105 protein-coding genes, 3 tRNA genes and 2 riboswitches (1 of these 110 only partly in view) are annotated in these 111,651 nt (G+C 73.9%); of the genes, 50 read left to right on the forward strand and 58 right to left on the reverse strand.

Going from position 1 to position 111,651, the window contains the following annotated elements:
• Positions 1 to 66 precede the first annotated feature (66 nt).
• Entirely contained in the window at positions 67 to 1,899 is a 1,833-nt protein-coding gene (gene ilvD, locus AVL61_RS16490) for a dihydroxy-acid dehydratase (protein ID WP_058875419.1), read from the reverse strand.
• A gap of 227 nt (positions 1,900 to 2,126) precedes the next feature.
• On the opposite strand from ilvD, the gene AVL61_RS16495 reads away from it, so the two are divergent.
• Both AVL61_RS16495 and AVL61_RS16500 read left to right on the forward strand, forming a co-directional pair.
• Positions 2,127 to 3,653, forward strand: a complete 1,527-nt coding sequence (locus AVL61_RS16495; protein WP_058875420.1) for a gluconokinase — start codon at positions 2,127 to 2,129, stop codon at positions 3,651 to 3,653.
• A 278-nt stretch (positions 3,654 to 3,931) separates the two neighbouring features.
• Positions 3,932 to 4,225, forward strand: coding sequence for a hypothetical protein (locus AVL61_RS16500; RefSeq protein WP_058875421.1), 294 nt, complete (start codon positions 3,932 to 3,934; stop codon positions 4,223 to 4,225).
• Between the two features lie 28 nt (positions 4,226 to 4,253).
• Here AVL61_RS16500 and AVL61_RS16505 read toward each other — a convergent pair whose 3' ends face one another.
• Genes AVL61_RS16505 through AVL61_RS16515 form a run of 3 tightly spaced genes read right to left on the reverse strand, consistent with a single transcriptional unit; the run spans position 4,254 to position 6,876 of the window.
• Complete coding sequence (locus tag AVL61_RS16505; RefSeq protein ID WP_058875422.1) at positions 4,254 to 5,444, reverse strand: acetyl-CoA C-acetyltransferase; 1,191 nt, start codon at positions 5,442 to 5,444, stop codon at positions 4,254 to 4,256.
• Entirely contained in the window at positions 5,441 to 6,142 is a 702-nt protein-coding gene (locus AVL61_RS16510; RefSeq protein ID WP_058875423.1) for a 3-oxoacid CoA-transferase subunit B, read from the reverse strand. The genes AVL61_RS16505 and AVL61_RS16510 overlap by 4 nt, the downstream gene beginning before the upstream one ends.
• Positions 6,139 to 6,876, reverse strand: a complete 738-nt coding sequence (locus tag AVL61_RS16515) for a CoA transferase subunit A (RefSeq protein WP_058875424.1) — start codon at positions 6,874 to 6,876, stop codon at positions 6,139 to 6,141. The genes AVL61_RS16510 and AVL61_RS16515 overlap by 4 nt, the downstream gene beginning before the upstream one ends.
• A gap of 142 nt (positions 6,877 to 7,018) precedes the next feature.
• Here AVL61_RS16515 and AVL61_RS16520 point away from each other — a divergent pair, with 142 nt between their 5' ends.
• Positions 7,019 to 7,798, forward strand: a complete 780-nt coding sequence (locus AVL61_RS16520) for an IclR family transcriptional regulator (RefSeq protein WP_058875425.1) — start codon at positions 7,019 to 7,021, stop codon at positions 7,796 to 7,798.
• Between the two features lie 123 nt (positions 7,799 to 7,921).
• On the opposite strand, the gene AVL61_RS16525 is transcribed toward AVL61_RS16520, so the two are convergent.
• A complete protein-coding gene (locus AVL61_RS16525; RefSeq protein WP_058875426.1) occupies positions 7,922 to 8,686 on the reverse strand; it encodes a 3-hydroxybutyrate dehydrogenase in 765 nt (254 codons plus the stop codon).
• Between the two features lie 192 nt (positions 8,687 to 8,878).
• Positions 8,879 to 8,981: riboswitch (SAM riboswitch) on the forward strand.
• A 13-nt stretch (positions 8,982 to 8,994) separates the two neighbouring features.
• Between AVL61_RS16525 and AVL61_RS18650 the strand changes: the two genes are divergently transcribed.
• The 5 genes from AVL61_RS18650 to AVL61_RS16545 all read left to right on the forward strand — a co-directional run bounded on the left by AVL61_RS18650 (position 8,995) and on the right by AVL61_RS16545 (position 14,312).
• Positions 8,995 to 9,120 (forward strand): hypothetical protein, encoded by a 126-nt coding sequence (locus AVL61_RS18650; RefSeq protein WP_269433326.1) that lies wholly within the window; start codon positions 8,995 to 8,997, stop codon positions 9,118 to 9,120.
• 61 nt (positions 9,121 to 9,181) lie between these two features.
• Positions 9,182 to 10,399: a cobalamin-independent methionine synthase II family protein gene (locus tag AVL61_RS16530; protein ID WP_058875427.1), complete on the forward strand. Its 1,218-nt coding sequence runs from the start codon at positions 9,182 to 9,184 to the stop codon at positions 10,397 to 10,399.
• 301 nt (positions 10,400 to 10,700) lie between these two features.
• Positions 10,701 to 12,110 (forward strand): MFS transporter, encoded by a 1,410-nt coding sequence (locus tag AVL61_RS16535; RefSeq protein WP_058875428.1) that lies wholly within the window; start codon positions 10,701 to 10,703, stop codon positions 12,108 to 12,110.
• Positions 12,111 to 12,255: 145 nt separating this feature from the next.
• On the forward strand, positions 12,256 to 13,944 hold the full coding sequence (locus tag AVL61_RS18655; RefSeq protein WP_058875429.1) for a thiamine pyrophosphate-binding protein: 1,689 nt from the start codon (positions 12,256 to 12,258) through the stop codon (positions 13,942 to 13,944).
• Between the two features lie 95 nt (positions 13,945 to 14,039).
• Positions 14,040 to 14,312 (forward strand): hypothetical protein, encoded by a 273-nt coding sequence (locus AVL61_RS16545; RefSeq protein WP_058875430.1) that lies wholly within the window; start codon positions 14,040 to 14,042, stop codon positions 14,310 to 14,312.
• A 14-nt stretch (positions 14,313 to 14,326) separates the two neighbouring features.
• Here AVL61_RS16545 and AVL61_RS16550 read toward each other — a convergent pair whose 3' ends face one another.
• Positions 14,327 to 14,707, reverse strand: coding sequence for a DUF1622 domain-containing protein (locus tag AVL61_RS16550; RefSeq protein ID WP_058875431.1), 381 nt, complete (start codon positions 14,705 to 14,707; stop codon positions 14,327 to 14,329).
• 280 nt (positions 14,708 to 14,987) lie between these two features.
• Here AVL61_RS16550 and AVL61_RS16555 point away from each other — a divergent pair, with 280 nt between their 5' ends.
• The 4 genes from AVL61_RS16555 to AVL61_RS16570 all read left to right on the forward strand — a co-directional run bounded on the left by AVL61_RS16555 (position 14,988) and on the right by AVL61_RS16570 (position 18,720).
• Positions 14,988 to 16,196, forward strand: a complete 1,209-nt coding sequence (locus AVL61_RS16555; protein ID WP_058875432.1) for a thiolase family protein — start codon at positions 14,988 to 14,990, stop codon at positions 16,194 to 16,196.
• The gene (locus AVL61_RS16560) at positions 16,196 to 16,981 is read left to right on the forward strand and encodes an enoyl-CoA hydratase/isomerase family protein (RefSeq protein ID WP_058875433.1); all 786 of its coding nucleotides are present in this window, start codon (positions 16,196 to 16,198) and stop codon (positions 16,979 to 16,981) included. Before AVL61_RS16555 ends, AVL61_RS16560 begins: the two co-directional genes overlap by 1 nt.
• A gap of 13 nt (positions 16,982 to 16,994) precedes the next feature.
• Positions 16,995 to 17,864, forward strand: a complete 870-nt coding sequence (locus AVL61_RS16565) for a 3-hydroxyacyl-CoA dehydrogenase family protein (RefSeq protein WP_058875434.1) — start codon at positions 16,995 to 16,997, stop codon at positions 17,862 to 17,864.
• Positions 17,865 to 18,009: 145 nt separating this feature from the next.
• On the forward strand, positions 18,010 to 18,720 hold the full coding sequence (locus tag AVL61_RS16570; protein ID WP_058875435.1) for a tyrosine-protein phosphatase: 711 nt from the start codon (positions 18,010 to 18,012) through the stop codon (positions 18,718 to 18,720).
• A 170-nt stretch (positions 18,721 to 18,890) separates the two neighbouring features.
• Here AVL61_RS16570 and AVL61_RS16575 read toward each other — a convergent pair whose 3' ends face one another.
• Positions 18,891 to 19,340 (reverse strand): hotdog fold thioesterase, encoded by a 450-nt coding sequence (locus AVL61_RS16575; RefSeq protein WP_058875436.1) that lies wholly within the window; start codon positions 19,338 to 19,340, stop codon positions 18,891 to 18,893.
• 157 nt (positions 19,341 to 19,497) lie between these two features.
• On the opposite strand from AVL61_RS16575, the gene paaZ reads away from it, so the two are divergent.
• Together paaZ and AVL61_RS16585 are read left to right on the forward strand one after the other, a co-directional pair.
• Entirely contained in the window at positions 19,498 to 21,594 is a 2,097-nt protein-coding gene (gene paaZ / locus AVL61_RS16580) for a phenylacetic acid degradation bifunctional protein PaaZ (RefSeq protein ID WP_058875437.1), read from the forward strand.
• Positions 21,595 to 21,862: 268 nt separating this feature from the next.
• A complete protein-coding gene (locus AVL61_RS16585) occupies positions 21,863 to 23,692 on the forward strand; it encodes a gamma-glutamyltransferase family protein (RefSeq protein ID WP_082697258.1) in 1,830 nt (609 codons plus the stop codon).
• A gap of 39 nt (positions 23,693 to 23,731) precedes the next feature.
• Here the strand turns inward: AVL61_RS16585 and AVL61_RS16590 are convergent, their stop codons facing one another.
• From AVL61_RS16590 to AVL61_RS16600, 3 genes are all read right to left on the reverse strand, one after another.
• Positions 23,732 to 24,355 carry a TetR/AcrR family transcriptional regulator gene (locus AVL61_RS16590; protein ID WP_058875438.1) on the reverse strand — a complete coding sequence of 208 codons (624 nt, stop codon included), beginning with the start codon at positions 24,353 to 24,355 and terminating at the stop codon, positions 23,732 to 23,734.
• Between the two features lie 106 nt (positions 24,356 to 24,461).
• Entirely contained in the window at positions 24,462 to 25,805 is a 1,344-nt protein-coding gene (locus tag AVL61_RS16595) for a phenylacetate--CoA ligase family protein (RefSeq protein WP_058875439.1), read from the reverse strand.
• A gap of 1 nt (position 25,806) precedes the next feature.
• Complete coding sequence (locus tag AVL61_RS16600) at positions 25,807 to 26,298, reverse strand: hotdog fold thioesterase (RefSeq protein ID WP_058875440.1); 492 nt, start codon at positions 26,296 to 26,298, stop codon at positions 25,807 to 25,809.
• Positions 26,299 to 26,508: 210 nt separating this feature from the next.
• On the opposite strand from AVL61_RS16600, the gene paaA reads away from it, so the two are divergent.
• The 7 genes from paaA to AVL61_RS16635 all read left to right on the forward strand — a co-directional run bounded on the left by paaA (position 26,509) and on the right by AVL61_RS16635 (position 33,419).
• On the forward strand, positions 26,509 to 27,525 hold the full coding sequence (gene paaA, locus AVL61_RS16605) for a 1,2-phenylacetyl-CoA epoxidase subunit PaaA (protein WP_082697259.1): 1,017 nt from the start codon (positions 26,509 to 26,511) through the stop codon (positions 27,523 to 27,525).
• Positions 27,526 to 27,527: 2 nt separating this feature from the next.
• A complete protein-coding gene (gene paaB / locus AVL61_RS16610; RefSeq protein ID WP_017833090.1) occupies positions 27,528 to 27,845 on the forward strand; it encodes a 1,2-phenylacetyl-CoA epoxidase subunit PaaB in 318 nt (105 codons plus the stop codon).
• Complete coding sequence (gene paaC / locus AVL61_RS16615) at positions 27,842 to 28,669, forward strand: 1,2-phenylacetyl-CoA epoxidase subunit PaaC (protein ID WP_058875442.1); 828 nt, start codon at positions 27,842 to 27,844, stop codon at positions 28,667 to 28,669. The genes paaB and paaC overlap by 4 nt, the downstream gene beginning before the upstream one ends.
• 7 nt (positions 28,670 to 28,676) lie before the next feature.
• Positions 28,677 to 29,222 (forward strand): 1,2-phenylacetyl-CoA epoxidase subunit PaaD, encoded by a 546-nt coding sequence (gene paaD / locus AVL61_RS16620; RefSeq protein WP_058875443.1) that lies wholly within the window; start codon positions 28,677 to 28,679, stop codon positions 29,220 to 29,222.
• Positions 29,222 to 30,382: a 1,2-phenylacetyl-CoA epoxidase subunit PaaE gene (gene paaE, locus AVL61_RS16625; RefSeq protein ID WP_058875444.1), complete on the forward strand. Its 1,161-nt coding sequence runs from the start codon at positions 29,222 to 29,224 to the stop codon at positions 30,380 to 30,382. The genes paaD and paaE overlap by 1 nt, the downstream gene beginning before the upstream one ends.
• A 123-nt stretch (positions 30,383 to 30,505) precedes the next feature.
• Positions 30,506 to 31,282, forward strand: coding sequence for an enoyl-CoA hydratase/isomerase family protein (locus AVL61_RS16630; protein ID WP_058875445.1), 777 nt, complete (start codon positions 30,506 to 30,508; stop codon positions 31,280 to 31,282).
• 154 nt (positions 31,283 to 31,436) lie between these two features.
• A complete protein-coding gene (locus AVL61_RS16635; protein WP_157571482.1) occupies positions 31,437 to 33,419 on the forward strand; it encodes a M13 family metallopeptidase in 1,983 nt (660 codons plus the stop codon).
• Between the two features lie 24 nt (positions 33,420 to 33,443).
• Here AVL61_RS16635 and AVL61_RS16640 read toward each other — a convergent pair whose 3' ends face one another.
• Genes AVL61_RS16640 through AVL61_RS16650 form a run of 3 tightly spaced genes read right to left on the reverse strand, consistent with a single transcriptional unit; the run spans position 33,444 to position 36,218 of the window.
• On the reverse strand, positions 33,444 to 33,821 hold the full coding sequence (locus AVL61_RS16640; RefSeq protein ID WP_058875447.1) for a hypothetical protein: 378 nt from the start codon (positions 33,819 to 33,821) through the stop codon (positions 33,444 to 33,446).
• A 50-nt stretch (positions 33,822 to 33,871) separates the two neighbouring features.
• Positions 33,872 to 35,407, reverse strand: coding sequence for a DUF2142 domain-containing protein (locus AVL61_RS16645; protein ID WP_058875448.1), 1,536 nt, complete (start codon positions 35,405 to 35,407; stop codon positions 33,872 to 33,874).
• A gap of 4 nt (positions 35,408 to 35,411) precedes the next feature.
• Positions 35,412 to 36,218, reverse strand: coding sequence for a carbon-nitrogen hydrolase family protein (locus AVL61_RS16650; protein WP_058875449.1), 807 nt, complete (start codon positions 36,216 to 36,218; stop codon positions 35,412 to 35,414).
• Between the two features lie 114 nt (positions 36,219 to 36,332).
• Between AVL61_RS16650 and AVL61_RS16655 the strand changes: the two genes are divergently transcribed.
• Together AVL61_RS16655 and AVL61_RS16660 are read left to right on the forward strand one after the other, a co-directional pair.
• The gene (locus AVL61_RS16655; protein WP_058875450.1) at positions 36,333 to 36,719 is read left to right on the forward strand and encodes a YidH family protein; all 387 of its coding nucleotides are present in this window, start codon (positions 36,333 to 36,335) and stop codon (positions 36,717 to 36,719) included.
• A 1-nt stretch (position 36,720) separates the two neighbouring features.
• A complete protein-coding gene (locus AVL61_RS16660) occupies positions 36,721 to 37,098 on the forward strand; it encodes a DUF202 domain-containing protein (RefSeq protein ID WP_058875451.1) in 378 nt (125 codons plus the stop codon).
• A 115-nt stretch (positions 37,099 to 37,213) separates the two neighbouring features.
• Here the strand turns inward: AVL61_RS16660 and AVL61_RS16665 are convergent, their stop codons facing one another.
• Positions 37,214 to 38,500, reverse strand: coding sequence for an adenylosuccinate synthase (locus tag AVL61_RS16665; RefSeq protein ID WP_058875452.1), 1,287 nt, complete (start codon positions 38,498 to 38,500; stop codon positions 37,214 to 37,216).
• A 207-nt stretch (positions 38,501 to 38,707) separates the two neighbouring features.
• Entirely contained in the window at positions 38,708 to 40,417 is a 1,710-nt protein-coding gene (locus AVL61_RS16670) for an FMN-binding glutamate synthase family protein (protein WP_082697260.1), read from the reverse strand.
• A gap of 322 nt (positions 40,418 to 40,739) precedes the next feature.
• On the opposite strand from AVL61_RS16670, the gene ehuB reads away from it, so the two are divergent.
• From ehuB to ehuA, 4 genes are read left to right on the forward strand one after another with little or no spacing between them, the layout of a single operon-like run.
• Entirely contained in the window at positions 40,740 to 41,759 is a 1,020-nt protein-coding gene (gene ehuB / locus AVL61_RS16675) for an ectoine/hydroxyectoine ABC transporter substrate-binding protein EhuB (protein ID WP_331457135.1), read from the forward strand.
• Between the two features lie 2 nt (positions 41,760 to 41,761).
• Positions 41,762 to 42,493 (forward strand): ectoine/hydroxyectoine ABC transporter permease subunit EhuC, encoded by a 732-nt coding sequence (gene ehuC / locus AVL61_RS16680; RefSeq protein ID WP_058875453.1) that lies wholly within the window; start codon positions 41,762 to 41,764, stop codon positions 42,491 to 42,493.
• Positions 42,490 to 43,131, forward strand: a complete 642-nt coding sequence (gene ehuD, locus AVL61_RS16685; RefSeq protein ID WP_058875454.1) for an ectoine/hydroxyectoine ABC transporter permease subunit EhuD — start codon at positions 42,490 to 42,492, stop codon at positions 43,129 to 43,131. The genes ehuC and ehuD overlap by 4 nt, the downstream gene beginning before the upstream one ends.
• Positions 43,118 to 43,963: an ectoine/hydroxyectoine ABC transporter ATP-binding protein EhuA gene (ehuA, locus tag AVL61_RS16690; RefSeq protein ID WP_408669431.1), complete on the forward strand. Its 846-nt coding sequence runs from the start codon at positions 43,118 to 43,120 to the stop codon at positions 43,961 to 43,963. Before ehuD ends, ehuA begins: the two co-directional genes overlap by 14 nt.
• Before the next feature lie 66 nt (positions 43,964 to 44,029).
• Here ehuA and AVL61_RS16695 read toward each other — a convergent pair whose 3' ends face one another.
• Genes AVL61_RS16695 through AVL61_RS16715 form a run of 5 tightly spaced genes read right to left on the reverse strand, consistent with a single transcriptional unit; the run spans position 44,030 to position 47,772 of the window.
• Positions 44,030 to 44,458 (reverse strand): VOC family protein, encoded by a 429-nt coding sequence (locus tag AVL61_RS16695; protein ID WP_058875456.1) that lies wholly within the window; start codon positions 44,456 to 44,458, stop codon positions 44,030 to 44,032.
• A gap of 2 nt (positions 44,459 to 44,460) precedes the next feature.
• Positions 44,461 to 44,958 carry an SRPBCC family protein gene (locus tag AVL61_RS16700; RefSeq protein WP_058875457.1) on the reverse strand — a complete coding sequence of 166 codons (498 nt, stop codon included), beginning with the start codon at positions 44,956 to 44,958 and terminating at the stop codon, positions 44,461 to 44,463.
• Between the two features lie 3 nt (positions 44,959 to 44,961).
• Positions 44,962 to 45,318 (reverse strand): ArsR/SmtB family transcription factor, encoded by a 357-nt coding sequence (locus AVL61_RS16705; protein ID WP_058875458.1) that lies wholly within the window; start codon positions 45,316 to 45,318, stop codon positions 44,962 to 44,964.
• Positions 45,319 to 45,364: 46 nt separating this feature from the next.
• Positions 45,365 to 46,780, reverse strand: coding sequence for a hypothetical protein (locus tag AVL61_RS16710; RefSeq protein ID WP_058875459.1), 1,416 nt, complete (start codon positions 46,778 to 46,780; stop codon positions 45,365 to 45,367).
• Positions 46,777 to 47,772: a glycosyltransferase gene (locus AVL61_RS16715; RefSeq protein ID WP_058875460.1), complete on the reverse strand. Its 996-nt coding sequence runs from the start codon at positions 47,770 to 47,772 to the stop codon at positions 46,777 to 46,779. Before AVL61_RS16715 ends, AVL61_RS16710 begins: the two co-directional genes overlap by 4 nt.
• A 214-nt stretch (positions 47,773 to 47,986) precedes the next feature.
• Positions 47,987 to 48,093, forward strand: a riboswitch (SAM riboswitch).
• A gap of 71 nt (positions 48,094 to 48,164) precedes the next feature.
• Here AVL61_RS16715 and AVL61_RS16720 point away from each other — a divergent pair.
• Positions 48,165 to 49,091, forward strand: coding sequence for a methylenetetrahydrofolate reductase (locus AVL61_RS16720; protein WP_058875461.1), 927 nt, complete (start codon positions 48,165 to 48,167; stop codon positions 49,089 to 49,091).
• A gap of 65 nt (positions 49,092 to 49,156) precedes the next feature.
• Entirely contained in the window at positions 49,157 to 51,562 is a 2,406-nt protein-coding gene (gene metE / locus AVL61_RS16725; RefSeq protein ID WP_058875462.1) for a 5-methyltetrahydropteroyltriglutamate--homocysteine S-methyltransferase, read from the forward strand.
• Between the two features lie 104 nt (positions 51,563 to 51,666).
• Here the strand turns inward: metE and AVL61_RS16730 are convergent, their stop codons facing one another.
• On the reverse strand, positions 51,667 to 52,422 hold the full coding sequence (locus AVL61_RS16730) for an ABC transporter ATP-binding protein (protein ID WP_231738465.1): 756 nt from the start codon (positions 52,420 to 52,422) through the stop codon (positions 51,667 to 51,669).
• A gap of 128 nt (positions 52,423 to 52,550) precedes the next feature.
• Positions 52,551 to 53,657, reverse strand: coding sequence for an ABC transporter permease (locus tag AVL61_RS16735; RefSeq protein WP_058875464.1), 1,107 nt, complete (start codon positions 53,655 to 53,657; stop codon positions 52,551 to 52,553).
• A gap of 256 nt (positions 53,658 to 53,913) precedes the next feature.
• On the opposite strand from AVL61_RS16735, the gene AVL61_RS16740 reads away from it, so the two are divergent.
• On the forward strand, positions 53,914 to 55,227 hold the full coding sequence (locus tag AVL61_RS16740; RefSeq protein ID WP_058875465.1) for a sensor histidine kinase: 1,314 nt from the start codon (positions 53,914 to 53,916) through the stop codon (positions 55,225 to 55,227).
• Positions 55,224 to 55,856, forward strand: coding sequence for a response regulator transcription factor (locus AVL61_RS16745; protein ID WP_058875466.1), 633 nt, complete (start codon positions 55,224 to 55,226; stop codon positions 55,854 to 55,856). Before AVL61_RS16740 ends, AVL61_RS16745 begins: the two co-directional genes overlap by 4 nt.
• Positions 55,857 to 55,942: 86 nt before the next feature.
• Here AVL61_RS16745 and AVL61_RS16750 read toward each other — a convergent pair whose 3' ends face one another.
• Positions 55,943 to 57,895 carry an ABC transporter ATP-binding protein gene (locus tag AVL61_RS16750; RefSeq protein ID WP_082697264.1) on the reverse strand — a complete coding sequence of 651 codons (1,953 nt, stop codon included), beginning with the start codon at positions 57,893 to 57,895 and terminating at the stop codon, positions 55,943 to 55,945.
• 73 nt (positions 57,896 to 57,968) lie between these two features.
• On the opposite strand from AVL61_RS16750, the gene AVL61_RS16755 reads away from it, so the two are divergent.
• A complete protein-coding gene (locus AVL61_RS16755) occupies positions 57,969 to 58,463 on the forward strand; it encodes a MarR family winged helix-turn-helix transcriptional regulator (RefSeq protein ID WP_058875467.1) in 495 nt (164 codons plus the stop codon).
• A gap of 57 nt (positions 58,464 to 58,520) precedes the next feature.
• Here the strand turns inward: AVL61_RS16755 and ald are convergent, their stop codons facing one another.
• Positions 58,521 to 59,615 carry an alanine dehydrogenase gene (gene ald, locus AVL61_RS16760; protein ID WP_058875468.1) on the reverse strand — a complete coding sequence of 365 codons (1,095 nt, stop codon included), beginning with the start codon at positions 59,613 to 59,615 and terminating at the stop codon, positions 58,521 to 58,523.
• A gap of 73 nt (positions 59,616 to 59,688) precedes the next feature.
• A complete protein-coding gene (locus tag AVL61_RS16765) occupies positions 59,689 to 60,690 on the reverse strand; it encodes a D-2-hydroxyacid dehydrogenase (protein ID WP_058875469.1) in 1,002 nt (333 codons plus the stop codon).
• A gap of 63 nt (positions 60,691 to 60,753) precedes the next feature.
• Here AVL61_RS16765 and AVL61_RS16770 point away from each other — a divergent pair, with 63 nt between their 5' ends.
• From AVL61_RS16770 to AVL61_RS16790, 5 genes are all read left to right on the forward strand, one after another.
• Positions 60,754 to 62,025 carry an aspartate aminotransferase family protein gene (locus AVL61_RS16770; RefSeq protein WP_058875470.1) on the forward strand — a complete coding sequence of 424 codons (1,272 nt, stop codon included), beginning with the start codon at positions 60,754 to 60,756 and terminating at the stop codon, positions 62,023 to 62,025.
• Complete coding sequence (locus AVL61_RS16775; protein ID WP_082697265.1) at positions 62,022 to 65,060, forward strand: FAD-binding and (Fe-S)-binding domain-containing protein; 3,039 nt, start codon at positions 62,022 to 62,024, stop codon at positions 65,058 to 65,060. Before AVL61_RS16770 ends, AVL61_RS16775 begins: the two co-directional genes overlap by 4 nt.
• Positions 65,057 to 66,562 carry an NAD-dependent succinate-semialdehyde dehydrogenase gene (locus AVL61_RS16780; protein ID WP_082697266.1) on the forward strand — a complete coding sequence of 502 codons (1,506 nt, stop codon included), beginning with the start codon at positions 65,057 to 65,059 and terminating at the stop codon, positions 66,560 to 66,562. Before AVL61_RS16775 ends, AVL61_RS16780 begins: the two co-directional genes overlap by 4 nt.
• Before the next feature lie 79 nt (positions 66,563 to 66,641).
• Positions 66,642 to 67,871, forward strand: coding sequence for a M24 family metallopeptidase (locus AVL61_RS16785; protein WP_157571490.1), 1,230 nt, complete (start codon positions 66,642 to 66,644; stop codon positions 67,869 to 67,871).
• A gap of 4 nt (positions 67,872 to 67,875) precedes the next feature.
• Complete coding sequence (locus AVL61_RS16790; protein WP_231738467.1) at positions 67,876 to 69,168, forward strand: aminotransferase-like domain-containing protein; 1,293 nt, start codon at positions 67,876 to 67,878, stop codon at positions 69,166 to 69,168.
• Between the two features lie 43 nt (positions 69,169 to 69,211).
• On the opposite strand, the gene AVL61_RS16795 is transcribed toward AVL61_RS16790, so the two are convergent.
• Positions 69,212 to 70,159, reverse strand: coding sequence for a helix-turn-helix transcriptional regulator (locus AVL61_RS16795; RefSeq protein ID WP_157571483.1), 948 nt, complete (start codon positions 70,157 to 70,159; stop codon positions 69,212 to 69,214).
• A 213-nt stretch (positions 70,160 to 70,372) separates the two neighbouring features.
• Between AVL61_RS16795 and AVL61_RS18550 the strand changes: the two genes are divergently transcribed.
• Positions 70,373 to 71,299, forward strand: a complete 927-nt coding sequence (locus tag AVL61_RS18550) for a trimeric intracellular cation channel family protein (protein WP_231738468.1) — start codon at positions 70,373 to 70,375, stop codon at positions 71,297 to 71,299.
• Positions 71,300 to 71,337: 38 nt separating this feature from the next.
• Here the strand turns inward: AVL61_RS18550 and AVL61_RS16805 are convergent, their stop codons facing one another.
• The 3 genes from AVL61_RS16805 to AVL61_RS16815 form a co-directional block, all read right to left on the reverse strand.
• Positions 71,338 to 72,000 (reverse strand): GntR family transcriptional regulator, encoded by a 663-nt coding sequence (locus AVL61_RS16805; protein WP_058875472.1) that lies wholly within the window; start codon positions 71,998 to 72,000, stop codon positions 71,338 to 71,340.
• Positions 72,001 to 72,078: 78 nt separating this feature from the next.
• Positions 72,079 to 72,582 (reverse strand): DUF3830 family protein, encoded by a 504-nt coding sequence (locus AVL61_RS16810; protein ID WP_058875473.1) that lies wholly within the window; start codon positions 72,580 to 72,582, stop codon positions 72,079 to 72,081.
• Positions 72,579 to 74,024, reverse strand: a complete 1,446-nt coding sequence (locus tag AVL61_RS16815; RefSeq protein ID WP_058875474.1) for an amidase — start codon at positions 74,022 to 74,024, stop codon at positions 72,579 to 72,581. The genes AVL61_RS16810 and AVL61_RS16815 overlap by 4 nt, the downstream gene beginning before the upstream one ends.
• A 92-nt stretch (positions 74,025 to 74,116) precedes the next feature.
• Here AVL61_RS16815 and AVL61_RS16820 point away from each other — a divergent pair, with 92 nt between their 5' ends.
• Positions 74,117 to 74,827, forward strand: a complete 711-nt coding sequence (locus AVL61_RS16820) for a maleate cis-trans isomerase family protein (protein WP_058875475.1) — start codon at positions 74,117 to 74,119, stop codon at positions 74,825 to 74,827.
• A gap of 26 nt (positions 74,828 to 74,853) precedes the next feature.
• On the opposite strand, the gene AVL61_RS16825 is transcribed toward AVL61_RS16820, so the two are convergent.
• From AVL61_RS16825 to AVL61_RS16900, 16 genes are all read right to left on the reverse strand, one after another.
• A complete protein-coding gene (locus AVL61_RS16825; RefSeq protein WP_157571484.1) occupies positions 74,854 to 75,618 on the reverse strand; it encodes a maleate cis-trans isomerase family protein in 765 nt (254 codons plus the stop codon).
• 103 nt (positions 75,619 to 75,721) lie between these two features.
• On the reverse strand, positions 75,722 to 76,141 hold the full coding sequence (locus tag AVL61_RS16830; RefSeq protein ID WP_058875476.1) for a DUF3151 domain-containing protein: 420 nt from the start codon (positions 76,139 to 76,141) through the stop codon (positions 75,722 to 75,724).
• Positions 76,142 to 76,318: 177 nt separating this feature from the next.
• Complete coding sequence (locus tag AVL61_RS16835; RefSeq protein WP_082697267.1) at positions 76,319 to 76,921, reverse strand: PIN domain-containing protein; 603 nt, start codon at positions 76,919 to 76,921, stop codon at positions 76,319 to 76,321.
• A gap of 47 nt (positions 76,922 to 76,968) precedes the next feature.
• Positions 76,969 to 77,409 (reverse strand): helix-turn-helix domain-containing protein, encoded by a 441-nt coding sequence (locus tag AVL61_RS16840; protein ID WP_058875478.1) that lies wholly within the window; start codon positions 77,407 to 77,409, stop codon positions 76,969 to 76,971.
• Between the two features lie 184 nt (positions 77,410 to 77,593).
• The gene (gene fbaA / locus AVL61_RS16845) at positions 77,594 to 78,616 is read right to left on the reverse strand and encodes a class II fructose-bisphosphate aldolase (protein WP_058875479.1); all 1,023 of its coding nucleotides are present in this window, start codon (positions 78,614 to 78,616) and stop codon (positions 77,594 to 77,596) included.
• 88 nt (positions 78,617 to 78,704) lie between these two features.
• On the reverse strand, positions 78,705 to 79,355 hold the full coding sequence (locus AVL61_RS16850; protein WP_058875480.1) for a TrmH family RNA methyltransferase: 651 nt from the start codon (positions 79,353 to 79,355) through the stop codon (positions 78,705 to 78,707).
• The gene (gene pyrE / locus AVL61_RS16855) at positions 79,348 to 79,929 is read right to left on the reverse strand and encodes an orotate phosphoribosyltransferase (protein WP_058875481.1); all 582 of its coding nucleotides are present in this window, start codon (positions 79,927 to 79,929) and stop codon (positions 79,348 to 79,350) included. The genes AVL61_RS16850 and pyrE overlap by 8 nt, the downstream gene beginning before the upstream one ends.
• A 25-nt stretch (positions 79,930 to 79,954) precedes the next feature.
• A complete protein-coding gene (locus AVL61_RS16860) occupies positions 79,955 to 80,713 on the reverse strand; it encodes an SDR family NAD(P)-dependent oxidoreductase (protein WP_058875482.1) in 759 nt (252 codons plus the stop codon).
• Positions 80,714 to 80,781: 68 nt separating this feature from the next.
• A complete protein-coding gene (locus tag AVL61_RS16865) occupies positions 80,782 to 81,990 on the reverse strand; it encodes an acyl-CoA dehydrogenase family protein (protein ID WP_058875483.1) in 1,209 nt (402 codons plus the stop codon).
• Between the two features lie 114 nt (positions 81,991 to 82,104).
• Positions 82,105 to 82,764 (reverse strand): sulfate/molybdate ABC transporter ATP-binding protein, encoded by a 660-nt coding sequence (locus tag AVL61_RS16870; protein WP_058875484.1) that lies wholly within the window; start codon positions 82,762 to 82,764, stop codon positions 82,105 to 82,107.
• On the reverse strand, positions 82,761 to 83,567 hold the full coding sequence (locus AVL61_RS16875) for an ABC transporter permease (RefSeq protein ID WP_058875485.1): 807 nt from the start codon (positions 83,565 to 83,567) through the stop codon (positions 82,761 to 82,763). The genes AVL61_RS16870 and AVL61_RS16875 overlap by 4 nt, the downstream gene beginning before the upstream one ends.
• Positions 83,564 to 84,334 (reverse strand): molybdate ABC transporter substrate-binding protein, encoded by a 771-nt coding sequence (gene modA, locus AVL61_RS16880; RefSeq protein ID WP_058875486.1) that lies wholly within the window; start codon positions 84,332 to 84,334, stop codon positions 83,564 to 83,566. Before modA ends, AVL61_RS16875 begins: the two co-directional genes overlap by 4 nt.
• 7 nt (positions 84,335 to 84,341) lie before the next feature.
• A complete protein-coding gene (locus tag AVL61_RS16885) occupies positions 84,342 to 84,740 on the reverse strand; it encodes a TOBE domain-containing protein (RefSeq protein ID WP_058875487.1) in 399 nt (132 codons plus the stop codon).
• Between the two features lie 60 nt (positions 84,741 to 84,800).
• On the reverse strand, positions 84,801 to 86,663 hold the full coding sequence (gene recQ / locus AVL61_RS16890; protein ID WP_408669432.1) for a DNA helicase RecQ: 1,863 nt from the start codon (positions 86,661 to 86,663) through the stop codon (positions 84,801 to 84,803).
• A 120-nt stretch (positions 86,664 to 86,783) separates the two neighbouring features.
• Complete coding sequence (locus AVL61_RS16895; protein ID WP_058875488.1) at positions 86,784 to 89,138, reverse strand: glycoside hydrolase family 65 protein; 2,355 nt, start codon at positions 89,136 to 89,138, stop codon at positions 86,784 to 86,786.
• Positions 89,139 to 89,187: 49 nt separating this feature from the next.
• Positions 89,188 to 90,003 carry an enoyl-CoA hydratase gene (locus AVL61_RS16900; RefSeq protein ID WP_058875489.1) on the reverse strand — a complete coding sequence of 272 codons (816 nt, stop codon included), beginning with the start codon at positions 90,001 to 90,003 and terminating at the stop codon, positions 89,188 to 89,190.
• Positions 90,004 to 90,162: 159 nt separating this feature from the next.
• On the opposite strand from AVL61_RS16900, the gene nadE reads away from it, so the two are divergent.
• Positions 90,163 to 90,987: an ammonia-dependent NAD(+) synthetase gene (gene nadE, locus AVL61_RS16905; protein WP_058875490.1), complete on the forward strand. Its 825-nt coding sequence runs from the start codon at positions 90,163 to 90,165 to the stop codon at positions 90,985 to 90,987.
• Between the two features lie 75 nt (positions 90,988 to 91,062).
• Here the strand turns inward: nadE and AVL61_RS16910 are convergent, their stop codons facing one another.
• A complete protein-coding gene (locus tag AVL61_RS16910) occupies positions 91,063 to 92,307 on the reverse strand; it encodes a CAP domain-containing protein (protein ID WP_058875491.1) in 1,245 nt (414 codons plus the stop codon).
• Between the two features lie 164 nt (positions 92,308 to 92,471).
• Between AVL61_RS16910 and AVL61_RS16915 the strand changes: the two genes are divergently transcribed.
• A complete protein-coding gene (locus tag AVL61_RS16915; protein WP_058875492.1) occupies positions 92,472 to 93,278 on the forward strand; it encodes an exodeoxyribonuclease III in 807 nt (268 codons plus the stop codon).
• A 6-nt stretch (positions 93,279 to 93,284) separates the two neighbouring features.
• Positions 93,285 to 94,157 carry a DUF8083 family protein gene (locus tag AVL61_RS16920; protein ID WP_231738469.1) on the forward strand — a complete coding sequence of 291 codons (873 nt, stop codon included), beginning with the start codon at positions 93,285 to 93,287 and terminating at the stop codon, positions 94,155 to 94,157.
• 30 nt (positions 94,158 to 94,187) lie between these two features.
• Here AVL61_RS16920 and AVL61_RS16925 read toward each other — a convergent pair whose 3' ends face one another.
• Both AVL61_RS16925 and AVL61_RS16930 read right to left on the reverse strand, forming a co-directional pair.
• Positions 94,188 to 95,501 carry an AI-2E family transporter gene (locus tag AVL61_RS16925; protein WP_058875493.1) on the reverse strand — a complete coding sequence of 438 codons (1,314 nt, stop codon included), beginning with the start codon at positions 95,499 to 95,501 and terminating at the stop codon, positions 94,188 to 94,190.
• A gap of 142 nt (positions 95,502 to 95,643) precedes the next feature.
• Positions 95,644 to 96,147 carry a hypothetical protein gene (locus AVL61_RS16930; RefSeq protein WP_058875494.1) on the reverse strand — a complete coding sequence of 168 codons (504 nt, stop codon included), beginning with the start codon at positions 96,145 to 96,147 and terminating at the stop codon, positions 95,644 to 95,646.
• Between the two features lie 413 nt (positions 96,148 to 96,560).
• Between AVL61_RS16930 and AVL61_RS16935 the strand changes: the two genes are divergently transcribed.
• Positions 96,561 to 97,088 carry a hypothetical protein gene (locus AVL61_RS16935; RefSeq protein WP_058875495.1) on the forward strand — a complete coding sequence of 176 codons (528 nt, stop codon included), beginning with the start codon at positions 96,561 to 96,563 and terminating at the stop codon, positions 97,086 to 97,088.
• Positions 97,089 to 97,115: 27 nt separating this feature from the next.
• Here the strand turns inward: AVL61_RS16935 and AVL61_RS16940 are convergent, their stop codons facing one another.
• From AVL61_RS16940 to cls, 3 genes are all read right to left on the reverse strand, one after another.
• A complete protein-coding gene (locus tag AVL61_RS16940; RefSeq protein WP_157571485.1) occupies positions 97,116 to 98,060 on the reverse strand; it encodes a metallophosphoesterase in 945 nt (314 codons plus the stop codon).
• Positions 98,061 to 98,279: 219 nt separating this feature from the next.
• Positions 98,280 to 98,705 (reverse strand): hypothetical protein, encoded by a 426-nt coding sequence (locus AVL61_RS16945; RefSeq protein WP_058875497.1) that lies wholly within the window; start codon positions 98,703 to 98,705, stop codon positions 98,280 to 98,282.
• A 167-nt stretch (positions 98,706 to 98,872) separates the two neighbouring features.
• Positions 98,873 to 100,387 carry a cardiolipin synthase gene (cls, locus tag AVL61_RS16950; protein ID WP_058875498.1) on the reverse strand — a complete coding sequence of 505 codons (1,515 nt, stop codon included), beginning with the start codon at positions 100,385 to 100,387 and terminating at the stop codon, positions 98,873 to 98,875.
• 275 nt (positions 100,388 to 100,662) lie between these two features.
• Between cls and AVL61_RS16955 the strand changes: the two genes are divergently transcribed.
• The 5 genes from AVL61_RS16955 to AVL61_RS16975 all read left to right on the forward strand — a co-directional run bounded on the left by AVL61_RS16955 (position 100,663) and on the right by AVL61_RS16975 (position 106,828).
• On the forward strand, positions 100,663 to 101,409 hold the full coding sequence (locus tag AVL61_RS16955) for a formate/nitrite transporter family protein (RefSeq protein WP_058875499.1): 747 nt from the start codon (positions 100,663 to 100,665) through the stop codon (positions 101,407 to 101,409).
• Between the two features lie 124 nt (positions 101,410 to 101,533).
• Positions 101,534 to 102,781, forward strand: coding sequence for an MFS transporter (locus AVL61_RS16960; protein ID WP_058875500.1), 1,248 nt, complete (start codon positions 101,534 to 101,536; stop codon positions 102,779 to 102,781).
• A gap of 107 nt (positions 102,782 to 102,888) precedes the next feature.
• A complete protein-coding gene (locus tag AVL61_RS16965; protein WP_058875501.1) occupies positions 102,889 to 103,914 on the forward strand; it encodes a Gfo/Idh/MocA family protein in 1,026 nt (341 codons plus the stop codon).
• The gene (locus AVL61_RS16970; protein ID WP_082697269.1) at positions 103,911 to 104,996 is read left to right on the forward strand and encodes a DMT family transporter; all 1,086 of its coding nucleotides are present in this window, start codon (positions 103,911 to 103,913) and stop codon (positions 104,994 to 104,996) included. The genes AVL61_RS16965 and AVL61_RS16970 overlap by 4 nt, the downstream gene beginning before the upstream one ends.
• 128 nt (positions 104,997 to 105,124) lie before the next feature.
• On the forward strand, positions 105,125 to 106,828 hold the full coding sequence (locus AVL61_RS16975; protein ID WP_058875502.1) for a glycoside hydrolase family 13 protein: 1,704 nt from the start codon (positions 105,125 to 105,127) through the stop codon (positions 106,826 to 106,828).
• 27 nt (positions 106,829 to 106,855) lie between these two features.
• On the opposite strand, the gene AVL61_RS18090 is transcribed toward AVL61_RS16975, so the two are convergent.
• The 5 genes from AVL61_RS18090 to AVL61_RS16995 all read right to left on the reverse strand — a co-directional run bounded on the left by AVL61_RS18090 (position 106,856) and on the right by AVL61_RS16995 (position 108,006).
• Positions 106,856 to 107,014, reverse strand: a complete 159-nt coding sequence (locus tag AVL61_RS18090) for a hypothetical protein (RefSeq protein WP_157571486.1) — start codon at positions 107,012 to 107,014, stop codon at positions 106,856 to 106,858.
• Positions 107,015 to 107,080: 66 nt separating this feature from the next.
• A complete protein-coding gene (locus AVL61_RS16980) occupies positions 107,081 to 107,542 on the reverse strand; it encodes a hypothetical protein (RefSeq protein ID WP_058875503.1) in 462 nt (153 codons plus the stop codon).
• A gap of 103 nt (positions 107,543 to 107,645) precedes the next feature.
• Positions 107,646 to 107,718, reverse strand: a tRNA-Phe gene (locus AVL61_RS16985).
• Between the two features lie 62 nt (positions 107,719 to 107,780).
• Positions 107,781 to 107,854, reverse strand: a tRNA-Asp gene (locus AVL61_RS16990).
• Between the two features lie 79 nt (positions 107,855 to 107,933).
• Positions 107,934 to 108,006: transfer RNA gene (locus tag AVL61_RS16995), tRNA-Glu, on the reverse strand.
• A 163-nt stretch (positions 108,007 to 108,169) separates the two neighbouring features.
• On the opposite strand from AVL61_RS16995, the gene AVL61_RS17000 reads away from it, so the two are divergent.
• Positions 108,170 to 108,514 carry a metallopeptidase family protein gene (locus tag AVL61_RS17000; RefSeq protein ID WP_408669435.1) on the forward strand — a complete coding sequence of 115 codons (345 nt, stop codon included), beginning with the start codon at positions 108,170 to 108,172 and terminating at the stop codon, positions 108,512 to 108,514.
• Between the two features lie 10 nt (positions 108,515 to 108,524).
• Here the strand turns inward: AVL61_RS17000 and AVL61_RS17005 are convergent, their stop codons facing one another.
• Positions 108,525 to 109,604 carry a universal stress protein gene (locus AVL61_RS17005; RefSeq protein WP_082697270.1) on the reverse strand — a complete coding sequence of 360 codons (1,080 nt, stop codon included), beginning with the start codon at positions 109,602 to 109,604 and terminating at the stop codon, positions 108,525 to 108,527.
• A 177-nt stretch (positions 109,605 to 109,781) separates the two neighbouring features.
• Between AVL61_RS17005 and AVL61_RS17010 the strand changes: the two genes are divergently transcribed.
• Entirely contained in the window at positions 109,782 to 111,143 is a 1,362-nt protein-coding gene (locus AVL61_RS17010; RefSeq protein WP_058875505.1) for a D-arabinono-1,4-lactone oxidase, read from the forward strand.
• Between the two features lie 116 nt (positions 111,144 to 111,259).
• Here AVL61_RS17010 and AVL61_RS17015 read toward each other — a convergent pair whose 3' ends face one another.
• Positions 111,260 to 111,651: the 3' end of an FAD-dependent oxidoreductase gene (locus tag AVL61_RS17015; protein WP_058875506.1), read on the reverse strand. Its footprint extends 1,036 nt past the window's final position; only the last 392 of its 1,428 coding nucleotides appear in the window; the start codon falls outside the window, past its right edge; it ends in the stop codon at positions 111,260 to 111,262.

The following is a 111,651-nucleotide window of genomic DNA, read 5'->3' on the forward strand; positions in this document are numbered from 1 at the left end:
GGCCGACGGCGACCGGACGGTGCCCGGTCGCCGTCGGCCGCGACCTCGCGGGACGGGCGGCGCGGATCAGATCACGCGCACGGCTCCCTTGTCCGCGGAGGTGACCATCGAGGCGTAGGCCCGCAGCGCCTTGGAGACCTGGCGCTCGCGCGGCTTCGTGGGGTACCAGGGCGCGGGGCCCCGGGCCTGCCGGCGGACGGCGAGCGTGGCGTCGTCCACGTTCACGCGCAGCACGCGCCGGGCGACGTCGATCTCGATCTCGTCGCCGGTCTCGACGAGCCCCACGGCGCCGCCGGCGGCGGCCTCCGGGGAGATGTGCCCGATGGAGAGGCCGGAGGTGCCGCCGGAGAAGCGGCCGTCGGTGACGAGCGCGCACTCCCGGCCCAGACCGAGGCCCTTGAGGTAGGAGGTCGGGTAGAGCATCTCCTGCATGCCCGGGCCACCCTTGGGGCCCTCGTGGGTGATGACCACGATGTCGCCGGGCTGCACGTTCTTGGACAGGATCTCGAACACGGCCTCGTCCTGGGACTCGACCACGAAGGCCTTGCCGACGAAGTGGAACAGCTCCTCGTCGATGCCGGCGGTCTTGATGACCGCTCCGTCCTCGGCGATGTTGCCGTAGAGGATCGCCAGCCCGCCGTCCTGGGTGTAGGCGTGCGCCACGGAGCGGATGCAGCCGTCCTCGCCGTCGAGGTCGAGGGACTCGAACGTGTTGGCCGTGGAGAACGCCTGCGTGGTGCGCACGCCGCCGGGCGCGGCGTGGAACAGCCGCCGGGCGCGCTCCGAGGACCGGCCGCCGCGGACGTCCCACTCGTCCAGCCAGGTGGCCAGGTCCGGGGCATGCACCGTGTGCACGTCCTCGTTGAGCAGCCCGGCCCGGCGCAGCTCGCCGAGGATCGCGGGGATCCCGCCCGCACGGTGCACGTGCTCGATGTGGAACCGCGTGGAGTTGGGCGCGACCTTGCACAGGCAGGGCACCCGGCGGGACAGGTCGTCGATGTCCGGGAGGGTGAAGTCCACCTCGCCCTCCTGGGCGGCGGCGAGGATGTGCAGGATCGTGTTGGTGGACCCGCCCATGGCGATGTCGAGGGCCATGGCGTTCTCGAACGCCGCCTTCGTGGCGATGTTGCGCGGGAGCACGGACTCGTCGTCCTGCTCGTAGTACCGGCAGCACAGGTCCACCACCCGGCGGCCGGCCTCGAGGAAGAGCTCCTTGCGGGCCACCTGGGTGGCCAGCGTGGTGCCGTTGCCGGGCAGGGACAGGCCGAGGGCCTCGGTGAGACAGTTCATGGAGTTGGCGGTGAACATGCCGGAGCAGGACCCGCAGGTGGGGCAGGCGTTGCGCTCGATCTGGCCCAGCTGCTCGTCGGTGACGGACTCGTCGACGGCCATGGACATCGCGTCCACGAGGTCCAGGCGGTGCTCCACGACGCCCTCGACGGCCTCGCCGGACTCCATGGGCCCGCCGGAGACGAAGACCACCGGGATGTTGAGCCGCAGCGCGGCCAGCAGCATGCCCGGGGTGATCTTGTCGCAGTTGGAGATGCAGACCAGGGCGTCGGCCCGGTGGGCGTTGACCATGTACTCCACGGAGTCCGCGATGATGTCCCGGGAGGGCAGCGAGTAGAGCATCCCGTCGTGGCCCATCGCGATGCCGTCGTCGACCGCGATGGTGTTGAACTCCTTCGCCACCCCACCGGCCTCCCGGATCGCCGAGGCCACGAGGTCGCCCATGTCCTTGAGGTGCACGTGGCCGGGCACGAACTGCGTGTAGGAGTTCGCGATCGCGACGATCGGCTTCCCGAAGTCGTCGTCGCCCATGCCGGTGGCGCGCCACAGGGCGCGGGCACCGGCCATGTTGCGGCCGTGGGTCGAGGTGCGGGAGCGGAGGTGGGGCATGGCGGAGCTGCGTCTCCTTGGTCGAGGATGTCCGGTGGATGTCCGGCGGCCGGGCGGGCGGCCCGTGGGGGCGGAGCACCGGGGGCGACCGCCGGCGGTCCGCCGTCCAGAATACGCTTCTGGGCCGCAACGTCTGTCTTCCGGACGGTCGTCTCAGCATGTGGCCATCGCACCGGGCGCCGCTCCTACACTGGGGCCACGACACGACCCGCAGGAGGATGGGCCCCATGAGCAAGCACTCGCAGCCCCCGCGGCCCGACGACGGCGCCGACTTCAGCGTGGACCTGCAGGACGCCGCCGACCCGCTGGTGATGGCCCTCGACGTCGGCTCGACGGGCAGCCGCGGCGGGCTGCACGACGCCACGGGGACCCCGGTGCTCGGCTACCGGCACAAGATCGAGCACGAGTTCCGCACGGCGGCCGACGGCACCTCCGTGATCGACCCCGACCAGGTCACCGAGGAGCTGGCCGGGATCCTCGACCTGGTCCTGGCCGACCCCGCGCTGGCCGGCCGGGTGGCGGGCGTCGCCCTGGACACCTTCGCGTCCTCGCTCGTGGGCGTCGGGGCCGACGAGGAGGCCGTGACCCCCTGCTTCACCTACGCGGACTCCCGGTGCGCCGAGCAGCTGGCCGGGCTGCGCGCCGAGCTCGACGAGCCCGCCGCCCTCCAGCGCACCGGAGCCCGCCTGCACACCTCGTACCTGGCCCCGCGGCTGCGCTGGATCCGGGAGACGGACCCGCAGACGTGGGAGCGGGCGCGGCGGTGGATGTCCCTGGGCGAGTACGTGCACCTGCGCCTGCTCGGCACCGCGTGCGCCGGGACCGCCACGGCCGCCTGGACCGGCATGCTGGACCGGCGCACGGGCCGGTGGGACGAGCCGCTGCTGCTGGCCTGCGGCCTGGACGCCGAGCAGCTCAGCCCGGTCCTCGATCCGCACGAGCCCGTCCCGGACGTCGCGGTCTCCGTGGCCGAGCGGTGGCCTGCCCTCGAGGGGGCGCACTGGTTCGCGCCCGTGGCCGACGGGCTGAGCGCCAACCTGGGCTCCGGCGGCGCCGACGCCTCGACCCTGGTGGTCTCGGCCGCGACCTCCGGGGCCGCGCGCGTGCTGCTGCACGAGATCCCGGAGCGGGTGCCGAGCGGGCTGTGGTGCTACCGCGTCGACGCGCGGCGGTGCCTGCTGGGCGGGGCCCTCAACGACGTGGGACGGGCGATCCGCTGGCTCGAGGACACGGTCGCCCTGCCGGAGGGCACCACGCTGCAGGACGTCGCCGAGGCCGAGGCCGCGGAGGGCACCCCGGTGGTGCTGCCCTTCTTCACCGGGGAGCGCTCGACCGGGTGGGCGGGCGGGGCCCGCGCGGTGCTGGCCGATGTGACCGCCTCCTCCACCGGGGCGGACCTGGCGCGGGGCGTCCTGGAGGGCGTGGCGGCCTCCTACGCGCGCGTGGCCGACCAGCTCGAGGACGTCGCCGGCGGCGTGGAGCGCGTGGTGGCCTCGGGCAGCGCGTCCCAGGACGTGCCCGGGCTGATGCAGATCCTGGCCGACACCCTGGGCAAGCCCGTGGCGCGGGCCGAGTTCAAGCGCGCGACGCTGCGCGGCACGGCCCTGCTCGCCCTCGAGACGCTGGCCCCGGACGTCGAACGGGCCCGCCCGCCCTACGGGCCCGAGCACGAGCCGGAGCCCGGGCGCGCCGAGCACTACCGCGCCGTCCGCGCCCGCTTCGAGGAGCTCTACGGGGCGCTCCTCGCCTCCTGACCCGCCGCCCCTGCCCTGCGTCGGACGGTCCGTCCGCGGTCCCACCGGGCGTGCCCGGTGGGACCGCGGGGGCGGGGTGCGGGACAGCGGGCCGGACCGCGGACCCGCCTTGGCGTGACCTGGGCGCGAGCCGGACGTTTCCTCACACAGGGACACAATGCTGTGCCTCCGCGAATACCGTGGCTCCGGAGCGGCCGCTTTCCTACCGTGGAACCCGTGAGCGCGGGGGCACGAGCCCTTGGCCCCACATCCCCCCGCACCGCACGGAAGGAACCACGATGGACGACTCCCTGGGCCGGGAACAGGCCGTCAGACTGCACCAGGCGCTCGAGCGGGCGTCGATCAAGCACCGCCGGCTCTGGGTCCGCTACCTCAGCCTCGGCGGGAGCGCCGACGAGCTCGAGGTCGGCGCGTACCTGCACCAGTGCCTGGAGCTGCCGACGCGGGAACGGGACCTGCTGTCCTGGGCGGCCAACACCCTGCTCGACCGCCGCTACCACCCGCGCGTGCCCTCGAGCGCCGACCTGCTGCGCCCGGGCAGCGACCGCGGCGTCCCGGAGCGCACCGCGTGAGCGGCCGGCCCGCCGGGCGCGGCGGGCGTCAGTCGCGGTAGAGCAGCAGGGCCTCGCCCTGGCCACCGCCCCCGCACAGCGACACGGCGGCCCTGCCGGACCCGCGGCGGGAGAGCTCGAACGCCGCGTGCAGCGCCAGGCGCGCCCCGGAGGCGCCGATGGGGTGGCCGACGGCCACCGCGCCGCCGTGGATGTTGGCCTTCTCCTCCGGGTAGTCGAGGTCCTTCAGGGACTGGATCAGCACGGACGCGAACGCCTCGTTGATCTCGATGAAGTCCAGGTCCTGCACGGACCAGCCGGCCTTCGCCACGGCCGCCTCGATCGCCCGGGACGGCTGGGAGTGCAGCGAGGTGTCGGGCCCGGCCACCTGGCCGGGGGCGCCGACCACGGCGAGGTGCTCGAGGCCGTGGCGCTCGGCGTACTCGCGGCTGGCCAGGACCAGGGCGGCCGCGCCGTCCGAGAGCGGCGAGGAGTTGCCGGCCGTGATGGTGCCGTCCTTCGCGAAGGCCGGGCGCAGCCTCGCCATCGACTCCGCCGTGGACTCCGGCCGGACGCCCTGGTCGGTGTCGACCACCAGCGGCTCGCCCTTGCGCTGCGGGACGGTCACGGGAGCGATCTCGTCGCGGAGGACACCGTCCTCCGCGGCGCGCGCCGCGCGCCGGTGGCTCTGGGCGGCGACCCGGTCCTGCTCCTCGCGGGAGATCGAGCGCTCGCCGTTGCCGGACTCCGTGAGGGAGCCCATGGACACGCACGCGGCGACGTCGACGAGCCCGTCCTTGGCCACGGCGTCCTCGAGCTTGAGGTCGCCGTAGCTCTTGCCCTGCCGCACGCCCATCGCGAGGTGCGGGGTGTTGGTCATGGACTCCTGGCCGCCGGCCACGACGACCTCGGCCTCGCCCGCCCGGATCATCCGGGCGGCGTTGGTGACGGCCACGAGCCCGGAGAGACAGACCTTGTTGACGGTCTCGGCGGGCACGTCCAGCGGGATGCCCGCCGAGACCGCGGCCTGCCGGGCCGGGTTCTGCCCGGCCCCGGCCTGCAGGACGTGGCCCATGACCACGTAGTCCACCTGCTCGGGGGCGATCCCGGCGCGCTCGAGCGCGGCCCGGATGGCGTGGGCGCCCAGTTCGGCCGCGGTGAAGGACGCCAGGTGGCCCAGGATCTTGCCCTGGGGCGTGCGGGCGCCGGACAGGACGACGACGTCGGTGGGGGTGCTCATCGGTTCTCCTCAGCGCCGCCGGGGGCGGCGGTCTCGGTGGGGACGGTGTCAGGGGTGACGTCCCGCAGGTCCGTGCGGAAGGACGCCTCGGTCTTCGCCCGGACCTCCTCCTCGGTGACCCCGGGGGCGAGGCTGCGCAGCACGAGGCCGCCGTCCTCGACGTCGAACACGCACAGGTCCGTGACGACGCGGTCGACCACGCGCACGCCGGTGAGCGGGAGGTCGCACTCGGTCTTGATCTTCGCGGAGCCGTCCTTGGTCACGTGCTCGGTCAGCACGACGACACGCGGGGTGCCGGCCACCAGGTCCATGGCGCCGCCCATCCCCTTGACCATCTTGCCGGGGATCATCCAGTTGGCGAGGTCGCCGGTGCCGGAGACCTGCATGGCGCCGAGGATCGCGATCTTCACGTGGCCGCCGCGGATCATCCCGAAGGAGGTGGCGGAGTCGAAGATCGAGGCCCCGGGCTGCAGCGTGATCGTCTGCTTGCCGGCGTTGATGAGGTCCGGGTCCTCGTCCCCCTCGTAGGGGAACGGGCCCATGCCGAGCACGCCGTTCTCGGACTGGAGCACCACGTTGACGCCCTCGGGCAGGTTGTTGGCCACGAGGGTGGGGATGCCGATGCCGAGGTTGACGTAGTCGCCGTCGGAGAGCTCCACGGCGGCGATCGCCGCCATCTCGTCGCGGGTCCAGCTCATGCCTGGTCTCCGTTCTGCTGGTCGGCCCGCCCGGCCGGGCGGGGGCGGACGGTGCGCTGCTCGATGTCCTTGGGCGCGCCGCTGTACTGCGCGACGTGCTGGACGTAGACGCCCGGGGTCACGACGTGGTCCGGGTGGATCTGCCCGACCTCCACGAGGTGCTCGACCTCCGCGAAGGTGACCTTCCCGGCGGTCGCGACGATCGGATTGAAGTTGCGCGCGGTGTAGCGGTACACGAGGTTGCCGTCGGAGTCGCCGGTGTGGGCGTGGACCAGGGCGATGTCGGCGACGATGCCGCGCTCCTGCACGTAGGTCTCGCCGTCGAACTCGGCGTGCGGCTTGCCCTCGGCCACGAGGGTGCCGACCCCGGTCCTCGTGTAGAAGGCGGGGATGCCCGCGCCGCCGGCCCGGAGCCGCTCGGCCAGGGTGCCCTGCGGGTTGAACTCGACCTCGAGGTCACCGTCCAGGTACTGCTGGGCGAACAGCTTGTTCTCGCCCACGTAGGAGGCGAGGACCTTCCTGACCTGCCGGTTCTCGAGCAGGACCCCGAGGCCCTTGCCGTCCACGCCCATGTTGTTGGAGACCACCGTGAGGTCCGTGACCCCGGAGTCCCGCACCGCCTCGATGAGATCCCGCGGGATCCCGCTGAGCCCGAACCCGCCCACGGCGAGCGTCATGCCGTCCCGCAGGCTCTCCGCCAGCAGCTCGGCGGCGTTGTCCCTGACCTTGGACACCCTGGCCCCTCCCTCTCGTGCGACTGTGACTCAGACCTCAATCTAGGGAGCCTCCACATGTCGGTCAACAGGACCGGCGGAAGCGCAGGACTTCACCTCAGCATCCGGCCATTCGTGGGCCGAGTGTCCATATAGTGGAGTCATGGGACAGGAGCGGACGACGGGTGCGGGCACCCAGGTGGTCCACCGGGTGGCGCGGCTGCTGCGCGCCGTGGCCGGCCGGGAGCAGGGCAGCACCGTGGCGGAGCTCGCGGCCGGGACCGGGCTGACCCGCCCCACCGTGCACCGGCTGCTCACGGGGCTGGCCGAGGAGGGTCTCGTGGACCGCGCCGCGGGGACGGGGGCCTGGCAGCTGGGCCCCGAGCTGTACGTGCTGGGCGCGGTCGCGGCCCACCGCTATCCGATCCGCGAGCTGGCCGGGCCGTCGCTGCGCCGGCTCGCGGAGGCCACCGGCGAGAGCGCGTTCCTGTCGGTCCGCCGCGGACTCGAGACCGTCTGCCTGGCGCGCGTGGAGGGGGCGTTCCCGATCCGCTCCCACGTCCTCTACGAAGGGCTGCGACTGCCGCTGGGCGTGGCCTCGGCGGGGCTGGCGATCCTGGCCCACCTCCCCGACCCGGAGGTGGACCGGATCCTCGCGGCGACGGCCGGGGCCCGCGCCGACTGGGGCCCGGGCCACACGCCCGAGCGGATCCGGGCCCTGCTCGCGGACGTGCGGCGGGAGGGCTTCGCCGTGAACCCCGGGCTGATCGTCGAGGGCAGCTGGGGCATGGCCGCGGCGGTCTTCGACGCGACGGGGGCGCCGGTCTACGCACTGAGCCTCACGGGCATCGAGCCCCGGTTCACCGGCGAGCGCCGGCAGCCCCTGGGGCGGGCCCTGCTCACGGAGGCCCACCGGCTCTCCCGGGAGCTGGGCCACCACTGAGCGGCCCGGGCCGGCGGCGGACCGTCCGGGCCGCCGGGCCCGTCCGGACCGGCAGCGGGCGGTCCGGGCCGCCGGGCGGTCCGGACGCGGCACCGCAGCGCACCGCCGCGGCGTGGGGCGGGCTCAGCGCGCCGTCCAGCCGCCGTCCATCGTGTAGGAGGCCCCGGTGACCATGGACGCGTGCGGTCCGGCCAGCCACGCGACCAGGCTGCCGACGTCCTCCGGGTCCACGAGCTTCTTGATCGGCGTCTCGCCGAGCATGATCCGCTCGACCACCTCGGACTCAGGGATCCCGTGCACCCTCGCCTGGTCGGCGATCTGCTTCTCGACGAGCGGGGTGCGCACGTAGCCGGGGTTGATGCAGTTGCTCGTCACCCCGTGGGCCGCGCCCTCCACCGCGACGGTCTTGGACAGCCCCTCCAGGCCGTGCTTCGCCGAGACGTAGGCGCTCTTGTAGGGGGACGCACGCAGCCCGTGCACGGAGGAGACGTTGACGACGCGCCCCCAGCCCCTCTCGTACATGTGCGGCAGCGCGGCGCGCACCAGCAGGAACGGGGACTCCAGCATCAGCACCAGGATCCGGTGGAAGTCCGCGGGGTCGAACTCCTGGAGGGGGGCGACCTTCTGGATGCCGGCGTTGTTGACCAGCACGTCGACCTCGAGGCTCAGCTCGGCGAGCGCCGCGGTGTCGAGCAGGTCGACGGCCCACGCGCGGCCGCCGAGCTCGTCCGCGACGCGCCGCGCCCCGGCCTCGTCGACGTCGGCCACGACCACGTGCGCGCCGGAGCCGGCGAGGGCCCGGGCGGCGGCCAGGCCGATGCCGCTCGCGCCACCGGTGACGAGCGCCGCGCGGCCCTCGAGGTCCTGCTGCGGGGGCGTCTGGGACATGGGGGTCCTTCCTCTGGTCCGTCGTGCCCGCGGGGTGAGGGGCACGGATCACCGCCACGGTATGTGATCCAGGCCATGTTCGCGAAGGACAGGGCCGCCCGGGAGCGCTCGCCGGGTCGCGTCACACGGCGTCATGTCCGTCATCCGAGCGCCGGATGGCGCAGCGCGCACGGGTGCGCTTGGATGGGACGGTCACCATCCAGAGCGGCCGAGAGATCTGGCTCGACGACGCCGCAGCAACCCGGGCGAGGGCTTCCCGTCCCGCCTCCGGTGCTACCGCCAGGACCGATGGAAAGGACGCACGGCCCATGCCGCACAGCACCGACCGCATCCGCACGACCCACGCCGGGTCCCTCCCCCGGACCCCGGCGCCGCTCGGGGCGAACCGGGCGAGGGGCGGCGCCGAGCTCGCCTCCCGCCGGCTCCGGCCCTGACCGGCCCCACCCGACTCCCCCGCCGTCCCCGCCGTCCCCGCCGTCCCCGAGGAGGACACCCATGACCATGCAGAACACCGACCACGTGCAGACCACCCACGTGGGCTCCCTGCCGCGCACCCCGCGGCTGCTCGAGGCCAACCAGCAGCACGCCGAGGGCGCCATCACGTTCGAGCAGCTCACCGCCGAGCTCGCCACGGGCGTCGAGGACGTGGTGCGCCGGCAGCGCGAGATCGGCCTGGACGTCGTCAACGACGGCGAGTACGGGCACACCATGTCCAGCGCGGTCGACTACGGCGCGTGGTGGAACTACTCCTTCTCCCGCCTCGGCGGCCTCACCCCCTCCGACGAGGACCGGTGGGCGTCGACGGAGAAGAAGCGCTCCTCGCCCGGCCACATCGTGCTCACCAGCTTCCCGGACCGCCGGGACCGCGAGCGCTTCCGGGAGGCGTACGAGGACCCGGCGTCGGGCATCCTCACCGGGCGCTCCTCGACCAAGCAGCCCAAGATCACCGGGCCGCTCCGCTACACCGGCCAGGAGGCCGTGGCCTCGGACGTCCGCAACCTCCGCGCCGCTCTGGAGGCCACGGGCGCCGGGACCGGGTTCGTCGCCGCCCTCTCCCCCGGCTCCGCGGCACGGGTGACGAACGAGTACTACGAGACCGACGAGGAGCTCGTGTACGCGTGCGCCGACGCGATGCGCGAGGAGTACCTGGCGATCACGGACGCCGGGCTGACCGTGCAGATCGACGACCCCTCCATCGCGGAGTCCTGGGACCAGATCAACCCCGAGCCCACGGTCGAGGACTACCTGGCGTTCACCCGGCTGCGCGTCGAGGCCCTCAACCACGCGCTGCGCGGGATCCCCGAGGAGCAGGTCCGCTTCCACCTGTGCTGGGGCTCCTGGCACGGCCCGCACACCACGGACCTCGAGCTGAAGCACCTCGTGGACCTGATGCTGACCATCAACGCCGGCGGCTACACCTTCGAGGGCGCCTCGGCCCGCCACGCCCACGAGTGGAAGGTCTGGCGGGACCACCCGCTGCCCGAGGGCCGCGTGATCATCCCCGGGGTGGTCTCGCACTCGACGAACGTGGTGGAGCACCCCGAGCTGGTCGCGGACCGGATCGAGCAGTACGCCTCCGTGGTGGGCCGCGAGAACGTCATCGCCTCGACCGACTGCGGGCTCGGCGGGCGCCTGCACCCGCAGATCGCGTGGGCCAAGCTCGAGTCCCTCGTCGAGGGCGCCCGCCTGGCCTCGGAGCGGCTCTACCGCTGAGCCGCCGCTGTCGACGCCCCGTCGCGCCGCCGGGCCCGGTCCTCCTCGAGGGCCGGGCCCGGCGGCGTTCCGGCGGGCGCGGTCCCGGCAGACGCGGCTCCGAGCGGTCGGCGGCGGGCCGCCGCCACCGGGCCTCCACGGGTGAGGCGCGTCACATTTCCGACGACGAACTGATCGTTCCGCACGGATGGTGACAGGCATCACTTTCATCCGTAGTATCGTCCTGAACTACCGAACGTTCGGTCATAATCCGTTCGGTTCCGCCGAGGACGTCGCCGTCCCCGACCACACTGGAGAACCCATGGCGCACACTTCATCCGCCCCGGCCGGGCGGCACGAGATGTCCCGCGAGGAGCGCAAGGTCCTCGCCGGCACCCTCGTGGGCACCACCATCGAGTGGTACGACTTCTTCATCTACGCCCAGGCCGCGGCCTTCGTCCTGGCCCCGCTGTACTTCGCGCCGCTGTCCGAGGAGAACGCCGGCCTCGCCCAGGTCGTCGCGTGGGCCTCCCTGGGCATCAGCTTCCTGTTCCGTCCGCTCGGCGCGGTGGTCGCCGGCCACCTCGGCGACAAGTACGGCCGCAAGCTCGTCCTGGTCCTCACCCTCGTGGGCATGGGCGCGGCCACGATGCTGATCGGCCTGCTGCCCACCTACGCCACGATCGGCGTCTGGGCCCCGATCTTCCTGGTGCTGCTGCGCGTCATGCAGGGCTTCTCGGCCGGCGGCGAGTGGGGCGGCGCCGCCCTGATGTCCGTGGAGCACGCCCCGCGGAACAAGCGCGGGCTCTTCGGCGCCTATCCGCAGATCGGCGTGCCGCTGGGCATGCTGCTTGCCACGTCCTTCATGTTCGCCCTCACCTCGATGATGACCCCCGAGGACTTCCAGGCCTGGGGCTGGCGCATCCCGTTCATCTCCTCCGTGGTGCTCATCGTGGTCGGCTACCTGATCCGCAAGACCGTGGACGAGTCCCCGGTGTTCAAGGAGATGCAGCTGCGCAAGAAGGAGTCCTCCGCTCCCCTGGGCCAGCTGTTCAAGCACAACTCCAAGCAGGTCACCCTCGCGGCCCTGATCTTCGCCGCCAACAACGCCGCCGGCTACCTGGTCATCGCGTTCTTCGCCTCCTACGGCGCCAACGTGCTGGGCATGCCCCGGTCCCAGACCCTCATCGCCTCCCTCATCGGCGGCGTGGGCTGGCTCGTGTTCACGATGTTCGGCGGCTGGATCTCCGACAAGATCGGCCGTGTCCGCACCTTCCAGATCGGCTACGGGATCATCATCCTGTGGGCCGTGCCGATGTGGTTCCTGCTCGACACCGCGTCCCTGCCGCTGTTCGCCCTGTCCATCGTGATCCTCACCGTGGGCCTCGGCCCGTCCTACGGACCGCAGTCGGCGCTCTACGCCGAGATGTTCCCGGCCCGCGTGCGCTACTCGGGCGTCTCGATCGGCTACGCGTTCGGCTCCATCATCGGCGGCGCGTTCGCCCCGATGATCGCCCAGCTGCTGCTCAACGAGACCGGGATGTCGTGGACCATCGGCGTCTACATCGCCGGCATCGCGATCGTCTCCTTCATCGCCGTGTCCATGGTCCCGAAGGACATCCAGGAGATCGACCTGCACGTCCAGGACGTGCACCAGGACTACGTCTCCGAGCACCCCGAGGCCGCGGAGATCCTCGCCGCCGCGGAGGCCGCCGAGAAGCAGCGCGACTGACCTCGGCCCCGGCACGCACGACCGAGCCGCCCGCCGGCACCCACGGGTGCGGGCGGGCGGCTCCGCCCGTGCCGGGCCCGCCCCGAGCACACCCCAGCTCCCACCCCGGGGGCTCCCACCGGAGCCCCGCCGAAAGGACTCCTCCATGACCGCCGACACCACCACCGGCACGACCACCGATCCCCTGCTCCCCACGGTCTCGACGGCAGTGGCCGACGTGCTGGCCGAGCGCACCGAGCACCTGTTCGGGCTGATGGGCAACGGCAACGCACACCTGATCAGCTCGCTGACCTCCCGCGGCTTCGGCTTCACCTCCGCCCGGCACGAGGCCGCCACCGTGGCCATGGCCGACGCCTACCACCGGGCCACCGGGCGGGTCGGGGCGGCCACGACCACCTACGGGGCCGGGTTCACCAACACCTACACCGCCCTGGCGGAGGCCCGGATGGCCCGCATCCCCCTGGTCCTCGTCGTCGGCGACGCCCCCACCACCGGCGCCCGCCCCTTCGACATCGACCAGACCGGAGCGGCCGCCGCCGTGGGGGTCACCACCCTCGTCGCCGGCCCCGACAACGCGGCCGCGATCACCCACCGGGCTTTCGACCTGGCCGCCCAGACGGTCCAGCCCGTGGTGCTGGCGATCCCCTACGACCACGCCACCGCCGCGCTGGCGGACCCGGTGGAGCTGGATCCGTTGCCGGGCAAGCCGGCCTGGAACGCCCCGGCCGAGGACCTCGACCGCATCGCCGCCCTGCTGCGCGGCGCCGCCCGCCCGCTGATCCTGGCCGGGCGCGGGGTGCTGCTGGCCGGGGCCGCCACCGCCCTCACCGAGCTCGGGGACCGCCTCGGGGCCCTGTTCATGACCTCGGCGATGGCCACCGGGATCTTCGACTCCCCCTGGGACCTGGGCATCGCCGGGGGCTTCACCCGCGCCCACCGCCTGGACCTGGCCCGCCAGGCCGACCTCGTGCTGGTCGCCGGGGCCTCGCTGAACGCCTTCCAGCTGCGCTACGGCACGCTCTTCGGCGAGGACACCCGGGTGATCCGCATCGACAACGAGCCCGAGGACCGCACGCCCCCGGTCACCGACTACGTCCGCGCAGACCTGGGCCCGGCCCTGGAGGCCCTCACCGGCCGGATCCCGGCCGCCGACCCGCAGCGCACCTGGCGGGCGGCCGCCCCCGAGGTCGCCACCGAGGACTTCCGCGGCTCCGCCCCCGTGGAGGACCCGGCCGAGTTCGGCCCCGACGGCCGGCTCAACCCCCGCGCCGTCGTCGCGGCCCTCGAGGACATCCTGCCGGCGCAACGCTCGGTGGTGATGGACGGGGGCCACTTCATCGGCTGGGCCCCGATGTACCTGAGCGTGCCCGACCCGCAGGCCATGGTCCTGGTCGGCACCGCCTTCCAGTCCATCGGCCTGGGCTTCGGCTCCGCCGCCGGGGTCTCGGTCGCCCGCCCCGAGCGCACCACGGTGTTCGTCTCCGGCGACGGGGGCGGACTGATGGGCCTGGCCGACCTCGAGACCTTCCTGCGCGCCACCCGCCGCGGGGTGGTCGTGGTGCTCAACGACTCCGCCTACGGCGCCGAGCTGCACCAGTACGCCTCCAAGGGCCTGGACCCCACCGCGATGCTCATCGACGAGGTCGACTTCGCCGCCCTGGGCCGGGCGATGGGCGCGGCCGGGACCAAGGCCACCTCCCTGGCCGATCTCACCGTCCTGGCCGACTGGCTGGACACCCACGACGAGGGCGTCTTCGTCCTGGACGTGGCCATCTCCCAGCAGGTCGTCGCCGAGTTCATGTCCGCCTCCCTCACCGCCGGCAGGAGGCTGTAGACGCGGGCGGTCCCCGTCGGCCGGTCCGTGCCCCCGTGCGGGCTGCCCGTGCCCCGGTCCCCGATATCCTGGTGGCAGCGGGCAGAAGGAGTCGGATGGACGATCGGACGGTCGCCAGGACGCAGGCCAGGATGATCCGCGCCGCGCTGACGAGCAGCGGACTGGGAGCGCGCGACCTGTGGGTGCGGTACGCCCACCTGGGCGGAGAGGTCGGGGAGCTGGAGCTCGACGCCTACCTGCACCACGCCCTGTACCTGCCGCCCCGGCACCGGGACGGCCTCGCACGGGCCGCCAACCAGCTGGCGCCCGGCCACCGCGTTCCGTGCAGCCGTGACCTGCGCCCGGAGGAGTACCCGCCCGAGGCCTGACGGCCCGGGCGGGCCTACCCGGCCTGCGGGGACCGGAGGGCGGGTTCCCCGTGCTCCTTCTGCCAGGGCCACCGCCCCGTGATCTCGAGCTCGAGGGACCAGCTGAGGAAGGTGCGCACGAGCACGATGAGCGCCAGCACCCCCACCGACTCGAACGTGGGGGTGATGGCGACGGTCTTGATGATGTCCGCGGCCACGAGCAGCTCCAGGCCCAGCAGGATCGAGCGGCCGAGCCGCTGCCGGTAGCTCTCGTAGGTGCCGCGGTCCCCGCCGCGGCGGCCCAGCAGCTCCCTGAGGGCCAGGAGGCTCGCCACCACCGTCCCGATGACGATGGCGACGACGCCGGCGACGTCGACGGCCTCCCCGACGAGCTCCATGGACTCCTGGAACGACATCCTGCACCTCCGGTGACCCCGGCGCGGCGCCGGTTCGTGTCTGCGATGAGGACGCCAGGATCTCACGGGCCCGCGGTCCGGCGGCGGCCTCCCGGGACACGGCGTCCGGCCCGCAGCCCCCGGCTCCCGCGCCGGGGAGCACCCCACGGGCCATTGCGGCGGCGCGCTCTGTTGACCCCGTGGGCGCCCGCGTGGGAAGGTTTGATGAACGATCGGTCAGTAAATTCGGGCGACGATGCCCGGACGCCGGCCGCTCCCCGTCGCGACAGGAGTTCCTTCCATGCCCTCAACCCCTCAGGCCCTCCTCGTCGGCGGGGCCCGCACCCCCGTGGGCCGCTACGGCGGCGCGCTGGCGAGCGTGCGCCCCGACGACCTCGCCGCCCTCGTGGTCAAGCACGCGGTGACCGACGCGGGGATCGACCCGCACGACGTCGACGAGGTGATCCTCGGCAACGCCAACGGCGCCGGCGAGGAGAACCGCAACGTCGCCCGGATGGCCTGGCTGCTGGCCGGCTTCCCCGACACCGTCCCCGGCATCACCGTCAACCGGCTGTGCGCCTCCGGGCTCTCGGCCATCATCATGGCCTCGCACATGGTCAAGGCCGGGGCCGCGGACATCGTCGTCGCCGGCGGGGTGGAGTCCATGTCCCGCGCCCCCTGGGTGATGGAGAAGCCGGCCAAGGCGTACGCGAAGCCCGGCGAGGTGTTCGACACCTCGATCGGCTGGCGCTTCACCAACCCCGAGTTCAAGAAGCACGACAAGATGACCTACTCGATGCCGGAGACGGCCGAGGAGGTCGCGATCGTCGACAGCATCTCGCGCGAGGACGCCGACGCGTTCGCCGTGGCCTCCCACGAGAAGGCGATCGCCGCGATCGACGCCGGGCGCTTCGCCCCCGAGATCGTCCCGGTCACGGTCAAGGGCCGCAAGGGCGCCGAGACGGTCGTCGACACCGACGAGGGCCCCCGCCCGGGCACCACGATGGACGCCCTCGCCAAGCTGCGCCCCGTGGTCGACCACGGCACGGTCGTCACCGCCGGCAACGCCTCCTCCCTCAACGACGGCGCCTCGGCGATCCTCGTGGTCTCCGAGCGCGCCGCCGAGAAGTACGGACTGACCCCCCGGGCCCGGATCGTCGACGGCGCCTCCGCCGGCGTGCCCCCGGAGATCATGGGCATCGGCCCCGTCCCCGCCACGCAGAAGGTGCTCGGGCGCACCGGGTGGGGCATCGACGACCTCGGGGCGGTCGAGCTCAACGAGGCGTTCGCCAGCCAGTCCCTCGCCTGCATCCGCCGTCTCGGCCTCGACGCGGGCACCGTGAACAACGACGGCGGGGCCATCGCGCTCGGCCACCCACTGGGCTCCTCCGGTTCCCGGCTGGTCGTGACGCTGCTGGGCCGGATGGAGCGCGAGGGCGCGGACCGCGGCCTGGCCACGATGTGCGTGGGCGTGGGCCAGGGCACCGCGATGCTCGTGGAGAAGCTCTGATGGTGGGCCCCAGCGAGATCCTCGGCGGAGAGTTCGCCGCCCTGCGGCTCGAGGAGCGCGAGGACCGCCTGCACGTGGTCCTGGACCGCCCCGCGGTGCGCAACGCGATCGACGCGACCATGGTCGAGGAGCTGCACACGGTCTGCGGCTACCTGGAGCGGCATCCCAAGGTCCTGATCCTCTCCGGCACCGAGGTGAACGGCAAGGGGATCTTCGCCTCCGGCGCCGACATCGCCCAGCTGCGCGAGCGGCGCCGGGACGACGCCCTGGCCGGGATCAACTCCCAGGTCTTCGACCGCATCCACAAGCTGCCCATGCCCGTGATCGCCGCCATCGACGGGTACGCCCTGGGCGGCGGCGCAGAGCTGGCCTACGCGGCCGACTTCCGCATCGCCACCCCGCACCTGCGGATCGGCCAGCCGGAGACGAACCTGGGGATCATCGCCGCCGCCGGCGGGCTGTGGCGGCTCAAGGAGCTGGTCGGCGAGGCCGTCGCCCTGGACATCCTGCTCGCCGGCCGGATCCTCGACGCGGACGAGGCCCTGGCCCTGCACCTGGTCACCGAGCTGCACGAGCCCGCGCAGCTCGTCGGCGCCGCGCACGCGCTCGCCGACCGGATCGGTGCCCAGGACCCCCTGGCCGTGCGGATCTCCAAGCGCGTCTTCACCGCCCCGCCGTCCGCCCACCCGCACATCGACGAGCTGGCCCAGGCCGTGCTCTTCGAGTCGCAGGCGAAGTTCGACCGCATGCAGGCCTTCCTGGACCGCAAGAAGAACAAGAAGTAGGAGCACCCGGACCATGACCGAGAAGCACGCACTGGCCGTTCCCGCCGCCGTCGGCGTCCTGGGCGGAGGCCGCATGGGCGCGGGCATCGCCCACGCCTTCCTGCTCGCCGGGGCGAAGGTGACCGTGGTGGAGCGCGACGGGCAGGCCGCCGAGGCCGCCCGGGAGCGGATCGAGCGGGACCTGGCCAAGTCGCTGGAGCGCGGGAGCGTGGACGGCAACCTGGACGAGTGGGCGGAGAAGCTGACCGTCTCCCTCGACCACGCCGACTTCGCGGACTGCGAGCTCGTCGTCGAGGCCGTCCCCGAGGTGTGGGACCTGAAGGTCTCCGCCCTCCAGGAGGTCGAGGGCCACCTGGCCGGGACCGCGTGGCTGGCCACCAACACGTCGTCGCTGTCCGTGGACGGGCTGGCCGAGCAGCTGGCCCGCCCCGAGCGGTTCTGCGGGCTGCACTTCTTCAACCCGGTGCCGGCCTCGAAGCTCGTGGAGGTCGTGAACTCGAAGCACACCGGCGAGGAGCTCAGGCAGCTCTCGGTGCAGTGGGTCGAGGGCCTCGGCAAGACCGCGGTGGTCGTCAACGACGCGCCCGGCTTCGCCTCCTCGCGGCTGGGCGTGGCGATCGCGCTCGAGGCCATCCGGATGGTCGAGGAGGGCGTGGCCTCGCCCGCCGACATCGACAACGCCATGGTGCTGGGCTACAAGTTCCCGGTCGGCCCGCTGGCGCTGACGGACATCGTGGGCCTGGACGTGCGCCTGGGCATCGCCGAGTACCTCGCCTCCGAGCTCGGGCCGCGGTTCGAGCCCCCGCAGCTGATGCGCGACATGGTGGCCCGGGGCGAGCTCGGCCGCAAGACCGGCAAGGGCTTCTTCGCCTACGACCAGTAGCCCCCGCCCCTGCCGCCGAACGCACCGGTGCTGCCCGGGACCGCACGAAGAATGCCGCCGTCCCGGGCAGCACCGGTGAGTTCGCGCGTCCGAGCAGGGCTCGCGGGGTGAGCGGCCGCCGGACGCCGGTCATAGGGTGGGAGGCATGCACGCACAGCCCGGCGCCCCCGCCACCTGGGACGGCGCGCTCAACGCCCGGCGGCTGGCGGGCGACGTGTGGCGGATGGGCCGCTCCGAGCGGCTGAGCCCCGCCGGCTGGCGCGCCGCCGCCGCGGACGGCGTGCGCACGGTCGTGGACCTGCGCAACGCCGACGAGCGGCGCCGCCGGCCCACGGACCCCGTGGACGACCCGGCCGCCCGCGCCGGCATCACGGTGCTGCACCGCCCCACCGAGGACCCCGCCCACCCGCAGTTCCCGCTGGTGGGCACCCCCTACCTCAACCACCCCCGCGGCTACCGCGCCTACCTGCGGCTGTTCCCGGACCTCCTCGCCGACGCGGTGCGGGCGGTGGCGAACGCCGAGGGCGCCGTGGTGGTGCACTGCTCGGCCGGCCGTGACCGCACCGGGGTGCTCGCGCTGCTGCTCCTGGGGCTGGCCGGGGCGCCCCCGGAGCGCCTCCTCGCGGAGGACGAGGCCGCCGCCCGCGGGATCAACGAGTGGCACCGCGTCTCGCCCGTCCCCCACCCCGTGGAGCGCCACCACCCCGAGCGCGAGCTGACCGCGCTGCTCGCGGAGCGCCGGGCGGCCCTCGAGGAGCTGCTGACCGGGTTCGACGCCTCGCGCTGGCTCGTGGAGGCCGGGCTGGCCCCCGAGGAGCTGGCCGCCCTGCGCCGGCGGCTCGGCCGCCCGTCCTGATCCGGCCCCGGACCTGCTTCCCGGCCGGCTGCGCTCCACCCGGCCCCGCCCGGCGTCCCGGCCCGGCTCCCGGACTGCGTCCCGGCCGGGGCCCGACCCTGCCTCCCTGCCCGGGTCCGGACCTACTGCCCAGCCTGGGTCCGGACCTACTGCCCAGCCTGGGTCCGGGCCTACTTCCCGGCCGGCTGCTCCGCGGTCTGCTCGGGCGGCTGCGGCCTGTCCTTGAGGAAGTTCGTGATCCGCACGGTGCACAGCCGCGCGCCGTCCTCGTGCTCGATGACCACCTCGTGGCAGGTGAGGGACCGGCCGAGCTGCAGGGCGGTGGCCGTGGCGGTCACGGTGCCCGCGCGGGAGGACCGGTGGTGTGTGGCGTTGACGTCCACGCCCACGGCGACCTTGCCGAGGGTGGACGCGTGGATCACCGCCGCCCAGGAGCCCACGGCCTCGCCCAGCGCCACCATGGCCCCGCCGTGGAGCAGGCCCAGCGACTGGCGGTTGCCCTCGACCGGCATGGAGGCGACCACGCGCTCCGCCGACTCCTCGAGCACGGTGACGCCCATCTTCTCGTCGAGCTCGCCCAGCACGATGCGCCAGGGCTCGTGGGTCTCGGTCGTGGTCATGGCGCTCCTCGGGGCTCGACGACGTGGTGCGGGACCACCGTGGGGCGGTGGTCCCGGCGTGTGACGTAGGTTATCGTGGTCATAATACCGAACGATCGGTCAGGATGCGGGCGACGGACCGTCACCCGCACGCACCCGAGCGAAAGGACCACGCACCGTGGCAACGGCAACACAGACCCAGACCATCCTCCCCAGCTTCCTGAACGGCCGGTGGTGGACGCCGGAGAACCCGCAGAAGGTCACGGAGGTGGCCGACGCCTCGACCGGTGCGGTCATGGCGCGCGTGTCCACGGACGGCATTGACATCGCCTCGGCCGTGGAGCACGGCCGGACCGTGGGTCAGCGCGCCCTCGGGGAGTTCACCATCCACGAGCGGGCGCTGAAGCTCAAGCAGCTCGCCCAGTACCTCACCGAGCACAAGCAGGAGCTCTACGACCTCTCCTACTCGACCGGGGCCACCCTGAAGGACCACTTCTTCGACGTGGACGGCGGCATCGGCACCCTCTTCACGTTCTCCTCCAAGGGCCGGCGCGAACTGCCCAACGCCAACGTCATCGTGGACGGCGCCGTGGAGCAGCTCTCCAAGGACGGCTCCTTCCTGGGCGAGCACATCTACACCCGGATGCCCGGTGTTGCCGTGCAGATCAACGCGTTCAACTTCCCGGTGTGGGGGATGCTCGAGAAGTTCGCCCCGGCCTTCATCGCGGGGATGCCGACCGTGGTGAAGCCGGCGACGCCCACCGGCTACGTCACGGCCGCCTGCGTCCGCCTCATGCTCGACTCCGGCATCCTGCCCGAGGGCTCGCTCCAGCTGATCTCCGGCTCCGCCCGGGACCTGCTCGACCACCTGGACTACCGCGACCACGTGGCCTTCACCGGCTCCGCCGGCACCGCGCAGTCGCTGCGCCAGCACGACAACGTCATCAACGGCGGGGTGCGCTTCACCGCCGAGACCGACTCCCTCAACGCCGCGATCCTCGGCCCCGACGCCACCCCGGAGACCCCGGAGTTCGAGGCGTTCGTGAAGGCGGTGTTCACCGAGATCACGTCCAAGGCCGGGCAGAAGTGCACGGCCATCCGGCGCGTGATCGTCCCGCAGGACCGGGTGGAGGACGTCGTGGCGGCCGTCGCCGAGCGCGTGCGGCAGCGCGTGGTCATCGGCGACCCCCGCACCGAGGGCGTCACCATGGGCGCCCTGGCCTCCAAGGAGCAGCAGGGCGAGGTCCGCAAGGCCGTGCAGCGCCTGGTCGCCGCCGGCGGCACCGTCCGCCTGGGCGGGCCGGACGCCCCCGTGGGCGACGCCGACACCGAGGCGGGGGCGTTCTTCCCCGTCACGGTGCTGTCCTTCGACGATCCGGACACCCCCGAGGTGCACTTCGTCGAGGCCTTCGGCCCCGTGACCTCCGTCCTCGGCTACACCGACGTCGACGACGCCGTGCGGCTGGCCGCCCTCGGCGGCGGCTCCCTCGTGGCGACCGTGTGCACGAACGACGGCGCGACCGCCGCCCGCTTCACCGCGGGCATCGGCTCCCACCACGGGCGCGTGCACTTCCTCAACCGCCAGGACGCCAGGACCTCCACCGGCCACGGCTCCCCGATGCCGCACCTGGTCCACGGCGGCCCGGGCCGCGCCGGCGGCGGCGAGGAGCTGGGCGGCGTGCGCGGCGTCAAGCACTACATGCAGCGCACCGCGATCCAGGGCCCCCCGGACATCCTCACGGCCGTGACCGGCGTGTGGCACCGGGGCGCCGCGGCGAACACCGTGACCCGCGAGGCGGTCGAGAACGGCACCGGCGAGCACCCGTTCCGCAAGTCCCTCGAGACCCTGCGGATCGGCGACCAGTTCGCCTCCGAGCTGCGCACCGTGACACTCGAGGACATCACCGAGTTCGCCGAGAAGACCGGCGACACCTTCTACGCGCACACCGACGAGGAGGCCGCCACGGCCAACCCGTTCTTCCCGCGGCGGGTGGCCCACGGCTACCTGCTGGTCTCCTGGGCGGCCGGGCTGTTCGTGGAGCCGGCCCCCGGCCCCGTCCTGGCCAACTACGGGCTGGAGAACCTGCGGTTCATCACCCCGGTGACCTACGACGACAGCATCCGGGTGACCCTCACCGCCAAGCAGATCACCCCGCGGGTCACCGACGAGTACGGCGAGGTCTGCTGGGACGCGATTCTGCACAACCAGCACGACGAGATCGTGGCGACCTACGACGTGCTGACCCTGGTCGCGAAGACCTGGCCCGCCGCCTGACCGCCGGCCCGCCCCGCCGTTCCGGCCCCGCCGGGTCCCCGCGCACGCGGGCCCCGATCCGTCGAGCCCCCACGGTGCACGCGACCCCCCACGCCACGGCGTGGGGGGTCGCGCTGCTCCGGGGGGCACGGCGACCGCCACGGCCGGGGCGCCCTGTCGCGGGGCTGCGCCCGGTGCTAGCCTGACCAGCACCCCGCCCGGACCCTCGCGCGTGCCGCTGCCCCGCCGCGCAGGGCCGCCGGCGGACGCCACGGCCGGAGGAGACACCATGCGTCGCAGCCCGAGCCCCGCCCACCGCACGGCCGCCCTCGCGCTGGGCCTCCTCCTCGCCCTCACCGGGTGCGGGCCCGCCGCGCAGGACGGCGCGGGGACCCCGTCCGCGCCGGCCGGCACCGCGACCTCCACGCCGGCGCGGACGCCGGGACCGGCCACGACGTCCGCGACGGGCGCGGCCGAGGAGCCCGCTCCGCACGTGCAGGCGGTCGTGTCCTCCCACGAGCTGGCCACCGCGGCGGGGGCGGAGATCCTCGAGGCCGGTGGCACCGCCGCCGACGCCGCCGTCGCGGTCGCCGCCGTGCTGAGCGTGGTGGAGCCCTACTACTCGAGCGTGCTCGGCGGCGGCACGTGGGCCCTGTACTACGACGCGGAGCGCGACGAGGTGACGAGCCTGAACGGCGTGGGTCCGGTCGGCAGCGCGGCGACCCTCGCCGACTACCGCCCGCGCGCCGGCGACTTCGGCATGCACCAGGCCATCCTCCCCGGCGCCTGGGACGGGTGGATGCTCTGGCTCGGCGAGTACGGCGAACTGGGCCTGGGCGAGGTCCTCGCGCCGGCGATCGCCGTGGCCCGCGAAGGGTACCCCGCGAGCTCCGAGATGATCTACTGGCTGACCCGGGAGGAGGCGAACATCCGGCAGAGCCCGGTGATGACCGAGCTCTACACCCGTGACGGCGCCCTGCTGGAGGCCGGTGAGACCGTGCGCCAGGAGGACATGGCCGGCACCTTCGAGGAGCTCGTGGCCGCCTACGAGGCCGCGCCCGGCCGCTCCGCCGGGATCCGGGCCGCGCGGGACCACTTCTACCGCGGGCCCGTGGCGGAGGCCGTCGTCGCCTTCTCGGAGCGCAACGGCGGATACCTCACCCTCGAGGACTTCAGCAGCTACTCGGCGCAGATCGTGGACCCGATCTCTATCGACTACGGCGAGGGTGTGACCGTCCACCAGAACCCGCCCAACAGCCAGGGCATCGCCATGCTGGAGGCCCTCAACATCCTGGACGAGGACGACTTCTCCGGCCGCTCCCCCGACGACCCCGACGTGGTCCACCGGCAGGTCGAGGCGGTCAAGCTCGCCTTCGCCGACCGGTACGCGCACGTGGGCGACCCCGAGCGCACCGACGTCCCCGTGGAGCGGCTGCTCTCGGACGAGTACGCCCGGGCGCAGCGGGCGCGCATCGACGACGACCGCGCCGCGCAGTGGCCGATCGGCAGCGGGCTCGACCGGCAGGCCTCGGACACCACCACGTTCCACCTCACCGACCGCTCCGGCAGCGCCGCGGCCGTGACCACGAGCCTGGGCGGGCAGTTCCTGGTGGTCGGGGACACCGGGATCCACATCAACGAGCGCATGAGCTTCCTGTCCCTCGACGAGGACGACGTCAACGCCGTGGCGCCCGGGGCCACGGTGCGGCACACCTCGGCGCCCTTCATGGCCCTGCGCGACGGCCGGCCGTACCTGCTCGGCGGCAACACGGGGATCGACACCCAGCCGCAGGGGCAGCTCCAGCAGTTCATGAACGTGGTGGACTTCGGCCTGACGCCCCAGGAGGCGGTGGCCCGGCCGCGCTTCGTCAGCACGGCCTTCCCCGCGTCCAACCACCCCCACGGGGTCGGCAACACCCTGCAGGTGGAGTCGGACTTCCCGCCCGCGGCGGTCCGGGAGCTGCGCCGCCGGGGCCACGAGGTCACCGTGGGAGCGGGGATCTTCGGCACGGCGAACATGCTCGCCGTGGACGAGGACGGCGCGGGGGCCCGGCTGGGCGTGGAGCCGCGGAACGAGACCGCCGCCGGGACGGTGCTCCCCGGACCGCCGGGACGGTAGCGTCCGCCCCCGGGGCACCGCCCCTGACCGGCGCGCGGGTCAGGGCGCCCGCAGCCCCGAGAACGCGAGCACGACGACGGTCTCGGCCAGCTCCTCCCAGGCCTGGCCCGCGTCCGGCCGGTACCAGTCGACGATCGAGTTGATCATGCCCAGGAGCAGGCGGGACGCCGACCGTCCGCTGAGGTCGCGGCGCAGTTCCCCCTCCGCCTGGGCCTGCTCGATGAGCGCGCCGACCCGGCGGGTGACGGTCCGGCGGCGCTCGAGCGCCCGGGTCTCGACCTCCGAGTTGCCCCGCAGCCGCAGGAGCAGCGTCACGTAGGGCATCTGCTCCACGAGCACGCGCACGGTCCCCCGGATCACCTGCTCGAGCCGCTGGACCGCGGGGGCGTCCGTCCGCTCGGCGGAGACCAGGACCTCCTCGAGCGCGTCCAGGGCCCGGCCGAGGGCCTGCTCGAGGATCTCCTCCTTGGACTCCACGTGGTGGTAGATCGCGGACTTCGAGATGCCCAGGTGCTTGGACAGCGTGCCCATCGACGTGGCGTCGTAGCCGTGGACGTTGAAGACCTCCACGCACACGGCGAGCAGCGTCTCGCGGTCGTAGCCGGGCCGGCCGCGGCGCGGGGCCGCGCCGGCCGGAGGAGCGGGCGCCGGTGCGTGCGTCATGAGGACCTCGATCTCGGTGGGGACGGGCAGGACAACGATCCTACGACGCGAGGAGCCCCCGAGCGGTCTCGGGGGCTGGTCGCGGCACGGGTGGGCGCGCGGGGCGTCACGCGTCCTTGCGGTGGTCGTAGACGCGGCGCAGCTTGCCGGAGGACCGGGCGAGGCTTCCCGGCTCAGCGATCCGGATCGAGGCGGAGGAGCCGATCTTCGTCTTGATCGCGTGCAGGAGCTTCTGGCCGCCGGCCTCGGCGGCCTCGACGGTCACCTGCTCGCGCCGCTCGATGTTGATGGTCATCTGGTCCATCCGGTGCGGGCGGGTGATTTCGAGCGTGAAGTGCGGGCTCAGCTCCGGCACCTGGAGGGCGAGCTCCTCGATCTGGGAGGGGAACAGGTTGACCCCGCGCAGGATGATCATGTCGTCGGAGCGGCCCGTGATCCGGCCCATCCGCCGGTGCCCGGGCCGGTCCGTGCCGGGGAGCAGGCGGGTCAGGTCGTGGGTGCGGTAGCGGATGATCGGCAGGGCCTCCTTGGTGAGCGCCGTGAACACGAGCTCGCCGGGCCGGCCGGTCTCCTGCACCTCGTCCGTGAACGGGTCGATGATCTCGGGACGGAAGTGGTCCTCCCAGATGTGCGAGCCGTCCTTGGACGCGGCGGACTCCCCGGCCACGCCGGGGCCCATGACCTCCGAGAGTCCGTAGATGTCGCACGCGTCGACGTCGAAGGCCGTCTCGATCTCCCGGCGCATCTCCTCGGTCCAGGGCTCCGCCCCGAGCACCGCGGTGCGCAGGGACGTCTCCCGCGGGTCCAGGCCGAGCTTCTTGAAGCCGTCCGCGATGGTCAGCAGGTAGGTCGGGGTCGAGAGGATGGCCTCGGGCTCGAAGTCCCGGATCATCTGGACCTGCTTCTCGGTCTGCCCGCCCGACATCGGGATGACGGCGCAGCCCAGGCGCTCGGCGCCGTAGTGGGCGCCGAGCCCGCCCGTGAACAGCCCGTAGCCGTAGGCGTTGTGCACCTTGTCGCCGGGGCGCACGCCGGAGAGCCGGAAGCAGCGGGCCACCAGACCCGCCCAGGTGTCGAGGTCGTTCTGGGTGTAGGCCACCACGGTGGGCTGCCCGGTGGTGCCGGAGGAGGCGTGGATCCGGCGGACCTCGCTCATCGGCACGGCGAGGGACTTGAACGGGTACGCCTTCCGCAGGAACTCCTTGTCCGTGTACGGGAAGAGCCGGAGGTCCTCGAGCTCCTTGAAGTCGCCCGGGTGCACCCCGTGGCCGTCGAAGAGCTCGGTGTAGGCGGGGACGTTCTCGTAGGCGTGGTGCAGGGTCCAGCGCAGCCGCTCGACCTGCAGGGACTCGACCTGGTCCCGGCTCATCGTCTCCTCGGGGTCCGGCTGCGACCGGTCCGCGGGAGCGGGGGCGGGGGTGTAGGGGTTCGGGACGGAGCACTCGGTCATGTCACACTTCCTCGGGCTGCGGGACGGACGGCTGGACGGGCTGCAGGACGGGCTGCTGGGCCGGGTCCCCGGCGGGCGCGGCGGCGCGCCGGGCCGGGTTCGGGATGGTGCGGCTGCGGCCCCGGAACTCGGCGATGAGCCGGTCGCCGGCCAGGACCTGGATGTCGTAGACACCGCTGCGCCCCGCCTGGGCGCGCACGGTCCCCACGGCGGTGAGCTCCTGCCCGCGGTGGGCCGAGGCCAGGAAGTTGATGTCCACCCCCGCGGCCACCGTGATGGTGCTGCCGTCGCCGGCGGGATCGTTGCACGCGAGGGCGAAGCAGGTGTCCGCGAAGGCGAAGACCATGCCCCCGTGGGCGATGCCGAACCCGTTGAGCATCTCCTCCCGCAGCGTCATGCGGATCTGGGCGTGGCCGTACTCGGCACGGTCCACGGTGATGCCCATCCAGCGCGAGGTGTGGTCCCCCGCGAGGATCGGATGGCCCTGGGACATGTAACTCTCCTCACAATTCACGACCGAATGTTCAGTAGACAATCCCACTCCGCCGCCCATGTCAACCCGGGCGCCGCTCGACAGCATCCTGCTGAATTCGGGAACCACCTGTTGACGGAGCCTGCACGGACACATATTCTGAACGAACGGTCAGTTAGTCGCGTGCGGCCCTCCCGCCCCGCGGCGCCATCTCGTCGGAAGAGGGACACCATGACTACGCAGAACACGGGCCTCCACGCAGTGCCCGCCGCGGACGCGGCCGAGCAGGCCGAGCTCGACCGCGCGGGCGAGGAGCACTTCGACCGCATCATCGCCGAGGACTCCCGGATCGAGCCGCGCGACTGGATGCCCGCCGCCTACCGCAAGACGCTGGTCCGCCAGGTCTCGCAGCACGCCCACTCCGAGATCATCGGGATGCAGCCGGAGGGCAACTGGATCTCCCGGGCGCCGTCCCTCAAGCGCAAGGCCATCCTCATGGCCAAGGTGCAGGACGAGGCCGGCCACGGGCTGTACCTCTACTCCGCCGCCGAGACCCTGGGCACGCCGCGCTCCGAGCTCAACCAGCAGCTGCTGGACGGCCGCGCCAAGTACTCCTCGATCTTCAACTACCCGGCGCGCACCTGGGCCGACATGGGCGCCATCGGCTGGCTCGTGGACGGCGCGGCGATCGCCAACCAGGTCCCGCTGTGCCGAGCCTCCTACGGCCCCTACGGCCGGGCCATGGTGCGCATCTGCAAGGAGGAGTCCTTCCACCAGCGCCAGGGCTGGGAGATCCTCTACGAGCTCTCGCACGGCACGCCCGCCCAGAAGCAGATGGCGCAGGACGCCGTGAACCGCTTCTACGGCCCCTCCCTGCAGATGTTCGGCCCCCCGGACGACGACTCGCCCAACTCGAAGCAGTCCATGGCGTGGAACATCAAGCGCTTCTCCAACGACGAGCTGCGCCAGCGCTTCGTGGACATGATCGTCGAGCAGGCCGCGGCGCTGGACCTCACCCTGCCGGACCCGGACCTCAAGTGGAACGAGGAGCGCGGCCACTACGACTACGGCCCGCTGGACTGGGACGAGTTCAAGGCCGTCGTCGGCGGCCGGGGCCCGTGCAACCTCCAGCGCATGCAGCGCCGTCGCACGGCGCACGAGGACGGCGCCTGGGTCCGCGAGGCCGCCGCCGCCTATGCCCGCAAGACCGCCGCGGAGCGCAGCTCCGCCGAACTCATCGGAGCCTGAGCATGAGCGAGAACACCGTGAGCCCGATCGGCGCGCCCTCGGACGAGTGGCCCCTGTGGGAGGTGTTCGTGCGGTCCTCGCGCGGGCTCTCCCACGTCCACGCCGGATCCCTGCACGCCCCGGACGCCACGATGGCCGTGCGCAACGCCCGGGACCTCTACACCCGCCGCAACGAGGGGACCTCCGTGTGGGTCGTGCCCTCCGCGGCCATCACCGCGTCGGACCCCGACTCCAAGGGCGGCTTCTTCGAGTCCGCGCAGGGCAAGAGCTACCGCCACGCCACGTACTACACCAAGAGCGAAGGGGTGAAGCACCTGTGAGCTTTGCATCCCACGATTCCGCGACCCGGCAGAGCGCCGGCGAGGCGATCACCGCGGAGGACATCGCGGCCGGCGGGGCGAAGGCCCCCGAGGACGTGGCCCGCTACGCGCTGTACCTGGGCGACGACGCCCTGATGCTCGCCCAGCGCCTGGGCTGGTGGATCGCCCGGGCCCCGGAGCTCGAGGAGGACATCGCGCTGGCCAACATCGCCCTGGACCTGCTCGGGCACGCCCGGTTCTTCCTCAGCTACGCGGGCACCGCGTGGGGGAAGACCGAGGACGACCTCGCCTACTTCCGCGACGAGGAGGAGTTCCGCTCCTGCCGCCTCGTGGAGCAGGAGAACGGCGACTTCGGGCAGACCATCGCCCGGCAGCTGATCTTCTCCTACTACCAGTACGAGCTGTACCGGCGCCTGGTCCGCTCCTCCGACCCGACGCTCGCGGCCATCGCGGACAAGGCGCTCAAGGAGATCGAGTACCACCAGGACCACGCGAGCCAGTGGCTGCTGCGCCTGGCCCTGGGCACCGAGGAGTCCCGGCGCCGGATCGAGGCGGGGCTGTACTACATGTGGCCCTACGTGGACGAGCTGTTCCACGACGACGAGCTCATCGAGTCCCTCGGGGACGTCGCCGTGCGCCCCTCCTCGCTGCGGGCCGACTTCGACACGCGGCTCAAGGCCGTCCTCGACGAGGCGGAGCTGTCGGTCCCCGAGGTCCTGGGCGCCTGGGGCGGCGACCGCTCCGGGCAGTTCAGCGAGCAGCGCGGCCACATCCTCGCCGAGATGCAGGTGCTGGCGCGCCAGCACCCCGGCGCCACCTGGTGAGGAGGCGATGACGATGACCGACTCCGAGCAGGCGGGCGACACGCAGGTCACCGGCCGGGAGCTGCGCCCCCAGGACGAGGCCGCCGGCCGCGTCTGGGACATCGCCGCCACGGTGAACGACCCCGAGATCCCCGTGCTCTCCATCGCCGACCTCGGCATTCTGCGGGACGCCAGGGTCGAGGGCGGGCGCGCCGTCGTCGTCATCACCCCGACCTACTCCGGGTGCCCCGCGATGGAGACCATCACGACCGACGTCACCCGGGCGCTCAACGCGGAGGGCTACGACGACGTGCGGGTCGACCTCGTGCTGCAGCCGGCGTGGACCACGGACTGGATGAGCGAGGACGGCCGGCGCAAGCTCGACGAGTACGGCATCGCCCCGCCCACCGGCCGGGCCGCCGCCGGCCCCGTCCGGCTGGGGCTCACCGTCAAGTGCCCGCGCTGCCACTCCCTGAACACCCGCGAGCTGACCCGCTTCGGGTCGACCGCGTGCAAGGCGCTCCACGTCTGCAACGAGTGCCTGGAACCCTTCGACTACTTCAAGGTGCACTGATGACCGAGATCACCGCCCCGGCCAAGCGCCGGGCCACGTTCAACACCCTCGAGGTGTCCCAGGTCCGCAAGCTCACCGCGGACTCGGTGGAGGTCGCCTTCGCCGTGCCGCCGGAGCTCGTGGACGACTACGACTACCTGCCCGGGCAGTACGTGGCGCTGCGCGCCCGGATCGACGGGCAGGAGGTCCGCCGGTCCTACTCGATCTGCGCAGAGCCCCGGCCGGGCGAGATCCGGGTGGCGATCAAGCAGGACATCGGCGGGGTCTTCTCCACGTGGGCCAACGAGTCCCTCGAGGCCGGCGACAAGCTCGACGTCATGAACCCGCAGGGGGCGTTCATCTCCAAGCTCGGGCTCACGAGCATGAACGACCCCGAGAAGCTCGCCGCCGAGGAGGTCGCGAAGAACGCGTCGGTCCACCTCGTGGCCTTCGCCGCGGGCTCCGGGATCACCCCGATCATGGCGATCGCCAAGGCCGTGCTGCGCGCCTCGGAGACCTCCACGTTCGACCTCGTGTACGCGAACCGCTCCGCCATGGAGGTGATGTTCGCCGAGGAGCTCGGGGACCTCAAGGACAAGTACCCGTCCCGCCTGGCGGTCCACCACGTGCTCTCCCGCGAGCAGCGGATCAGCCCGCTGATGTCCGGGCGGATCGACGCCGACAAGCTCAAGGACATCCTGGACGAGGTCCTCCAGGTGGACCGGACCGACGAGTGGTTCCTGTGCGGGCCGTTCGAGCTCGTCCAGCTGTGCCGGGACACCCTCGCCGAGCGCGGCGTGCCGGAGGACAGGATCCGCTTCGAGCTCTTCAGCACCGGCCGCCCCGAGAACCCCCAGGGCCAGCAGGGCCGTGTGGTCCAGGCCGACCCCTCGGGCGAGAGCTACGACATCACGTTCAACCTGGACGGGCTCTCCTCGCAGATCGAGTCCCCGAAGAACGCCCAGGAGACGGTCCTCAACGCCGCCCTGCGGGTCCGCCCGGACGTCCCGTTCGCGTGCGCAGGCGGGGTGTGCGGCACCTGCCGCGCGAAGGTCGTCTCCGGGGAGTTCGTGATGGAGGAGAACTACGCCCTCGAGAAGGACGAGATCGAGAAGGGCTACGTGCTCACCTGCCAGACCCGCCCCACCTCCAAGGAGCTCGTCGTCGACTTCGACGCCTGAGCCGCTCGCCCCGGGGGCCCGGCACCGTGCAGGTGCCGGGCCCCCNNGCCCCCCGGGCCGTTCCGGCCCCTGTCCCCACTCCCAGTTCCCGACCCCAGTCCCCGACCTCACCGAGGAGCAGCAGTGATCGACCTGACCATCGACGGATCCGTGGCCGAAGTGGTGCTGAACGCGCCCGGCAAGATGAACGCCTTGGACGAGGCCGCGCTCGCCGAGCTCGGCGACGCCTACGCCGAGGCGGAGCGCGCCGGCGTCCGGGCCCTCGTGCTGCGCGGCGAGGGCCGCGGCTTCTGCGCCGGCCGGGACATCTCCGCGGTGGACCCCGCGAGCGACGACGCCCACGGCTTCCTGTCCGGCAAGGTCACCCCGCTGCTGCGCGCCATGACGCAGTTCCCCGCCCCGACGTTCGCCGCCGTGCAGGGCGCGTGCCTGGGCGTGGGCCTGGGCCTGGCGATCGCCACGGACGTCGTCTACGTCGCGGACAGCGCCAAGATCGGCTCCCCGTTCGCGAACCTGGGTGCAACCCTCGACTCGGGCGGGCACGCCCTGTTCACCGAGCGGCTCGGCGCCCACCGCACCCTGGACCTCATCTACACGGCCGAGCTGATGAGCGGCCAGGAGGCCGTGCGCTCCGGGCTGTTCAGCCGCTCGGTGCCCGCCGAGGAGCTGCTCGAGCTCACCCGGGCCAAGGCGGCCGCCGTGGCCGAGGGGGCGACCGGCGCGTTCCTCGCCTCCCGCGAGCTCGTCGCCCAGATCCGCGACGAGCGCCTGGGGCTGTGGGAGTCCGTGGACAACGAGAACCGGGTGCAGGGCGAGCTCTGCCGCAGCGCCGACTACGCCGAGGGCTTCGCCGCGTTCCAGCAGAAGCGCAAGCCGCGGTTCACCGGCGCCCGGGGCTGAACCGGCGGACGGCGCCGGAGCACCGAGCGGTGCTGATCCACCCCTGCGGCGCCGATCCACCCTTGCGGGCCCCGGGACGTCCCGGGGCCCGCAGGCGTTAAGCGGTCGGGGAACAGCCCGCCCGTTCCGCCGGGGGCCGGTTAATGTGGTGGGCATGACATCCACGGTGACCTCTTCGGTGTTCGACCTCTCCGGCTTCGACCGCTCCGTCCGCCCCCAGGACGACCTCTACCGCCACGTCAACGGCTCGTGGCAGCGCCGGACCGAGATCCCCGACGACAAGCCGTCCGTGGGCGCGTTCATCGAGCTGCGGGACCAGGCGGAGGCCGCCGTGCGGGAGCTCATCACCCGGGCCCGCGCCGGGGACCCGGAGGCCGTGGAGTCCAAGATCGCGAACCTGTACGCCTCCTTCATGGACGAGGAGCGGATCGAGGCGCTCGGCGCCTCCCCGCTGGCCCCGGACCTCGCCGAGATCGACGCCGTGGCGGACGTGCCCGGGCTGGTGCGCCACTTCGGCCGGATGATCCGGCGCGGCACGGGCGGGCTCGTCGGCGTCGACGTCGACGCCGACCCGGGCGACCCGGAGCGCCAGCTCGTGTTCGTCGGGCAGTCCGGCCTGGGCCTGCCGGACGAGGAGTACTACCGGGAGGACCAGCACGCGGCGATCCGCGGGAAGTACCTGGCGCACGTGCGGACCATGCTGTCCCTGGCCGGGGTCGCCGACGCCGAGGAGCAGGCCCGCGCGGTCGTGGAGCTCGAGACGCGGATCGCCGCCCAGCACTGGGACAAGGTCACGGTCCGGGACCTCACCAAGATGTACAACCCCATGGGCTTCGAGGAGCTCGCGGCCTCCACCACGGTCCTCGACTGGCGGCTCCTGGCCGAGGGCGCGGAGCTGCCCGTGCCGGCCCTGGAGACCGTGGTCAACGCCCAGCCGTCCTTCTTCACCGGGGTCGAGGCGCTGCTCACGGACGAGCTGCTGCCGGCCTGGCGGTCCTGGGCCCGCTGGCACCTGGTCTCCGCGCGGGCCTCCTACCTGTCCTCCGCGTTCGTCGAGGAGGACTTCGCGTTCTACGGCACGGTGCTCTCGGGGACCCCGCGGCTCAAGGACCGCTGGAAGCGCGGCGTCGAGCTCGTCAACGGGGTGCTCGGCGAGGCCGTGGGCGAGCTCTACGTGGCGGCGCACTTCTCCCCCACCGCCAAGGAGCGGATGGACGAGCTCGTGGCGAACCTCCTGGAGGCCTACCGCGTCTCGATCACGGGCCTGGACTGGATGACGGAGGACACCCGCCAGGAGGCGCTGAAGAAGCTCTCCCAGTTCACCCCGAAGATCGGCTACCCGGAGCAGTGGAAGGACTACTCCTCGCTGCGGATCGATCCCGAGGACCTCGTGGGCAACCGGATCCGCACCACGGAGTTCCGGCTCGCGGAGCTGGTCCGCAAGGCCGGCCGGCCGGTCGAGAAGCACGAGTGGCTCATGACCCCGCAGACGGTCAACGCCTACTACCACCCCCTGCGCAACGAGATCGTCTTCCCGGCCGCGATCCTGCAGCCCCCGTTCTTCGACGAGGACGCCGACGACGCCGTCAACTACGGCGCGATCGGCTCCGTGATCGGCCACGAGATCGGCCACGGCTTCGACGACAAGGGCTCGACCTGCGACGGCGACGGCCGGCTGCGCAACTGGTGGACCGACGCCGACCGGCAGGCCTTCGAGGAGCGCACGGCGGAGCTGGTGCGCCAGTACGACCGCCTGGTCCCGGAGCAGCTGGCGGAGGAGGGCACGCACGTCAACGGCGAGCTCACCCTGGGCGAGAACATCGGGGACCTGGGCGGGCTCACCATCGCCCACAAGGCGTGGCGGATGTCCCGGGAGGCCGGCAGCGCGTTCGGCCCCGGGGAGCTGATCGACGGCTACAGCCCGGAGCAGCGGCTCTTCCTGTCCTGGGCCTACGTGTGGCAGCAGAAGTCCCGCGACGAGGCGCTGCGCCACCGCATCGCCACCGACCCGCACTCCCCCAACGAGTTCCGGGCGAACCAGACGGTCCGCAACGTCCCCGCCTTCTACGAGGCGTTCGGGGTCGTGGAGTCGGACGCCCTGTGGCTGCCCGAGGTGGAGCGCGTCAGCATCTGGTAGAGGGCGGCCGGGGCCGTCCCGGGCTCAGCCGCCCCCGCCCGTGCTGAGCAGGAACGCGACCCCGGCCAGCCACAGCGCGAAGAGGACCAGGAAGAGCCCGAGCAGCACGGTGCCCACCCAGCCGAGCACCTTACCGGGCGTGGCGGGGGTGCCGAGCTTCTCGGCCTCCTTGGCCTGCCAGATCGCGAAGGGGCCCAGCAGGGGCAGCACCACCACGCCGAGGATGCCGAGGATCAGTGCGGTGTCGGCGTGGCTGCGGCCCACGGCGAAGCGCTCCCACTGCGGGGACGGCCCCCACGGGGGCGGCGGGCCGTAGCCGCCGGCGGGCGCGGGCCCGCCGGGACCCGGCGGGCCGCCGGGTCCGTCCGGGCGCGGCGGGGAGTCGGAGCGGTCGTCGTCCACGGGGTCCTCCAGCGGGTCGTCGGGGTCGTCGGGGTCGTCGGGGTCGTCGGTCAGGGAAGCATGTAGTGGCCCGTGATGTGGACCACGGTGGCGTAGCCGGCCACGGCGAGCACGGCCGAGAGCGGCACGAGCACCAGGACCAGGATCTCCACCCGGCGCAGGCCCGCCGGGGTGGCGGGGAACCGCGCGGACACCAGCGGGACCAGCGTCCCGAGCAGCAGCAGGGCGAGCGGGACGAAGTACCGGCCCTGCACGCCGTTGACGATCCCGGACTCCACCGGGGCGAAGCTGAGGTAGAGCGTGCCGAAGATCGCCGCGACGTTGAGCAGCAGCACCCCCGCGAACCAGGCCGCGACCCGGCGCGCGGCCGCACCGCGCGGGCCGTGGAAGAACGCGGCGCCCACGGCGACGAGCCAGCACACCGCGCCGACGAAGGGCCCGTCGATGGTCCGGCCGGGCCCGTAGCCCATCTGGGCGACGAAGCCGGCCGCGTAGTCCCAGTCCGCGGTCAGGATCGTCCGCGCCGCGATCCCCAGGACGGCCACCGGCTCGCCCAGCACGAAGGCCAGCTGGTCGCCGGGCCGCACCGTGTGCCGCTCCTCCGGGCCGCGCAGCGCGCCCATCGCCTCGGTGGTCCCCGCCGCCAGCGACATCCACCCCGCGAAGCCCAGCAGCGTCAGCAGCAGGCACCCGGTCAGCACCAGGGCGGCCGCCGTCGGCCGCCCGTCGGGGCGGCGGGGCAGCGGGTACTTCCGGAGCGGGACGGCCAGCAGCAGCAGGGACAGGATGACGTAGGTGGGCTTCATCAGCGGGAGGGCGACGGCGCTCGCGAGCACGACCCCCAGCTCCGCCCGGGAGAGGGGCGCCCCGGTGCGGTCGAGCACGGTCGCGCGCAGCACGAGCGCGGTGAAGGTCAGGACCACGGCGTTGGTCACCGAGTCCGCGGAGATCACCGCCGACTGGAACAGGGCGGTGGGCAGCAGCGCCACGCAGAAGCCGACCCACAGGAACCGGGTGCCGCGCAGGGCCCACAGGCCCACGGCGGCCACGCCCGTGTAGGCGAGCACCTGCAGCATCCGCATCAGGGTCCAGGCCGTCCCGACGTCGAGCTCCGCCGCGGTGGCGATCCGCGCCCCCAGGGCCGCGGGCAGGTAGGGCACGGGCGAGTACGCCGCGGTGTTGGAGAACGACGTCAGCACGTGCTCGCCCGCCAGGGGCGCGGCGAGCGCCCGCGCGCGCTCCTCGGTGGCCGCGTACAGCGGGTCGGAGTTGCGCTCCTTGGACCGCGGCGCCCCGGCGTGCTCGGCCATGAACTCCTGGGCGGTGGCGGGCACGGCGCCGCCGTAGACGGGGTAGGGGCCGTCGTCGGCGAGCCGTTGGGGGGCGAGACCGCCCTGGGAGACCTGGTAGGCGCGCTTGAAGTGGGTGTGCTCGTCCGGGCCCCAGGCCGACGGCACCATCAGGGCGAAGACCGTGCCGAAGAGCAGGGACAGCCCCGCGAACAGCACCACCACGGTGCGGGGACGCAGGGCGGGGCGGGCGGTGCCCTCCGGCGAGCGTGCGGGGGTCAGGACCGCCGTGGCCACCGCCTCAGTCCTCGTCCGCGGACAGCAGCTCGGCCGGGCCGAACCGGCGGTTGGCGAGCACGGGCACGGTCTCCCGGACCTCGGCGATGCGCTCGCGCACGACGTCGGCGCTCAGCACGGTCTCGTCCTCCCCGGCCTCGGCGACCACCACGCCGAGCGGGTCGAGGACCGCGGAGCGGCCGATCGTGTGCTCGGAGCAGGTGTCCGCGGCCGCGACCCACACGGTGTTCTCGATCGCGCGGGCCTTGAGCAGCGCCTGCCAGTGGTCCACCTTGTGCTCGCCGGCGAACCAGGCGGCGGGCACGGTGAGCAGCTCCGCCCCGGCGTCGACCACGGCACGGCAGATCTCGGGGAAGCGCAGGTCGTAGCAGGTGATCATGCCGACCGTGAGCTCCCCGATCCGCACCACCGTGACGCCCTTGTCCCCCGGGCGGATCCGGTCGGACTCCCGGTGGCTGAAGGCGTCGTAGAGGTGCAGCTTGCGGTAGGAGCCGAGGATCGCGCCCTGCGCGTCCACGGCCACGAGCGTGTTGTAGGGGCGCCCGTCGGCGGAGCCCTCGTAGCCGCCCGCGATCACCGCGACGCCGGTCTGCGCGGCCAGGAAGGAGAGCTGCTGGACGAACCCGGACCAGCCGCGCAGCACCAGCTCCTCGAAGTCCTCCCCGAGGAGCCGCTCGGAGAACATGGCCTCCTCGGGGAACACCACCAGCTCCGCGCCGGCGGATGCGGCCTCACCGGCCATCCGGCGCATGGTCCGCAGGTTCTCGGCCGTCTCGGCGGTGGGCGCGAACTGTCCGACGGCGATCTTCACGGGTGTCCTCCTCGGCGGGTCGCTGCTGGGGCTCCCACTGTATCCGCGACCGGCCCGCGGCCGGTCCCGTGACAGGATGGGTGCCGACACGACCGCGCGAGCGAAGGGCAGGCGATGGGCGAGCAGTCCGAGTCCCCGGGACGGCGCCGGCTGACCGAGCGCGTGCTCGGCGGCGGGGCGGATCCCGACCCCCGGTTCACCCTGGCCAACGAGCGCACGTTCCTCGCCTGGATCCGGACCGCGCTCGCGTTCCTGGCCGGGGGGATCGCCATCGAGGCGTTCACCGCGGACCTGTTCGAGGAGGGCATCCGCAAGTTCCTCGCGATCGTCCTGCTGGTGCTGAGCATGCTCGTCAGCGCGGGCGCCACGTTCCGCTGGATCGGGGTCGAGCGGAGCATGCGGCGCCAGGCCCCGCTGCCGCTGCCCCTGATCGCCCCGGTGCTCGCGGTGGGCGGGGCGATCGCGGCGGGAGTGCTCGTCGTCGTCGTCCTGCAGGGCTGAGATGCCGCGCCCGCAGCTGCGCCGCCCTCCGGGACCCCCGGAGCCGCCCGGGCCCCCGGAGCCGCCGCACCAGGACCCCGGGCTGCAGCCGGAGCGGACCACCATGGCCTGGGGCCGGACCCTGATGTCCTTCGTGGTGGTGTCGGCGGTCTTCCTGCGCTGGCTGCCGCACCACGGGCCGTTCGTGCTGGTGCTGTTCGGGCTGGCCGTCCTCACGGCGTCCGCCATCTACCTCACGCAGCGTCCCCGCTACGCCCGCAGCGCCCGCGGCATCGTCGAGGAGCGCACCGAGCCGGAGGTCGGCGCCGTGCTGGCCACGTCGGTCGCGATGCTCGCGCTGGGCAGCCTCGGCGTCTGGGTGGTGCTGGTGCTCGTCTGAGCGCTCTTCCCCGCCCCCCCTCCCGCGAGGTTGCCGGTGTCGGCGACCGCAGCGCCGTCGGTCGCCGACACCGGCAACCTCGCGGGAGGAGGGGGAGGGGGAGGGGGAGGAGTGGTCAGTCGATGAGGTCGCGCACCACGATGGTGTCGTCGCGGTCCGGGCCCACGCCGATCGCGGACATCCGGGTCCCGCTCATCGACTCGAGCGCCTCGACGTAGGCCCGGGCGTTCGCCGGCAGGTCCGCCAGGGTGCGGCAGCCGGTGATGTTCTCCGTCCACCCGTCGAAGTGCTCGAAGATCGGCTTGGCGTGGTGGAACTCGGTCTGGGTCATGGGCATCTCGTCGTGCCGGACGCCGTCGACGTCGTAGGCCACGCAGACCGGGATCCGTTCGATGCCGGTGAGGACGTCGAGCTTGGTGAGGAAGTAGTCGGTGAAGCCGTTGATCCGGGAGGCGTGGCGGGCCATCACGGCGTCGTACCAGCCGGTGCGGCGGGGACGGCCGGTGTTCACCCCGAACTCGCCGCCGGTGGTGCGCAGCTGCTCGCCCATCTCGTCGAAGAGCTCCGTGGGGAACGGTCCGGCGCCCACCCGGGTGGTGTAGGCCTTGATGATGCCGATGGCCCGGGTGATGCGGGTCGGTCCGATGCCCGAGCCCACGGACGCGCCGCCCGCGGTGGGGTTGGAGGACGTCACGAACGGGTAGGTGCCGTGGTCGACGTCGAGGAAGGTCGCCTGGCCGCCCTCCATGAGGACCACCTTGTCCTCGTCGAGCGCCTGGTTGAGCAGGTAGGTGGAGTCCACGATCATCGGGGCGAGCCGGTCCGCGTAGCCCAGGAAGTACTGCACGACCTCCTCGACGTCGATGTCCCGGCGGTTGTAGAGCTTCACGAGCAGCTCGTTCTTCTGCCGCAGCGCGCCCTCGATCTTCTGCCGGAGGATCGACTCGTCCAGCACGTCCTGCACGCGGATCCCGAGCCGGCCGACCTTGTCCATGTAGGCGGGGCCGATGCCGCGGCCCGTGGTGCCGATCGCCCGCTTGCCGAGGAAGCGCTCCGTGACCTGGTCCATCGTCTGGTGGTAGGGGGCCACGAGGTGGGCGTTCGCGGAGATCCGCAGCCGGGACGTGTCCGCCCCGCGGGCCTCGAGGCCGTCGATCTCCTCGAAGAGGGCCTGGGGATTGACGACGACGCCGTTGCCGATCACGGGGACGGCGTTGGGGCTCAGGATGCCCGCGGGCAGGAGCTTGAGCTCGAACTTGTCGCCGCCCACCACCACGGTGTGCCCGGCGTTGTTGCCGCCGTTGGGCTTGACCACGTAGTCCACGCGGCCTCCGAGCAGGTCGGTGGCCTTGCCCTTGCCCTCGTCGCCCCACTGGGCGCCGACGATCACGATTGCTGGCATTGAACGACTCTCCTGCCTGGATGGAACGGGACTTCTCCCGTGGGACCCGGCCGAGGCGCGCACCGGCCGGGCACGACAACGCCCCTGCGTCGGCCCGCTCCCGTCCGCACGCCCGAGGCGGCGCGGCGTCGGCAGGAGGGGCCCAGGGGCTCGTACCGTGCAAGTCTAGCGGCCCGTGACCCCGGGCACGCATCCGGCGCGGCAGGATCAGGAGTCCTCGCCCGGGTCGCCCTCCGGGCGGCCCGCGGCGCCGGAGTCGGCCGCGGCACCGGGGCGGTCGGGGTGGACGACGGCCGGGTCGTCGCGCCGCTCGATCTTGCCGGGGCCCGGGCGGTAGAGGCCGAAGTGGTCGGGGTCGGCCAGCTCCCAGTCGTCGGCCCAGGTGCGCGGCGGCGCGGTGAGCAGCTCCCCCGGCTGCATCCAGTTGTAGATGTGCGCGTAGGAGCGCGTGGTCAGGTGGTCGACGCGCCGCCGGAGCATCTGCGGCGAGAGCTGGCGCATGTCGCTGCACCCCATGGAGGACATGATCTGCACGGCCTCGCGGACCGTGGCCCGGTGGTAGTTGTGCACCCGCTCCCCCTTGTCCGCCACGTTCAGGGCGCGCATGAGCCGCTCGTCCTGGGTGGCCACCCCCACGGGGCACGCGTTGGTGTGGCACTTCTGCGCCTGGATGCACCCGGTGGCCATCATCATGGCCCGCGCGCTCATGGTGAAGTCCGCGCCCTGGATCAGCCGCTTCACGATGTCGGACCCGGAGGCGACCTTGCCCGCCGCGCCCAGCTTGATCGGAGGCCGCAGCCCGACGCCGACCAGGGCGTTGTTCATCAGCATCAGGCCCTCGGTCAGGGGCGTGCCCACGTGGTCCTGGTACTCCAGGGGCGCCGCGCCGGTCCCGCCCTCGTTGCCGTCCACGATGATGTAGTCGGGGGCGACGTCCTCCTCGAGCATGGCCTTGCACATGCCGAGCACGTCCACGCGGGACCCCACGCACAGCTTGAAGCCGATCGGCTTGCCGCCGGAGAGCTCCCGCAGCCGGTGGATGAAGCGGATCAGCTCCCGCGGCGTGGTGAAGGCGGAGTGGCTCGCCGGGGAGATGCAGGTCACCCCCTCCGGGACCCCGCGGGCGCGGGCGATCTCGGCGGTCACCTTGGGCCCGGGCAGGACGCCGCCCAGCCCCGGCTTGGCGCCCTGGGAGAGCTTGATGGTGACGGCCTTGACCTCGGGCAGCCGGGACTTCTCCCGGAAGGCGGCCGGGTCGAAGCCGCCCTCGGCGTCCCGGGTGCCGAAGTAGCCCGACCCGATCTCCCAGATCAGGTCCGCACCGTACTCCCGGTGGAACTCCGTCAGGCCGCCCTCGCCGGTCTCCTGGGCGAACCCGCCCAGGGCCGCGCCCTTGTTCATGGCCAGGACCGCGTTCTTCGACAGCGAGCCGAAGCTCATGGACGAGATGTTCAGCAGGGAGACGTCGTAGGGCCGGGTGCACCCGGGCCCGCCGAGCCGGACCCGGGGCGCCTCCTCCGGGGGCGTCACCGGAGCGGTGGAGTGCAGCAGGTACTCGTAGCCCATCCGGTTCACCTCCCGCTCGGTGCCGAAGGCCTTGTCCCCCAGGGTGCCCTTCGCCCGGGCGTAGACCAGGGAGCGCGTGTCGCGGTCGAAGGGCTTGCCGTCGAAGTTGCGCTCGATGAAGTACTGCTGGATCTCCGGGCGGATGGACTCCAGGAAGAAGCGCATGTGCCCCAGGATCGGGTAGTTGCGCAGGATCGAATGCTTCGTCTGGACGACGTCCCACACCCCGATCCCCAGCAGCACGAGGACCGCCCCCGCCAGGAGCCACCAGCCGTTGGACCCGAGGGAGGCCGCCAGCACGGTGAGGGCCCCCAGCACCAGGAGCAGCGCCAGCACCAGAAATCGCATCATGCGCCCGATCGTAGCCGGAGCGCCTGTGGCACGTATCACAGATCGTGGCCTCCGTCGCCCCGATGACGTGCCCGCAGGACGGAGGAAACACGGTGACCTGCCCGCAGGTCATATGGCGTGACATCAGCAAATCCACCCTGTTGAACGACCGGACAGGCAGACCACATCTCGTCCGGGCCGCGGCCCGGGGACACCGAGCACCCGGTGTCCCGGGCCGGGCGCCGGGCGCTGACCCGCTCGGAGGGCCGCAACGATGACACAGTCGACGACGACACGGTGGTACGGGACGACACGGCGGAGCGGGAGGCGGAGCGCGACGGCGGTGACGGCCGTGGCGGCGCTGGGGCTGCTCACAGCGTGCGGCGGCTCGGAGGAGGAAGCGGGCAGCACCCTGTCCCAGGCCCAGGAGTCGGGCAGCATCACGGTGGGGTTCGCCGGCGAGGCGCCGTACAGTTTCGAGGAGAACGGCGAGCTGACGGGCGCCACCGTCGCCCTGCACCGCGAGATCTTCGGCGCGCTGGGGATCGACGACCTCGAGGGGGTCAACACCGAGTTCGGCTCCCTCATCCCCGGGCTCACCGCGGACCGCTTCGACGCCGTCAGCGCCGGCATGTCGATCCTCCCCGAGCGGTGCGAGCAGGCGGCCTTCAGCAGCCCGGAGTTCATGTACACCACCGCGCTCATGGTCGCGGAGGGCAACCCGTACGGCCTGCAGACCCTCGACGACGTGGCGGCGAACCCGGACGTGCAGCTGGTCACCATGACCGGCGCCATCGAGTCCTCCTACGCGGACTCCCTGGGCATCGACAACCGGGAGGTCGCCGGCCCGCAGGACGGCATGGACGCCGTGGTCAACGGCCGGGCCGACGTCTTCGCCCTGACCGGCATCTCGCTCAACTGGATGGCCGAGAACAGCCCCGAGGCCCCGGTGGAGGTCACGGAGTCCTACGTCCAGGAGATCGACGGCGTCCCCCAGGTGGGCGCCGGCGGCACGGTGTTCCGCACCGAGGACGAGGAGCTGCTCGAGGCCTACAACGAGGAGCTGCAGAAGATCGTCAGCGACGAGCAGCGCTACCTCGACATCGTGGGGCCCTACGGGTTCACCGCGGCGGAGCGCCCGGACGGCTCCGTGACCACCGAGCAGCTGTGCGAGGGCGACCTCACCGACGCCGGGACCCCGGAGCCCGTCCCCGCGGAGACGGGCACCGCCCAGCCCACGGCCGAGGACACGGCGGCCGGCGCGCCCACGCCGGAGCAGACCGTGTCCGCCGGTCCCACCGCTGACGACACCGCGGCCCCCGAACCCACCGCGGAGGAGACCGCCACGGAGCCCGGCGCGTAGTCGTGGGCGAGCGGTTCGAGGCGCTGGCGGCGTTCCTGCCCCGGCTGCTCGACGGCGTGCTGGTCACCCTGCAGCTGACGCTGGGCGGGGCGATCGGCGCCTTCGTCCTGGCGGTGGGGCTGGGGCTGCTCTCCCGCTCCGGGACCGCCGCCCTGCGGGTGCTGGCGCGCGTCGTCGTGGAGTTCTTCCGGGGCACGTCCCTGCTCGTGCAGCTGTTCTGGCTCTTCTTCGTCCTGCCCCTGATGGGCGTGCGGCTGGACCCCATGACGGTCGGCGTCCTCGCGCTGTCGCTCAACTTCGGCGCGTACGGAGCGGAGGTGGTCCGGGGCTCCATCGCCTCGGTGGACCGGGGCCAGTGGGAGGCCGCGCACGCCCTCGGGATGTCCGGGGCGCACCGGATGCGCCGCGTCGTCTTCCCGCAGGCGTGGGCGCTCATGATCCCCTCCCTGGCGAACCTGCTGATCCAGCTCCTGAAGGGCACGGCGGTGGTCTCGTTCATCACGCTCAGCGACCTCACGTTCCGGGTGGGCCAGCTGAGGCAGAGCACCGGTGACACCCTGTTCGCCTTCACCGTCGGGCTGCTGATCTACTTCGTCCTCGCCTACGCCCTGAACCTGGGCATGAACGTCCTGGAGGTCCGGGCGAAGAACACGCTGGGCCGCGGGCCGTCCCTGCGCGAGATCTGGCTGCCGGTGCGCCCGAAGATCGCCGAGACCGGGGGCGGGACGCCGTGATCTGGAGCTGGGAACGCACTGTCGAGGCCATCCCCCTGCTGCTGGAGGGGTTCCGGATCACGCTCCTGGCCACCGTGATCGGCACGGTCATCGCCGCGCTGCTCGGGCTGGTCATCGCCGTGCTCAAGCGGGTGCTGCCCACTCCGCTGCGGCTGGCCGTCCACTGGACCACCGAGTTCATCCGGATGACGCCGCTCGTGGTCCAGCTGCTGTTCGTCTACTACCTGCTCACCGACGTGACCGCGCTGGTCATCGGCATCACGGTGATCGGAGTGCACTACTCCACCTACATGGCCGAGAGCTACCGGGCGGGCATCGACTCCGTGCCCAAGGGGCAGTGGGAGGCAGCGCAGGCGCTGTCCCTGCCGGCCTCGAGGACCTGGCAGGCCGTGGTCCTGCCGCAGGCTCTCCGCGCCACGATCCCCTCACTGGGCAACTACGCCGTGGCCATGTTCAAGGACACCCCGTTCCTGTTCGCCATCTCCGTGGTGGAGCTCGTCACCTCCGCCCAGCAGTTCGGGGCCCGCAACTTCGCCTACACGGAGGCGTTCACGCTGGCCGGGCTGATCTTCCTCCTGGCCAGCTATCCGACCTCCATCCTGATCCGCCGATTGGAGAAGCGCCTTGCCCACTACTGAGCACGGGGACGAGATCCCAGGACAGCACTCCCCCCGGGACCCCGGGTCCGCGGCCGGCGACCCCGGGCGCGTGCCCGCGGTGGAGTTCCGTGACGTCGTCAAGCGCTTCGGCGACCACACCGTGCTCGACGGACTCGGCTTCACCGTGGACCGCGGCGAGCGGGTCACCCTGATCGGCCCCAGCGGATCGGGCAAGACCACCATCCTGCGGCTCCTGATGACCCTGGAGGACCTGACGGAAGGGTTCATCCTCGTGGGCGGGGAGCCGCTGACCCACGAGCTGCGCAACGGGCGGCGGGTGGAGCTGCCCGCCAAGCGGAGGAAGCAGATCACCCGGCGGATCGGCATGGTCTTCCAGCAGTTCAACCTGTTCCCCAACATGAGCGTGCTGGACAACATCATCGAGGCCCCCGTGCACGTGCTGGGACTGAAGAAGGGCGAGGCGCAGGAGCGTGCCATGGGTCTGCTGAAGCAGGTGGGGCTGGAGGAGAAGGCCTCCGAGCACCCCTCGAGGCTCTCCGGCGGCCAGCAGCAGCGCGTGGCCATCGCCCGGGCGCTCGCGATGGACCCGGAGATCCTGCTCCTGGACGAGGTGACGTCCGCGCTCGACCCCGAGCTCGTGGACGACGTGCTCAACGTCCTGCGCGAGGTCGCCGAGACCACGGACATCACCATGCTCATCGTCACCCACGAGATGCAGTTCGCCCGCGACGTGTCGCACCGGGTGATGATGTTCGACGGCGGGCGGATCGTGGAGGACGGCAGCCCCGAGGACATCTTCACCGCGCCGAGGAACGAACGGACGAAGACCTTCCTGCGGGCGATCCTCTGAGCCGGGCCCCCGGCGACCGAGCCCGGCCGACCACGGGATCCGGCGGCCGGCCGGCCCGGCCGTGGTTCATCCGTCCCCGGTCGCCGGCCGCTGCCGGGGGATCAGCGGCCGCTCGGCCCGGGTCCGCAGCTGCTGCACCACCCACGTGTTGCCGTCCGGATCGGCGAACCCGAAGAGCGTGCCGCCGTCCCGCTCGTCCACCACGGTGAGCTCCCCCGCCGGCACGCCGCGGGCCAGCAGCTCCGCGCGGGCCGAGGCCGCGTCGGGGACCACGAGCTGCAGCCCGCGCACCGACCCGGGGGTCATCTCCCGGTGGGCGGGCAGGTTCCCGACCACGATCGAGCACCCCGACCCGGGCGGGGTGAGCTGGGCGAAGTCCGCCTGCTCCCCGGTCGTGCGGTGGTCGAGGTGGAAGCCGTCCCCGTCCCGGTAGAACCCGATCGCGCGGTCGATGTCCGCGACCGGCAGCAGGACCACCTCGAGCGTCCAGTCCACGCTCAGGCCCCGCCCTGCTCGGTGCGCCCGCCCAGCAGCTCGTCGAGCCGTTCGTAGCCCTCGGCCATGCCCTTCTCCATGCCCGAGGCGGCCATCCCGTCGCGGGCCTCCTGCGAGGCGTGGACGGCGCGCCCGCGCAGCCGGCACCGGCCGCCGCCCAGGTCCTCGAAGTGCAGGTACTCGAGGTCCACCGCGTCGGGCCAGCCCTCGTACTCGAAGGTCTGGACGACCAGCTCGTTCTCGCGCACCGTGTGGAAGACGCCGCGGAAGGCGTACTCCTCCGCGCTGTCCCGGCCGTGCTGGACGAAGCGGTAGGCACCGCCGGGACGGAAGTCGAAGTCGTCGACCCGGGTCTCGAGTCCCCGGGGCCCGATCCACTGCCGGAACAGCTCGGGGTCCGCGTGGGCGCGGAAGACCTCGGCCACCGGGTGGTCGAACTCGCGCTCGAAGTCGATGAAGGGCAGGCCGTCGGGGACGGTCAGGTGCAGTGGGTGTCCCATGGTTCAGTCCTGGGTGTGCTCGCCGCGGTCCGCGGCTCGGGTGTCGAGCACGGCGTCGAGGCGGCGGAACTGCTCCTCCCGGACCAGCCGGTACCGGTCGATCCACGCGGTGAGCGCCTCGAGCCGTGCGGGGTCCAGGTGGACGGGCCGGCGCTGGGCGTCACGGGTGCGCGTGACGAGCTGCGCCTGCTCGAGGACCTGGATGTGCTTCGAGACCGCCTGCTTGGAGATCGCGAAGGGTTCCGCCAGTTCGGTGACCGTGGCCGGCCCCCGGCTGAGCCGGGCGACGATGCGGCGGCGGACCGGGTCGGCGAGGGCCAGGAAGGCCTTGTCGAGGAGGTCGTCGTCGCCGGGGTCCACGGTGTTTGTCAACTGATTCCTTGATCAACCTGTTGGTTGTTAAAGGCTACGTCCGTGGGGCGCGCGGGGCAAGGCCCGGGACCGGTTCGGAACGGCCGGGGGCCTCGCCGGGCTCGCCGGGGACCTGCGCCGTCCCGTCCGGCGAGCGCCCGGAGCGCGGCACCCCGGGCTCGGGCCGCGGCCGCACGGCCGCGGCCAGGCACGCGGCCGTGACGACGGCCAGCGCGGCCGCGACCCCGCGGTTGACGAAGAACGCGTGGATCTGGGAGTGGTTGCTGAGCACCGTGTACCAGACGGGCACGGCCGCGGCCGGCAGGGCCAGCACCGCGGCGGCGCCCCAGCGGGCGAACCCGCCCCGGCGCAGCGCCAGGGCCAGCCCCACGCCCGCCGCGAGCAGGCAGCCGGTCAGCACGAGCCCCGAGGTGGGCACCATCTGCCACCAGTAGGACACGTTGACGCGCGCCCCCGCGCCGAACGCCTCGGAGACCCGCGCGTGGTCGCCCCCGGTCCGGTTGCCCACGTTGCGGCGGACCACCTCCAGGGTGTTCGGGAAGCCCAGGAACGCCCCCGCGAAGACCCACCGGGCGAGCCAGGTGACCGCGAAGGCCACCGGCCAGACCGCCCCGGCGAGGACCACCGCCACGAGGGTCGCGCCGAGCTCGCGGCGGTGGAACCACGTCACGGCCCCCACGGCGAAGGCGGACATCGCCCACGGCACGGCGGGGGTCGTGAGGAGGTCCACGAAGCAGAAGAGCGCCCCGCCCAGGGCCACCCCCGCGCAGGCCGCCCGGGGCGAGCGCGCCGCCCCGAGGGCGGAGAGGATCACGGACAGGAAGATGAAGGCGATGGAGATGGACTGGCTGAAGGACGTCGAGGGCGTGGACAGCAGGTTCGTGCCCACCACGTACGGCAGGACCAGGGCCAGTCCCACGGCGGTGGACGTCCCGGCGCGGACGGCGAGGAACGCACCGGCCAGGGCCAGCAGCATGAGGGTGCCCGAGACGATCCGCAGGCCCTCGAGGCCGGTCAGGGCCAGCACGGGGCGCGTGATCACGGTGTAGCCGGCCCAGTACTTGAAGTAGTCGTTGTCGGTGAGCACGGCCCCCTCGGAGATCGCCCGCAGCTGCTCCGGGCCTCCGCCGCAGGTGGCCAGCCGGGGCATCCGGACCGCCCGGCTGAACGCGGACTCCTCCGGGGACGCCCCCAGGCCCGTGCCCGCCACGACGCACTCGGTGAAGGTGTCCGCGGGGGTGCCCATCCGGTCGATCGTGTCGATGGGCCCGTAGGTGCCGTCCTCGACCGCCGCGACGAGGTGCTCGACGACGGGCCGGTCCGGCACGGCCTGGCCCAGCGTCAGCAGCCCGAACAGGGCGAACTGCAGGACCAGGAGCATTCCCAGCCCCTGGGCCCAGGGCAGCAGGAGGTGCAGCCGCGACCGCACGGCCTCGCGCCCCGCGCTCACGGGACCTGCCGCCGGTCCTCCGTGCGGCCGCCCCCGGCGGTCCGGTCCGGCGCCTCCCCGCCGCTCCACGGGGGAGCCGGGTGGCGCAGGTAGAACAGCCGGGAGGTCTCCCGGCGGATCTTCGCCTGGCCGCTCAGGAGCACGCCCATGAGCAGGAACACCCCCGCCAGGAGCACCAGGGAGGCGGCCAGGAACGCCGTCGGGAAGCGGGGGACGAGACCGGTGCCCGCGAACTCCACCACCACGGGCAGGCCGAGGGCCAGTCCCAGCAGGAACAGGGCCAGGGAGACGGCGCCGGTGACCAGGAGGGGCCGCTCGTGGAAGAGCAGCTGCCCGAAGATCCCGAGGATCCGGAAGCCGTCGTGGTAGGTCCGCAGCTTGCTCTCGCTCCCGGCGGCCCGGTCCCGGAAGCCCACGGCGACCTCGGCCTGCGGCACCCGCGCGTTGACGGCGTGGACGGTCAGCTCCGTCTCGATCTCGAACTCGCGCGAGAGCGCGGGGAAGGACTTGACGAAGCGGCGCGAGAAGACCCGGTAGCCGCTGAGCATGTCGGAGACCTTCCGGCGGAAGGCGAAGCTCACGAGCCCGTTGAAGAACCTGTTGCCGGACTCGTGCCCCGACCGGTACGCGGTGCTGGTGGTCTGCCGGCGCACGCCCAGCACGTGGTCGTAGGGCCCGGACAGCAGGGTGTCGATCATGGCGGGGGCGTCGGCGACGTCGTAGGTGTCGTCGCCGTCGACGAGCAGGTAGACGTCGGCGTCCAGGTCCGCGAAGGCCCGCCGGACCACGTTGCCCTTGCCCTTCTCCTCCTCGCGCCGGACCTGCGCCCCGGCCCGCCGGGCGGCCTCGGCGGTGCCGTCCGTCGAACAGTTGTCGTAGACGTGCACCTCGATGCCGGGCACGGCGGCGTGCAGATCCGTGACGACCTTCGCGATCGCCGCTTCCTCGTTGTGGCACGGCACGACGGCCACGATGCGGGGGGTGGGAGGCATGGGCACTCGTTCCTGCGGTCCGGGCGGGGGCCCGTCCATTATGCCGAGGCCGGGCCCGGGCGCCGGACCGCCCTCCACCGCCCGTGCGTCGCTGTGCGTCGCCGTGCGTCCGTGTTGCGTCCCGTGACGTCCCGGTCGTCACAGTCCGCGCTCCGGCGTCTTCTGGGCGCCCGCACTTGGCAGCACGGCGGGGCGGCCGCTGGAATGGGTCCTGCATCTATCCAGAGCGGCCGAGAGACCTGGCTCGTCGACGCCGCAGCAACCATCCGCGCCCCCGCCACGGGGTGCGCGGAACGGTGCTCCCGCCAGGACCGATGGAGCTGTCGCTTCCCTCCCGGGTCCGCCCCGGGACGGTTGCCGCCCTCCCTCGGGGTGACCCTTGGAGGAAGAACGTGACACCACGCCCGATCGCCCGGCCGGCGCCGCCGTCCCTGTCCTACGAGCTCTATCCGCCCCGCGGCGCGGCGAGCGCCGCGACGCTGCTGCGGACCATCGAGGAGCTCGAGCCCACCCGTCCCGACCACGTCTCGGTGACGTACAGCGGGGACGAGCAGCGCCGGGACAGCTCGCTCGCCCTGCTCGACCACCTCCTGGCGCGCACGAGCCTGCGGCCCCTGGCGCACCTGACGTGCGTCGGCAGCAGCCGGGCCGAGCTGGAGCGGACCGTGGCCACCCTGGTCCGCCGCGGCGTGCGGGGCGTCCTGGCCCTGCGCGGGGACCGGGACCCGGAGGCGGCGCCGGGCGAGCTGCGGCACGCCGGCGAGCTCGTGGAGCTCGTGCGCGAGGTCGAGCAGCGCCACACGGCCTCCCTGGCGGCCGGCCGGCTCGCCGTGGGCGTGGCGGCCTATCCGACCCGGCACCCGGAGTCGCCCTCGTTCCGGCACGACGTGGAGGTGCTGCTGGCCAAGCAGCGCGCCGGGGCGGACTTCGCGATCACGCAGGTCTACTTCCGCCCGCAGCGCTACGAGCGCCTGGTCGCGGCGGCGACGGCGGCGGGGGTGACCATCCCGATCGTCCCCGGGATCATGCCGGTCACCGATCCGGGGCGGCTGCGGACCCTGTGCCGGCTGGCCGGCCTGGCGCCCCACCCCGGCCTGGCCGCCGCGCTGGAGGACGCGTCCGGCCCCGCGGAGCGGCACCGCGCCGGCGTGGCCTTCGCGGCCCGGCTGGCCCGCGCCGCCCTGGACGCCGGGGCTCCCGGCCTGCACCTCTACACCTTCAACGAGCACCGGGCCGCGCTGGACCTGCTGGAGCACGTGGACCTCCCCCGCGCCCCGCACGTGCCCGTCCCGCTCGACGACCTGCTGCTCCCCGCGTGAGCACGCACCGCCCCACCGTTCCGCACGAGACCTCTCGACCTCACGACACCCTTCTGGAGATCCCCATGAGCACTGTCCCGTTCCCCGCCGCCACCATCACCGGCTACCCCCGGATCGGCCGCCGCCGCGAGCTGAAGAAGGCCCTCGAGGCCTACTGGGCCGGGCGCTCGACCCGCGAGGAGCTCGAGTCGGCGGCCGCCGAGCTGCAGCTGGCGACCCACCGTCGGCTCGTGGAGCTGGGCCTCGGCGCCCAGGACTCGTCCCTGCCCGCGGCCTTCCCCCTCTACGACCAGGTGCTGGACACCACCGTGGCCCTCGGGGCGGTCCCGTCCCGCTTCGCCGACCTCGCCGACCCCGAGGGCCGGCTCGACCTCGACGCGAGCTTCGTGCTCGCCCGCGGGGACGCCGGCCGCGCCCCGCTCGAGCTCACCAAGTGGTTCGACACCAACTACCACTACCTCGTGCCGGAGATCGGCCCGGGCACCCCGTTCCGCGCCGACGCCGACCGGCTGGTGGCGGACGTCCGCCGCGCCGCGGCGCACGGCTTCACCGTCCGGCCGGTCCTCGTGGGCCCCGTGTCCTTCCTCCTCCTCGCCAAGGCCGACGACGACGCCCCCGCGGGCTTCGACCCGCTGCAGCGGCTCCCCGAGCTGCTCCCGGTGTACGCGGAGCTGCTGGGCGAGCTGGCCGCGGCCGGCGCGGACTGGGTGCAGCTGGAGGAGCCGGCGCTCGTGGCGGACCAGCACGTCCCGGCGGAGCAGCTCGCCGCGTCCGTGTGGGACGCCTACACGGCCCTGTCCACCGTGCCCCGGCGCCCGCAGCTGTTCGTCACCACCTCCTACGGCTCGCCCGGGCCGCTGCTGCACCCCCTGGCCTGCTCCGGCGTGGAGGCCCTGCACCTCGACCTCGTCGAGGGCGCGGCGCCCTCTCCCGAGGAGCTGGAGCTCTTCCGGGACGAGGACTCCGCCGTGCTCGTGGCCGGAGCCGTCGACGGGCACAACGTGTGGCGGACCGACCTGGCCGGCCGGCTCGACCAGCTCGCGGAGCTGGCCGCCGGCGGCGTCCTGGTGTCCGTGGCCTCCTCCACGTCCCTGTTCCACGTCCCGCACGACGTGGCCGAGGAGACCGGGCTGGACCCGCTGCTGCGGAGCTGGCTCGCCTTCGCCGACCAGAAGGTCGGCGAGATCGTCACCCTGGCCCGCGGTCTCGCCGCCGGGACGGAGGCGGTCGCGGAGGAGCTGGCCGAGGCGGCCGAGGCCCGGCGCACCCGGGAGACCGCCGCGGGGGTCCGGGACACGGCCGTGCGGGAGCGCGCCGGGGCGCTGACCGCCGCCGACATCGGACGCGCGCCCGCGGAGGTCCGCCGGGCCGCGCAGGAGGGGCGGTCCTTCACGGCGTCCGGACCCCTCCCCCCGCTGCCCACCACCACGATCGGCTCCTTCCCGCAGACGCCCGAGGTCCGCGCCGCCCGCGCCCAGCACCGGGCCGGGACCCTCACGGACGACCGGTACGACGCCTTCCTGCGCGAGGAGATCGAGCGGGTCGTGCGGCTGCAGGAGGAGCTGGGCCTGGACGTGCTGGTGCACGGCGAGGCCGAGCGCAACGACATGGTCCAGTACTTCGCCGAGCACCTCGACGGCTTCGCGACCACCGTGCACGGCTGGGTGCAGTCCTACGGCTCCCGCTGCACCCGTCCCTCGATCCTGTGGGGCGACGTCAGCCGGGAGGGCGAGGGCCTGCGCGGCGAGGCGTTCACGGTCCCGTGGATCAGCCACGCCCAGTCCCTCACCGACAGGCCGGTCAAGGGCATGCTGACGGGCCCGGTCACGATCCTCGCGTGGTCCTTCGTGCGCGACGACCAGCCGCTCGCGGAGACCGCGAACCAGGTGGCCCTCGCGCTGCGGGACGAGGTCGCGGACCTCGAGGCCGCCGGGATCGGGATCATCCAGGTCGACGAGCCGGCGCTGCGGGAGCTGCTGCCGCTGCGCCGCGCGGACCAGCCCGCCTACCTGGGCTGGTCGGTGGACGCGTTCCGCCTGGCCACCTCGGGGGTGCGGGACGCGACCCAGATCCACACCCACCTGTGCTACTCGGAGTTCGGCGAGGTGGTCGGGGCGATCGACGGCCTGGACGCCGACGTCACGAGCATCGAGGCGGCCCGGTCCCGGATGGAGGTGCTGACCGACCTCGAGGCCGCCGGCTTCTCCCGGGGCATCGGCCCGGGCGTGTGGGACATCCACTCCCCGCGCGTGCCCGCCCAGGAGGAGATCGAGCAGCTGCTCGAGCGGGCCCTCGAGCACGTCCCGGCGCGGACCCTGTGGGTCAACCCGGACTGCGGCCTGAAGACCCGCGGCTACGCGGAGACCAGGGCGTCGCTGGAGCACCTCGTGGCGGCGGCCCGGACCGCGCGCGAGCGCGTGGCGCAGCCGGCCGGCCTGCCGCTGATCGTCCAGCACGGCGAGCGCGGCTGACCCCCGGGCCCACCCGTCGACCCGCGGGAGCCCGCACGCCCACGATCCGCCGTGGTCGTACGGGCTCCTGCGGGTCACGGGTCGGCACCCCGTCGGGCGCGGGCTCAGCGCAGGCGGCCGTCGCGCATGGTCACGCACCGGTCGGCGAGCGGGACGAGCTCGGTGTCGTGGGTGACCACGACCGTGGCCGTGCCGAACCGCCGGGTGGCGTCCACGATCAGGCCGAGGACCTCGCGGGCCCGGTGGTGGTCCAGGGCCGCGGTCGGCTCGTCCACCAGCAGCACCTGCGGCGAGCCCATCAGGGCCCGCGCGATGTTCACCCGCTGCCGCTGCCCCCCGGAGAGCTGGTGCGGGCGCCGGGCGGCCGCCGCGCCCAGGCCGACGAGCTCGAGCAGCCCGCCCGCCCGCTCCCGGGCCGCCTCGAGGTCCCTGCCCCGGGCTCCCCGCACGTGGGCGGTGAGCACGAGCTGCTCCAGGGCCGTCAGGGACGGCAGCAGATTGGGCTGCTGGAAGACCATCCCGATCCGGGTCCGGCGCAGTCGCGCGAGCTCGCGCTCGGGCAGGCCGGTGATCTCCCGGCCGGCGAGGAGCACCGCCCCGGCGCTGGGCCGGACCAGGGTGGCGGCCACGGCCAGCAGGGACGACTTGCCGGACCCCGAGGGGCCCACCAGGGCGGTGACCGTGCCGGCCTCCGCGGCGAGGTCCACGGCGTCCAGTGCCCGGACGGTGCGGGGGCGGCCGTTCCCGTCCGTCCCGTCGGGATAGGCGAGGGTGACGTCCTCCAGCCGGAGCACGGCCCCGGAGGACGTCGCCGCGGCGTTCGTCGCGGGTGCTGCCGCGGAGGCCACGGCGGATGTCACGCCGGATCTCGCCGCGGATGTCACGGTGGAAGTCACGGCGGATGTCACGGCGGAGGTGACCGGCGACGTTGCCGGGGCCGGGGTGGTGCGGAACGGCGTGGTCCTGCGGGAGTGGTCAGCGCGCATGGTCAGTTGCCTCCGAGGGCGAGCAGGGGATCGACGGACGAGACGCGGCGGGTGGCGAGCAGGGCCCCGGCCGTGCCCAGGACGAACACGCCCAGGACCGGGACCAGGACAGTGGCGGGAGTCAGCGCGAACGGGACCGCGGTCCCGGCGGCGAGTCCGCCGGCCAGTCCCCCGAGGCCGCCGGCGAGGACGCCCAGCAGGAGGACCGCGGCGGCCTGGGCCAGGGCGTCCCGCAGCACGTAGCCGCGCGAGGAGCCCAGCGCCCGCAGGACGGCGATGTCGCGGGTGCGCTGGATCGTCCAGACGGTCAGGAACGACACCACGACCAGGGCGGAGATCCCGTAGAGGAAGGCCTGCATCATCAGCAGCGAGCCCCGCTCCGAGCGATAGGCCGGCAGGGCCGCCAGGGCGCCGCGGGCGTCGGTGGACACGGTGCCGGCGGCCTCGTCGGCCGCCGCCACGGCCCCCTCGGGGAGTCCGGCGCCGGCGGGCACGGCCAGGGCGGTGGCCCCGGCCCCCTCGCCGAGGTGGGCGATCCCGGGGAAGTCGGTCATCGACGTCCACACCACGGGCACGTGGCTGTAGTGCTCGTCCGCGGCGATGCCGGCGACGGTCAGCTCCGTCGAGGACAGCCGGACGACGTCCCCCACGGACAGCCCCAGGTCCCCGGCCACGGTCTCGCTGAGCACGGCGCGCCCGGGAGCCGGGCGCGCCGATCCCGCGAGGGTCCCGAGCGCGGGGACCAGTGCCGTGTCCTCCTCCAGTCCGACGACGGCGACACCGGCCGCCCCGCCGCCGGCGGTCCCGGCCCGGCTCTGCGCCACGCCGAGACGCTCGACGACCGCGGCCCCGGCGGCGTCCTCCCAGATCCGCAGCTGCTCCTCCGTGATCCCGGACTCCGGGAAGGACGGCTGCCCCGATCCGTCCGCCGGGGCGCCGAACACGATGCGGCCGGCGTCGAGACGGTCCAGGGCGGACGTGCTCTGGCGGCCCAGGCCGTCGGTCAGCCCGGTGAGCAGGACGAGCAGGAGGGTGATGAGGGCGACGACCCCGCCGACGAGGGCGAACCGCCCTCGGGCGAAGACGAGGTCCCTGGCGGACAGGTACATGGGATGGCTCCTGGGGTGTGGTGGCGGTAGCTGTTCTTCCGTCCTCCAGCCTGGCGGGGGCGGGCCGCCCGCGGATCGGCCGCCCGGTCGGTCCTGCGGCGCCGTCGGACGGACCCGCCGATCCATCGAACGGTTGATCCGGGGGCGCCGCCGCGCGCATAGCATGGCCAGGTCTGCTGCGGACGCCCGTGCCGCCGTGGAGCCGGGCGGTGCCGGCCGCGTCCGGGCGGACCGCGACCGTGCGAGAGGAGATCCGGTGGACGACGCCTCGACGCCCGCCGTGCTGCGCGCCCTGCGGGTCACGCTGCACGTGGGCTTCGCGGGCCTGCTGGCGCCGGCCCTGCTGCGCGTCGTCCTCGGGGCGCACACCGCGCACCCGGCTCCCGGCGACGTGCTGCCGGTGCTGTGCCTGGGTCTCGCCCTGGCCGGGGTCTACCTGGCCGGAACGCTGTGGGAGAGCCGCTTCGCCCGAGGACGGACGAGCAGGGACCCACGGCCGCTGGCCCGGCCCTGGCTGGGCCTGGTCACCGTGCTGTGGAGCCTCCTGACCCCGTACAGCCCGGACTTCTCCTGGGTGGTCTTCCCGCTCTTCTTCGTGTACCTGGTCCTGCTGCCCCGCACCGCGGCCCTGGTCAGCATCGCCGTGCTGACCACGGTGGTGGTCCTGGCCCAGCACCTCCACGCGGACCCCGGCGGCTTCACCCCGGCCATGGTGGCGGGACCGGCGATCGGGGCGGTGTCCGCCGTCGTCGTGGGGCACGCCTACCGGGCGCTGTACCGCGACGCGGAGCACCACCGGCGCACCGTCCGGGAGCTGGAGGCCGCCCGCGCGGAGCTCGCCCGCCAGGAGCGCGAGGCCGGCCGGGCCGGGGAGCGCGAGCGGCTGGCCCGGGAGATCCACGACACCCTCGCCCAGGGCCTGTCCTCGATCGTGCTGATGTCCCGGGCCGCGCAGCACTCCCTGGAGCGGCAGGACGCGCCGCTCGCCCAGGAGCGCCTCGGCGTCATCGAGGCCACCGCCGCGGAGAACCTGGCCGAGGCCCGCCGCTTCGTGCGCGACCTCGGCGCCCCGGCGCTGGACGCCGACCTGCCCGCCGCCCTGCAGGAGCTGTGCACGCACACCGCCGAGCGCGCCCGGGCCGCCGGCCAGGACCTGCAGTGCAGGTTCCGCCGCGAGGGACCGCTCCCCGCGGTGCCGCAGGCCCACCGGACGGTGCTGCTGCGCGCGGCGCAGTCCTCGCTGGCCAACGTGGTGGCCCACGCCCGGGCCCGGACCGCCGTGGTCACCCTCGCCGGTTGGGCGGACGCCGTCTCGCTGGACGTCTTCGACGACGGCGACGGGTTCTCCCCCGCGTCGCTCCCGCCCGCCGGCGAGGACCACGGCTTCGGCCTGGCCCAGCTGCGGGCCCGTGTCCAGGAGCTGGGGGGAACGCTGAGCGTGGAGTCCGGTCCCGGCGCCGGGACCGTGGTGGGGGTCCGCCTGCCCCTGGCCCCGACCTCCGCGCCGGGCCTCGGCCCCGCCGCGGATCCGGGAGCCGGCGGGGCCCGGACCCTCCGGGCGGCACCGTGAACGCCCCGCCCCTCCGCGTGCTGCTGGTCGACGACCACCCCGTGGTGCGCGCCGGCCTCCGGGCCCTGCTGGAGGGCGCCGGCGGCATCACCGTGGCGGCCGAGGCCGGCGACGGGCAGGAGGCGCTGCGGGCGCTCGCCGAGGCGGACCCGGTGGTGGACGTGGTCGTCATGGACCTGCAGATGGGGCCCGGCATGGACGGGATCGAGGCCACCCGGCGGATCACGGCGCGCAACGGGCCCCCGGTGCTGGTCCTGACCACCTACGACACGCAGGCGGACATCCTGGCGGCCATGGCCGCCGGCGCCACCGGCTACCTGCTCAAGGACGCGCCGTCGGACACCGTCCGGCAGGCGGTGCAGGCCGCCGCCGCCGGCCGGCCCGTGCTCTCCCCGGCCGTGACCGCGCACCTGGTGCAGCGGGTCGCCGCACCGGCCACCGCCCTGACCGCCCGGGAGATCGAGATCCTGCAGCGCCTGGCCACCGGCGCCACCAACCGGCAGCTCGCCCGGGCGCTGTTCATCTCCGAGGCCACGGTCAAGACCCACCTGGTGCACATCTACGCCAAGCTCGGCGTCGACAACCGCACCCAGGCGGTCGACCGGGCCCGGACCGAGCACCTCATCTGACGGGTGGGCGGCCCGAGCGCGCCGGGCGACCCGCCCGAGCACGGGAGCCGGCGGCCGTGCGTCCCCACGGGTCAGCGGGTGCCGGGTCAGCGGGTGGCGGGCCCGCCGGCCGGTGCGGCGGTGGCGCGGTCCGGCCCCGTGCGGGCGGCCAGCAGCGCGAACGGGCCACCGGCCCCGCGCAGCTCCCGCGGGGCGCCCCGCTCGACGACGCGGCCTCCGGCGAGGACCACCACCTGGTCGGCGTTCTCGACCGTGGAGAGCCGGTGGGCGATGGTCAGGGTGGTGCGGTCCGCGGCGAGCCGGTCGAGGGCCTCCTGGACCTGCGCCTCGGTGGTGTTGTCCAGGGCGCTGGTGGCCTCGTCGAGGACCAGCACGGGCGGATTGCGCAGCACGGTCCGCGCGATGGCCAGGCGCTGCTGCTCCCCGCCGGAGAAGCGGTGCCCCCGGGCGCCGACCAGGGTGTCCAGCCCGTCCGGCAGCCCGGCGACGGTGTCGGCGATGCGCGCGGCGCCCAGGGCGCGCCACAGCTCCGCCTCGGAGGCGTCCGGGTCGGCGAGCAGCAGGTTCTCGCGCACCGTGGCGTGGACCAGGTAGGTCTCCTGGGAGACGACGCCCACGATCCGCGCGAGGTCCGCCGGGTCGAGCTCGCGCACGTCGACCCCGTCGATGCTCACCCGTCCTTCGGTGACGTCGTTGAGCCGCGGCAGCAGGGAGCCGAGGGTGCTCTTGCCCGAGCCGGTGGGACCGACGACCGCCGTGGTGGTGCCCGCCGGCAGCACCAGGTCGATGCCGTGCAGGACGTCGGGCCCGTCGTCGTAGGCGTGGCGCACGCCCTCGAACCGGACCTCGCCGCGCACGCCGGCCGGATCCAGCCGGACGGGGGCGGCGGGCGGGACGATCTGCGGCTCCAGGTCGAGGTACTCGAAGATCCGGCTGAAGAAGGCCAGCGCGGTCACCCACTGCACGCCGATGTTCAGCAGGCCCATCACGGGCCGGAAGACGGCGCCCTGCAGCGCGGTGAACGCCACCACGGTGCCGATGGTCATCCCGCCGCCGGTGGCCGGGAACCCGGCGGCCAGGTAGATCACGGCGGGGATGGCGGCGAAGACGATCTGCATGGTGGCCATCCGCCAGCGCCCGGCCAGCTGGCTGCGCAGCTCCAGGCCCACGAGCCGGTCGGAGCGCTCGGTGAAGCGGTCCGCGTCCCGCCCGGTGGTGCCCAGGGTCTTGGCGAGCCGGACCCCGGAGACGGACAGGCCCTCCTCGACCTGGGTGTGCAGCGCGGCGAGCTCGCGCTGCCGCTCGTCGGTGACGTCCCGGCGGATCAGCGCCACGCGGCGGGACAGCCAGATCGCCGGCGGCAGCACCAGCAGGGAGATGAGGCTCATCGCCGGGGACAGCACCACCATGGCCACGGCCGTCGCCACGGCGGTCGTGAGGTTGGAGGCCACCCCCGTGGCGGAGCTGGTGACCACGGACTGCATCCCGGCGATGTCGTGCGTGAGCCGCGACTGCACCTCCCCGCCCCGGGTCCGGGTGAAGAACCCCAGGGACTGGGCCTGCAGGTGGGTGAAGAGCTGCACGCGCAGTGCGTGCATGACCCGCTGCCCCATCGCGGTGGCCAGCCAGGTCTGGACCACGCCGATCACGGAGGTCACCGCCGCGACCCCCACCATCGAGGCCGTCAGCGCCAGCAGCAGCCGGGTGTCGCCGTGCGGCAGGGCGTCGTCGATGACGCCCCGGACCAGGAACGGCTGGGCGAGGTTGACGACCGAGGACGCGGTGATGAGCACGACGACGAGCGCGATCGTCCTCCGGTGCGGGGCGAACAGCGCCGCGATCCTGCGCGGGCCGACGGGGTGTCGGGCGAGCTGCTCCCGGTCCGCGGGGTCCAGGCGGGCGGGGCGCCCGCCCCCGCCGCCGGTGCCTCCGGTGATGCCGCTGCCGGCACCCGGTGGACCGGCGAGTCCTGCGGCCGGGGTGTCCCCGCCGCCGTGCGCCGGGGCGCGCACGCGCCCGGCGCGGTGGGTCAGGGTCATGGGGACCTCCTCGGGACGTATCAAGGAGGTTACCTCTCTATGAGGCAACCTGCAATGAGGCTAGGATGGCTCCATGCCGCACGACGATCCGGATCCGGCCCGCCTGGGCGACCTGCTGCACGCCGTCTTCCGCCGGCTGCGCCGCCGGTGGGCCGAGCAGCTGGCCCCCTTCGGGCTGACCCCGCACCAGTTCCGGGCGCTCGACGCCCTGGCCGGGCACGCCGGGGCGCACCGGGACGACCGGGCCGGGACCTGCCGGCACGGCGACGGGCCCGGCGCCCTGCGCGTGAAGGACCTCGCCGACGCCCTGCGCATCGCCCCGCGGTCGGCCACCGAGGTGGTGGACCTGCTCGAGGGAAAGGGGCTCGTGGAGCGGGTGCCGGACCCCTCGGACCGGCGCGCCACGCTGGTGGCCCTCACCGCGCGCGGGGCCGAGCTGCGCGGGACGGTGCGGGAGGACCGGCGCCGGGAGTCCGAGGAGTACTTCGCCCGTCTGGACCCGGCGGACCGGATCGAGCTGGAACGGCTGCTCCGCCTGCTCGCCGCGGATCCCCCGGCCACGAACTGAACCGTGGACCGGGCCACGGGCTGAGCCGCGGAGCGGCCCGGTCGGGACCGGGCCGGCTCAGCCCAGCTGCGCCGGCAGGTCCGCGAAGGCCTCCGCCACCCCGGCGTGCCGGATGCTCCCGGCGGCCGTGTTGAGCCCGGCGGCGAACTCCGGGTCGTCGGCCAGGGCCTGCTCCGGGCCCCGTGCGAGGCGCCGGAGATAGGGCGTGGTGGCGTTGGCGAGGGCGCGGGTCGCGGTGCGCGGCACCGCGCCGGGCATGTTCGCCACGCAGTAGTGGGTGATGCCGTCCACCTCGAACGTCGGGTCGTCGTAGGTGGTCGGGTGGGAGGTCTCGAAGCACCCGCCCTGGTCGATGGCGACGTCCACGAGCAGCGCGTGGTCGTGCAGGACCCCGAGGTGCTCGCGGCGCACGAGCTTGGGCGCGGCCGCCCCCGGGACGAGGACGGCCCCGATCACGACGTCCGCGCCGGAGATCTCCTCCTCCAGCACGTGCTCGTCGCTCATGAGCACGCGGGCCCGGTGCCCGAGCAGGTCGGTGAGCTCGCGGATCCGCACGCCGTTGGCGTCCAGCACCGTGACGTCGGCCATCAGCCCGGAGGCCATGAGGGCGGCCTGGGTGCCCACGGCCCCGCCGCCGATCACCACGACCCTGGCCGCGGCGACGCCGGGGACCCCGCCCATCAGCAGACCGGGGCCGCCGGCGTTGGACTGCAGGTGGTGGGCGGCGGACTGCGCGGCGAGCCGGCCGGCGATCTCGGACATGGGCTGGAGCAGGGGCAGCGCGCGGCCGGAGCGCACGGTCTCGAAGGCCACGGCGGTGGTCCCGGCCTCGAGCAGCGCCTCGGTCAGCGGCCGGTCGGCGGCCAGGTGCAGGTAGGCGAAGAGCGTGAGGTCGGGGCGCAGGAAGCCGTACTCCTCGGCCACCGGCTCCTTCACCTTGACCAGCAGCTCCGCCCGCTCCCACGCGGCGGACCGGTCGACCACCTCGGCCCCCGCGGCGGCGTAGGCGTCGTCGTCGAAACCCGAGCCCGCCCCCGCGCCGGTCTCCACGAGGACCTCGTGGCCGTCCCGCACGAGCTGGGTCACCCCGGCGGGCACGAGGCCCACCCGCTGCTCGGCCGGCTTGATCTCTCTGGGAACTGCTACGCGCATGGTCTGCGCTCTCCTCTCGTCGTGGCGCTGCGCCCCCGGGGCCCGCGGCGCCCTCGCCGCGGGCCCCGCCCCGTCACGGGGAGCGGACGTAGCCGGCGCCCTTGTCGACCTGGTTGAGCAGCGGCTCCCCGGCCGTCCAGCGCCGGAGGTTCGCCTCGAACTGGGCGGCGAGCTCGTCCCGCCACCCCTCCACGTCCCCGCACATGTGCGCGGAGACGTGCACATTGTCCATGTCCCAGAACGGGTGACCGGGCGGGAGGGGCTCCGTGTCGAAGACGTCCAGGGTCGCCGCGGCGGGACGTCCCGCCCGGAGGGCCTCCCGCAGGGCGTCCTCGTCCACCAGTGCGCCGCGGGCCACGTTCACGAGGTGCGCGTGCGGGGCCATCGCCGCGAGCACCCGGGGGCCCACGAGCCCGCGCGTCTGCTCGGTCAGGGGCGCGGCCAGCACCACGTGGTCGGCCCACCCCACGTGCTCGGCGAGGTCCGCGGCGGGGACCACGGTCCCGAGGTCGGGGTCTCCCGCCCGGGCCGTGCGCCCGGCGCCGCGGACGTCCATCCCCACGGCCCGCAGCAGGCGGGCGGTCTCGCGGCCGATCCCCCCGGTGCCCACCACGAGGGCCGTGGCGCCCCGGGTGCGCCGCAGCTCGCGGTGCACCCACCGGTGCTCGTGCTGCAGGGCCCGGCTGCGGTGCAGCTGCTTGTCCTGGGCGAGGACCGCGGCGAGGACGAACTCCGCGATGGGGCGGTCGAAGACCCCGTGGGCGTTGGTCAGCAGGACCTCGGAGGTCCGCAGCCCCGGGAACAGCATGGCGTCCACGCCGGCCGCCGCGACGTGCACCCAGCGCAGTCCCGCCGCGGCGTCCCACGCCTCGGCGAGCGCGTCCGAGAAGAAGTCCCAGAGGAGCAGCACCTCCGCCGGGCGCCGCCCGCCGCTCCCCGCGAGGGCCTCGGCGAGCCCCTCGCGCGTCACCACGGTGACGTCGGCGAGCTCCCGGAGGGCGGCCTCGTTGGCGGGCGGTGGTGTGCCGTCGGCGGTCAGCACGACGACACGGGGAGGCTCGCGCACGGTGCTCATGCGGCCACCCTACGGGCCGGTCCGATTGTTGACAATCTCCGCGGGCTGTTCCCATGATGAGCCATGACCTCACTGAGCCCGCTCCTGAAACAGGCGACCCCGGTCGTCGTCGACTCCGCCCGGGGGTGCTGGATCCACGGCACCGACGGGCGGGACTACCTGGACTTCACCACCGGGATCGGGGTGACCAGCACGGGCCACTGCCACCCCCGGGTGGTCGAGGCGGCCCGGGAGCAGGTCGGGCGGGTCATCCACGCCCAGTACACGACTGTGATGCACCCGCCGCTGCTCGAGCTCACCGACAAGCTCGGCGAGGTCCTGCCCCCGGGGCTGGACTCCGTGTTCTACGCCAACTCGGGCTCCGAGGCGGTCGAGGCCTCCGTGCGGCTGGCCCGGATGGCCACGGGCCGGCCCAACATCGTGGTCTTCCAGGGCGGCTTCCACGGCCGCACGGTGGCCGCGGCGACCCTCACCACCGCGGGCACGCGGTTCTCCGCCGGGTTCTCCCCGCTGATGGGCGGGGTGCACATGGCCCCGTTCCCCTACGCCCACCGCTACGGGTGGGACGAGCGCACGGCCGTGGACTTCGCCCTGCGCGAGCTGGACTACCTGCTGATGACCCGGACGGCGCCCCAGGACACCGCGGCCTTCCTCATCGAGCCCGTGCTCGGCGACGGCGGCTACCTGCCCACCCCGCCGGCCTTCCTCGAAGGGCTCCGGGAGCGGGCGGACCGGCACGGGATCCTGCTGGTCCTGGACGAGGTGCAGGCGGGGGTGGGCCGGACCGGGCGCTTCTGGGGCCACCAGTTCGCGGACGTGGTCCCGGACGTGCTGATCACGGCGAAGGGCCTCGCCTCGGGCTTCCCGATCTCCGCGATCGCGGCGCCGACCGCGCTCATGGAGCGGGGCTGGCCCGGCTCGCAGGGCGGGACCTACGGGGGCAACGCCGTGGCCGCCGCGGCGGGCTGCGCCACCCTGGACGTGGTGCGGGACGAGGGCCTCGTGGAGAACGCGCGGCTGCGCGGGGACCAGCTGCAGGCCGGGCTGCTGCCCCTGCAGCAGCGGCACCCCGGGATCAGCGACGTCCGGGGCCGCGGGCTGATGCAGGGCATCGAGTTCGCGAAGGAGGACGGCTCCCCCGACGCCGCCGCCGCCCTGGCCGTGCAGCAGACCACCACCCGCCACGGGCTGCTCACCCTGACCTGCGGGCCGGCGGGCAACGTGGTCCGCCTGATCCCCGCCCTGGTGGTCTCCGAGGAGGAGATCCGCACGGGCCTCGAGCGCTTCGAGGCGGCCCTGGCCGAGGCCCTCGTCGGGGCGGCGGCGAGCGCATGAGCACCGCCGCCCTGCCCTTCCCGGTCCGCCGAGCCGGGCCGGGGGGCGCGCCGCCCGCTCCGGGGACCCCGGACGACGGCGAGCTGGGCCGGCGCCTGCGCGCGGCCGGCCTCGACGCCGACACCGGCTCCCGCCGGCTCGCGGAGTACGCCTACGACGCGTCCAACTACCGGGTGCGCCCCCGGGCGGTGGTCTTCCCCCGCTCCGCGGCGGACGTGGCCGCGGCGCTGTCCGTGTGCCGGGACCTGGACGTGCCGGTGACCAGCCGGGGCGGGGGCACCTCGATGGCCGGCAACGCCGTGGGCCCGGGGCTCGTCCTCGACCTCTCCCGGCACCTGCGCCGGATCGGCACCGTGGACGAGGACGCCCTGACCGTGGACGTCGAGGCCGGCGCGGTGCTCTCCGTGCTCGCCCGCGAGGTGGAGCGGCGCACGGACGGGCGGCGCACGTTCGCCCCGGACCCGTCCTCGCGCACCCGCGCCACGGTGGGCGGGTCGGTCGGCAACGACGCCTGCGGCAACCACTCGGTGCGCTACGGGCGCACGAGCGACCACACCGTGGAGCTCGACCTCGTCACCGCCGACGGCGCCCTGCTCACCGCCGGGCCCGGCGGGCTGCGGGCCACCGATCCGGCGGACGAGGTCTCCGCCCGGCGGGCCGGTGAGCTCGCCGGGGCCCTGCAGGAGGTGGCCGCCGCCCACCTGGCCGAGCTGCGCGTGGAACTGGGCCGGATCCCGCGGCAGGTCTCCGGCTACCACCTCCAGCACCTGCTGCCCGAGCGCGGCTTCGACGTCGCCCGCGCCCTCGTGGGCTCGGAGGGCACGCTCGCCGTGGTGGTGGGGGCCCGCATGCGTCTGGTGCCCCGTCCCCGCAGCGCGCTGCTGCTGTGCCTCGGCTACGAGGACGTGGTCGCGGCGGCCCGGGACGTGCCGATCCTGCTCGAGGAGGAGCCGGCGGCGGTCGAGGGGATCGACGACAAGATCGTCGCCACGATGCGGTGGCGCCGGGGCGCGGACGCGGTCGCGGCGATGCCCCGGGGCGGCGCGTGGCTCTACGTGGACCTCGACGGGGACGATGCCGCCGAGGTGGCCCAGCGCGCCGAGGCCCTGCTCGAGCGGCTGCTGCGCGAGGGCCACGCCCTCGACGGCCGGACCGTGCCGGACCCGGTCGAGCGGACCTCCCTGTGGCGGGTGCGCGAGGACGGGGCGGGGCTCTCCTCGCGCCTGGCCCCGGACGCCGCCCTGGAGCGCAGCGAGTCCTGGCCCGGCTGGGAGGACTCCGCCGTGGCCCCCGAGCGGCTCGCCGGCTACCTGGCCGAGCTCCGGGCCCTGCTCGGGGAGCACGGCCTCGACGGCGTGGTCTACGGCCACTTCGGCGCCGGGTGCCTGCACATCCGGATCACCTACGACCTGCGCTCCGAGGAGGGGCGGGCCGTGTTCCGCGCCTTCACGCAGGACGCCGCGCGGCTCGTCGTCGCCCACGGCGGGTCCCTCTCCGGGGAGCACGGGGACGGCCGCGCCCGCTCGGAGCTGCTGGGCCTCATGTACTCCCCGCGCGTGCTGGGCGCCTTCGCCGCCGTGAAGCGGGCCTGGGACCCGCACGGGCTGCTCAACCCCGGCGTGCTCGTCGACCCGGCCGCGCTCACCGCGGACCTCGCCCTCGAGGGCGTGCCGCAGCGGCAGTGGCGGACCTCCTTCCCGCTCGGGGAGCTGCGCGCCGGGGAGGACCGCCAGGACCCCTTCGTGCACGCCGTGCAGGGGTGCATCGGGGTGGGCCGCTGCCGCGCGGACACGGGCGGGGTCATGTGCCCCAGCTACCGGGCCACCCTGGACGAGCGGGACTCCACGCGCGGGCGGGCCCGCGTGCTCCAGGAGATGGTCCGCTCGGCCCCCGACCAGGAGACGGGGTGGCGGTCCCGGGACGTGCGCGAGGTCCTCGACCTGTGCCTGTCCTGCAAGGCGTGCGCCACCGACTGCCCGGCCGGCGTGGACATGGCCACGTACAAGTCCGAGTTCTTCGACCACTTCTACCGGGGGCGGCTGCGGCCCTTCAGCCACTACAGCCTCGGCCGGCTGCCCCGCTGGCTCGGGCTCACCGGCCGGTTCGCCCGGCTGCTCAACGCGGCGCTGCGCGACCGCCCCGCCACCCGTCCCCTGCTGCGGGCAGGGATGCGGGCGGCAGGGCTGGCCCCCGAGCGCCCGCTGCCGCGCTTCGCCGGGGCGGCCGACTGGATCCGCCAGGTCGCCGCCGCCGGGGTGGCCCGCCCGGGGGCGGGCACCGGCGAGACGGTCCTGTTCGTGGACAGCTTCACCCGCGGCTTCCGGCCGGAGGTGGCCGGTGCCGCGGCCCGCGTCCTCGCCGGGTCCGGGCGCCCCGTCGAGTGCGCCCCCGACGCCTGCTGCGCGCTGACGTGGATCTCGACCGGCCAGCTCGGCACGGCGCAGAAGGTCCTGCGCCGCACGGTCGCGGCGCTCGACGACGGCTCCGCGCGCCCCGTCGTCGTCGTCGAGCCCTCCTGCGCGGCCGCCCTCCGCCACGACCTGCCCGGGCTCGTGCCCACGGACGCGGCACGCCGGGTGGCGGCCCGGGTGCGCAGCTTCGCCGAGCACGTCACCGAGCTCGCCCGGGACGGTGCGCTGCCCGCCCCCGGCACCCCGCTGCCCCCGTCCGTGGTGGTCCAGACCCACTGCCACGAGTACTCCGCCTTCGGCGCCGCGACCCAGCGCAGGGCGCTGGCCGCGGCCGGTGTCGGGGAGGTCCGGGAGGCCACCGGCTGCTGCGGGGTGGCCGGGAACTTCGGCTTCGAGGCCGCCCACTACGAGGTCAGCCTCGCCGTGGCCGAACAGGCCCTGGCCCCGGCCCTGCGGGAGACGGAGGACTCCGTGCCCGTGCTCACCGACGGGTTCTCGTGCCACGAGCAGGTCCGCCACCTGCGCCCCGACCGGCCCGGCCGGCACCTCGCCCAGCTCCTCGACCCGCGCCCCGCCGACCCTGCGGGCCCGCGCACCGATCCCGACCGGAAGGACACCCCGTGACCACCTCCGCCGCCCCCACCACCGCCTCCGCCGACGTCCTGCGCCGGTCCCGGGACGCCGTCGCCGGGGTCAGCACCGGGGTCTTCATCGACGGCGCCTGGACCGAGGCCGCCTCCGGCCGCCGCTTCGACGTGGTGGACCCCGCCACCGAGGAGGTCGTCGCCACGGTCGCGGACGGCGGCCCCGAGGACGCCGCCCGGGCGATCGAGGCCGCCGGGCGGGCCCAGAAGGAGTGGGGGCGGACCGCGCCCCGCGAGCGCGGGGAGATCCTGCGCCGCTCCTACGACCTGATCATGGCCCGCCAGGACGAGCTCGCGCTGGTGATGTCCACGGAGATGGGCAAGCCCCTGGCCGAGGCCCGCGGGGAGGTGGCCTACGCCGCCGAGTTCTTCCGCTGGTTCTCCGAGGAGGCCGTGCGGATCGGCGGGGACATGACCGTCTCGGGCGACGGCAGGACCCGGATCCTGGTGTCGAAGGAGCCCGTGGGGCCCTGCGTGCTGGTCACCCCGTGGAACTTCCCGCTGGCCATGGGCACCCGCAAGATCGGCCCGGCCGTCGCGGCCGGCTGCACGATGGTCTTCAAGCCCGCCAACCTCACCCCGCTGTCCTCCCTGGCGCTCGTGGACGTCCTCGTGGAGGCCGGCCTCCCGGCGGGGGTGCTCAACGTCGTGTGCACCTCGAAGGCCTCCTCCGTGGTCGGGCCCTGGATGTCCTCGGGGATCGCCCGCAAGGTCTCCTTCACGGGCTCCACCGAGGTGGGGGTCCGCCTGCTCGAGCAGGCCGCCCAGCACGTCATGCGCTCGTCCATGGAGCTGGGCGGCAACGCCCCCTTCATCGTGTTCGAGGACGCCGACCTCGACGTGGCGGTCGAGGCCGCGATGACCGCCAAGATGCGCAACATGGGCGAGGCCTGCACCGCGGCCAACCGCCTGTTCGTGCACCGCTCCGTGGCGGAGGAGTTCTCCGCCCGCCTCGCCGAGCGCATGGGCTCCCTCACCGTGGGCCACGGCGTGGCCGAGGGCACCCAGGTGGGCCCCCTCGTCGAGGAGAAGGCCCTGGCCAAGGTGGAGGAGCTCGTGGACGACGCCCTGACCCGCGGCGCGAGCGTGCTGTGCGGGGGCCGCCGGCCCGGTGGCCGGGGCTGGTTCTACGCGCCCACCGTCCTGTCCGGGGTCAGCCCCGAGTCCGATCTCATGTCCCAGGAGATCTTCGGGCCGGTGGCGCCCGTGGTGCCGTTCGACTCCGAGGAGCAGGTGCTCGGGTGGGCCAACGACACCCCGTGGGGGCTCGTGGGCTACCTCTTCACCCGCGACGTGGACCGCAGCTTCCGCGTGAGCGAGGCCCTCGAGGTCGGCATGGTGGGGGTCAACACGGGTCTGGTCTCCAACCCGGCGGCGCCCTTCGGCGGGGTCAAGGCCTCGGGCCTCGGGCGCGAGGGGGGCCGCGTGGGGATCGAGGAGTTCCTCGAGACGAAGTACACGGCGGTGCCCCGTGGCCGATGACACCGTGACCGATGCCGCTGCGACCGGTGCCGCCGTGACGGGCGGCCCCCTGACCGATGCTCCCGTGGCCGGCGGGGCCCTGCCCGACGGGCGCGAGGCCGGCGGGGCCCGGCCGGATCCGGAGGTCCGCCCCGCGCTGTTCCCCGACGATGAGTACGCCGCCCGGCTGCGCGCGGTGCGGGAGAAGATGACGGAGCAGGGGCTGAGCGGGCTCATCGTGACCGACCCCGGCAACATGTTCTACCTGACGGGCTACGACGCCTGGTCCTTCTACACCCCGCAGCTGCTGTTCGTGCCCGCGGAGGGCGAGCTGCTGCTGTTCCTGCGGGAGATGGACGCCAACGGCGCGTTCCGCACCGCCCGGCTGCACCCCGAGCAGATCGTCGGCTACCCCGAGCGCTACGTGCACCGGCCGCACCTGCACCCGTTCGACTGGGTGGCCTTCGCCCTGCGCCGCCGCGGCCAGGTCGCCCCGGCCGCCCGGGGCTGCGTGGGCCTGGAGATGGACTCCCACTTCTTCTCCCCCAAGGGCTACCGCTCGCTCGTCAACGCCCTCCCGGAGTGGACCCTCGTGGACGCCTTCGACCTCGTGAACTGGGTGCGCGTTGTGAAGTCCCCGGCGGAGATCCAGTACCTGCGCACGGCGGCCCGTGTCACCACGGCGGCGATGCAGGCCGCGATCGACGCGATCGAGCCCGGGGTCCCGCAGCACCGCGTCGCGGCGCAGATCTCCCGGGCCCAGGTCGAGGGGGTCGGCGACGCGTGGGGCGACTTCCCGGCCATGGTCCCCATGCTGCCCACCGGGGCCTCCGCCGACACCCCGCACCTCACGTGGTCGGACCGGGTGCTGCAGGAGGGCGACGCCGTGGTGGTGGAGCTCGCCGGGGTGCACCGGCGCTACCACGTGCCGCTGGCCCGCACGGTCATGCTCGGCCCGCCCACGGCCGAGCTGGGCCTGCTGGAGGAGGCCGTCGCCTCCGGGCTGGAGGCCGTGCTCGACGTCACCGCCGCCGGCGTCCCGGTGCGCGAGCTCGCGAGCACCTGGAACTGGGCGCTCGCGGAGTTCGGGCTCGAGAAGCCCAGCCGGCTCGGCTACTCCGTGGGCATCGGCTATCCCCCCGACTGGGGCGAGCGCACCATCAGCATCCGCTCGGAGGACGAGAGCGTGCTCGCCGAGAACATGACGTTCCACCTCATCTGCGGCATGTGGATGACCGGGTACGGCTACGAGGTCTCCGAGACGATCCGCATCACCGCCACCGGGACGGAGGCCCTGACCTCCTTCCCCCGCGCCCTCATCAGGAAGTGAGCCCATGACCACCACCGCCACGCCCCTCACCACCGTCGACAGCCTGCTCACCAAGCCCACCGCCGGCGTGGGCGGCGACCCCGACCGGGGCCTGCTGCCCCTGGCCCAGCGGGCCGACGGGCTCGTGGGCTCGGTCATCGACTCCTCGACGTCCCTGCTCGCCGCCCAGACCCACGACATCGTCCGCTTCGCGATGGGCGCCCCGGCCGCCGAGGTGATCCCCACGGAGGAGTTCCGGCGGATCGCCGCCGAGGTCCTCGACGACAGCTCGTTCACGTACGGGGCCACGGAGGGCGAGCCCGGCCTGCTGGAGACCGTCGTGGCCCACCACTCCACGACCCCGGAGCCGACCCGGCCCGAACGGCTCGTCATCACCTCCGGCGGCATGCAGGGCCTCGACCTCGCGTTCAAGCTCTTCGTGGACCCCGGGGACCTCGTGGTGGTCGAGTCCCCCACGTACACGAACGGCTCCGGGACCGCCCTGAGCTACGGCGCCGACGTCCTCGAGGTCCCCGTGGACCAGGACGGCCTGGACGTGGACGCGCTCGAGACGCTGGTCGCCGAGACCGGGCGCACCCCGCGGGCCGTCTACACGATCCCGAACTTCCAGAACCCCTCCGGCACCACGCTCAGCGAGCCGCGCCGGCGGCGCCTGCTGGAGCTGGCCCACCGGTGGGGGTCCGTGATCATCGACGACGACCCGTACGGGGGCCTGCGCTTCGCCGGCGAGGACGTCCCCGGCTTCCGGGAGATCAGCCCGGACGACCCGCTCGTCTTCTCGGTGCGGACCTTCTCCAAGGTCCTCGCCCCCGGCCTGCGCGTGGGCTGGGTGGACGCGGACCCGCGGCTGCGCAAGCTGCTGATCGCCGGCAAGCAGGCCATGGACACGTGCACGAACGTGCCCGCCCAGCACATCGTGGAGCGCTTCGTGCGCCAGGGCGGCTACGACGACCACCTGACCGGGCTGCGCACGGAGTACCGGCGGCGCAAGCAGGCCATGGACGCCTCGATCGCCCGCCACCTGGGCTCCCGGGTGGTCACGACCGACCCCGAGGGCGGGTTCTTCCTGTGGGTGACCCTGCAGGGCGAGGACGCGGCCGTGGCCACTCCCCGCCTGTTCGAGATCGCGCTCGCCGAGGGCGTCGCCTTCATCCCCGGCCCCGCGCTGTCCCCCTCGGGCCGGTTCCAGGACGCCTTCCGGCTGTGCTTCGCGTCCACGAGCCCCGAGCGCACGGAGGTGGGCGTGCAGCGCCTGGCCCGCGCCCTGGACCTCGCCCGGGCGGAGCTCGCGGGCTGAGCGGCGGGTCCCGCCACGGGCCGCGCCCCGGGGCCGGTGCGGCTCAGTGGTCGAGGGTGCGGCGCGGGGTGGTGCCGTAGAGCTGCCGGTAGTCCCGGGCGAAGCGGCCCGGGTGGCTGAAGCCCCAGCGGGCGGCGATCTCCTTCACGGTGTCCCCCGCCCCGGGGTCCCCGGCCGCCAGGTCGCGGTGGGCGGCGTCCAGCCGGATCCGCCGCAGGTACTGGGCGGGGGTCAGCCCCAGCGGGTGATTGGCCCGGAAGGCGCGCACGAGGGCGGCCGTGGTCGTCCCCGCCGCCCGGGCGGCGTCCTCGACGGTCACCGGGTCCGAGGCGCGGTCGTCGAGGAACTGCACCGCGAGGCGGTAGCGGCGCGCCTGGGCCTCCATGGACAGGCAGCGCTCGTCGGGGTCCCCCGTCAGCGGGAAGCACTCGAGCAGTCCCACCATGAACTGTCGGGTGAGCTCGGCGCGGACCAGCGGCTCGGCGAAGGCCCCCGAGGCCACGACACCGGCCCCGTAGCGGGCCAGGCCCGACCAGTACTGCCCCAGCCGGTCGCCCTCCGAGGTGGCGGCGGCGAAGGCGACCGGGGTCCTCGTCCCGTACACGGTGTCCGCGGTCTCCTGCACCAGCTCCACCGGCAGGTGGACCAGGGTGACGTCCACGTCCTGGGCCACCACCAGGGACGGGTGCTCGGGACGGAACAGCACGGAGGACCCGCCGGCGGCGGCCCCGGACTCGTCGCGGATCTGCCAGTCGTAGCGGGCGCCGCGCACGTGCGCGACCGTGAAGACCTCGGTGTCCCCCCAGAGGGACATCGCGCCGCCCACGTGCACCGTGGACACCGCGACCTGCTCGTCCCCGGCCCGGGACAGCGAGTACGAGAAGTGCGGGTCCTCGGTGCTGTACCCGAAGCGCATCCCGGTCCGCTCCCCCAGGGCGGCCAGGACCAGCGGGTCCGTGACCGTGAGCTCGTGCCGGAACACTCCGCTCATGAACCGACACCACCTTCCGCACAGGCCTCACCCGGCGTCGGCTCAGCTCCTGTCGCTCATTCTGGCGGAACACCGGGATCTCGCGCCATTGTGACCTGCCTCTCCCGCTCCGCGGCCCGCCGGAGCAGCGCCTCCGGGGACGCGGTCCCCGGAGGCCGGGGCGCGGGGGCCGGGTGCTACTCTCGGGCGTCGGTGGGCCGTGGAGGAGGTGGCGTGGACGTGGTGGCGGTGCAGGACCTCGACCCGAGCATGGCCTTCGACGTCGTGGACCTGCTCGGCGTGCTGACCAACGGCATCCTGGGCGGGGCGGTGGCGCGCCAGCTGAAGATGGACCCCGTGGGCTTCCTGTTCCTGGCCGTCGTCTCGGCGCTCGGCGGCGGCCTGCTGCGCGACACCCTGCTGCAGGTCGGCTTTCCCGTGGCCCTGACGAACCCCGCGTACCTCATCACGGCGATCGCCGGGGCCGCGGTCGCCTTCTTCCTGCAGCTCCAGGGCAAGTGGACCAACCGCGTGCTGGTCGTGGCCGACGCCCTGGCCGTGGGCTGCTGGGCGGCCACGGGCACCGGAAAGGCCCTCGACGTGGGCCTGACCTGGCTGCCGGCCGTCATGATCGGCGTGATCACCGCCGTGGGCGGCGGGATGATCCGCGACATCGCGGTGGGGCGGGTGCCGATGATCTTCGGCGGCAACACCCTCTACGCCACGGGTGCGGTGATCGCCAGCGCCGAGATGGCCGTGCTGCACGGCCTGGGCTACCCCAACTGGGGCATGGCCGCGGCGATCCTCACGGCCGCCGCCGTCACCGTGGTGGCCCGGCGGCGGGGGTGGCGGCTGCCCGGGGCGGGCGAGTGGAACGTGCGCCTGCCCAAGCGGGACTGGCCCCGCCCCACGTGGCGCCCGCGCGGGCCCGGCCGCCGCAGCGGCACGGGGACCCGCAGCGGCCGGCGGACCCGCAGCGGCCCGGGGACCCGCAACGGCTCAGGGCCGCGCCACGGTGAGCCGCCCCGCAACGGTGAGCAGCCCCGGTACGGCGAGCCGCCCCGCAACGGTGAGCGGCGGAACGCCGAGGACCGCGGAGACGGCCCCGGTGATGGTCTCGGTGACGGTCCCGGCCGGGGCGAGGATCCCGGCGTGCCCTGACCGGACCGCTCCGGCCCGGAGCACGCCCCGGGGACCGCTCAGGCGCCCAGCACCCGCTCGAGGCCGTCCTGCATGTGCGCCCGCAGCAGCCCGTCCGCGCGCTCCGCGTCCCCCTCGTCCAGCGCCGCCACGATCTCGGCGTGCTCCCGGAGGCGGGCGTCGGCGGACTCGTAGGTCCCCTGCATGCCGGTCAGGGACATCCGGATCTGGGTGAGCAGCGTCCGGTGCATGTTGAGCAGCCGGGGGCTGCCCGCGAGCTCCACGAGCAGCTCGTGGAAGTGCAGGTCCGCCTCCGACATCTCGTGCCCGTTCGGCTCCGGGGCGGCCTCCCGCATCGCGACCAGCGGCACGGCCAGGGCCTCGGCGGCCCGTGGCCCCGTGCCCGTGGCCACGATCCGGCGCACGGCCGCGCACTCCACGGCCTCCCGGGCGAGGTACATGTCCCGGACCGCGTCCTCGGTCAGCTCCATCACGAACAGGCCGCGGTTGCGGTGGCCCACGAGCAGGCCCTCCTGCGTGAGGCGCTGCATGGCCTCGCGCAGCGGCCCGCGGCTCACGTTGAGCTCCCGGGCCAGCTCCTGCTCCACGAGCTGGCTCCCGGGCGGGAAGCGCCCGTCGGCGATGGCCTCCCGCAGGATCCTGGCGATGAGCGCAGGGGTCGACTCCTGGACCACGGGAGGAAGGGTCGACCGGGCTGCCATGCTGCTCTCCATCTGTTGCACGGCCCGGGGCGGGCGCCCGGACCGAGGATCCATCCTAGTTCGCGCCACGGTGCCGGCTCAGCGCCTCTCCGCGCGGGCGAACCGCAGGGTCTCCCCGCGCGCCCCGCCCATCCACACGTCCTGGCACGCGGCGGCCAGGTCGTCGAGGCCGTCCTCGATCGTGGCGAAGACGTTGCCCGGCACCCAGCCCACGTCGCCGTTGAGCAGCAGGTTGTTGCGCCCGTAGAAGACCGCGAGGTCGATGAGCAGCCGGTGCTCCGAGGTCCCCGAGGAGGCGTCGTAGCCGTAGGCCGGGTTCTCGAGCACCCCGTCGAAGCTGAAGTAGCAGAGGTCCCCCGGGATCGGCGTCACCGTCTGGTTCTCGGGCCCCGGCTCCTCGGGGGCGAACCCCGGGACCAGCGCGTAGATCTCGTTGCGGGCGAACTTCCCGTGGAAGACCTGTCCGGCCAGCGGCAGCGCCTGCCACACGGCCTCGGCGGTCCGGGGGGCCTCGCGGTCGAGGAGGCGGGCGCGGGCCGTGACGGCGCGGCGCTCCAGGGTGACGGTGAGGTAGCGGGTCACGGGGTGCTCCCTTCGGCGACGGCGGAGGAGGACCGGGCGGCGAGCGGCGGGCGCAGGGGGTCCCGGCCGGCCGCGGCCTCGTAGGCGGCCGCGACGTCGAGCACCCGCTGGTCGCCGTGGCGCGGGCCCACGATCTGCAGGCCGACGGGCAGGCCCTCCCCCGTGAGTCCGCACGGGACGGTGATCGCGGGCTGCTGGGTGAGGTTGAAGGGGTAGGAGTAGGGCGTCCAGCTGGTCCAGTCCGGGCTCGGGGACCCGGCCGGGACGTCCGTGCCGGCCTCGAAGGCCGTCCGGGGCAGCGTGGGCGTGACGAGGACGTCGTAGCGCTCGTGCAGCAGCCCCATCCGGCGGCCCCAGGCCATGCGGCAGGCCGTGGCGTCGAGGTAGTCCTGGGCGCTGAAGCCGTGGTGCCGCTCGAGCGCGGCGCGCAGGGAGGGGTCGATCCGCTCGCGCGCGCCCGGGCCGTAGCCGGCCACCACGGACGCCGCGCCGCTGAACCAGAGCACGTGGTAGGCCCACGCGGGGTCCTCCTCGCCCAGCTCCACCTCCTCGACCGACGCGCCGAGGTCCGCCAGCACCCCGACGGCCGCCCGGACGGCGCGCTCGACCTCGGGGTCGTTGGTGCCGTAGCCCAGGTCCGGGCTGAAGGCCACGCGCAGGCCGGCCGCCCGTTCCGGACCGGCCAGCCGCCCGAGGAAGCTCCCGGTGGGGGTCGGCAGCGCCGACCAGTCGCGGGGGTCGTACCCGGACAGGACGTCGAGCATCGCGGCGGTGTCGGCCACGGTGCGGGTCATCGGCCCGGCGTGGGCCAGCGTGCCGAAGGGGCTCGCCGGGTACAGGGGCACCAGCCCGTAGGTGGGCTTGAGCCCGACGATCCCGCAGAAGGAGGCGGGGATGCGCACGGATCCTCCGCCGTCGGTGCCGACCGACAGGGCGCCGAGCCGGGCCGCGACCGCGGCGGCCGAGCCGCCCGAGGAGCCGCCCGCGGTCCGGGCGGTGTCCCAGGGGTTGACCGTGACACCGGTGCGGGGGCTGTCGGTGACGCCCTTCCAGCCGAACTCCGGGGTGGTGGTCCTGCCGACGAGCACCGCGCCGGCCTCCTGCAGACGTGCCACCGACGGCGCGTCCTCCTCCCACGGCCCCGTCTCCTCGATGAGCAGGGAGCCCCGCAGGGTGGGCCGGCCGCGGGCCAGCAGCAGGTCCTTGACGGTGGTGGGCACCCCGTCCAGCGGCCCGCGCCCCGCGCCGCGGGCCCAGCGCTCCTGGGACTGCCGGGCGCCGGCCAGCGCCGCGTCCCCCTCGACCAGGCAGAAGGCGTTGAGCACCGGGTCCACGGCCTCGATGGCGCGCAGCGTCGCCTCGACGACCTCGACGGGCGAGAGCTCACCGGCCGCGTAGGCCGACGTCAGCTCCACCGCGGACAGCTCCAGCACGTCCTGCACGGGACCTCCTCCGGACGCTACGATTGTCGACAATCAAACTGTAAGCTTTTCGTCGATCCGGTCAACCCCGCCGGGAAGGAGGTGCCGGGACCGTGCACACCGTGGTCATGCTCTATCCGGGGCACAGCGCGGAGGACGACTACGAGGTGCTGGAGCGCCTCGTGCCGGACGCCGCCTTCCCCGTGGTGCGCACCTGGGAGGGCGGCACGGCGCACGACGTCGCGGCGCTGCTGGACCTCGGCTCCCGCCGGCACCTGGAGCCCGCGGCCCGGCGGGCGCGCGCCCACGCCCCGGACGCCGTGCTGTGGGCCTGCACCTCGGGCAGCTTCGTGCACGGCCGGGAGGGCGCGCGGGCGCAGTCGGACTGGGTGGGCGCGGCGAGCGGGGTCCCCGCCTCCTCGACGTCCTGGGCCTTCGCCGCGGCGGTCCGGCACCTGGGGGCCCGCCGGGTCGCGGTGGCGGCGACCTACCCGGCGGACGTCGCGGCGCACTTCACGGCCTTCCTGGCCGGGGACGGCATCACGGTCACGGCGCTGTCCGCCCACGACGTCCCCAGCGGCGAGGACGCCGGGCGCCTCGACGCCGAGTGGCTGCTCGGGGCCGCGCGCGCCGCCGACGTCCGGGGCGCCGAGTGCCTGCTCGTCCCGGACACGGCCCTGCACACGGTGGCCGCCCTGCCGGGGCTCGAGCGGGCGCTCGGGCTGCCCGTGCTGACCGCCAACCAGGTGACGGCGTGGCACGGGCTGCGGCTGGCCGGGCACCCCGCCCGCGCCGACCGGCTCGGCGCCCTGTTCCGGGCCTGACCCCGGCACCGAGCGGGCCGCCCGGGTCAGGACCGCTCGACCTCCGGGGCCGGCAGGGCGCACAGGCGCTGCCCCGGGCCCTCCGGGGCGAGGCCCATCCGGCGCAGGCCCGCCCACAGCGTCACCTGGTTGGCGCTCAGCACCGGCTTGCCCAGCTCCTCCTCGAGGGGCGCGATGAGGTCGTAGGTGGGCAGGTTGGTGCACGCCACGAACACGGTCTGGGCCCCCGGCCGGTCCGCCCGGCGGACGAGGTCCGCCGTCACGGCGTAGGGGACGTGCCAGATGAGCCGGTCCAGCCCCAGCCCGGCGCAGGCGACGACGTCCTTGCCGTCCTCCGCGAGGAAGTCCTCCAGCCGCTGCGTGAGCCGCTCGACGTAGGGGGTCGCGATCGCGAGGGCACTCACGCCCAGGACGTCCAGGGCCTCCAGCAGCGCCTCGGACGTGGTGACCGCCGGGACGCCGGCCTCCTCCGCGATCGTCCGGGAGATCCGCCGGGCCCCCTCCCCGCCGTGCACGAAGCTGCCGGAGGTGCAGGCGTAGACCACGGCCTCCGGGGCCACGGCCGCCAGGGAGCGGGCCGCGGCCCGGATCTCGGCGTCGTCGCCGATCCGCGCGGCCATGAGCTCGTCGACCACCATGGGGTGGAACGGGGTGCGCGCCACCGCGAGGGACGTCGGCGCGGGCATCCACCGCCACATCTCCCGGTCGAGAGCCATGTCGTAGGGGTTCACGACCCCGAGCACACGGTGGACCCCGGGGCCCTCCGGGATCGGCATCTGCAGGGCTGCCATGCCTCCATGCTGGCACCGTGCCGGCCGGGCGACAACGGTCGTGACCGCGCACGACGACGGCCCGGGGACGTCAGCCGTCCCCGGGCCCGTCCGGCCTGCCGGATCAGCGCTGCAGCTGCTCCGCGGCGGTGGGGTCCGAGTCGTTGAGGAACTTCTGGATGCGCTCGGCCTCGTCGAACTCGCCGATCGCCGCGGCCGCCCGGCCCAGGGCCGCGAGCGCCCGCAGGAAGCCGCGATTGGGCTCGTGGGAGAACGGGACGGGCCCGTGGCCCTTCCAGCCGTGGCCGCGCAGGGCGTCGAGGCCGCGGTGGTAGCCCACGCGGGCGAAGGCGTAGCCCTCGAGGGTGCGGCCCTCGGCGAGGGCGTCCTCGGCGCACATGGCCCACGCGAGGGAGGCCTTCGGGAAGCGCGCGGCGAGGTCCTCCGCCTCGTCGCCCGCCTCGATGCGCTCGGTCAGCCCCGGGTCCTCGGTGAGATGGGTGGGCTCGGGGCCGCCGAGCAGGTTCTTGCCGGTGAGGGACATGCTGTGTGCTCCGTAGGTCTCTGTGCGACGGGGCCTGGCCCCGGATGATCATCTCTAAGCCTACGCGGCGGGTGGCTCAGGTATGTCTCGGCCTCTGCAAGCAGGTGCGACCAATATCCGGGCAGTTGTGAGTGCTGCAAGTAAGGCCGAGGGAGAAAAGTGAGCAGGAAGCCGTACCTACCACCGACCGCTCATCGCCATCGTTCTCAGCACCTCTTCGACCTGCGAGGCGAACTGGCACAGCTGAGCGGCGCGCAGACGCCCGGGCAGGTCGACATCGCCGGGACTCCTTCTGCTCCAATATCCGAGCTGGTCTTCGACCAGCGCAAACAGAAGTCCGGGCGAGCTGTCCGCCATGAGCACGAGGAAGTCGTCCGGCGTCCACACTTCATAGGGCAAGTCATCGAGGACATGACCATCGACCGCGTGGAATCCTGAATCCTGCGTGATCACCATGTCCACACCGGCATGGACTGCCGCTGCATGAACATGAGCGTCATTCGGATCGGCGAAGGGTGAGTCCATGATGGCGTACCCGGTGACAAGGGCCTGCGGAAAGGCTCCCTCCAGATCCCGCCTCTTCTGGCCGATGCTGCTGTCAGGCGCCGTGGGGTTCTTTCGCCTCAATCGGTACATCCACTCGGACAGGACGTCCTCCGTCCAGTGGGGCACGAACATCCCCTCTCGGCACAGCAGTGCTCCCCGAGCGATCCAATCCCGGCAAGCACGGGAGAAGAGGACGTTGGCGTCGAGGAGGACGTGAGTGGGGCCAGCATTCATGACCTTGAGTCTATGAGCGCCGGCCCCACGCGCACGGTACGACTGGACTAGGGTGCCATCTCGAGATCCTCGGAGGGATTGCGCAGACGTTCGAATGCTTGGTCGCGCGCTTCCCACTCGGATTTCCGGTATGCCAGAACGTCCTCCGCGCGAAGACGGGTGTGCTTGCCCACCGAGCGCGACGGGATCCTGCGCTCCCGCACCAGCTTCATCAGTGTCGGACGGGACATCCCCAACATCTTGGCCGCAACCGTCGTGGTGACTTCTTCTGGCGTACCCCCAATGGATACGTGCTGGCCTTGGGCCACTCGCTTCAGCAGATCTTCCACAAGTCCGGCGAGCTGAGCCGGAACCTCATGGGAGCTCTCGCCTATCTGGATCCGCACTGTCGGACTCGTCTGGCTCTTGAGAGCTGAGACGAGTTCACGAGCCTGTTCGATCTGGACCTTTGTAGGGTCGAGGATCTCAAGCCTCGATGTCTTGGACATGGTTCCTCCTTCATGTCTGATCATGGCACCCTCGAACAATAAGTGCAATAAGTGCAATGCCTGAATGAGGTAGAGGAAGAACCGATGCTCGCACGTGGAAAGAGTGACGGCGGCGTCCCGCGCGGGCAGGGCGCCGCCGTCGCCCGCCGCGGCCGCGCAGGGCGGCCGCGGCGGGGTGGAGTCGCTACTTGACGGAGGTCCCGGCGGAGCCGAGGTTCTGGCAGGCCTCGACCACGCGGGCGGCCATGTGCTCCTCGGCCAGGGCGCCCCACACGCGCGGGTCGTACTTCTTCTTGTTGCCGACCTCGCCGTCGACCTTGAGCACACCGTCGTAGTTGGTGAACATGTGCCCGGCGACCGGGCGGGTGAAGGCGTACTGGGTGTCGGTGTCCACGTTCATCTTGACCACCCCGTACTCCACGGAGTTCGCGATCTCCTGCGCGGTGGAGCCGGAGCCGCCGTGGAAGACGAGGTCGAAGGGACGGTCCTTGCCGATCTTCTTCCCGACCTCCTCCTGGATCTGCTGCAGCAGCTCCGGGCGCAGCTTGACGCCGCCGGGCTTGTACACGCCGTGCACGTTGCCGAAGGTCAGGGCGGTGAGGTACCGGCCGTTCTCGCCGGCGCCGAGGGCCTCGACCGTGGCCAGGCCGTCCTCGACGGTGGAGTAGAGCTTCTCGTTGATCGCGTTCTCCACGCCGTCCTCCTCGCCGCCGACCGCGCCGATCTCGACCTCGAGGATGATCTTGGCCTTGTTCGTGCGGGCCAGCAGCTCCTGGGCGATCTTCAGGTTCTCGTCGAGCTCGATGGCGGAGCCGTCCCACATGTGGGACTGGAAGATCGGGTCCTCGCCGCGGGCCACGGCCTTCTCGGACTCCTCGAGCAGCGGCAGCACGAAGCCCTCGAGCTTGTCCTGCGGGCAGTGGTCGGTGTGCAGGGCGATGTTGACGTCGTAGTTCTTCGCGACCTCGCGGGCGAAGGCGGCCATCGCGAGCGAGCCGGTGACCATGTCCTTCACGGAGGCCCCGGACCAGTAGGCCGCCCCGCCGGTGGAGGCCTGGATGATGCCGTCCGAGCCGGCCTCGGCGAAGCCGCGGATGGCCGCGTTGAGGGTCTGGGAGGACGTGACGTTGATGGCCGGGTAGGCGAAACCCTTCTCCTTGGCCCGGTCGATCATCTCGGCGTAGACATCAGGGGTTGCGATGGGCATGCTGGCTCCTTCGGTTCGGGTGTGGCCTGGCTCCCACTCTAGCCAAACCGGCGCCGGGGGACGACGGGTGGACGCCGCGGGTCGCCCGTCACACGACGGGCTGGCCGAAGACGTGCCGCCGGATCCAGGCGTGCATCGCCACCGCGGCCGCGGCCGAGGCGTTGATGGAGCGGGTCGAGCCGAACTGGGCGATGGACAGGGTGGTCCCGGCCGCCGCGTGCATCTCGGGGCTCAGCCCCGGTCCCTCCTGGCCGAGCACCAGCACGCAGCGCGCCGGCAGGTCGTAGGTCTCGAGCTGCTGCGAGTCGGGGAAGTTGTCGATCCCGATCACGGGCAGGCCCTCGGCGTGCGCCCAGTCCGTGAACTCCTCGACGCTCGCGTGGTGGCGCACGTGCTGATACCTGTCGGTGACCATCGCTCCGCGGCGGTTCCAGCGCCGCCGGCCCACGATGTGCACCTCCCGGGCGAGGAACGCGTTGGCGGTGCGCACCACCGAGCCGATGTTGAGGTCGTGCTGCCAGTTCTCCACGGCCACGTGGAAGCCGTGCCGGCGGGTGTCGAGATCGGCCACGATGGCGTCCATCGTCCAGTACCGGTAGGCGTCCACGACGTTGCGCCGGTCCCCGTGCTCGAGCAGCTCCGGGTCCCACTGCCCGCCCTCGGGCCAGGGGCCCTCCCAGGGGCCGACGCCGACCGCCGGGGCCGCCGGGGCACCGGCCTCGTCGACGGGGTCAGTCAAGCCCGAACTCGTCCTTCGTGAAGGCGTAGAGGCACGGCACGCCCGCGGTCTCCTCGATGCGCTCCTTGGCGCCGGTCCGCCGGTCCACGATGATCGCCACGGCCACCACGTTGGCGCCGGTCCGCTGCAGGGCCTCCACCGCGGTGAGCGCGGAGCCGCCCGTGGTGGAGGTGTCCTCCACCACGACGACGTCGCGGCCCCGCACCGGGGGGCCCTCGACCTGGCGGCCCATCCCGTAGCTCTTCTGGGCCTTGCGGACCACGAACGTGTCGATCGCCCGGCCCTGGTCACCGGCCGTGCGCATGATCGCGTGGCCCACGGGGTCCGCGCCCATGGTCAGCCCGCCCACGGCGTCGCAGGAGATCCCCGCCTCGTCGAGCAGGGCCAGCATCACCTGGCCCACGTAGCGGGACGCCTCGTGGTGGAGGGTCACGCGGCGCAGGTCCACGTAGTAGTCGGCCTCGATGCCGCTGGCGAGCGTCACCTTGCCCCGCACCACGGCGAGGTCGGTGATCAGCTGGCGGAGGCGGTCGCGGGCCGTGGCGAGGTCGACGGGCGAGAAGTCGGTGGTCATGGGCCCCAGTCTATGGGGCGGACCCTCAGCGGGGCGCCATGCGCAGCGCCCCGTCCATGCGGACCGTGGCGCCGTTGAGGTAGTCGTTGTCGAGGAACGTCGCCACGAGCTGGGCGAACTCCCCGGGCCGGCCCAGCCGGCGCGGGAACGGCACGCCCGCGGCGAGACCGGCCCGGAACTCGTCGCTCACCGCCGCGAGCATGGGCGTCTCCACCACCCCGGGGGCGATGGTGTTCACCCGGATCCCGGCGCTCGCGAGGTCCCGGGCCGCGGTGATGCCCAGGCTGTGCACCCCGCCCTTCGACGCCGCGTAGGCGGCCTGCCCGACCTGCCCCTCGAACGCGGCGACGGAGGCGGTGTTGACGACCAGCCCGCGCTGCCCGTCGTCGTCGACCGGGTCGGTGGCCGCGATCCGCTCCGCGGCCAGCGCCAGGACGGTGAACGTGCCGAGGAGGTTGACGCGCAGCACGGTCTCGAACAGGTCGAGGTCGTGCACGCCCTGCCTGCCCAGCACCCGGGCGGAGGGGCCGATGCCGGCGCAGTTCACCACGGTGCGCAGGGGCCCGGCGGCGGCCGCGGCCGCCACGGCCTCGCGCACCTGCTCCCGGTCGGTGACGTCGGCGGGGACGTGGCGCACGCCGGGGACGTCGGGGGCCTTCTCGATCGCGGCCGGGAGGTCGACGGCGAAGACCCGCACGCCGCGCCCGGCCAGCATCGCGGCGGTGGCGGCGCCGAGTCCTGAGGCGGCTCCGGTGACGAGGGCGGAGGTGTCGGTGACGTCCATGCGGGCTCCTTCCGGGGAGCTGCTCGGGGGTGGTGGGAGGTGGCCGGGCGGTGGCGCGCGGGCCCCGCTCAGACGAACGCGGAGACGCCCGTGACGGCGCGGCCCACGATGAGGGCGTTGATCTCGTAGGTGCCCTCGTAGGTGTAGAGGATCTCGACGTCGTTGAAGAGCTTGGCCATCTCGTGGTCGGTCACCACGCCGTTGCCGCCGAGCAGGTTCCGGCCCAGGGCGGCCGACTCCCGGGCCAGGGAGGTGGTGGTGGCCTTGGCCAGGGCGGCGTGGGGCATGTCGAAGCCGCCGTCCTCCTGCAGCCGGGCGATCTGGGCCATGAGGCCCAGGGTGGCGGTGGTGTTGCCGAGGATCCGGGCGAGGGGCTCCTGGACGAGCTGGAACTTCGCGAGCGGGCGGCCGAACTGCGTCCGGGCCAGGGCGTAGGCCCGGGCGACGTCGAAGATCGCCAGCTGCACCCCGGCCGCCTGCCAGCCCACCCAGGCGCGGGAGTTGCGCAGCATCTCGTTGGCCGCGGCGAAGTCCTGCGCCCCGGGCAGGGCGCCGGCGGCGGGGATCCGGACCTCGTCCAGGACGATGTCGGCGTTCTGCATGATCCGCAGGCCGATCTTGTGCTCGATCTTGGTGGCGGACCAGCCCGGGCGGTCGGTCTCCACGAGGAAGCCCTTGACCTGCCCGTCGGCGGTGTCCCGGGCCCAGACGATCGCGACGTCGGCGATCGTGCCGGCGCCGATCCAGCGCTTGGTCCCGGTGAGCACCCACTCGTCGCCGTCGCGGGTCGCGGTGGTGGCCAGTCCGCCGGCGATGTCGGAGCCGTGCTCGGGCTCGGTGAGGGCGAACGCGCCGAGGGCCCGGAAGCGGCGCAGCTCCGGCAGCCACCGGGCCTTCTGCCCGGGCGAGCCCAGGGCGTCGATCAGGTCGACGACGAGCTCGTTGTGGATGCCCACGAGGGCGCTCAGGGAGACGTCGGCCCGGGCGACCTCGGCGTAGGCCAGGCCCCGGAACAGCCGGCTCGCCCCGGAGAGCTCGAGCTCGCCGAGCCCGTGGGCGGCCAGGTCCGGGAGCAGGTGGGACGGGAACTCCTCGCGGTTCCAGTACGGCGTGACCACGGGACGGACCTGCTCCTGGAGGAAGGCGCGCAGCTCGGCCAGCCGCGCGCGCTCGGACGGGGGCAGCAGGGCGGCGAAGCAGAAGAGGTCGGCGTCCGGGAAGGGGATGCCGGGGTGCTGCTCCACGGACGGGGATTCCCCGCGCAGGACCGGGTTCATGGGATGTCCTTTCGTCGGTCCGGGCGGAGGGGTGGCCCGCCGGGACCGGGTCGAACCGTACGGTGGTGAGCACATCGTACTGTGATCCAGCTCACCGCCGGCGGAGGGGGCGGCTCACCGCGGACCGGCGACCCGGCCGTTCTCGAGCACCACGACGCGCTCGGCCAGCGCGGCGGCGTCCTCGGGGTCGTGGCTGATGACCAGGGCGGTCCGGCCCTCCAGCACCCGGACGAGCAGCTCGCGGACGACCGGCGTGGTGGCCGCGTCCAGGGCGGAGAACGGCTCGTCGAGCAGCAGCAGCCGCGGCTCGGCCGCCAGGGCCCGGGCGATGGCCACGCGCTGCGCCTGCCCGCCGGAGAGCTGGGCCGGGCGGCGGCCGGCGAACTGCTCAGCCCCCACCTCGGCGAGCCAGTGCCGGGCGGCGTCCCGGGACCGGGCGCGGCCGGCGCCGCGGCTGCGCGGGCCGAAGGCCACGTTCTCGAGCACGCTCAGGTGCGGGAACAGCAGGGGCTCCTGCGCCATGAGCGCGATGCCGCGCTCGTGCGGGGGCGCCCAGCTCCCGCGCCCGGAGCCGTCGAGGTCGAAGAGGACGGACCCGCCGAGGGTGCACCGGCCGGTGTCCGGTACGAGCAGCCCGGCGAGGACGGCGAACAGGGTGGACTTCCCCGCGCCGTTGTGGCCGGTCACCGCCACGGTGGCCCCCGGCGGGACGCTCAGCGAGAGGGCCCAGTCCCGCGCGGCCACCCGGGCGTCCACGGACAGTCCCTCCGTCATCGCCGGCCCGCCGTCCGGCGCCCGGGGGCCGTGAGCCCCACGACGAGCACCGCCACGACCACGAGCACGAGCGAGAGGGCGACGGCGGCGTCCGGGTCGGTCTCCCGCAGCAGGTAGATCTCCAGGGGCAGGGTGCGGGTGGTCCCCTCCAGGCTGCCCGCGAAGGTCAGGGTGGCCCCGAACTCGCCCAGGCAGCGCGCGAAGGAGAGCACGGCGCCGGAGGCCAGTCCCGGCAGCACCAGGGGCAGGGTGACGCGCCGCAGCACGGTGGTGGGCCGGGCGCCGAGGGTGGCCGCGACCTCCTCGTAGCCGGCCGCGGCGCTGCGCAGCGCGCCCTCGAGGCTGACCACGAGGAACGGCAGCGCCACGAACGTCTGGGCGAGCACCACGGCCACGGTGGTGAAGGCGATGCTGATCCCGGCCAGCTCGAGGTGGCGCCCGACGAGCCCGTGGCGCCCGAAGGTGTGGAGCAGGGCGATCCCGCCGACCACGGGCGGCAGCACCAGGGGCAGCAGCACCAGCGAGCGCAGCAGCCGGGCGCCGGGCGGCCGCGCGCGGGCCAGCACGAGGGCCAGCGGGGCGCCCAGCAGCACGCACAGCGCGGTGGAGGCGGCCGCGGTGCGCAGGCTCAGCCACAGGGCGGTGCGGGAGGACTCCGAGGTGATCAGGCCGAGGAAGCCGCCCCCGTCCACCCGGGCGAGCATCCCGAGGACCGGCAGGACCACCACCAGGGCGCCCAGGGCGGCCGGGACCCACACCCAGCCGGGGACGGTGCTGAACCCGCGGGGACGACGCCGGATCACGGCGCCCCGAACCCCGCCCGGGCCAGGACCTCCCGGCCGCGGTCGCCGGCGACGAGCTCGAGGAACTGCCGGGCCGGCGCGTCGGCGTCCGCGAGCGCGGCGACGGCCGGGCGGGTCACGGCCCGGGACGCCTGCGGGACCTCGACGACCTCGACCGCGTCCCCGGCCGAGCGCGCGTCCGTGGCGTAGACCAGGCCGGCGTCCGCCTGGCCCGAGACGACCTTGCCGAGCACGCCCGTCACGGCGCCCTCCTCGCTCACCGGGCTCAGCCGCACGCCCGTGGCCTCCTCGACGCGTTCCGCGGCGGCGCCGCACGGCACCTGCGGCGCGCACACCACGACCTGCACGCCCGGCTCGGCCAGGTCCCGGAAGGTCCCGACGCCGGCCGGGTTTCCTGCGGGCACGACCACGGTCAGGACGTTGGTCGCGAAGACCTCGGGCGCGCCGTCGACGAGGCCGGCGTCCACGGCCGCGGCCATGCTCCGCTCGTCGGCGGTGGCGAGGACGTCGGCGGGCGCGCCCGCCGCGATCTGCTGGACCAGGGCGGAGGAGCCGGCGAAGTTCAGCGACACCTCCACCTCCGGGTGCTGCGCCTCGAACTGCTCGGCGAGCTCGGTGAAGACGTCCGTGAGGGAGGCCGCGGCGTGGACGTCGAGGACGGTGGCGGGCTCGCCGCCGGCCGCGGGGGACGGGCCGGCCCCGCACCCGGCGGCGCCGAGCCCGAGACCGGCGAGGAGGAGCGCGACGGCGGTGGTCCTGGTGTGCACCGCCGCCTCACGTCCCCGGGGTCTCGACGACGACGTCGGTCGACTTGACGACGGCCGTGGCCACGCGGCCGGGCTCCAGGCCCAGGTCCCGGACGGCCTCGGTGCTCATGAGGGAGACCACCCGGTGCGGGCCGCACTGCAGCTCCACCTGGGACATCACGGTGTCCGAGACGACCTCGGTGACCAGCCCCACGAACCGGTTGCGCGCCGAGCTGGCGACCCGCGCGGGGTCCTCGGGCCGCACGGAGCGGTCCTTGAGCAGGCGGGCCAGCTCCAGTCCGTCCACCACGGTCTGGCCGGTCGCGCCGCGGGTGCTGCGCAGCGTGCCCTGGTCGATCCAGCGCCGGACGGTGTCGTCGCTGACGCCGAGGAAGCGGGCGGCGTCGGCGATCCTGATCTCGGTCATGGCGCCACCCTATCCGCAGCTGCGGATGTAGGGGGAGAGATGGGACGCAGGTGCGGAGGGTCAGCTGCCGGTGACGAGCTCGCGGACGGCCTCGCCGTAGCGCTCGAGCTTGGCGTCGCCCACGCCGGAGATGCCGCGCAGCTCGTTGAGCGAGGTCGGCCGGGCCTGCGCGATCGCGGCGAGCGTCGCGTCGTTGAAGACGACGTACGCCGGCACGCCCTGCTCCTTCGCCACGGCGGCGCGCCAGGCCCGCAGCTGCTGGAAGAGCTCCTGCTGGGGCTCGTCCAGGGCCGGCGGCGCGGCGCCGCCCCTGGGCCGGCGGACGGCCTTGGCCCGCTCGGGCTCGCGGCGCAGGCGCACCTCCTGCCGCCCGCGCAGCACCTCCCCCGCCGCGTCGGTGAGCGCCAGGACGCCGTACTCGCCCTGCACCTGGAGCAGGCCCTGGGCCAGCAGCTGGCGCACCACGCCGCGCCACTCCTGGTCGCTCAGCTCGGTGCCGATGCCGAACGTGGTCAGCTCGGTGTGGCGCATCCGCACCACCCGCTCGGTCTCCCGGCCGAGCAGGATGTCCACCAGGTGCCCGGCGCCGAACTGCTGGCCCCGCTCCCGCTGCAGCCGCACGATCGTGGACATGAGCTTCTGCGCCGGGACCGTGCCGTCGAAGGCCTCGGGCGGGTCGAGGCAGGTGTCGCAGTTGCCGCACGGTCCGCTCGCCTCGCGGAAGTAGCGCAGCAGCTGCTGGCGGCGGCACTGCACCGTCTCGCACAGCGCGAGCATCGCGTCCAGGTGGAGCGTCTGGGCGCGCTTGCGCTGCCGGTCCCCCTCGCCGCCCTCGATCATCCGCCGCTGCTGGACGACGTCCTGCAGCCCGTAGGCCAGCCACGCCGTCGACGGCAGCCCGTCGCGCCCGGCGCGACCGGTCTCCTGGTAGTAGCCCTCGATGCTCTTGGGGAGGTCGAGGTGGGCGACGAAGCGCACGTCGGGCTTGTCGATGCCCATGCCGAAGGCGATGGTCGCGACCATGACGACGCCGTCCTCGCGCAGGAACCGGGTCTGGTGCTGCAGGCGCAGCTCGGCGGGCAGGCCGGCGTGGTAGGGCAGGGCGGGAACGCCCTGGCCGGCCAGCCACTCGGCCGTGCGCTCCACCGAGGCGCGGCTGAGGCAGTAGACGATGCCGGCCTCGCCCTCGTGCTCGGTCCGGATGAGCTGCAGCAGCTGACGGCGGGCCTCCTGCTTGGGCCCGACACGGTACTGGATGTTGGGCCGGTCGAAGCTGGAGACGAAGACGCGGGCGCCGCCCAGGCGGAGGTTGCGGACGATCTCCTCGCGCGTCTCCTCGGTCGCGGTGGCGGTCAGCGCGATGCGCGGGACCCCGGGCCAGCGTTCGTGCAGGATCGTGAGCCCGAGGTAGTCGGGGCGGAAGTCGTGGCCCCACTGGGCCACGCAGTGCGCCTCGTCGACGGCGAAGAGCGCGATGCGGGCGCGGTCGAGCAGCTCCGCCGCCACGGGCAGGCGCTCGGGGGCGAGGTAGAGCAGGTCGAGCTCGCCCGCCAGGAGCCGGCGCTCCACGGCGCGGCGCTCGTCGGCCGTCTGGGTGGAGTTGAGGTACGCGGCGCGCACCCCGAGCTGCTCGAGCGCGTCGACCTGGTCGTGCATGAGCGCGATGAGCGGGCTGATGACGACGCCAGTGCCCTCCCGGACGAGCGCGGGGATCTGGTAGCACAGGCTCTTGCCGCCGCCGGTGGGCATGAGCACGAGCGCGTCCTCACCCCTGCTGACGGCCTCGATGATCTCGGCCTGCTGCCCGCGGAAGGCGTCGTAGCCCCAGACGCGGGTGAGCACCTCGAGGGGCGTGGACGGCGTCGCGGGGGCGTCGCCCGGCGTCGTGGGCGGGGCGGTCCCGGTCGCGAAGGCGGCAGTCACCGCCGGGTCCTGCACGTCCCGCCCGTGCGGGGCGTGCGGCGGAGGCTGCGCCCCGCCGGGCCCCGGTCCGCTCCACGTCTCACCCACACGGCCAGGGTAGCCGGTGCGGGCGGGACGTCGTCACGAGCCGCGGGGAGCCCGGGGGGCGCGGCCCGGTGGCTGGCGCGGTGCGGGGGTGGGCGGGTGGGGGGCGCGCAGCGGGGCGTGCACGGGGCGGTCGGCCGTGAGGGTCACAGGCTCGTCGTCGATCCGCAGCGCGACCTCGCCGGGGTCCCCGTCCAGGAGCCGCACCGCCGTGCCCGAGCGCGTGATCTCCACGCCGAGCCGGCGGCCGCGCCAGTGGAGGCGGAAGGCGAGCCGGTGCAGCCGCTCCGGCAGCCGGGGGGCCAGGCGCAGCTCGTCCCCGCCCGTGTCCAGACCGCCGAACCCGCAGACCACGGCCAGCCACGACCCGGCGGCGGAGGCCAGGTGCAGCCCCTGTCCGGCGTCCTGCTGGATGTCCCGCAGGTCCACGAGGGCCGACTCGCGCAGGTACTCGAGGGCGAGGTCCAGGTGGCCCACGCGGGCGCAGACCACGGCCTGGACGCAGGCCGAGAGGGACGAGTCGCGCACGGTCCGCTGCTCGTAGTAGTCCAGGTCCCGGGCGGTCTGCTCGGGGGTGAACGCCTCGGCGCACCACCACAGGGCGAGGACCAGGTCCGCCTGCTTGACGACCTGGCGGCGGTAGATCTTCGCGTAGTGGAAGTGCTCCTCCACGGGGTAGCCGTCCTGCTTGGCCTCGAAGTCCCACTCGCGGTAGGTCGTGAACCCCGCGTTGGAGGGGTGCACGCCCCGCACGGCGTCGTAGGGCACGTGGATCGCGTCCGCCAGGGCCCGCCACCGCTGGAGCTCGTCCGCCGTCACGGACAGCCGCCCGATGTGCTCGCGGTGCTCCTCGCACGCGTCGGCGGCCGCCCGGAGATTGCGCCGGGCCATGAGGTTGGTGAACACGTTGTCGTCCACCACGCCGGTGTACTCGTCCGGTCCGGTCATCCCGAGCAGGTGGATGCGGCCCTCGTGGTCCTCGTGCACCATGGCGGCCCACACGCGCGCCGTCTCCACGAGGACGTCGACCCCGCCGACCGTGGTGAGGTCCTCGCCGGTGACGTCGGCCCACCAGCTGAAGGCCCGGGCGATGTCGGCGTTGACGTGCATGGCCGCGGTGCTGGCCGGCCAGTACGCCGAGGTCTCGTGCCCGTCGATGGTGCGCCACGGGAAGGAGGCGCCGCCCAGGTCCAGGACCTGCGCCCGCTGCCGCGCCCGGTCCAGGGTGGAGGAGCGCCAGCGCAGGAGGCGTGCGGCGTCCCGGGGGCGCAGCAGCGCGAGGGTCGGCAGCACGAAGCCCTCGACGTCCCAGAAGGTGTGCCCGCTGTAGCCGCCGCCGGTCAGTCCCTTCGCCCCGACCGGTGCCCCGTCGACGCAGGCCGCCGCCTGCAGGAGCTGGAACAGGTCGAAGCGCACCGCCAGCTGCAGCTCGGGGTCGCTGTCGATCTCCACGTCCGCGCCCGCCCAGTACTCGTCCAGCTCCGTGCGCTGGTCGGCGAGCAGCCCGTCCCAGCCGCGCCGCCGCGCCCCGGCCATGGCCGCGAGCACCTGGCCGCGGAGGTCCTCGGCGGGGTCGTCCGCGGCCGAGGAGTGGCACAGGTACTTCACGAAGCGCACGCTCTCACCGGGGCCGAGGTCGGCGACGACGGTCGTCACGACCTGGTCCTCGTCGCACTGCGTGCTCACGGCGCCGCCGGCCGGGAGGTCGACGTCGTGCTCGACCGCGGCGCCCACCCCGATCCCGCTGCCGTGGGTGCGGTGGACCAGGGCGCCGCCCGTCCCGTGGCAGTGGTGGATCTCGGGGCGGAACGGCTTCGCCAGGACCTCGGCCACGCGCGGGTCGGAGTTCTCCACCTTGGGCGGGGTGCCGTTGGCCACGAGGGCGGACCGGAGCACCACCTGGACGGAGCGGTCCACCGCCTCGACGGTGTAGTGGAGCGCGCTCACCGGGCGGTGGCCCAGCGAGACGAGCCGGGTGGAGCGCAGCCGCATCCGGGCGCCCCGGGGGGTGACCCACTCCGTCTCCCGGTGGAGCGTGCCGGCCCGCAGGTCGAGCACCCGCTCGTGCTGCTCCGGCGGCGAGTCCCGCACGTCCAGGGGAACGCCGTCCACCTGCAGGTGCACGGTGCTGCCGTCGGCCACGCCGATGATGGCCTGGCCGTGCTCGGGGTGACCGTAGCCGCCCTCGGGGTAGGACAGCGGGTGGTACTCGTAGACGCCCGAGAGGAAGGTGCCGCGGGAGTCGCTGGGCTGCGCCTCGTCCAGGGTGCCCCGGACCCCGACGTACCCGTTGGACAGGGCGAAGACGGACTCCAGGGCGCCGTGCGCGCCCGGGTCGAGGGCGGACTCGCGGACCTGCCAGGCGGGGGCTTCGTTCGACGGTGTCGGCATGGCACCACGTTAGCCCGCGCGGCCGGGACCGTCCGGGCGCGGCGGGAACTCAGCGGTGCGTGAACCGCGGCTCGCGCTTCTCCGCGAACGCGGCCATGCCCTCCTTCTGGTCCTCGGTGGCGAACAGGGCGTGGAAGAGCCGGCGCTCGAGGTGCACGCCCTGCGCGAGGGTGGTCTCGAACGCCGCGTCCACGGCCTCCTTGGCCGCGAGGACCGAGGGCAGGGACTTCGCCGCGATGGTCCCGGCGACGTCCAGGGCCTCCTGCAGCAGGTCCCCGGCGGGCACCACGCGGGAGACGAGCCCCGCCCGCTCGGCCTCCGCGGCGTCGATCTGCCGGCCGGTGAGGACCATGTCCATCGCCTTGGCCTTGCCCACCGCGCGGGCCAGGCGCTGGGAGCCGCCCATCCCGGGGATCACCCCGAGGTTGATCTCGGGCTGGCCGAAGCGGGCCGTGTCCGCGGCGATCAGGAGGTCGCACATCATCGCCAGCTCGCACCCCCCGCCGAGGGCGTAGCCCGAGACCGCGGCGACGACGGGGGTGCGCACGCGGGTGAAGGCGTCCCAGCCCGCGAACCAGTCGGCGAGGTACATCTCCGGGGCGCTGCGCCCGGCCATCTCCTTGATGTCGGCGCCCGCGGCGAAGGCCTTCTCCGACCCGGTCAGGACGATCGCCCCGATCCCGGGGTCCGCGTCCAGGGCGGTGGACGCCGCGACGACCTCCAGCAGGGTCGCGGCGTCGAGGGCGTTGAGCGCCTTCGGCCGGTGCAGGGTGATGATCCCGACCCTCCCGCGGACCTCGACCAGGATGTTCTCGTAGCCGGTCCCGTGGCTGGTCCCGTGGCTGGTCCCGTGCTGCTCGCTCATGCTGTGCTCCTGGTTCGCTCGGTCGGTCGGATCTCGGTGCTCCCGGCGGCGGGGGCGGGGCGGCGCAGGAGCATGGCCCGCATCCTACGCACCGCGCCCGTGGTTCCCGGCAGGTGCGCCCTTGCCCCGCCGGGAGCGCCCCGCACTAGCATGGGGCCCATGCGGACACTGCAGGCAGCAATCATCGAAGAGATGGGCGTGAAGCCCGAGATCGACCCCCAGCAGGAGATCGAGGCGCGCGTCGGCTTCCTCTGCGACTACCTGCGCGCCAGCGGCACGAACGGTTTCGTGCTCGGCATCAGCGGGGGCCTCGACTCCACGCTGGCCGGCCGGCTGGCCCAGATGGCGGTGGACCGGCTCGCGGAGGAGGGCGTGGAGGCGGACTTCGTGGCCGTCCGGCTGCCCTACAACGTCCAGCACGACGAGGACGACGCCCAGGCCGCCCTGGAGTTCATCCGGCCGTCCAGCACCGTGACCTACAACGTGGCCCCCGCCGTGGACGGCTTCGAGGCCGAGTTCCGGGAGGCCACCGGCCGGGAGATCTCCGACTTCAACAAGGGCAACATCAAGGCCCGCGTCCGGATGACGGCCCAGTACGCGATCGCCGGGGAGCGGAACCTGCTCGTGATCGGCACGGACCACGGCGCCGAGTCCGTGACCGGGTTCTTCACCAAGTACGGCGACGGCGGCGCGGACGTGCTGCCGCTGTTCGGCCTCGACAAGCGGCAGAACCGGCTCCTGACGAAGACCCTGGGCGCGCAGGAGCGGCTGTGGGCGAAGGCCCCCACCGCGGACCTGCTCGACGACGCCCCCGGCCAGACCGACGAGGCGGAGCTGGGGCTGTCCTACGACGACATCGACGACTACCTGGAGGGCCACGAGGTCGACGACGCCGTGGCGGAGAAGATCGAGCACCGCTGGCGCATCACCCGGCACAAGCGCACGACCCCGGCCACGCTCCTCGACGACTGGTGGCGGGCCTGACGCCGGGAGCACCCGCGGAGCGGCGGAGCCGCGCACCCCGGCCGGGGTGCGCGGCTCCGCCGTCGTCGGGCCCCCTCAGCGGGTGGCCCAGGTCCGGCCGGCCGCGTAGTGGACGGTGTAGCCCTTCGAGAAGCGCTGGCGCACCTCGGTGCCGTACCGGTACTCGTCGGTGACCGGGAAGCCGTAGCCGCGCTCCCGGCCGGCGGCCGTCCAGGCCCGGCCGATCGCCCCGTACAGCTTGATCGCGCGGGAGCCCGTGCCGGGGCTCCACATCACCTGGGTGGAGCGCCCGTCGCGGCGGAAGACCTGGTACGCGCCGCCGGCGGCGGGGCGCTCGTCCGTGGCGGGCAGCCCGAAGTTGTGCTCCCGGCCGGCCGCGATCCACCGGGCGCCGATGGAGCCGTAGTTCTTCACGGCCATCGCCCCGTAGCCGGGGGCCCAGTAGATGGTGGTGGTGCGGGTGCCCTTCCGGAACTGCTGGTAGACGCCGCCGTGCACCAGGCCGCCGCGCTCGTTCATGGTGGGCTCGCCGAGCACGGAGGCTCCGCCCAGGCGGTGGTACTTGGTGCCGATGGCGCCGCGGACGGTGAGGGCCGGGGCGGTCACCGGGGGCACGAACCCCTGCGCCGGGGTCGGGTACGTCCCGGGCACGGCCTGCCCGGCCGGATAGGCGTAGTAGTAGACGGTCAGGTAGGTCTCCCAGCCGGGCCCGTCCGAGCCCGACGTGGCGACGTGGCTGACGCCGATGCCGAGGTGGGTCAGGTCCCGGGCGAACTGGTCGGTCCCGTTGCGGGGGTAGAAGTCCAGCAGGTAGTGGGTGAGCGCCTCGACCGCGTCGACGCCCTGGAACGCGCCGGTGAAGACGCCCTTCCCGTAGTACTGGTCCATCCGGACGCCGCCGGCGGGGGCGCCCGCCCAGGGATCCGGGTTGCGCGACTCCGTGCGGGCACCGGCCATGGTCTCCGCCCACTGCTGGGCGTTGCGGGACAGGGCCGTGTTGTAGACCAGCGGGGCACGGTTGGCCTGGCGCCGGTGGTCGTTGACGATCTCGAAGGCCTCGGTGACCTGCTCGACCGTGGTCGGGTGGGCGCCGGCCGCCGCGGCCAGGCCGCCGGCGGGCGGGGCCTCCGGCGCGGGCGCCGGGGCCCCCGCCGGGGCGGGGTCGCCCGCCGAGCCCCCGGACAGGACCGGGGCGTCGGCAGTGCGCGCGAGCTCGGACGGGGCGGCCGGCGCGGCCGGCGCGGCGAGCGCCGCCGGCAGGCCGCCGAGGAGGAGGGCGGAGACGGTGGACACGACGAGCGCGGTCCGTGCGAGGTTCATGGGAGGTCTCTCCGTGCTGGGGACGGCGCCGCCGGGGGCACGGGCCAGCAGGAAGTTAGCATATGCAATCGCTCGGGGGAAGGGGTCCCGTACGGAACCACCGGCGGGGCGGGCGGTCCGGCCCGTGGGCGGGGGCGTCCGGGCCAGCCGGTAACGTGGGGACCATGAGGATCGCCACCTGGAACGTGAACTCCGTCCGCGCCCGCGCCGACCGCGTGGAGGCGTGGCTGCAGCGCTCGGACGTGGACGTGCTGGCCATGCAGGAGACCAAGGCGAAGGACGAGAACTTCCCCTGGGAGCTCTTCGAGTTCATGGGCTACGACGTCGCCCACTTCGGCCTCAGCCAGTGGAACGGTGTGGCGATCGCCTCCCGGGTGGGCCTCGAGGACGTCGAGCGCACCTTCCCGGACCAGCCCGCCTTCGGCAAGCCCGGCGAGGAGCCCGTGCAGGAGGCCCGCGCGATCGGGGCCACGTGCGGCGGCGTGCGCGTCTGGTCCCTCTACGTCCCCAACGGCCGCGGCCTGGAGGACCCGCACATGCCCTACAAGCTGGAGTGGCTGCGGGTGCTGAAGGACCACGCCAAGCAGTGGGTCGAGGAGGACCCGCAGGCGCAGGTCGCCCTGGTCGGCGACTGGAACGTGGCCCCCCAGGACGAGGACGTGTGGGACCTGCAGTTCTTCCTCGACAACGGCCTGACCCACGTCAGCGCCCCCGAGCGCGCCGCCTTCCGCGCCTTCCTCGAGGAGGCCGGCTACCAGGACGTGGTCCGCCCCCGGCACCCCGGCCCTGGCGTCTACACCTACTGGGACTACAAGGGGCTGCGCTTCCCGAAGAAGGAGGGCATGCGCATCGACTTCCAGCTCTACTCCCCCGCCCTGGCCGGCCGCGTGACGGACGCGTCGATCGACCGCGAGGAGCGCAAGGGCAAGGGCGCCTCGGACCACGCCCCCGTGATCGTCGAGATCGCCTGAGCGGCCGTGGCCCAGTTGCTGCAGGTCGGCCGGACGTTCCGCTCGGCCACCGGGATCCCCCACCAGTTCGCGCTGCGGGTGTACGTGCCCGCCGAGGAGCTGGACGCCGTGTACGCCCCGCTGCTGCCGCGGGCGCTGCCCCCCGAGGAGGCCGGGGTCAACGAGCTGACCGAGCAGCTCGCCCGGCTGGCCGAGCCGGGTCAGGAGCCGCTGCCCCCGGCCGTGGAGCCGCTGTGGACCCTGCCGTTCTCCGCGGCGCCCCGGGGCCGGGACATGCTCGCGGCGGGGATCGGCGACTTCCCCGTCTACCACCCCCCGCAGCGGCTGCGCCGCTCGCTGCGGCTCGTGGCGCTCGCCGAGGAGGAGGGCGGCCAGCCCCTGCCCAACCTGCTGATCCCCGAGGACGCGGTCCGGGCCGCGGGCGAGCTCGTGAGCCGGGAGCACTTCGTGCCCGTCCACGCCCGCCAGTCGGCGTTCACGGTGCCCATGGCGTGGTTCTCGCTGTTCACGGCCCAGGACCACACCGAGAGCTTCCACCACGGCAACCGCGTCCACCGGTGCGCGGTGCCGGTGGACCTCGCGACCCGGCGGGTGGTGCGCGCGGCGCAGGTCGTGGAGGACGCGGGCGGCGAGGACCTCGAGGACCTCGCCGAGGACCTCACGCACCTGGGCCGGTGGCTCGGGGCGTTCTCGGCCAACTCCCTCGTGGTCCTGCACTACGGCTCGCTCGCGGACCCCTTCCAGCCCGACGAGAGCCCGCAGGACTTCGCGGACGCCGTGGAGCTGCTGGCCGCGCAGGACGCCCACGGCGCCGCCGTGGCGTTCCGCCGGCTCATGCACCGCTGGCTGCCGCTGGCCCACCTCGAGAGCGCGAGCTGAGGCGGGAACGGCAGCGGCTGTGGACCTCTCTCACCGACGTCGCAGCCGAGGGCGCCGGGACGGCCGGCGTCCGGCCCGGGCCCGCCGGCGTTCCTCGGCCCGGACCCGGTGGAACCGCTCGAGCTGTCCCTGGATCTGCTGCCGGTCCGCCCCGTGCCGCCGGGCGTTCCGGCGGATCTCCCAGGGGTAGTAGTACGGTTCCCACCCGATGTCCGCGTCGGCCCGCCACGCCCCCGCCGCGAGGTAGCGCACCACCGTGTTCAGGACGGCGATGACCGGTACCGCGAAGAGGGCCCCCGCGATGCCGTAGAGGACCGCACCGGTCGCCACGGACAGGAACACGGCCAGCGGGTGCAGGGAGACGGCCTTTCCCATGATGAGCGGCTGCAGGACGTTGCCCTCGAGCTGCTGGACGAGCACCACCACGCCCAGCATGAGCAGTGCGTTCGTCGTCCCGTTGGCCACCAGCGCCACCAGGACCGCGACCGCCCCGGTGGCCACCGCTCCCACGACGGGGACGAACGAGCCCAGGAACACGAGGATGCCGATCGGCAGGGCCAGGGGCACGCCGAGAAGAGCGGCGCCCACCCCGATGCCCACGGCGTCGAGGGCCGCGACGAGCCCCTGGGCACGGGCGTACTGGACCAGCGCCGTCCACCCGTGCCGGCCCGCCCCATTGACCGCTCGGCGCGCCGGCGCCGGGAAGAGCCGGACCACGGACAACCAGATCCGCTCGCCCTCCATCAGCAGGAAGAGCAGCGTGAAGAGCAGGATCACGACACCGGCCAGCAGCTGGCCGGCCGTGGAGCCGAAGGACATGGCTCCGTCCAGGATCGCCTGGCTGTTGTCCTCGACCGTGGTCCCGACGTCCCCGATCCAGTCGTCGAAGGTGCCCACGTCCCACCCGAACGGGCTGCCCTCGAGACGTTCCAGCAGCTGCCGGCTGCCGGTCACCACGCTGCCGGAGAGCTGGGCGAAGCCCAGGACGATCTGCCGGCCGGCCAGCACCAGCAGCCCCGCGACGACCCAGACCAGGCCGAGGACGGTGACGCCGGAGGCTGCTCCCGCCGGCACCCGGTGACTGCGGGCCCACTGCACCACGGGGAAGAGCAGACCGGCCAGCAGCCCCGCGAGGAGCACGGGAACGACGACCACCGTGATCGTCGAGAGCAGACGGCCGAGCAGCCCCACGGCCGCGACCACGACCAGCAGCCGCCAGGACCAGGCGGCAGCCACCCGCACCGGGACCGACACCGCTGCGGCGGCGTCACCGTCCGGCGGCGAGGACCGGCGGCCCGCCTCCGGGCGGGCGGGCCGCTGCGTGCCGTCTGCTGTCCTGGACATGGTCGGATCCTGCCACGATGGCCGCCGAGTGCCCGTTTCTGACGGCGGATGAACCCCGAAGCGGCCCCGGGCCGGGGACGGGCCCGGCCCGGGCCCGTCCTCGGCCCGGGCTCGAGGGCGCACGGTCGGCCCACGCCGTGCGTCATTCCGCCTCGAGGATCTCCCCACGGGTGGCCATGATGTAGGGCTCGCCCACGTAGTCGGCGTAGAGCTCGTCCTCCAGGTCGATGCCGAGCTCCTCCTCGGTGGCGGCGATGTCGAAGTCCTGGGCGACCGTGCCGGTCACCTCCACCACCTGGCCGTCGTCGAGCGGAGGAATCTCCTGCTCCTCGACGATCAGCAGCGGATCCACCGCGGTCTCCTCCGCACCGGCGATCACGAACGTGTCGGTCGACAGCGTCTCGGTCACCTCCGCGGAGACGGTGACCTCCTGGCCGGCGTAGGTTTCGCTCTCGTCGTAGAAGGCCTGGTCGTAGGGCCCGACATAACCCGCTCCGACCTCCCGATCCGTCTCCTGCGGCGCCGGGGAGGACTCCAGGACCTCGCCCTCGGAGACGTCCTCCACGTCCGTGCCCTCCTCGGGGCCTTCGGTGTTGCACCCCGCCAGCCCGAGTCCGGCGACGGCGAAGATCCCTGCCGCCATCATCCGTGTGCTCCGTCGATCTCGTGTCCGCATGGTGGTCCTCCTGGGTTTCGATCGTTGTCGCCGAGGCCCTGGTCGAGCAGGCTCCCGGCGTGGTGCTCATCGACCGTAAGGAAGCTGTTCATCCAGTTGCAAGGATCGGCCCGATGTTCTCCGCATCTTCCGACCGCACCGTTAGAGCATCGTTATCGCATGTCAGCGGGAGGTCGGATCGACCGTTCCCCCGACTCTGGCGCGGCCGGGCAGCGGCGGAGCCCGGCCGGGGACGGGTTCCGAACCCCGAGCCGCCGGGCTACCGTCGAACCGGTGAGGGATGACTGGTTCACCGGTTCCGCACCGGGTGTCGCGCCCGAACCGCAGTGCCCGGAGGGTCTCGGCCGGCGCCGAGCACCCCGTCGACGACGAGAAGGAGCACCATGAACACCACCCACCGTCTCCTCCGGTCCCGGAAGCTGGCCACCGCGGTGGCCCTGGCCACGGCCGCCGGCGCGACTGCCGGCTGCGGGACGAGCGGCTCCCCGGAGCCCGACCGCGGGACGGCGACCGGGACCGGAGCGGAATCCAGCCCCGCCCAGCCGGGGCAGACCCCGGGTGAGCAGGCCACCGTCGCCTACACCGGGCCCTACGACGAGGACTTCCGCGCGGACATGGCCTCCTACGCCGGGCAGCAGGTGAGCCTCACCGGGCAGATCACCGACCTGGTGCCCTCCCGCTCCGCCCTGGTCCTCACCGACCCCGAGAACCCGGACCTGGACCCGCTGCTGGTCAGCGCCCGGTTCGCGTTCCCCGACGCCGAGGAAGGCACGGCCGTGGACGTCACCGGCACCGTGCAGGAGAACTTCCAGGCCCCGGTCGACCAGGACGACATGGACGAGGAGGCCGGCTTCTACGACCGCCACGTCGGCCAGCCCTACCTCGACCAGGCCGGCCTCGGCACCGAGTAGTCCGGTACGGGCGGCGACCGGCCCGGGTCAGCCCCGGTGCAGCTCGATCGTCAGCAGCTGGGGCGGGGCGTTGATCCGCACCGGCAGCAGACTGAACCCGATCCCGCAGGTCACGAACATCTGGTTGCCCTCGGCCCCGTAGCCGTCCGGGGCAAAGCCGTCGGCCACGATCTCCTCCTCCTCGGTGAGCCCCAGGTAGGACCACCGGGACAGCAGGGGCAGGGCAATCTGCCCGCAGTGGGTGTGCCCGGCCACCGCCATCGGGGCGGTGCCGGCGGGCAGCTCCGGGAACGTGGTGGGGTTGTGCATCATCACCAGCCGTGGCGCGGCCTCCGGTATGTCATCAAGGGCCTCCTGGGGCTCAGCAGCTCCGACCGAGGAGGGCCCCACCCCGGCCAGGAACAGTCCCGGTCCGGGGCCGTCGCCGGGGGCGGGCACGACGGTGGCCTCGTCGGCCAGCACCTCGATCCCGCGCTCCTCGAAGGCGGCGGTGAGCTCCTCGACGGCTCCGACGGCGTGGTCGTGGTTGCCCATCACCGCGTACACCGGGATCTCGGCTTCGGTCAGCGGCTCGAGCAGCCGGGTCACGTCACTGACCCGTTCCTGGATGCTGGTCTCGCTCTGGTAGAGGAAGTCCCCCGGCAGCAGCACCGCCGCCGGATCGGCGGCCACGGCCTGCTGCACCACGCGCTCGATCATCCCGGTGTTGTCCCACCACATCCCCACCTGCAGATCGGAGAACACCAGCACCTGCGCCCCCTCCCAGTCCGGGCCCAGCCCGGGGATGCGGGCCTGGATGCGTTCCTCGTCCAGGATCAGCCGCGGTTCGACCGCCACTCCGTAGCCGGCCACGAGCAGGCCCAGGGCCACCACGGCCGCGACCAGGCCGGTGAGCACGGCACGGGCACGACCGCCCCGTCGTCCCCGTCCTTCGTTGCGGGGCCCGTCGTCCCGGGCAGCTGAGTGGCTCATCGCAGTCCTCTCCTGTGCGTCGGCCCGGCGCAGGGCGTCCTCTGCGCTCGGGGGCCAACGCTCTCACGTCCGGCCCGTCCACGTGCTCCGCCCCGCGCCGCGCCACCGGGGCCGCCGCCGAGCGGGCACCGTCCCGGCCGGGCTGCGTCGGCCGGGACAGCGGATCGCCCGTGCACCGCCGGTGCACGGGCGATCCGGGATGGTGCTGCCGGGCGGCCGTCACTTCGCGGGCAGCTCCCGGACCTCGTCCGCGATCACGGCCAGGTCCAGCTCGCGCTCGACCAGGTAGTCCATCTCGTCGTTGTCGAAGTCCCAGTCCCACTCGGACTCGACGTCGGTCTGCACGATCTGGCGGACCGTGCCGGTGACCTGGACCATGTCCCCGTCCTGGATGTCCTGGGCGGCCGCGTCCACCCCCACGACCGGGGTGTCGTCCTCGCCGACGGTGAACAGGTTCGGGCCCACGATCTCGGTGACCTCGTTCTGCATCGTGACCGTCTCGTCGAGGATCGCGGCCTCGGCGGTGGGCCCGGCCTCCTCGGCTTCCTGCACCGGGGTCTCCTCGGCACAGCCGACCATCAGGGCCGAGGCGACAGCGGCCGCGGCCGGCAGAGCAAACATCTTCTTCTTCGAGCTGGTCGACATGACGTTCTCCATTCGATGGAATGCGTTCGCTGCTGACCTTTTCACCCTAGGAGCTCAGCCTCCTCGGCATCTCCGAAACCCGTCACGCAGGAATAACGAAGTTCTGGACGGCAGGTGGGCACTGCCTTGTCAGACCCTCCATACCCATCCACGGGGCGTCCGCCGGGTCACTGCAGGGCCGACGTGAGCCGGGCGGTGTTGTCGAGGTACTTCTGGTACCAGGGTCTCGCCAGCCAGTCCGCCAGCTCGAGTTCGTGGCTGTGCTGCCGGTAGTCGTCCACGAGCTCGTCCAGCCGGCCCACGAAGTCCCGGCCGCTGACCAGGAGGTTGACCTCGTGGTCGAGCACGAAGGAGCGGATGTCCATGTTGGAGGAACCCACCACGGCGGCGTCGTCGTCGATGAGCACGAACTTCGAGTGCAGCACCCACGGGGCCTGGTAGAGGAAGATCCGGATCCCGTCCCGGATCAGCATCTCGTAGAAGGACCGCTGGGCGTGGTGGGTGAGGGCGTGGTTGGAGGTCTCGCCCATGTACAGGTGCACCGCCACCCCGCGGCCCACCGCGGTGCGCAGGGTGTTGTACATCGAGTCGTCGGGCACGAAGTAGGGGCTGCACACCGTGATCCGCTCCCGGGCGGAGGCGAAGAGGTGGTTGAAGAGCTGCTGGTTGGACTCCTGGGCCAGCCCCGGCCCGCTGGGCAGCACCTGGCAGGCCAGGTGGCCCGGGGCGGATGCCTTCGGGCTGCGCGCCGACGGGTCCCCGGCGCTGGCCTCGGCGTCGGCGTCGGCGTCGGCGTCCAGGATCATGTCGTCGGTCTCGCAGTACCAGTCCGTGGCGAACAGCGCGTCCAGGTGCCCCACGGCCGGCCCCTGCAGTCGGACCGTCATCCCGATCCACTGCAGGCCCTTCCGCTTGTTCTTGGCCTTGTTGTAGGAACGGTCGATGACGTTCTGCGACCCGGTGAACGCCACCTCCCCGTCGACCACGAGGATCTTGCGGTGGTTGCGCAGGTCCGGGCGCTGGTACTCCCCGCGCCACGGGCGGACCGGCAGCATCCGCCGCCAGTCGATCCCCGCCGCCCCCAGGCGGCGCACGAGGTCCTGGTAGCCGGGGTAGCCGGCCGAGCCGAGGTGGTCCACGAGCACCCGCACGGTCACCCCGCGGGCGTGGGCCTCCTCCAGAGCCGCGACCACCGGCTCGGTCGTGGGATCGGCCACGGCGATGTAGAACTCGAAGTGCACGTAGTGCTCGGCCGCCCTGATCGCCTCGGCCATCGCGGCCAGTGACGCGTCGTAGTCGTCGAGGACCTCGATCCGGTGCCCGCCGGCCACGGGGAACGCCCCGTTGTGCTGGTTCAGCCGGGCTGTCTCGGCCAGCCAGTCCGGCATGTCCCGGACCTCCTGCGCCTCGGCTCCGGGGCCGTGCGCGTCGACCCGCTGCGCGGCCTCGCGCTGCTTGGCCTTGCGGGCCTCGGGCAGGTCCGCCCGGCCGAGGACCAGGAACACCAGCCCGCCCAGGATCGGGAAGAAGAAGATCACCAGCAGCCAGCCCCAGGCCGCCGAGGGCCGCCGGTTGTGCGGGATCGTGCCCAGCGCCAGCAGCCGGATGACCAGATCCACGGTGAACAGCGCGGCCCCCGCCCACGGCGGGACGGAGTTCCACAGCAGGTGAGGAAGGTCCATCCGCCCACCCTACGGGCACGCCCGCCCAGTGGCCCCTGCTCCCCGGTATCAGGGCCACGCTTCCCCCGCAGCGGTCCGACGCGCTCCTGCGCGCACCGTCCCGGTCGGCACGGACCGGATGCCCTGGAGGCACTGGCATCAGGTTCGGGCCGTTGCCCGGCGACCGGGGAACCGGTGTCCCCTCGGCATGCCGATGGCGGCATCGACCAGTGCTGTCACTGTCCATCGGCCGGGGATCGTTTGTTCCCGGGCGGTCGGCGGGGTAGGTGTGGTCCATGAGCGCACCGGACCCCGCCGAGATCTACGACCGCGCCAAGAACGAGGGAGCGCGGCGGCTGTCCATGCCGCCCCTGGAACAGGCCTCCACCGGGTTCATCGCCGGGGTCACCATCGTCTTCGGCATCGTCGCCCTGGCCATGGCCGAGGAACTGATCACCCCCGGCTTCGGCACCGGAGTGGTCTTCCTCGTGATCGGCCGCTCCGAGCTGTTCACCGAGAACTTCTTCGACCCCGTCGCCGCGGCCATCGACCGGCAGGGGCCCTCGGTGTGGCTGCGGCTGGGCCGGCTGTGGGTCCTGGTGCTGATGCTCAACCTGGTGGGCGGGACGGTCATGGCCGCGGTCTTCACCGTCCAGGGCGCCCTGCCGGCCGGGGCCCACGAGGTCCTGGTGTCGGTCGCCGAGGACATCGCAGCCAAGAGCGGGTGGGCGACCTTCGCCCGCGCCGTCGCCGCCGGCACGCTGCTGACCCTGCTCTCCTACCTGCTGCACGCCGCGGACTCGGCCACCGCCCGCATCGTGCTGGCCTACCTGGTCGGGGTCTTCCTCGCCCTGGGCCCCTTCGACCACGTGGTCGTCTCCGGGCTGCACCTGCTGTTCGGGACCTGGCTCGGTGCCGCCGTGACCGTCGGGGACCTGGGGCAGAACTTCGTCCTGGCGGTCGCCGGCAACCTCGTCGGCGGGCTGCTGCTGATGACCCTCACCCACACCGTCCAGGCCAAGAGCTCTCCCGGATCCGACTGATCCGGGCGGTCCCGTTCCGGCGACCGTCCGGAGCATCGTCGCAGCGCCCTCGGCGACGACGACCGGTCTGGCTGTTCGGCTCTCCCGCGCCGCGGACCGTCACGCCGCGTGATAGAACGAGCCGGTGCGCCACTCCACTCCGCCCCCTGACCGTCGTTCCGCCCCGCCCCGGCTGCCGGGGTGGCTGGTGGTGCTCGCGGTGCTGCTCGTGGCGGTCAACCTCCGTCCCGGGGCCACGTCCGTGGGCCCGGTGCTCGCGGAGGTGCAGCAGGGCCTGGGGCTGAGCCCCACGATGGCCGGGGTGCTCACGGCCCTGCCCGGGCTCACGTTCGCCGCGGCCGGCGCGTGCGCGGCCGCGCTCTCACGCCGGACCGGGATCAGCGGTGCGGTCACCGCCGGTCTCGCCCTGGTCGCCGCCGGCCTGCTGGCCCGGGCGGTCACCGGATCGGTGCCGGTGTTCCTGGCCCTGTCCGTGCTGGGCTTCGCCGGCATGGCCGTCGGCAACATCCTGGTGCCGGCCTTCATCAAGCGCCACGGCGGCTCTCGCACGCCGGCGCTGAACTCCCTCTACACGACCGGCCTGGCCGTCGGCGCCACCCTGCCGCTGCTGGCGGCCGGGCCGCTGGCCGCGCACGGGCCCGGCGGATGGCGGGCCGCGCTGGGCCTGTGGGGGCTCGTCGCCCTGGTCGCCGTCGTCCCGTGGGTGCTCGTCACCGCCCGTGACCGGCGCGAGCCCGCCACCGCGCCCGGACGCGCGCTGCGTGCCGGGCGCGGCTCCTCGATCCTGCGCTCCCGCACCGCCGTGGCGCTGTGCGTCTACTTCGGCATCCAGTCGATGCACGCCTACGTCCAGTTCGGCTGGGTGGCCCAGATCTACCGCGACGGCGGCCTGGAGCAGGCGCAGGCGGGGCTGATGGCCGCTCTGATCGCCGCCATGGGCATTCCGGGCGGCCTGATCATGCCCGTCCTCGTGGCCCGGTCCCCGCATCTGCGGCGGTGGATCGTGGGCCTCGGCGTCTGCATGGTCGCCGGCTACTCCGGGCTGCTGCTGGCGCCCGGCAGCACGCCGTGGGCCTGGGCCCTGCTGCTGGGGGTGGGCGGCTTCGCCTTCCCCACCGCCCTGGCCCTGCTCACGGCCCGTTCCCGGGACCCCCGGGTCACCGCACAGCTGTCCGGGTTCACCCAGCCGGTGGGCTACCTGCTCGCGGCGGCCGGGCCCTTCGCGGTCGGCGCCCTGCGCGAGGCCACCGGCAGCTGGACCGCTCCCCTGCTGCTGCTGATGGGCACCGCGGTGCTCCTCGTGCTGGCCGGCGGGGTCGCGGCCGCGCCCCGCTTCGTCGACGACGAGATCACGGGCCCGCCCCGGACGTAGCAGCACGGCCCGGCGCCGCCCCAGCGCCGGCACGGCACCGTTCCCGGGGCCGTGCCGGACGGGGCGCCCGGCCCCGGAGACCGCGCCCGAGCGGCTATCGTGACCGCATGACTGAACAGGGTGCAGGGCGGGTGCTCACCGCCGGACTGGTCGGCTACGGCATGGCCGGGCGGGACTTCCACGGGGACCTGCTGCGGCGGGCCGGCGGCCGGGTCACCGACGTGGTCACCGGGAACCCGGAGCGTGCCGCCCGGGCGGGCGCGGACTGGCCCGAGGTGCAGGTGCACCAGGACCTGGCCGGGCTGCTGGCGGGCTCGAGGCCGGACGTGCTGGTGGTCGCCTCCCCCACCGGGCTGCACGTGGAGCACGCCCTGGCCGGCCTGGAGGCCGGGATCCCCGTGGTGGTCGACAAGCCGCTGGCCATGGACCACGAGGGCGCCACGGCCGTGGTCCGCCGCGCCGAGGCGACCGGGACCCCGCTGACGGTCTTCCACAACCGTCGCTGGGACAGCGAGCAGCTGACCCTGGCCCGCGTGCTCGCCGAGGGCCGCCTCGGGGACGTGCACCGTTTCGAGCGCCGCTGGGAGCGCTGGCGCCCGGTGCCCAAGGACCGCTGGCGGGAGAACGCGGTCGGCCAGGGCGGCGGACTGCTGCTCGACCTGGGACCGCACCTGGTGGACGCGGCGATCCAGCTGTTCGGGCCCGTGTCGGCGGTGCGGGCCGAGCTGCGCGCCCTGACGACGCCCACGGAGGACGACGTCTTCCTGGCCCTGGACCACGCCTCGGGCACGATCAGCCACCTGTGGGCCGGGAGCCTGGTGGGCGCGCCGGGCCCGCGGACCCGGGTGCTCGGCTCGGCCGGCGCCCTCCTCGTCCCCGGTCACGCGGACAGCCCCGGGCCCTTCGCCCTCCTGGACCCCGGGGACGGCACGACGGGCCTGCTGGTCCGCGGCGCCGAGACCACGCCCGTGCCCACCGCCCCGGGCGAGCCCGCGGACTTCTACCGGGCGGTGGCCCGGTGGCTCCACGACGACGGCGAGGTGCCGGTGGACCCCTGGGACGCCGTGGCCGTCGCCGCGGTGCTGGACGCGGCGCGGCGCAGCGCCCGCACGGGAGCGCGCGAGGCCCTGTGACCCGCACCGGGCACCGTGCCGGCGTCGCGGCGATCCTGCTCACCGCGGTCCTGTGGGGCACCACCGGGACCGCGGCGACCTTCGCCCCCGGCGCCGGTCCACTGGCCGTCGGGGCCGCCGCCCTGGGGGTCGGCGGGCTGCTGCAGGCGGCGATCGCCCTGCCCGCGCTGCGCCGCTCGCGGCGGGCGCTGCGCCCGCACGCCGGGCTGGTGGCGGCGGGAGCCCTGGCCGTGGCCGTCTACCCGCTGGCGTTCTACAGCTCGATGCACCTGGGCGGCGTCGCCATCGGCACGGTCGTCTCCCTGGCCTCCGCGCCGCTGGCCTCGGGCGTCCTGGAACGCGTGCTCGAGCGCCGCCCGCTGAGCCGGTGGTGGATGCTCGCGGCGTCCCTGGGCGTTCTGGGCAGCGTCCTGCTCGTCCTGTCGCAGAGCGGCCGGCCGGCGATGTCCGCCTCGGGGACCACGGCCGGCATCGGGCTCGGCCTGGTGGCCGGGACCACCTACGCCCTGTACTCGTGGGTCGTCCACCGGTTGATGGGCCACGGGGTGGGCCGCGCGGCCTCGATGGGCGCCGTCTTCGGGGCCGGCGGGGCGCTCCTGCTCCCCGTCCTCGCCGCGACGGGGGCGCCCCTGCTGGCCTCGGCGCAGTCCTTCGCCGTGGCCGCGTACATGGCGCTGGTGCCGATGTTCCTCGGGTACTTCCTGTTCGGCATCGGGCTCGCGCGGGTGCGCCCCAGCACGGCGACCACCCTCACCCTGACCGAACCGGCCGTCGCGGCGGTCCTGGCCGTCGTCGTCGTGGGCGAGCGGCTGACGGGCGCCGGCTGGGCCGGGCTGGCGGTCATCGCCGCCGCGCTCGTCGTGCTCGCCCTCGCCCCCGCCAACGTCGTCGGGCAGCGGCCGGGCACGCCCGCCCGGGCACCGGCCGGCCCGGTGCCCGCCGTCCCGGTGCCGGCCGTTCCGCGGGCCGCCGGGGCGGCGACCGTCCGTGCGCCCGCGGTGGAGCACCCGGTCACGGTGCACCCGGTCACGGTGCGCGCGGCCGCGGCGGGGCGCGGCCGTGACACCGCCCCCGGGGACTGACTAGGTTGGGGACGCCCCGCGCCGGACACCGCGGCGCCCGGTGCCCCCGCGCCGGACGCACCGCGCGGGCGCCCCGCACCGGACGCCCCGCGCCGGACAGCCCTGAGGAAGGACCCGAGGAACAGCCCATGACGCAGCAGATCAGCCAGTCCCCCACGGCCGAGGACGACCCGTGGTGGCGCTCCGCGGTGATCTACCAGATCTACCCCCGCTCCTTCAACGACTCCGACGGTGACGGCCTGGGCGACCTGCCCGGGATCGTCGACCGCCTCGACTACCTCGCGGACCTGGGCGTGGACGCCCTGTGGCTGTCCCCGTTCTACGTCTCGCCGCAGCACGACGCCGGCTACGACGTCTCGGACTACCGGGACGTCGACCCCCGCTTCGGCACCCTCGAGGACTTCGACCGGATGCGCGCCCGGATGGCCGAGCTCGGGATGCGGCTGATCGTGGACCTGGTGCCCAACCACACCTCCAGCGAGCACGAGTGGTTCCGGGCCGCCGTGGCCGCCGGGCCGGGCAGCCCCGAACGGGACCGGTACATGTTCCGGGACGGCCGGGGCGCCCACGGCGAGCTGCCGCCGAACAACTGGCGCTCCGTGTTCGGCGGCGAGGCGTGGACCCGGCTGCCGGACGGGCAGTGGTACCTGCACCTGTTCGACAGCACCCAGCCGGACCTCAACTGGGAGAACCCGGAGGTGTGGGAGGAGTTCCGCTCCGTGCTGCGCTTCTGGCTGGACCGCGGCGCGGACGGCTTCCGCGTGGACGTGGCCCACGGCCTGGTCAAGGCCCAGGGGCTGCCGGACTGGGACCACCAGGTGCACATGGTCGAGGGCGAGCACGACGCGCGGGAGCACGACGAGCCGGACACCCCCATGAGCACCGGCAGCCCCTACTTCGACCAGGACGGCGTGCACGAGGTCTACCGCGACTGGCACCGGGTGCTCGCCGAGTACGAGGGCGACCGGATGATGGTGGCCGAGGCGTGGGTCGAGCCGGCCCACCGGCTGGCGATGTACGTGCGCTCCGACGAGATGCACCAGGCCTTCAACTTCGACTTCCTGGTGGCCGGATGGGACTGGGCGCGGCTGTCCCGGGCCATCGAGGGCTCCCTCCGGGAGGCGGCGGCGGTCGGGGCCCCCACCACCTGGGTGCTGTCCAACCACGACACCGTCCGGCACGTCTCCCGCTTCGGCCTCGCGGACCCCATCGCCTACCCCCAGGGGATCGACGCGGCCGGCGAGCAGCCCGACCACGAGCAGGGCCTCGCCCGGGGCCGCGCCGCCGCCCTGGTGGAGCTCGCCCTGCCGGGGTCCGCCTACCTGTACCAGGGGGACGAGCTGGGGCTGCCCGACCACACGCGCCTGCCCGCGGAGCTGCGCCAGGACCCGGCGTTCGCCCGCACCGGGGGCGAGGAGATCGGCCGCGACGGCTGCCGCGTCCCGCTGCCCTGGGCCGCGGGAGAGCCCGGCCACGGCTTCGGCCCCGACCCGTGGCTGCCGCAGCCCCAGGTCTTCGCGGAGCTCGCGGCGGACCGGCAGGTGGGGGTCCCCGGCTCCACGCACACGCTGTACCGCACGGCGCTGCGGGTGCGCCGGGAGCTCGGGCTCGGCCGCGGCTCCTTCGCGTGGCACGCGACGCACGACGCCGCGACGGGCCTGCTCTCCTTCGTGAACACCACCGGCACCGGGCAGCGGATCCTCGTGGCGGCGAACCTGGGCGGCGCCCCGGTGCCCCTGCCGGCGGGAGAGCCGCTCGTGCTCAGCCGCGAGGACGCCGTGCAGGACGGCGCCCTGTGCCCCGAGCGGGCCGTGTGGTGGCGCCTGCCGTGAGCCGCCCCGGCCGACGGCCGGAGCCCGTCAGGGAGCCTGCCGCTCGTCCCGGGGCTGCTCGGGGTCCAGCCCCTGCTGCTCCAGGTCGCGGTCGAGCTCGGCGCCGGGCTCGATGACCACGCCGTCCTCGCGCTGGTCGTCGACCGGTCCGCGCCCCGGTTCCTGCTCGCGTCCGTGCTCGCTCATCTCAGCTCCTCCCGTCGTGGCCGCCCGGGCCGGGCGGCCTGAGGCCCAGTCTAGGCAGGGTGCTGATCACTTCGAGGGGGTGGGCTCCGCGCACGCCTCGCGCAGCCAGTCACCGACCGGCGCCAGGGTCCGCTGCAGCTCGGCCAGCTCGGCGGGCTGCACGGAGGGGCCCGCGGCGCCCAGGGCGGCCACGGCGTCGTCGAACGCGGGGCGCAGCTCGGCGGGCAGCCCGGGAACGAGCTCGCGCACGGAGGCGGCCGCGTCCTGCGGCCGGAAGTGCGGGTCCGGCTCGTCGCCGGACAGCGGTACGAGCGTCAGGGCGGTGTAGGCGCTCGCCACGTCGAAGCAGGTCCGCGGCTCCGGGGAAGGACCGGACGGCACCGCCGAGGGCGAGCCCGCCCTGGTCTCGAGGACCAGTCCGGGCTGCTGCTGGCCGGTGCCGCAGCCGGCGAGCGCCAGCAGGCACAGGGCGGACAGCGCGGCCGCTGCGGCCCCGCGAGGGCTCGGGCGACGGGGATACCGGATCACGGCTCCCAGGGTAGGGAGCGAACCTCGGTGCCGCCTGGCAGCCGGCAGCGCCCGGGCACGAAAAAACCGCCGGTCCCCTCGAGGGGACCGGCGGTTTCCGCGGTGGCTCCGACCGGCGTCGATCCGGTGACCTTACGATTTTCAGTCGTACGCTCTACCAACTGAGCTACAGAGCCCCGGCACATCCGCAGCGGATATGCCGCGACGGCGCTGCATCTCTCGATGAACGCCGCCCGAGCGACCCTGACGGGACTTGAACCCGCGACCTCCGCCGTGACAGGGCGGCACGCTAACCAACTGCGCTACAGGGCCTTGCTGTTTCCAACGAGGACTGATCTTACCAGCATTCCTCGGCGGTTGTGCAAATCGGTGGGCGAACCCTCCGATCGCGTACCCCCAACGGGATTCGAACCCGTGTCGCCGCCGTGAAAGGGCGGTGTCCTAGGCCACTAGACGATGGGGGCCGGACACCCGCGTCGACGGCCACGACCTCGACGACCGAGGACCGTGACACGGGGGAAACCGAGTACAGCTTAGAGGCATGCGCGGAGTCCGCACAATTCCCGCCCGGCCCCCGGGACCCAGCGGCCGCACGGGCCGGTGCGGTAGGAATGGACCGTGATCGAGATGACCCGCGAGGAGTTCGACGGCGCCGTCGACGACGCCATCGACCTGATCCCGGACGCCCTCTTCCGGGCGATGGACAACGTGGTGATCCTGGTCGAGGAGGAGCCGCCGGAGCACGCCCCGGAGCTGCTGGGCCTCTACGAGGGCGTGCCCCTCACGGCCCGGGACGGCGGCTGGGGCGCCGGTTCCCTGCCGGACCGGATCTTCGTCTACCGGGGGCCGCTGCAGCGCATGTGCGCGGCGCGCGAGGAGCTCGTGGAGGAGATCACGGTCACCGTCATCCACGAGGTCGCCCACCACTTCGGCATCGACGACGACCGCCTGCACGAACTGGGCTGGGGCTGAGCCGGCCCGCTCAGGCGTCCCAGGGGCGGATGTCGTCGGAGTCGAAGTCCTTGCGGGTCTCGATCCGCTCGTCGTAGCGGTCCGGGACGATCAGCACGGGGCCCGCGGCGTTGTGCAGCACGCCTTGCGACGTGGAGCCCAGGAGCATCCCGGCGAACCCGCCCCGGCCGCGCGTGCCCATCACCACGAGGCCGTTGCGCCGGGTCCGCTCGACCAGCACCTGCACCGGGGACCCGTCCGCGAGCTCGGAGCCGATCTCCAGGTCCGGGAACCAGCTCTCGAGCCAGGCGACGCCGCCGTTCAGCGCCCGCGCGACGTCGTCGTACATCGCCTCGAAGTCCACCGCCGTGGGCATCCACGCGAGCGCCCCGCTCACGGGCGGGAGCGCGCACAGCACCGTCAGCGGGACGCCGAGCAGGCGCGCCTCCTCCGCGGCGTAGAGCATGGCCGCCCGCGCCTGGGCGGAGCCGTCCGAGCCCACGACCACGCGGTCCACGAGGGCGCGGGTGCTCGTGAGCTCCGCCGCGCCCAGGTGCTCCTGCGCCCACGGCAGGGGGACCACGCCCGTGGGGCACTTCGCGTGCGCCGGCACCGCCGTGGAGACCGTGCCGAGGAGCCGGCCCAGCAGGCCGCCCCGGCCGCGGGAGCCCAGGACCAGCAGCTCCGCCGTGCGGCTCAGCTCGAGCAGGGCGCCGGAGGGGTCCCCGGTCTCGACGGTCGCCCGCAGCTCCACCCCCACGTCGCGGACGTGCTCCGCGGCGTGGTTCAGCAGCTCCTCGACGCCCTGGGTGAGGGCGGCCTCGTCCACGGTGGCGTAGCCGGTGTCGAAGCCCGAGCCGGAGAACACCGGCAGGCTGTACGCGGTGACCAGCCGCACCGGGCGGCCGCGGCGGCGCGCCTCCCGGGCCGCCCACCGCAGGGCGCCGAGGCTCTGCTCGGAGCCGTCGATGCCCACGACGACCTCTCCCGTGGCGTCGAGGGAGCGGCTCTGCCCACCCCCCGAGGGGACGCGCCGGCGCACCGCCTCCTCGCCCAGGCTGCTCCCGTGCGGCTCCTCGCGCTCCCGGTCCCGGGACGGGTGGTCGGTCATGGTGCTGCCTCCTGTGCGCGTCCTCGGCCCGCGGTGCTCCGGTCCCGCTGCGAGCTTCGCCTCCGATGGTACGCGCGGCACTGCGGCGACCCGCCCCCGCAGGGCGCCGGAGCGGCACCGGGATGAGAGGATGAGGGCGCACTGTGCACCTGCCTGCGAGGAAGGACGGTCCCGCCGATGAGCGAGGTCTCGCTGCCCGACGCCCTGCCCGGCGAGACCGGGACGAGAGAGTGGGCCACGTGGGGCAGGACGCACTCCGTGACCCCCCGACACGTGCTGCGCCCCGCCTCGGTGTCCGAGCTCGCGGAGGGCGTCGCCGCCGCCGCGCGCCGCGGACTGGGCGTGCGCGCGGTGGGCTCCGGGTGCAGCTTCTCGGCGCTGCCGCTCGCCCCGGACGTCATGCTCGACCTCTCCGAGCTGTCCGGGCTGCCGGCCGTCGACCGGGAGAACCAGCGGGTCACGGTCCTCGCGGGCACCACGATCCGTGACCTGAACCAGGAGCTGGACGCCCACGGGCTGGCCGTGACCAACCTGCCGGACAGCGACTGGCAGACGGTCGCCGGCGCCGTCTCCACGGGCACCCACGGGACCGGCCTGGGCTTCGGCTCCCTGTCCCAGCAGGTGGTCGCCCTGAGCCTGGTCACGGCGCGCGGCGAGCTGGTGGAGTGCTCCGCCGAGCAGCGCCCCGAGCTGTTCCAGGCCGCCCGCGTGGGCCTGGGCGCCGTGGGGATCGTCGCGAGCGCCACCCTGGCCTGCGAGCCGACGTTCCGGCTGCACGCGGCGGAGCTCAAGGAGCCTCTCGGCCAGCTCGTGGACACCCTGGGGAGCCGGATGTCCGGGGCCGACCACTTCGAGTTCTTCTGGACCCCGGGCACCGCCACCGCCCAGACCCGGATCCTGACGCGCCTGCACAAGCTCCCGGACTCCTTCACGCGGCCGGGCTCCCCCGTGGCCCGCACCGTGCGCCGGCTCGACGACGCCCTGCTGCGCAACACCCTCACCGCGGGGCTGAACCAGCTGGCCACCGTCCTGCCGCGCTCCACACCGGGGCTCAACCGCCTCGACGCCTACACGAACAGCCCGCGGCAGTACAGCGACCTCTCCTTCCGGGTGTTCACCGTGCCGCGCCGGACCCGCTTCGTCTCCTCCGAGTACGCGCTGCCCGCGGAGGAGCTCGTCGGGGCCTTCCGGGAGCTGCAGACGCTCATCGAGCGCCGCGACTACTCCTTCTCGCTCCCGGTGGACGTGCGCTGCTCGGCCGCGGAGGACGCCTGGCTCTCCCCCGCCCACGGCCGCGAGACCGGCTGGATCGCGCTGCGGCAGTACTGGCGCAGGTACGACCCGAAGGTCTTCGCCGCGGCCGAGGAGGTCTTCGTGGCCCACGGCGGCCGCCCGCACTGGGGCACCGTGCACACGCAGGGCGCGGAGCACCTGCACTCGGTGTACCCGCGGTTCCAGGACTTCCTCGATGTGCGGGCGTCGGTGGACCCGGACGGGGTGTTCCTCAACGACCACGTGCGCGGGCTGCTGGGCCTGTAGGCCCCTCGCGAGGTCCCACCGCCCGGAGCCGCACGGGTGGCACCGCACGGCTCGAGGGGCCGCGTCCGGCAGGACGCGGCCCCTCGAGCTGCGGCACGGCGGCAGGGAGCCGCGGATCAGACGGGCGAGGAGACCGGCTCCGCCACGCCCTCGCGGGAGACGCTGACCATCTCCTCGCGCTCGACCACCTTGACGCGCTCGCGAGGGTTGCCCTCGGCGTCGTGGGAGGACTGCCCGAGGCCCTGCTCGTACTCGTCGAGGGCCAGCCAGCCCTCCCAGGTGGTGTACTCGACGCCCCGGGCCTCGAGCAGGTGGTCGACCGACTCGGGGTCGGGGCGGGTGGCGCCCGGCAGCACCGGGCGGTCCTCCAGGAGGTGGGTGACCGTCTCGAGGGCGTCGGACTTGGTGGCGCCGATCAGCCCCACCGGACCGCGCTTGATCCAGCCGGTCGCGTAGAGCCCGTGCAGCACGGTGCCGTCCTCGGCCAGGACCCGTCCCTCCGCGTTGG

Source organism: Kocuria rosea subsp. polaris, from assembly GCF_001483755.1.
GTDB classification, from domain to species: Bacteria; Actinomycetota; Actinomycetes; order Actinomycetales; family Micrococcaceae; genus Kocuria; species Kocuria cellulosilytica.

Coding starts and splice junctions, on each gene's coding strand:
- AVL61_RS16750 (WP_082697264.1), bottom strand. CDS start 57,895: ATGACCCTGACCCACCGCGCCGGGCGCGTGCGCGCCCCGGCGCACGGC.
- AVL61_RS16770 (WP_058875470.1), top strand. CDS start 60,754: ATGACCTCACTGAGCCCGCTCCTGAAACAGGCGACCCCGGTCGTCGTC.
- AVL61_RS16635 (WP_157571482.1), top strand. CDS start 31,437: ATGACATCCACGGTGACCTCTTCGGTGTTCGACCTCTCCGGCTTCGAC.
- AVL61_RS16575 (WP_058875436.1), bottom strand. CDS start 19,340: ATGACCACGACCGAGACCCACGAGCCCTGGCGCATCGTGCTGGGCGAG.
- AVL61_RS16840 (WP_058875478.1), bottom strand. CDS start 77,409: ATGTCCAAGACATCGAGGCTTGAGATCCTCGACCCTACAAAGGTCCAG.
- AVL61_RS16910 (WP_058875491.1), bottom strand. CDS start 92,307: ATGAACCTCGCACGGACCGCGCTCGTCGTGTCCACCGTCTCCGCCCTC.
- AVL61_RS16525 (WP_058875426.1), bottom strand. CDS start 8,686: ATGTCCCAGACGCCCCCGCAGCAGGACCTCGAGGGCCGCGCGGCGCTC.
- AVL61_RS16570 (WP_058875435.1), top strand. CDS start 18,010: ATGCACGCACAGCCCGGCGCCCCCGCCACCTGGGACGGCGCGCTCAAC.
- AVL61_RS16590 (WP_058875438.1), bottom strand. CDS start 24,355: ATGACGCACGCACCGGCGCCCGCTCCTCCGGCCGGCGCGGCCCCGCGC.
- AVL61_RS16560 (WP_058875433.1), top strand. CDS start 16,196: ATGGTGGGCCCCAGCGAGATCCTCGGCGGAGAGTTCGCCGCCCTGCGG.
- AVL61_RS16925 (WP_058875493.1), bottom strand. CDS start 95,501: ATGTCCAGGACAGCAGACGGCACGCAGCGGCCCGCCCGCCCGGAGGCG.
- paaA (WP_082697259.1), top strand. CDS start 26,509: ATGACTACGCAGAACACGGGCCTCCACGCAGTGCCCGCCGCGGACGCG.
- AVL61_RS16975 (WP_058875502.1), top strand. CDS start 105,125: ATGACGCAGCAGATCAGCCAGTCCCCCACGGCCGAGGACGACCCGTGG.
- AVL61_RS16775 (WP_082697265.1), top strand. CDS start 62,022: ATGAGCACCGCCGCCCTGCCCTTCCCGGTCCGCCGAGCCGGGCCGGGG.
- nadE (WP_058875490.1), top strand. CDS start 90,163: ATGCGGACACTGCAGGCAGCAATCATCGAAGAGATGGGCGTGAAGCCC.
- AVL61_RS17000 (WP_408669435.1), top strand. CDS start 108,170: ATGACCCGCGAGGAGTTCGACGGCGCCGTCGACGACGCCATCGACCTG.
- AVL61_RS18655 (WP_058875429.1), top strand. CDS start 12,256: ATGACCGCCGACACCACCACCGGCACGACCACCGATCCCCTGCTCCCC.
- AVL61_RS16900 (WP_058875489.1), bottom strand. CDS start 90,003: ATGAGCGAGCAGCACGGGACCAGCCACGGGACCAGCCACGGGACCGGC.
- AVL61_RS18650 (WP_269433326.1), top strand. CDS start 8,995: ATGCCGCACAGCACCGACCGCATCCGCACGACCCACGCCGGGTCCCTC.
- AVL61_RS16550 (WP_058875431.1), bottom strand. CDS start 14,707: ATGTCGTTCCAGGAGTCCATGGAGCTCGTCGGGGAGGCCGTCGACGTC.
- AVL61_RS16765 (WP_058875469.1), bottom strand. CDS start 60,690: ATGAGCACCGTGCGCGAGCCTCCCCGTGTCGTCGTGCTGACCGCCGAC.
- AVL61_RS17005 (WP_082697270.1), bottom strand. CDS start 109,604: ATGACCGACCACCCGTCCCGGGACCGGGAGCGCGAGGAGCCGCACGGG.
- AVL61_RS16520 (WP_058875425.1), top strand. CDS start 7,019: ATGGGACAGGAGCGGACGACGGGTGCGGGCACCCAGGTGGTCCACCGG.
- AVL61_RS16885 (WP_058875487.1), bottom strand. CDS start 84,740: ATGACCGAGATCAGGATCGCCGACGCCGCCCGCTTCCTCGGCGTCAGC.
- AVL61_RS16555 (WP_058875432.1), top strand. CDS start 14,988: ATGCCCTCAACCCCTCAGGCCCTCCTCGTCGGCGGGGCCCGCACCCCC.
- AVL61_RS16500 (WP_058875421.1), top strand. CDS start 3,932: ATGGACGACTCCCTGGGCCGGGAACAGGCCGTCAGACTGCACCAGGCG.
- AVL61_RS16945 (WP_058875497.1), bottom strand. CDS start 98,705: ATGTCGACCAGCTCGAAGAAGAAGATGTTTGCTCTGCCGGCCGCGGCC.
- AVL61_RS16505 (WP_058875422.1), bottom strand. CDS start 5,444: ATGAGCACCCCCACCGACGTCGTCGTCCTGTCCGGCGCCCGCACGCCC.
- fbaA (WP_058875479.1), bottom strand. CDS start 78,616: ATGCCCATCGCAACCCCTGATGTCTACGCCGAGATGATCGACCGGGCC.
- AVL61_RS16940 (WP_157571485.1), bottom strand. CDS start 98,060: ATGAGCCACTCAGCTGCCCGGGACGACGGGCCCCGCAACGAAGGACGG.
- AVL61_RS16585 (WP_082697258.1), top strand. CDS start 21,863: ATGCGTCGCAGCCCGAGCCCCGCCCACCGCACGGCCGCCCTCGCGCTG.
- AVL61_RS16660 (WP_058875451.1), top strand. CDS start 36,721: ATGCCGCGCCCGCAGCTGCGCCGCCCTCCGGGACCCCCGGAGCCGCCC.
- AVL61_RS16895 (WP_058875488.1), bottom strand. CDS start 89,138: ATGCCGACACCGTCGAACGAAGCCCCCGCCTGGCAGGTCCGCGAGTCC.
- paaB (WP_017833090.1), top strand. CDS start 27,528: ATGAGCGAGAACACCGTGAGCCCGATCGGCGCGCCCTCGGACGAGTGG.
- AVL61_RS16655 (WP_058875450.1), top strand. CDS start 36,333: ATGGGCGAGCAGTCCGAGTCCCCGGGACGGCGCCGGCTGACCGAGCGC.
- ilvD (WP_058875419.1), bottom strand. CDS start 1,899: ATGCCCCACCTCCGCTCCCGCACCTCGACCCACGGCCGCAACATGGCC.
- AVL61_RS17010 (WP_058875505.1), top strand. CDS start 109,782: ATGAGCGAGGTCTCGCTGCCCGACGCCCTGCCCGGCGAGACCGGGACG.
- AVL61_RS16835 (WP_082697267.1), bottom strand. CDS start 76,921: ATGAATGCTGGCCCCACTCACGTCCTCCTCGACGCCAACGTCCTCTTC.
- AVL61_RS16865 (WP_058875483.1), bottom strand. CDS start 81,990: ATGAACCCGGTCCTGCGCGGGGAATCCCCGTCCGTGGAGCAGCACCCC.
- AVL61_RS16545 (WP_058875430.1), top strand. CDS start 14,040: ATGGACGATCGGACGGTCGCCAGGACGCAGGCCAGGATGATCCGCGCC.
- AVL61_RS16700 (WP_058875457.1), bottom strand. CDS start 44,958: ATGGGACACCCACTGCACCTGACCGTCCCCGACGGCCTGCCCTTCATC.
- AVL61_RS16935 (WP_058875495.1), top strand. CDS start 96,561: ATGAACACCACCCACCGTCTCCTCCGGTCCCGGAAGCTGGCCACCGCG.
- AVL61_RS16955 (WP_058875499.1), top strand. CDS start 100,663: ATGAGCGCACCGGACCCCGCCGAGATCTACGACCGCGCCAAGAACGAG.
- AVL61_RS16595 (WP_058875439.1), bottom strand. CDS start 25,805: ATGACCGAGTGCTCCGTCCCGAACCCCTACACCCCCGCCCCCGCTCCC.
- AVL61_RS16495 (WP_058875420.1), top strand. CDS start 2,127: ATGAGCAAGCACTCGCAGCCCCCGCGGCCCGACGACGGCGCCGACTTC.
- paaD (WP_058875443.1), top strand. CDS start 28,677: ATGACGATGACCGACTCCGAGCAGGCGGGCGACACGCAGGTCACCGGC.
- ald (WP_058875468.1), bottom strand. CDS start 59,615: ATGCGCGTAGCAGTTCCCAGAGAGATCAAGCCGGCCGAGCAGCGGGTG.
- AVL61_RS16965 (WP_058875501.1), top strand. CDS start 102,889: ATGACTGAACAGGGTGCAGGGCGGGTGCTCACCGCCGGACTGGTCGGC.
- AVL61_RS16535 (WP_058875428.1), top strand. CDS start 10,701: ATGGCGCACACTTCATCCGCCCCGGCCGGGCGGCACGAGATGTCCCGC.
- AVL61_RS16715 (WP_058875460.1), bottom strand. CDS start 47,772: ATGCCTCCCACCCCCCGCATCGTGGCCGTCGTGCCGTGCCACAACGAG.
- AVL61_RS16600 (WP_058875440.1), bottom strand. CDS start 26,298: ATGTCCCAGGGCCATCCGATCCTCGCGGGGGACCACACCTCGCGCTGG.
- pyrE (WP_058875481.1), bottom strand. CDS start 79,929: ATGACCACCGACTTCTCGCCCGTCGACCTCGCCACGGCCCGCGACCGC.
- AVL61_RS16565 (WP_058875434.1), top strand. CDS start 16,995: ATGACCGAGAAGCACGCACTGGCCGTTCCCGCCGCCGTCGGCGTCCTG.
- AVL61_RS16755 (WP_058875467.1), top strand. CDS start 57,969: ATGCCGCACGACGATCCGGATCCGGCCCGCCTGGGCGACCTGCTGCAC.
- AVL61_RS18090 (WP_157571486.1), bottom strand. CDS start 107,014: ATGAGCGAGCACGGACGCGAGCAGGAACCGGGGCGCGGACCGGTCGAC.
- paaE (WP_058875444.1), top strand. CDS start 29,222: ATGACCGAGATCACCGCCCCGGCCAAGCGCCGGGCCACGTTCAACACC.
- AVL61_RS16870 (WP_058875484.1), bottom strand. CDS start 82,764: ATGACGGAGGGACTGTCCGTGGACGCCCGGGTGGCCGCGCGGGACTGG.
- AVL61_RS16860 (WP_058875482.1), bottom strand. CDS start 80,713: ATGGACGTCACCGACACCTCCGCCCTCGTCACCGGAGCCGCCTCAGGA.
- cls (WP_058875498.1), bottom strand. CDS start 100,387: ATGGACCTTCCTCACCTGCTGTGGAACTCCGTCCCGCCGTGGGCGGGG.
- AVL61_RS16795 (WP_157571483.1), bottom strand. CDS start 70,159: ATGAGCGGAGTGTTCCGGCACGAGCTCACGGTCACGGACCCGCTGGTC.
- AVL61_RS16665 (WP_058875452.1), bottom strand. CDS start 38,500: ATGCCAGCAATCGTGATCGTCGGCGCCCAGTGGGGCGACGAGGGCAAG.
- AVL61_RS16930 (WP_058875494.1), bottom strand. CDS start 96,147: ATGATGGCGGCAGGGATCTTCGCCGTCGCCGGACTCGGGCTGGCGGGG.
- AVL61_RS16670 (WP_082697260.1), bottom strand. CDS start 40,417: ATGATGCGATTTCTGGTGCTGGCGCTGCTCCTGGTGCTGGGGGCCCTC.
- metE (WP_058875462.1), top strand. CDS start 49,157: ATGAGCACTGTCCCGTTCCCCGCCGCCACCATCACCGGCTACCCCCGG.
- AVL61_RS16510 (WP_058875423.1), bottom strand. CDS start 6,142: ATGAGCTGGACCCGCGACGAGATGGCGGCGATCGCCGCCGTGGAGCTC.
- AVL61_RS16790 (WP_231738467.1), top strand. CDS start 67,876: ATGACCACCACCGCCACGCCCCTCACCACCGTCGACAGCCTGCTCACC.
- AVL61_RS16530 (WP_058875427.1), top strand. CDS start 9,182: ATGACCATGCAGAACACCGACCACGTGCAGACCACCCACGTGGGCTCC.
- AVL61_RS16830 (WP_058875476.1), bottom strand. CDS start 76,141: ATGTCCCTCACCGGCAAGAACCTGCTCGGCGGCCCCGAGCCCACCCAT.
- AVL61_RS16805 (WP_058875472.1), bottom strand. CDS start 72,000: ATGGCAGCCCGGTCGACCCTTCCTCCCGTGGTCCAGGAGTCGACCCCT.
- AVL61_RS16915 (WP_058875492.1), top strand. CDS start 92,472: ATGAGGATCGCCACCTGGAACGTGAACTCCGTCCGCGCCCGCGCCGAC.
- AVL61_RS16735 (WP_058875464.1), bottom strand. CDS start 53,657: ATGTACCTGTCCGCCAGGGACCTCGTCTTCGCCCGAGGGCGGTTCGCC.
- AVL61_RS16825 (WP_157571484.1), bottom strand. CDS start 75,618: ATGGCAGCCCTGCAGATGCCGATCCCGGAGGGCCCCGGGGTCCACCGT.